Origin of the sequence: Dechloromonas sp. CZR5, assembly GCF_008711155.1 — a bacterium.
Lineage (GTDB): Bacteria > Pseudomonadota > Gammaproteobacteria > Burkholderiales > Rhodocyclaceae > Azonexus.
Genome location: NZ_VUYQ01000002.1, coordinates 223,761 through 336,358 on the forward strand (window position 1 = coordinate 223,761; position 112,598 = coordinate 336,358).

The window sequence follows — 112,598 nt, forward strand, 5'->3', positions numbered from 1 at the left end:
AAGGACGGCAGGGAAAGCGCTGCTCCGACAGAAAAAACGGCGGCGACAAAACCACGGCGGGAAAACTTCATTCGCGACTCCTATTTGGCAAGCTGGGCTTCAATGCCGGATTTGGCAAGCTCGGCACGAACTTTGTTCAATTCATCGATCTTCGTGTAGGGTCCCACACGAACGCGGTAGAACGTCTTGTCCTGAATCATGACCTGCTGGACGACGGCCTCCATCCCCATGAAGGCGAGTTTAGCCTTCTGGTTGTCAGCATCCTGCGCAGTGCTGAACGAACCGGCCTGCAGGAAGAGCGGCGTCTTCGACTCCTTGATCTCTTCCTTCTTGTCCTCTTTCTTGTCTTCCTTTTTCTCGTCCGTCTTCGCTTCGGCCGGCTTGGCATCCGGTTTGGGCGCCTTGTCCGGGACGGCATCGGCCTTGCCCGGCAGGATGTCGTAGAACTGGAAGCGCTTTTCAGGGATCGGATCGCCCGGCTTGCCCGGCAGGGCAAGCGGCTGCGACGGCTCGCCGTTCTTGGCCGCCGGTTCGCTGCGAGCCGGCGGCTGGGCGCGGTCGACGAAGGGCAATGGCGACTTGTTCAAATACCAGACAACCCCGGCGGCGATGCCGACCCCTAGGACCAGGCCAATGAACATGCCGACCAGCGTGCCGCCACCGGATTTCTTTTTTGCCGGTTGGCTCTTGCGGGGCTTCATATCGCGACTCATGAGGATTCCTTACATCGATTCCGGACAGCTGACGCCGAGAATGACCATGCCGTTGCGGATAGTCTGGCGAACTGCCGCCGCCAGCGCAACGCGGGCATCGCACAGCTTTTCGTCGTCCACCAGCATGCGCTCGGCGTTGTACCAGCCGTGGAACTCGCCGGCCAGATCCTTGAGATAGAAGGCAATCATGTGCGGCGCCAGGTCGCGGGCCGCGGTCTCGATCACTTCGCGGAACTGCGCCAGCTGGTTGGCGATGGCCAGTTCGCGCGGATTGCTCAGCAGCGCCAGATCCGCCTCGACCAGGTCGGCCAGGTCGCCCGACCACTGGTTGATGACCGAGCAGACGCGGGCATGCGCATACTGGATGTAATAGACCGGGTTTTCGTTGGTCTGGCTTTTGGCCAGATCAAGGTCGAAGTCAAGATGCTGATCCGATTTGCGCAGGGCATAAAAGAAGCGACAGGCGTCGTTGCCGACCTCCCGGCGCAACTCGCGCAGCGTGACGAACTCGCCGGAGCGGGTCGACATCGAGGCCTTCTGGCCGTTGCGGTAGAGCACCGCGAACTGAACCAGCGCGACGTGCAGCTTGTTGCTGTCGAGTTCGAGCGCCTTGAGTGCCCCGGTGACGCGCGGAATATAGCCGTGGTGGTCGGCGCCCCAGATGTTGATGACCTTGTCGAAACCGCGTTCGAACTTGTTCAGATGGTAGGCGATGTCGGAGGCAAAGTACGTGTACAGGCCGTTCTCACGCTGGACGACGCGATCCTTCTCGTCGCCGAAGGCGGTGGACTTGAACCACTTGGCGCCGTTCTGCAAGTAAATGTGGCCCTTCTCTTCGAGCAGGGCGACGCAGCGGGCGACCAGGCCGGTGTCGTAGAGCGACTTCTCGGAATACCAGACCTCGAATTCGACGCCGAATTCCTTGAGGTCGTCGCGGCAGTCCTCAAGCTGCTCGTTCAGCGCATGCCGGTGCACATAATCCCAGTCGCCGCCGAGCAATTCCTTGGCCTGGGCGATCAGGGCATCGAGGTGCAATTCGCGCTGCTGCTTGGCTTCGTCGTCGGCGCGACCGGTATCCGGCAATCCCGGCGTACCGGCCACCACGTCGGCAGCGGCGCGCACGAACTTGTCGCCATGGGCAACGGTCATCTGCTTGGCCATTTCGCGCACATAGTCGCCCTGATAGGCGTTGGGCGGGAACTGGACAGTCTGGCCGTGCTGGTCGAGGTAACGCAGCCAGGTCGACAGACCGAGGATATCCATCTGGCGGCCGGCATCGTTGACGTAGTACTCACGCGTCACATCCCAGCCGGCAAAGGACAGCAGGCCGGACAGCGATGCGCCGTAAGCCGCGCCGCGACCGTGGCCGACGTGCAGCGGACCGGTCGGGTTGGCCGAAACGAATTCGACCTGCACCTTTTGTCGCCCGCCCACCACGGAGCGGCCAAAATCCGCACCTTCAGTCAGCACCGCGCGGACCACATTGATCTTGGCCCGGGCATCGAGCGTGAAATTGATGAAGCCGGCCCCGGCCACTTCGGCCTTGGCAACCAGAATCGACGGCGGCAGCTCGTTCAGCAGCTGGTTGGCAATTTCGCGCGGATTTTTCTTCAGCGCCTTGGCCAGTTGCATGGCCAGATTGGTCGACCAGTCGCCATGCGTCGGATCACGCGGACGTTCGAGTTGGATCGTGCTATCGGTTGCGGAGGGGGCAACGCTGGCCAGCGCCTTTTGCAACAGGGCGGTCAGCTGGGATTTGACATCGTGGGCCATTGATTCGCGGCTAAAAAGCAAAAGATCGATTATACGCTGTCGCTCGTGCTCTGCTTGGCAATTGGCACAACGCGATGCAATGCCGAATTTGCGCACCGAAACAGGCGCCCGCCTTGCCCGCGGCAGCAGCGCCGCCGCGGTTCAGCCGGCAACGATCACCGACCACGCGGCAAGCTTTTCGGCATAGCCTTTCGCGGCATGAGCCGGACTGGTCGACGGCAGGCGACTGAGCGTGACATTCCGTCCCGCCAACCCGGGCAGAACATGACGACGGAAGTTGGATTCCGCGGCCGCCCCGTTGAAATAAACCCGTCGAATGGCCGGATGCGTCGCGAAGAACTCGGCAAAATCGTTGACGCACACCGAGGCTCCGACAATATCGGCATCCAGGCTGCCGTCGCGCTCGCAATCGGCGATCACATCCCACAAAGCGATCCCGGCAGCGGAAATCCGTTCCAGGCGCTCCCGATAAGGCAGGGATGGCCCGGCCCCCAGCAGATCGCCCATGATCCGCCAGAAGGCATTGCGTTCATGCGCGTAGTATTGCCCCGCGCGCAGCGAGGCCTCACCCGGCATGCTGCCGAGAATGAGCACGGTCGCATCCGCCGACGCCACCGGGGCGAAACTGCGGACCGCCGCCATCGTCCGTCAGCCGCCAAACACCCGGTTCTTGCCGGCCCGCTTGGCGAGATACATGGCCTGGTCCGCCCGCCGGATCGCATCGTTCCCGGCCTCGTCGGGAGCGACCTGCGCCACCCCGGCGCTGAAGGTGATCAAGACCCGCTCGCTGCCCGACATGTAGATGGCCTTGGTCAACTCGCGCTGCAGACGGGTAATCACCTCGATCCCCTCATCCAGCCCCGTATCCGGCATCAGGATGACGAACTCCTCGCCGCCGTAGCGGGCCAGGGTGTCGCTCGGCCGTATGTTGTGGCGTGCCACGTTGGCCAGGTGAATCAGGGCACCGTCGCCGGCGTCGTGTCCCAGGCTGTCGTTGAGCTTCTTGAAATTGTCGATGTCGAGCAAGCTGACCGACAGCGGGGTTTCCTTGCGCCGCATGCTGGCTATCTCACGCAACAGCGCCTCGTCCAGCCCCTTGCGATTCAGGGCATCGGTCAGCGGGTCGTGGCGGGCCAGTGCGCTGGCGTTGTCGAGTTCGTGATGCAACTGGATGAGCTCGGCCTCGGTCACCTCGACCTTCTCCTGCAGGCTCTTGAGCTGTTCGCGGGAATGCGCCGATTCCTCCGCCATGGCATGGGTCGCTGAAATAACCCCTTCCAGCAAGGGTTTCAGCTCATCCGGCGTGGTCACCTTCTCCACCTGCCGTGCCGTCTCCTCGATACGCACCTCGAACGCGCTGCTCGAGCGGTTCATCTGGGAGAGGCTCTTGATGAACTCGGAGAGCATCTCGCGCATCTCCTGCTGAGCCGCCACGGAACGAATGCGGGCACGCCCCTGCTTTTCCAGGACATCACGCATGCGTCGCTCCATCTCGTCGAGATGACGCAAGGTCAGCGGTGGCGCGATACTGGCCAGCAGGCCGTCGATCTGCCCCTTCAGCCAGCGGTCATCGATACCCAGTTCGCCGATGTTCCGGATGATGAGCTGGAGCAGCTTGAGCAGGGAGTCCCGAATCTCCAGTTGCTCCTCGACACCGGAGCGAACATGGCAGACCATCTGGTCGAGCGCATGGCGCACGGCATGCACCTCGACTTTCGGCTGCTTGAGCAGAAGGGCCAGCTCACCGGCGGCGGCCACCGAACGCGGATTGTCGCACCCGAAGAAAGGCGAAAAGCTCTCGACGAGCCGCGCCAGACTGAGCGCCAACTCGGCGGGCAACACGTCCGGCGCCACGCCCCCCGAGACAGCCGGCGCCCACCCACCCGCCGCCTGGGAGAAGCCGAGCACGGCGTCGGTCACTCCCTGCCAGCTCCGTCGTGTAATCGCCTGCCCCAAGGCATCGAGATGCGCGTCCTGCTGCGGACCATGCGGCACCAGCGCGGCGGCCAGCTGGCGCAAGGGCTTTTCAGGGAACGGAGAGATATCCGGCAAACCGGCGATCTCGTTGTAGCAAACCTGAAAATTGGCCGGGGTCGGCGGCAAATGCTTCGCCGCCAGACGTTTGAGGGCTTCCCGAGCGATATCGGTCGGATTTTTCAACTCGTTCATGGAGGCGATTTCCGGTCTTGGAGTAGGGAAGCGAGCAATGTGAATGATAGTTGTAACAGTTTATCGCATCCCCTTCCGGATATACGACGGCGTACCTCAAATAGCAGCCCGTCAGTCCGAATTTGCAGGTCTGCAACCCGCGTAGGCGTGTTAGCATGCTCGTTTGACTTTGCCGGCCATCCACCTCCCCATGCGCCTCTTCCGCCTGTTCAAGATCGCCTCCGTCGCCAGCCGTTTCGGCCTCGACGAGATGGTGCTCGAACACGAGCCAAGCGGCCGACTGGTGCGCCTTGCAAACGCCCTGCAGTTCTGGCGCGACCTGTCGACGCCGCGCGCTGTACGCCTGCGCTTGGCCCTCGAAGCCCTCGGCCCCATTTTCGTCAAGTTCGGCCAGGTGCTATCCACCCGGCGCGACCTGATGCCAACGGATATCGCCGACGAACTGGCCCGTCTGCAGGATCGCGTTCCACCCTTCGATTCCGGTCTTGCCCTGGCCGAAATCGAAAAAGCTTACGGCCGCCCCGCCCATGAGGTTTTCGCCGAATTCGACCCGACCCCGATCGCCTCGGCCTCCATCGCCCAGGTGCATTTCGCCCGCCTGCGCGACGAGGATGGCGGCCATGACGTCGCAGTGAAGATCCTGCGGCCGAACATGCTGTCGGTCATCGAACACGATCTCGCGCTGATGGACAACCTGGCGATGCTGCTCGAAAAGCTGTGGTCGGACGGCAAGCGCCTGAAGCCGCGCGAGGTGGTCGCCGAGTTCGCCAAGTACCTGCGCGACGAACTCGACCTGATGCGCGAGGCGGCCAACGCCTCGCAGCTGCGCCGCAATTTCACCGATTCCCCCCTGCTCATCGTGCCGGAAGTGCATTGGGATTTCTGTACCTCGACCGTCATGGTCATGGAACGCATGAAGGGTGTGCCGATCTCGCAAATCGACCGCCTGCGCGCCGAGGGCATCGATCTCAAGAAACTGTCCGCCGCCGGCGTCGAAATCTTCTTCACGCAGGTCTTCCGCGACGGCTTCTTCCATGCCGACATGCATCCGGGCAATATCTTCGTCGCCCCGGACGGCCGCTACATCGCGCTCGACTTCGGCATCGTCGGCACGCTGACCGATAGCGACAAGAACTACCTGGCGCAGAACTTCCTGGCCTTCTTCCGCCGCGACTACAAGCGCGTCGCCGAAGCCCACATCGAATCCGGCTGGGCGCCGAAAGACACCCGCGTCGACGAATTCGAAGCCGCCATCCGTGCTGTCTGCGAGCCGATCTTCGACCGGCCGTTGAAGGATATTTCCTTCGGCAAGGTGCTGCTCCGCCTGTTCCAGACCTCGCGCCGCTTCAATGTCGAGATCCAGCCGCAACTGGTCATGCTGCAGAAGACGCTGCTCAACATCGAAGGCCTCGGCCGCCAGCTCGACCCCGAACTCGACCTGTGGAAGACCGCCAAGCCCTTCCTCGAACGCTGGATGAGCGAACAGATTGGCTGGCGTGGCCTACTCAAGACCTTCAAGCACGAAGCTCCCTATCTGGCCCGCAGCATCCCGCAACTTCCCCGCCTGGTGCACCAGGCCCTGGCCCAGCCGGCCAAGGCCGACCTGCAACCTCAGATCGAGCGCCTGATTGCCGCCCAGCGTCAGCAGAACCGCTGGCTGGCCGTCATCGCCCTGCTGCTCGCCCTGCTCGTCGGCGCCCTGTTCGCCTGACCGTCGATGGCTGTCATTACGCTATCCACGTTTACCGAAGAACATGTCGCCGACTGGTTCGCCACGCGCGACATCAACAAGGCCAAACCCTACGTCGACCTGGTCCGCGACCTGAACATCGACGGCAACATGCTCAGCGCACAGGTACCCGGGTCGGCGCCCGAACCCTACAAGGTCCAGGCTTACCTGAGCCAGGACCAGAGCGGCGAGATGGGGGTCGTCAGCCGCTGTACGTGCACAGTCGGTCGCCACTGCAAGCATGTCGCCGCCACCTTGCTCAAGGCCATAGAGGCGCGCGCCCCGGCCGCCCAGCCAAGCGGCAGCGCCCTGTCGTGGATCGAGGACCTGCGCCGCACCTCGATCGCCGTGGCCAAAAAGAAAGCCCGGCCGAGCAGCGCTCGCCAGCAACTCTTCTACATCCTGAAATGGACAGCCGACAAGCGCCAGTTCGGTATCGAAATCCGTAAGGGTAAATATCCGGAAAGTGCTGAGGAATGGTGGAAGGTGGACCGTGCCCTGCTCACGCCACCGCAATTCGTCAGCGAGGAAGATCTCGGCATCCTGCGCCTGATCTGGGCCGATCGCGGCCACGAAACCGGCCTGCGCGCCTTTGGGCTCGGCCCGGAGCGGGGCGGCGAAATCCTGCAGCGCATGGCGGCCAGCCATCGCCTCTACCCCGAGGACGACCTCGGGCTGCCGCTCAATGCCGGCACCCCGCGCCCGGCTACCATCGGCTGGAACATCGACGGCATGGGCTTCCAGCGCCCCTACCTGAAACCGCAGCCGTCGGCCGAGATGATCATTGCGGTCGACCCGCCCTGGTACGTTGACCTGGCGGAAGGCGAAGTCGGTCCGCTGGAGGTTTCCGGCAATCCGGACGTGGTCAGCCGCCTATTCTCGCTGCCGCCCCTGTCCGCCGAAGAGGCCGCCCTGGTCGCCGAAGCGCTGTCCGAGCTCGCGCCCGACCTGCAGTTACCGGGCGGCGATGCCGGCGCCCGCCTGCGCCTCGTCGACGCGCCGCTGATTCCCATCCTGCAGCTCGAAACCCTGCATACGCATGGCCACCGCGCCTGGCGGGGCTATCCGCAGAATTTCGCCGGCGGTGAGTTCGATGTCGCCAAGGTCGTTTTCCGCTATGGCGACGCCGACATCCGGCCCGAAGAGAAAAGCGAGTTCATCACCTTGCCGGAAGGCGAGACGATCCGCCTGAAGCGCCGCCCGGAGGCCGAAACGAGGGCGCTGGAAGCGCTGGCCGGCAGCGGCCTGCAGAAGATTCCGAGCCATACCCTGCACACCTTCGGCAGCCCGCCCGAAGGCGTCTATGGCCTGGCCGACGAAATGCATTGGGTGCCCTTCATGCAGGAGGGCTCTCTGCACCTGAAGGAGGCCGGCTGGCAGATCGAATTCCCGGAAGACTTCCGCCATCACGTCATCGAGGTGGACGGCTGGGATGCCGAGCTCTACGAATCCGACAACGGCTGGTTCAACCTCGACATGGGCATCATCGTCGAAGGTGAGCGCCTGCCGCTGGCACCGCTCCTCGCCAACCTGTTCCGCAGCGACCCGCGCTGGCTGGAAGTGGCGGAGCTGGAGCGCGTCCCCGACGATGAAGGCATCGACCTCTACACTGCCCGCGGCAAGCGCCTGCGCGTCCCCGCCGGCCGCATCAAGCCGCTGGCCGCAACGCTGATTGACCTGTTCGACGGTTTTTCCGGTGGCGACGTGCTGCGCTTGTCGCGCTTCGACGCCCCCCGCCTGGCCGAACTCTCCGACCTCAGCCGCTGGCAGTTCCGTGGTCAGAACGACATCATGGCTCTGGCCGAGCGCCTGCTGGCTGCCCAGGGCATTTCCGATGTCGCGCCACCCGCCGGCTTCCACCTCGACCTTCGCCCCTACCAGCGCGAAGGCCTGGCTTGGCTGCAATTCCTGCGGGCCAACGCACTGTCGGGCATCCTGGCCGACGACATGGGTCTCGGCAAGACCGCTCAGACGCTGGCCCACCTGCTGCTGGAGAAGGAAGGCGGCCGCCTCGACAAACCGGCGTTGGTCATCCTGCCAACCTCGCTGATCTTCAACTGGAAAAACGAAGCCGCCCGCTTCGCTCCGGACCTCAAGGTGCTGTCGCTGCACGGCCCGGAGCGCAAGAGCCGCTTCGCCGACATTTCGACGCATGACGTGGTGCTGACCACCTATCCGCTGCTGTGGCGCGATGCCGACGAACTGATGCAGCACAGCTATCACCTGCTCATCCTCGACGAGGCGCAGACTGTCAAGAACGCCCAGAGCCAGAGCGCCGAAGCGGTACGCAAGGTGGATGCACGGCACCGTCTGTGCCTGACCGGCACGCCGCTGGAGAACCACCTCGGCGAACTGTGGAGCCAGTTCGATTTCCTGCTTCCCGGTTTCCTCGGGACGAGCAAGCAGTTCACCCGCCATTGGCGCACGCCGATCGAGAAGCAAGGCGACATTGCCCGCCGCAGCCTGCTCGCCCGTCGCATTCGCCCCTTCATTCTGCGTCGCAAGAAGGAAGACGTGGCCCAGGAGCTGCCGCCCAAGACCATCATCGTACGCAGCGTCGAACTCGAAGGTGCCCAGCGCGACCTCTACGAAACGGTCCGCGCCGCAATGGATGCCAAGGTCCGCGACGAGATCGCCCGCATGGGTTTCGCACGCAGCCAGATCGTCATTCTCGACGCCCTGCTCAAGCTGCGCCAGGTCTGCTGCGACCCGCGCCTGGTCAAAGCCAGCGCAGCCCGCAAGGTCCCGGAGCGCGCCAAGCTCGACCTGCTCATGGCCATGCTGCCCGAACTGGTCGACGAGGGCCGCCGCGTGCTGGTTTTTTCGCAATTCACCAGCATGCTCTCCCTGATCGAGCACGAACTCGACAAGGCCAACATCGCCTACGTCACCCTGACCGGCGACACCAACGATCGCGAAACACCGATCCGTCGCTTCCAGGAAGGCCAGGTGCCAGTCTTCCTGATCAGCCTGAAGGCGGGTGGCGTCGGCCTGAACCTGACGACGGCCGACACGGTCATCCACTATGACCCTTGGTGGAACCCGGCCGTCGAAAACCAGGCTACCGACCGCGCCCACCGCCTCGGCCAGAACAAGCCGGTCTTTGTCTACAAGCTGATCGTCAGCGGCAGTATCGAAGAAAAAATTCTCGCCCTGCAGGAGCGCAAGGCCGAACTCGCCGCCGGCATCCTCTCCGAGGATCATCAGGTCGACGTCAAGTTCGGCACCGACGATCTCGCCGCCCTGTTCGAGCCGCTACCCGACTGATCGCGCCGCGGCGCCTATCCGTTACAATAAGAAATAAGACTTTCCTGATGGAGGTCGTTCATGCGTCGCTTTCTGCTCCTGGCCGGCCTTATGCTGTCCGCACTCACCGTTCATGCAGATGTGTGGATGGAGAAGAAAAAAACCACAGCCGGCTTCGAAGACACCCGCGAGACGGTGGTCACGGCCATCGAAAGCCGCGGCCTGGTCATCAATTACACAGCCCATATCGGCAGCATGCTGGAACGAACCGGTGTCGACCTGGGGGCCTCGCGGCGAATATTCGACCAGGCTCAGATCATCGAATTCTGTTCTGCCCGCCTTTCGCGCCAGATGATGGAGCTCGACCCGCACAACATCGTGCTCTGCCCCTTTGCCATTTCGATCTATACCCTGCCCGGCGAAACGGGCACCTGGGTCGCCTATCGCCGCCCCGCCGGCGCCGCCGCCGAACTGGTCGAACCGCTGCTCAAGTCGATAGCCGCCGAAGCCATGCAATAACCGGACGGGCGTTCAGGCCGCTTCCGTCGCGGCATCGATTCGCGCCAGCAAGCCGCTCAGCGCATGGCGCACCGACTGCTCGCGAACGGCTGCGCGATCTCCGGAAAAAAGCCGCGTCTGCGCCTCGCAACCTCCGTCACGCGACGCCCAGGCAAAGCAGACCGTCCCCACCGGCTTGTCGGCAGAGCCGCCGCTTGGCCCGGCAATACCGGTAATGGCCAGTGTCCAATCGGCAAGACTATGCTCGAGCGCGCCTTGCGCCATCGCTCTCGCCGTCGCTTCGGAAACTGCGCCGTGCCGAGCCAGGGTCGTCTCCGCAACGCCGAGCATGTCGCTTTTTGCAGCATTCGAATACGTGACGAAGCCGCGGTCGAACCACGCCGAACTACCCGCAATCGCCGTCAGCGTCTGGGCAACCCAGCCGCCGGTGCAGGACTCTGCCACAGCCACCGTAGCCCCCCGCTCAAGGAGCCTGTTTCCCAGACATTCAGCCAGTTTTTCGAGTTCATGCATGGCATGCATCGTAGCATGGGGATGTTTCGCGCTACCCGCCGGAATGAGCACCCGGTAGTTGCTGCCACATTGCCTCCCGGAGCAACAAATTCAAACCGCATATTCCATGGGAATTCAACGAAAGGCCGAAAGCGGAATAATTCCTTCTGCAACATTCTGTTACAGAAGGCTACGAAAGGACGACAGACGGAACGGGGTGGCGCCCCTAGAATTCAATTGTGCATTGAACCCCTCCTCTCGAAACTCCCCCTTTCGAGAAATTTACACCCCGCCGCTGGCGGGGTTTTTTTTGCTCCGCTACGCCGGGCCGTTATAATCGAGGTTTTATATCTAACGCACTGGGGTCTTCGGCATGGCTGAACAATATTCTTCCAAGGGCATAATGTGGAAAACGATTGGCGTAGCGGTTGTTCTGATCGCCATCATCTACCCGCTCACCAACAGAACCTTCAACTCGGCAGCCGATGCAGCCAAGGGCACCGACGAATCCGATGTTCGCATCCAGCCGGTCGCCAAGTTTGAATTGGCCAAGGCCGAAGCCGCTGCAGCCAGCGGTCCGCGCGATGGTGCCACCATCTACAACTCGGTTTGCGGTGCCTGCCACAACTCCGGCGCCGCCGGCGCACCGAAGATTGACGACAAGGGCGCCTGGGCGCCGCGTCTGGCCCAGGGCAAGGATGCCCTGATCAAGAGCGTGACCAACGGCAAGAACGCCATGCCGCCGAAGGGTGGCGCCACGCTGTCCGACGAGGAAATCAAGGGCGTCGTCGAATATGTGATGAGCAAAGCCAAGTAAGGCTTTCGGAATCACGACAAGGGAGGCTGCGGCCTCCCTTTTTCGTGGACACAAAAAGGCGCCCGCTTGGGGCGCCTCGACCGGACTGGCTTTTGGAGGGCCAGGTCGGCTTCTGCCGGAGTCGTTACTTCTTGGCAGCTTCGACGGCAGCAACCGGAGCCACCGACTCGGCAGCAACCGGCTTGGTGGTTTTCTTCGCCTTCTTCGCCGGCTTGGCGGCCGCCTTGGCTTCTTCCTTCTTCACGTCCGGAGCAGCGGCGACCGGCTTGGCTTCCGGCGTCTTGACCGCTTCGGCGACTTTGGGGGCCTCGGTCTTGACGACAGCGGCGGCGGCAGGTGCGGCAGCCTTCGCTTCGGTAACGGCCGGCTTGACGTCGGCGGCGTGGGCAATACCGAAGGATGCAGCGATGGCGATGGCGACGAGTTGCTTGATCATGTTGAATCTCCTGAGTGGTATTCGTTGGGTTTTGCACCGGCTTTGCGGAATCGCGCTGCCTTGTGCCGAATAACGCGGGCCATCGCAGCCCGGATGTCAGGAGGAAAGTAACCCGTTGTAACGCCGTATTACCGGGCCGTTAGCGCTTGTTTCCGGCAAGCATATCCAAAAGCCCCCCGGTACGCGCTTTGACCGTAGCCTTGTCTTCAACCGGCTTGGCATCCTTGCCGCCGGCGAAGCGCACGTCGTCGCGCCCCATTTCGTCGATAAAGCGCGACGGCTCGCAAGGGATGAATTCGCGCGCCTGCTTGCGCCGCTCGCAGTACGAAATGTTCAGGGTGCGCTGGGCACGGGTGATACCGACGTACATCAGGCGACGTTCTTCCTCGATCTTGCTCGGTTCGGTCGATTCGCGATGCGGCAGGATGCCCTCCTCGACGCCGACCAGGAAGACATGCGGATACTCCAGCCCTTTCGAGGCATGCAGGGTCGAAAGCTGCACGGCATCGACCTCTTCGTCGTTCTGCTTGTCGAGCATGTTGATCAGCGCAATGCTCTGCGTCAGCTCGATCAGCGTCTTGCCGTCGAGCTCGCCCTTTTTGTTGATCCAGTTGGCGAATTCGCAGACATTGGCCCACCGCGTCTGGGCTGCGCGTTCTTCCTCGTGGTCGTAGAGGTAGGTCTCGTAGTCGATGGCCTTGAGCAAATCGGGCAGCACGAGGTTGGCCGACTCGCGCCCGGCACGCTCCTGCATGCGGTTGATGAACTGCCCGAACTGGAGCAGCGGTTCGAGTTGACGCGGCGCAACGCGCGGCGCGAAGCCTTCCTCGAAGGCCGCTGCAAACAGCGAGATATGCCGCTCGCCGGCATAGGTGCCGAGCACCTGCAGGGTGGCCGCACCTATGCCGCGCTTGGGCGTGGTCGCGGCGCGGATGAAGGCCGGATCGTCGTCCTCGTTGGCCAGCAGGCGCAGGTAGGCGATGATGTCCTTGATCTCGGCCTTGTCGAAAAAGGATTTGCCACCGGACAACAGGTAGGGAATGCGATGGTCCCGCAGGTATTCCTCGAACATCCGCGCCTGGTGGTTGGAGCGATAGAGGATGGCGTAGTCCTTGAACTGGCTGCGCTGTTCAAAGCGGTGCGCCTGCAGCTTCATGACCACACCCTCGGCCTCGGCATCGTTGTCGCGATAGGTCGTGACGCTGATCTGCTCACCGTGGCCGTGCTCGGACCACAGCTTCTTGTCAAACAGCTTCTCGTTGTTGGCGATGACGTTGTTGGCCGCCTTCAGGATGCGCACCGTCGACCGGTAGTTCTGCTCGAGCTTGATGACCTTGAGGCTAGGAAATTCGGCGGGCAGCTTGCGCAGGTTGTCGATGTCGGCGCCACGCCAGCCGTAGATCGCCTGATCGTCGTCGCCGACCGCCGTAAACTGCGCGCGCACCCCGGTCAGCAGCTTGAGCAACTGGTACTGGCAGGCATTGGTATCCTGGTATTCGTCGACCAGCAGGTAGCGCAGGCGGTTCTGCCACTTGTCGGCGATGTCGTGATGTTCGGAGAAGAGCTTCACCGGCAGACCGATCAGGTCGTCGAAATCGACCGCCTGGTAGGCTTTCAGCGTCGCCTCGTAACTCAGATAGGCGTGTGCGGCCAGCTTCTGGTGCTCGTCACGCGCAAGGTGGCGCGCCGCTTCCGGGCTGACCAGCGCGTTCTTCCAGTTGGAGATCAGCGACTGCAGGATGCGGACGGTCGCCTTGTCCACCGTCCCCGCCGCCTCGCCCAGGATACCGGCGCAGTCGGCCGAGTCGAAGATGGAAAAGCGCGGCTTGTAGCCCAGCGCCTTGGCTTCCTCGCGCAGGATGCGCACGCCCAGCGAGTGGAAGGTGGAAATCTGCAAGTCGTTGGCCAGCGCCGGCGACAGGATCTTGCCGATACGCTCCTGCATTTCCTTGGCCGCCTTGTTGGTGAAGGTGATGGCGGCGATGTTCCGCGGCTGGAAGCCGCAATCCTGAACCAGATAGGCGATCTTCTGCGTGATCACCCGCGTCTTGCCGGAGCCGGCCCCGGCCAGCACCAGCAAGGGGCCGTCGAGGTAATGAATCGCTTCGCGCTGCTGGGGATTGAGACCGGACATGGTTCCTGGAAAAACAGAGCCCCGCTGGAGCGGGGCAGATCGAAGGCAATGCCCGGATTCTAACCCAGTCAGAAAAGTGACGTTGTTTCCCCGAGCCGTTGCATCACAAGAAACATCCGCTCAAGCCTTGTCATCCACACCGCACAGTTTCCGGGGGACGACATCGGACTTGACCAGATCTTCGAACGACTCCCCGAGCTCCGACAGTTGGGAGGCGACCTCGCGCGCTTCCTTCAGGAGTTGCTCACCACCATTGAATTCGCTGATGGCATTCGGGTCGATTTCAGCCAGCTCCTGGCGCAAGCTGCGCTGCCGGTCGCCCTCGATCCCCTCCAGCATCTCGACGCGACGAACAACCTCGCCCGCGGCCTGCCGAACACGGTCGACCGACTCTTGCGAGATACGCTGCGTGGTGGAAGACAGACGATGCAGTTTCATGGGGACTCCTAACCCCATTTACGTCATCGTCAAGCAAAGCTTTAGCCAGGGCTGCTGACGCTCAAAGCGCGCCGAAAACCTTCTTCAGCAAATCGCTACCGGCCCCGAGCGGATTTGCCCGCAGCTTCTTCTCTTCCTCGGCAATCATCAGGAACAGGCCGTCCATCGCCTTCTGCGTGACATAGCTGTCGATGTCGGCGTCCTTTTTGTCGATCAGGCCGGCACCGGCCGCCTTGCCGGCAAACTGGTTGTACTGCTCGGCCAGTTGCAGCTTGCCGGTTTCCTTCTTGACGATGGGCATGAACCTGGCCGTCAGCTGCTCGCTCGAGGTCCGCTTGAAGTATTGCGTCACGCTGTCGTCACCGCCCGTCAGGATGCCCTTGGCGTCCTGGACGCTCATTTTCTTGATCGAATCGACCAGCACCGGTTTGGCAACGGCAACCGCATTTTCGGCAGCGTGGTTCATGGTTTCGACCAGCTGCTCGGCCTGCTTGCCCAGTCCGAACATGCGCAGCGCCGACTCGGCCTTTTGCAGGTAGCCCGGCAACGGGATTTTCACCTTGTCGTTGCCGAGAAACCCGCCATTCCGGCCCAGCGAGGAAACTGCATAATCCGCCCCCTTGCTCAGCGCCTCCTTGACGCCGGCCGAAGCATCGCCGGTCGACACGGCATCCAGTGCCCCGGCTTGCACCAGGGTAGTGGCCAAGCTCACGAACAGGGCGAATACGGCTTTTGTCACATAACGCACGATGCGCTCCTCCGTGGAATCAGACAATGTCGAGATGACCGATCCCCGTGGTCAGGTCACGGTCCTTCGACTCCTTGCCGTGCAGCTTGATCTGCAGACGCAGGTCGTTCAGTGAGTCGGCGTTGCGCAGGGCATCCTCGTAAGTGATCTTGCCGGCCTCGTAGAGGTCGAACAGCGCCTGGTCGAAGGTCTGCATCCCGAGTTCGCGGGATTTTTTCATGATCTCCTTGATCTCGTGCACTTCACCCTTGAAGATCAGGTCGGAAATCAGCGGCGAATTGAGCATCACTTCAATCGCTGCCACGCGGCCCTTGCCGTCCTTCTTGGGAATCAGGCGCTGCGAGACCATGGCGCGCAGGTTGAGCGACAGGTCCATCAGCAGTTGCTGGCGACGCTCTTCCGGGAAGAAGTTGATGATGCGGTCGATGGCCTGGTTGGCACTGTTGGCATGCAGGGTCGCCAGAGCCAGGTGACCGGTTTCGGCGAAGGCGATGGCGTAGTCCATGGTATTGCGATCGCGGATTTCGCCCATCAGGATGACATCGGGCGCCTGACGCAGCGTGTTCTTCAGCGCCGGACCCCAGTCATCGGTATCGACACCGACTTCGCGCTGCGTGACGATGCAGTTCTTGTGCTCGTGCACATATTCAATCGGGTCTTCGATGGTAATGATGTGGCCGTACGAATTTTCGTTGCGGTAATCGACCACGGCCGCCAGTGATGTCGTCTTGCCAGTGCCGGTGCCGCCGACGAAGATGATCAGGCCGCGCTTGGTCATCGCCAGGTCCTTGAGGACCGGCGGCAGCTGCAAGTCATCAAGCGTCGGGATGGTCATGTTGATCGTCCGGCACACAACGCCGACGCGCCCTTGCTGGACCAATGCATTGACCCGGAAGCGCCCGATGCCGGCCGGCGAAATGGCGAAATTGCACTCCCTGGTCGCTTCGAACTCGGCTGCCTGACGGTCGTTCATGATCGAACGGGCCAGTTCCGCCGTGTGCTGCGAGGTGAGCACCTGGTTGGAAACCGGTGTGATCTTGCCGTCAATCTTGATCGCTGGCGGGAAACCGGCGGTAATGAAAAGATCGGAGCCTTTCTTCTGCGCCATCAGGCGCAGAAGATCGTGCATGAATTTCATTGCCTGGTCGCGTTCCATACCTTCCTCTCGTTTGTTCTTTCAAGCCCCGGATCAAGCCGGGAAGGAATCCTTGTTGGCGGCACGGAAGCGCGCCTCGGCGCTCGACACGACATTGCGCCGCACCAGATCGATCAGGTTCTGGTCCAGCGTCTGCATGCCGAAATTCTGGCCGGTCTGGATCGCCGAGTACATCTGCGCGATCTTGTTCTCTCGGATCAGGTTGCGGATGGCCGGGGTGCCGATCATGATCTCGTGCGCAGCGACGCGGCCGGTGCCATCCTTGGTCTTGAGCAGGGTCTGCGAAATGACCGCGCGCAGCGACTCGGACAGCATGGCACGCACCATTTCCTTTTCGGCCGCTGGGAAGACATCGACCACGCGGTCCACCGTCTTGGCCGCTGACGAGGTGTGCAAGGTACCGAACACCAGGTGGCCCGTCTCGGCTGCGGTCAGCGCCAGGCGGATGGTTTCCAGATCGCGCATTTCGCCGACGAGGATCACGTCCGGGTCTTCACGCAGCGCCGAGCGCAGGGCATTGGCAAAAGACAGTGTATGCGGGCCGACTTCGCGCTGGTTGATCAGGCATTTCTTGGCCTCGTGCACGAATTCGATCGGATCCTCGACCGTCAGGATATGGCCGTAGTCATTCTCGTTGATATGGTTGACCATGCCGGCCAGCGTCGTCGACTTGCCCGAGCCGGTCGGCCCGGTGACGAGCACGATACCGCGCGGGTATTCACAGATTTCCCTGAATATCTTGGGCGCATTGAGCTCTTCCAGCGTCAGCACTTTGGACGGAATGGTCCGGAATACTGCACCGGCGCCCCGATGCTGGTTGAAGGCATTGACGCGAAAACGCGCCAGATTGGGAATTTCGAAGGAAAAATCGCATTCCAGTGTTTCTTCATACACCTTGCGCTGGCCGTCGTTCATGATGTCGTACACCATGCCGTGCACATCCTTGTGCTCCATGGCCGGCAGGTTGATGCGACGCACGTCGCCATGGACGCGGATCATCGGCGGCAGGCCGGAAGACAGATGAAGGTCGGAGGCCTTGTTCTTGACACTGAAGGCCAGCAGTTCGGTGATGTCCATGCGGATCGTCCTCGGCGCGCGTGTATACTTTGAATTGTTGTTAATTCCTAATGGATTATGAGCGCAATCGCCGACAACCTGCAAGCCGTCCAGGCCCGCATTTCCAAAGCAGCAGCGGCTGTCGGCCGTTCACCGGAATCGATCCGCCTGCTGGCAGTGAGCAAGACCTGGCCGCTTTCCTGCGTGGTCGATGCCGCCGAGGCGGGACAGCGTGCCTTCGGTGAAAACTACGTGCAGGAAGGTATCGACAAGATCGCTTCGATCTCCGGGCGCAATCTTGAATGGCACTTCATCGGCCCGCTGCAAAGCAACAAGACCAAGCCGGTCGCCGAGCATTTCGATTGGGTGCATTCGATCGAACGCCTGAAAATTGCCGAACGACTGTCAGCACAACGCCCTGCCTATCTGCCCCCCTTGCAGGTCTGCGTCCAGGTCAACGTCTCCGGCGAAGCCAGCAAGAGCGGCTGCTCACCCGACGAAGCCCTTGCGCTCTGCCGTTCCGTCGCTGCCTTGCCTGGCCTGCAGCTGCGCGGACTGATGGCCATTCCCGAACCGGTCGACGATCCGCAGGCCCAGCACCGGCCGTTCCGGCAACTGCGCCAGCTCTGCGAACAGATACGGGCGGCCGGCCTGCCGCTCGACACACTCTCCATGGGCATGTCCCACGATCTTGAAGCCGCCGTTGCCGAAGGAGCGACCATCGTTCGCATCGGCACGGCCATTTTTGGTGAAAGAAACTACGCATGAAAATCGTTTTCCTCGGCGGCGGCAACATGGCCAACGCTCTGATCGGCGGCATGGTCAAGCAAGGCTTCGCCGCTACCGACATTGATGTCATCGACCTCGGCGCCGAAGCCCGCGCCAGGCTGACCGACAGCTATGGCGTCACCTGCCATGCCAGCGCCGACAGCGTTCCGGCCGCCCCCGACATCCTGGTGCTGGCCGTCAAGCCGCAGCAAATGAAGGAAGCCGTCGCACCGCTCGTTTCCAAGCTCGGCAACACGCTGGTCATCAGCATCGCCGCCGGACTCGACATGGCCGCGCTATCGCGCTGGCTCGGCGGCCATCGCCAGATCGTCCGCTGCATGCCCAATACGCCGGCACTGATCGGCGCCGGCATCACCGGGCTGTGCGCCTTGCCCGAAGTGAGCGCTGACCAATGCGCCGCGGCCGACCGCGTACTGAAGACTGTCGGCACCACTGTCTGGATTGCCGACGAAGCGCAGATCGATGGCGTCACCGCCATTTCCGGCAGCGGCCCGGCCTACGTCTTCCTGTTCATCGAAGCCCTGCAGCAGGCTGCCGCCGACCTCGGCTTCACGCCGGAACAGGGCCGCCAGCTGGCCATCGAAACCGTCCAAGGCGCCGCCGCGCTGGCTGCCCAATCCACCGAACCGGCATCCACCCTGCGCGAGCGTGTCACTTCCAAAGGCGGCACCACCGAGGCTGCGCTAACGGTAATGGCCGAAAGAGGCGTCAAGGAAGGCATCGTCGCTGGCTGCAAGGCCGCCGAAGCCCGTGGCCAGGAGCTTGGCAAGATGCTGGGAGCCGGCTGATGCAAGCCATCGCCTTTCTGCTCGATGCCGTCGCCAGCTTTTTCTGCACGCTTTTCCTGCTGCGCTTCATGATGCAAGCCATGCGCGTATCGTTCGCCGGGCAGATCGGCGATTTCGTCGTCAAGCTGACCAACTGGGCGGTCAAGCCGCTGCGCGGCCTGATTCCGGGCTTCGGCGGCTTCGACTGGGCCAGCCTGATCGCCGCACTGGCCGTGCAGCTGCTGCTCTCCGGCCTCGTCATCGGCCTTGTCGGCCCGGCCATCAGCAACGATGTCGGCACCCTTGGCCTGATGATCCTCTGGTTCGCCGCCAAGGCCCTGCTCCGCCTTGCCGTCTATATCCTGATCGGCGCATTGATCCTGCAAGCCGTGCTGTCATGGATCAATCCCTACTCGCCGCTGGCGGCACCGGCCTACCAGCTGACGCGCCCCATCCTCGATCCCATCCGCCGCATCCTGCCGACCATCTCCGGCATCGATCTGTCACCACTGGTCGCCATCCTGCTCCTGCAGGTCGCCCTGATGTTCCTGTGAGCGATTGGTATCGGGTGGCCGGCGACGGTCGCATCACCTTGACCCTGCATATCCAGCCCGGCGCCAGGAAGACCGAATTCGCCGGGCTGCACGGCGATGCCCTGAAGATTCGTCTTGCCGCCCCACCGGTGGACGGCAAGGCCAACGAGGCCCTGCTGAAATTCATTGCCGACACGTTGGGCATGGCCAAAACAGCCGTCAGCCTGAAAAGCGGCAGTACATCGCGACGCAAGGTGCTGGAGCTTAAGGGAGTCGATCGCGCCGCCATTGAGACACTCGCCTCGCAACACTGACACCGGCAACGACACCCTACCCTCCATAAGAGGAACGACTCGTCCGTATTCGCCGCACCCTGCTCGTCAGCTTCATGGCAGGTTCATATGGATAATTCGTCAATGCAAGCTTGAAATTGAGTTTGTCTCTTCCAGAACTTTTTTACCCCACAAAGTTAATTCTTTGTGGGGTTTTCTTTTTCCGGCCCGCTCAATTTCCGCAAACGAACAATGCTTTAAATGCAAAACGGCGGAGAAGTCCGCCGTTTTGCATTGGGAGCGCCTGCTGTGGTCAGGCTCAATAAACCACGCGTCCACCGACCAGCGTCGACGTGACTTTGCCGGTCATCATGTAGCCCTGCCATGGCGAATTTTTCCCGCGGCTCTTCAGGGATTCGGGCGTCAGCTGCCACGTGGCATCCGGGTCGAAAACGCACACGTCGGCGGTTGCCCCGACGGCCAGATGGCCCGCGTTCAAACCAAGAACCCCGGCGGGTGCGGCGGTAATGCGAGCGAGCGCGGCGGGCAGGTCAAGCTTGGCAGCCTCCGCCCAGCGCAGCGTCAGCGGCAGCAGAACCTCAAGGCCGGTGGCACCCGGCTTGGCTTCACCAAAAGGCAGCAGTTTGTCATCGGCCCCGACCGGCGTGTGGTCGGAACAGATGGCCGCCCAGCCCGCCACGACGGCATCGGAAAGCGCCTGTCGGTCGTTCTGGGTGCGCAGCGGTGGAGAAAAGCGGGCATGCGTATTGAAGTAGCCGATATCGTTTTCGGTCAGCAGCAAGTGATGCACGCCGACATCACAGGTAATCGGCAGATTGTCGTGCTGGGCACGATGCACCAGTTGCATGCCGGCGGCTGACGAGATACGGGTGAGGTGCACGCGGCAGCCGGTGATCCGTACCAGCTGGATGATCGTGCCGATGGCGATGGTTTCGGCGGCAAGCGGGATACCGGCCAGGCCGAGACGGCTGGCGACTTCGCCTTCGTGCGCAATGCCGTTGCGCGACAGCCAGTAGTCCTGCGGCTGCAGCCAGACGGCAAAACCGAAGGTCGTTGCGTACTCCATGGCGCGCAGCAGGGCCTCGGTATCGACGACCGCCCGATTGGCTTGTGAGAAGGCGATACAGCCGGCCTTCTTGAGGCCGGCCAGTTCGGCCAGGCGCTCGCCGTTGAGCCCCAGGGTCAGGGCACCGAGCGGCAGGACGCGTGCCTTGCCGATCTCGTCGCCGCGATGGACGAGGCGATCGGCCAGCTCCGGCTCATCAAGCGGCGGGTCGGCATCGGGCGGCACGACAACGCTGGTCACCCCACCTGCAACGGCGGCAGCCAGTTCGGCCTCGATCGAGTTCAGGCGGGCACCGAGGTCGATCAAACCGGGGCAGACGACGCAGCCGGTGGCATCGATGGTCCGATCAGCGACGAAGCCGGCCGGCGTCTGCCCCAGGCCGATGATCGTTCCTTCGGCAACGAACAGAGAGGTGTTGCTGCGGTCGACGCCGTTCTTCGGATCGATGACGCGGCCGTTCTTGATTTCGATATTCATATGATCAGTTCCCCGCAACGATGCTCATGACGGCCATGCGGACCGCGATGCCAAAAGTGACCTGGGGCAGGATGACGGCCTGCTCGCCGTCGGCCACGGCGGAGTGGATTTCGACGCCCCGGTTCATCGGCCCCGGATGCATCACGATGGCGTCCGGCTTGGCCAGCGCCAGCTTCTGCGGCGTCAGACCGTAATGGCGGAAGTATTCGCCGGCCGAAGGCAGCAGGGCGCCGTTCATCCGTTCGTTCTGCAAGCGCAGCATGATGATCACGTCGACATCCTTGAGGCCTTCGTTCATGTCATGGAAAACATGCACGCCGAGCTTGTCGAGATGCTTGGGCAGCAGGGTTTCCGGGCCGATGGCGCGGACTTCCGGGACGCCCAGCGTGGTCAGCGCATGAATGTCGGAACGGGCGACGCGCGAATGCAGGATGTCGCCGACGATGGCCACGCGCAATTGCGTGAAATCCTTCTTGTAGTGGCGGATGGTGTACATGTCGAGCAGGCCCTGCGTCGGATGGGCATGGCGCCCGTCGCCGGCATTGACCACATGCACGTCGTCGCGGCCGATGCGCCGCAGGTGCTCGGTAATCAGGAAAGGAGCACCGCTCGAGGCATGGCGCACGACGAACAGGTTGGCGTGCATGGCCACCAGATTGTCGATGGTGTCGAGCAGGGTTTCGCCCTTGGCCGTCGACGATTTGTTGATGTCGAGGTTGATGACGTCGGCCGACAGGCGCTTGGCGGCGATCTCGAAGGTGGTGCGGGTGCGCGTGGAATTCTCGAAGAACAGGTTGAAGACACTCTTCCCGCGCAGCAGCGGCACCTTCTTCACGTCACGCGCCGACACCTCCATGAAGGATGCGGCCGTATCGAGAATCTGGGTCAGAATACGTTGCGGCAAGCCCTCGATCGAGAGCAGGTGGGTCAGATCGCCATCCTTGTTCAACTGCGGGTTATACATGTTCCAGCCTCCAGGCAAGTTGGGCACCATCCTTGCGCTCGAGAACCAGGTTCTGGCCATCGCCGAGCGGGACATCCCAGATTCCGTAGGTCGCTGCCACCGGTAACTCGCGGCCGCCGCGGTCGGCCAGCACGGCCAGTTCGACAGCAGCCGGACGGCCGTAGTCGAACAGTTCGTTGATGGCGGCCCGCGTCGTGCGGCCGGTGTAGAGCACGTCATCGACCAGGATGATGTGGCGGCCTTCGACATCGAACGGGATGACGGTCGGCCGGCACTGCGGATGCAGACCTTTTTCGGAAAAATCGTCGCGATAGAAGGAAACGTCGATCAGGCCGATATCGTCTGCCAGGCCGAGCAGTTCCTTGAGCCGCTCGGCAATCCACGCGCCGCCGCTATAGATGCCGACCAGCGCCGGGTTCTTGGAGAGTTGCGGACGGATCAGGTCGGCCAGCTGGCGACACTGGGCCTCGGCATCAGGCAGAGGGTTGGGTAGGGATGGCATGCTGCGAACTTTCGAACCAGGTTTGGAGAATGAGTTGTGCCGCCACGGCATCGAGCAGCGGCTTGGCGGTCTTGCTGTTGCGACCGGTTTCGCGCAAACGGGCCTCGGCATCGAGCGAAGTCAGCCGCTCGTCGGCATAGGCAACCGGCAAATTGAAACGGCGGACCAGTCGTTCGCCGAATTTGCCGGCGAGACGGGTCATTTCATGCGGGGTACCGTCGGCATGGGTCGGCAGGCCGACCACCAGTTGCTCGGGTTGCCATTCGGCGATGAGTTTGCCGATAGCGGCAAAACGGTCGTCGTTCGATTCGGCATGGATCACGGTCAGCGGATGGGCGCTGCCCAGCGATGTCTCGCCGGTGGCGACGCCGATACGCTTCTCGCCAAAGTCGAACGCGAGGACTGTGCCCATCAGCGACCGAATCCGATCATGCGTGCCCTGCCACGTCCGAGAGCTGGGTAAAGCTGATGCCCAGCTTCTGCATCGCGGCCGGCAGGCGCTCCTCCGGCGGCAAATCGAACAGGATGCTGGCTTTCGCCGGTACGGTCAGCCAGGAATTCTGCGCCAGTTCATCCTCGAGCTGGCCGGCATCCCAGCCAGCATAGCCCAGCGAAATGAGGATTTCGGAGGGCAGGCCGTCCTTGCCGACGGAACTGAGCACGTCGCGCGAACTGGTCAGCCCGACGTCGCCGTTGACCGCCAGCGTCGATTGCCAGTGCCCGACCGGACGATGCAGCACGAATCCGCGGTCCAGCTGTACCGGCCCGCCGAAATAGACCGGCAGGTTGGCCAGGCTTTCCGCCTCCAGCTTGATGTCGATTTTTTCGAACAACCCGGCCACGTTCATGTCGATCGGCCGATTGACGATGATACCCAAGGCCCCATTCTCGTTATGTTCGCAAACATAGACGAGGGTGTTGGAAAAATAGGGATCTTCCAGCGCCGGCATGGCGATCAGGAAGTGGTCGGTCAGGTTGACGTTGTCCATAAGTGGAATTTTAATCGCCGGGGAGGTACAAACCAACCATGAACCACGAAAAAGCCCTGGTCTGGTTCCGCCGCGACCTGCGCGACCACGACCACGCCGCCCTCAGTGCGGCCCTGAGCAATGCCCGCCACGTTTACTGCGCCTTCGTTTTCGATACCGACATCCTTGATGCGCTGCCCTCCCGCCAGGACCGGCGCGTTCATTTCATTCGCGAATCGCTGGTCGAACTCGATGCCGCCCTGCGTTCCCGCGGTGGCGGCCTGATCGTTCGGCATGGCCGGGCGGGCGACGAAATTCCGGCGCTTGCCGCCCGGCTTGGCGTGGCCGCCGTCTTCGCCAACCGCGATTACGAACCGGCGAGCAAGGCGCGCGATGCGGCCGTTGCCGAACGCTTGCAGACATGCGGTATTTCGTTCATCGACGGCAAAGACCAGGCAATTTTCGACGGCAACGAAGTCCTCACCCAGGCCGGCAAGCCCTTCACGGTTTTCACGCCGTACAAGAACGCCTGGCTGAAGCGTCTGACGGCTGCCGACCACGCCGAATGGGCGTGCGACGGAGAATTGGCAGCGGTCGAGACAACCGGCGTTCCTTCACTCGAACAATTGGGCTTCCTGCTCACGGACCTGGAAAAAATCGGCATCCGCCCCGGCATGAGCGGCGCCCGTACGCTGTGGGACGATTTCCGCGCCGGACGCATTGCGCGCTACGGTGAGTTGCGGGACTACCCGGCGATCAAGGGCGTTTCCTATCTGTCCGTCCATTTGCGTTTCGGTACGCTGTCGATTCGCGAACTGGTCCGTACCGCCGTTGCCAGGGAGGCTAACAGCTGGTTGAACGAGCTGATCTGGAGAGACTTCTACTTCATGATCCTCGACCGCTTCCCGCATGTGGTCGGCCAGTCATTCAAACCGGAGTACGAAGCGATTCGCTGGGCGGACAGGCCTGCCGGATTCGCGGCCTGGCAGGATGGGCGGACAGGCTACCCCCTGGTCGATGCGGCAATGCGCCAACTCAAGGCCAGCGGCTGGATGCACAACCGGCTGCGCATGATCGTCGCCTCCTTCCTGAGCAAGGATCTCGGCCTCGACTGGCGCCTGGGTGAGCACCATTTCGCCGGGAAACTCAACGATTTCGACCTGTCGGCGAACAACGGGGGATGGCAGTGGGCCGCGTCGACGGGCTGCGATGCCCAACCGTATTTCCGTATCTTCAACCCGGTCACGCAGTCGGAGAAATTCGATCCGGAAGGCAAGTTCATCCGCCGCTATGTGCCGGAACTGGCGGCCGTGCCCGACAAATACATCCACGCGCCGTGGCGGATGGGGCGCGTCGAGCAGGAAGCAATCGGAGTGGTGATCGGCCGGGATTACCCGGCGCCGATCGTCGATCACGCCCAAGCCAGGGAAGAAACCCTGGCCCGTTATGGCGTGGTCAGAAAAACCGGCTAGGGCTTGCGCCGGGCCTGGGTATACCCGGCGACCAGCCCGAGCAGCTCCTCTTCATCGTAGGGCTTGCCCAGATAATGGTTGGCCCCGATCTCCAACGCATAGTTGCGGTGCTTGTCGGCCGTCCGCGACGTGATCATGATGATCGGCAACGTGCGCAGGCGCTCGTCGGCACGAACGTTCCGCACCAGGTCGAAACCGTCCATGCGCGGCATTTCGATGTCGGAGAGGATGACGTCGGGCATGACATCGATCAGCTGCTCCAGCGCATCGACGCCGTCCTTGGCGAGGATGACCTGATAGCCTTCCCGCATCAGCAAACGGCTGGTGATCTTGCGCACGGTCAGGGAATCGTCGACCACCATCACCGTGGGCAGGTTTTCCATCTCGGCCACCGCCGGTTCCGGTGCCACGGGAACTGCCGACTGGACACTGACCACCGGCGTCCGGCTCGACAGGGCCACCGGATTGAGGATCAGCACGACCCGTCCGTCGCCCAGCACGGTAGCGCCGGCAATGCCGACCACACGGGCCAGCTGGGCGCCAATGTTCTTGACCACGACTTCCTGGTTGCCCTTGAGCTCATCGACCAGAACCGAGACGCGTTGCGTGCCCGAGCGCAGCAGCAAGACCCAGTATTGACGGTGGGCTTCGGGCATTGCCTCGGCGTCGCCCAACAGATGCGGCAGGTAATGGAAGGGATAGCGATGCCCCTGCCAGTTGACTTCGCCTTGTTCGCGAATGGCGGTCAGCCCCTTTTCCTTCATTTCCATGACCTGCTCGATCATGGTCGACGGCACGGCATAGAGGTGGCTGCCGGCACGGATCAGCAGCGTTTGCGTGACGGCCAGGGTCAGCGGCAGATAGAGGCGGAAGGTCGTTCCCTTGCCGGCTTCGGAAACGATTTCGATGCGGCCGCCGAGTTCGGAGACTTCGGTCTTCACGACGTCCATGCCGACGCCCCGGCCGGCGAGCTGGGTCAGCTCGGCTGCCGTCGAGAAACCGGGCTGGAAAATGAGGTCGTACAAGGCAGCCTCGTCGGCCGCCTGCCCCGGTTGAAGCATGCCCATGGCCTCGGCCCGGGCGCGGATGCGTTCCGCATCCAGCCCCTTGCCGTCATCGGACAGGGCGAGAATGATTTCGTTGCCTTCCTGCGCCAGCTTGACGGTGATTTCGCCCACCTCCGGCTTGCCGACGGCGATCCGCTGCTCCCGGTCCTCGATCCCGTGCGCAACCGCGTTGCGCAGCATGTGTTCGATCGGGGCCAGCATCTTGTCGAGCACCGAACGGTCGATATCGACCTGCCCGCCCACGATATCGAGGTTGGCACGCTTGCCCACTTCCTTCGCGGTCTGGCGAACGATGCGATAGAGACGCTCGGTCTGGCTGGCGAACGGCAGCATGCGCACGCCCATCAGTTCCTGCTGCAGACTGCGGTTCAGGCGCGACTGGGCAAGAATGGCCGCGTTGGCATCGTCAAGATTTTTCAGCAGGCTCTGCTGGACGGTTGCCACGTCGTTGACCGATTCGGCCATGAAGCGGGTCAGTTCCTGGAAACGGGTAAAACGATCCAGTTCCAGCGGGTCGAATTCCACCTCGCCGCCCGGCGCATGCGTCACCTTGGCCTGAATCTGGGTTTCGGCCTGAATTTCGATCTCGCGCAACTGGCGGCGCAGACGAATCACGTTCTCCGTCAGTTCGAGCAGTGAGCCTTTCAGGCTGCGCATCTCGCCTTCGATCCGCGCTCGAGCAATGGACAACTCGCCGGCTTCGTTAACCAGGCGATCGATCAGTTCGGCGCGCACCCGCAGGCTGGCCCGCTGACCGGAGGCATCGGATTCCGCTTCGTGTTCGACCGGGCTGAGCGGCGTCGCCACCGGTGCCGGCGCCTCGTCTTGTCCGGACTCTTCGAGTGCTGGTGCTTCGGCGACAACGGCCGGTTCCTGCGGTCCTTCGCGCAGACGCTCGACCGCCTGCGCCAGCATGTCGCAGCCGGACTCGATATCCTCGATAAACGCAGGCGACGCCGGGCCGGCACGCATGGCCTCCTCGACGCGGGTCTCCAGCATGTGCGTCGCTTCGCCCAGGTTCATCGCGCCGGCCATGCGGGCACTGCCCTTGAAGGTATGCAGGAGACGGGCAATCGCGTGGGCAGCGGCGCCACTGGATGGCTCGTTACGCCAGGCGCGCAGTTGTGTCGTCAAGTCACGCGTCAGATCGACCGCCTCTTCGAGGAAGATCGGCAGCAACTGCTCGTCGAGTTCGTCGGTGAGTTGAGGCAGCGCCGGAGCGGGGGCCGCAGCCACCTCGGGCTCGGCACCGGATTCCGGTTCGGTGGCGGCCAAAACGCTGACCGTCCCGGGCAACTGAATGATTTCCGCACTGAGCGGCTCGGCGACATCCTCCACGACGGGCGCTGGATGGAAAATGTCGTCGAGTGCGTCGATCAACTGCGGCTGGTCAACCGGCGACTCCTGGCGAGCCAGGCCGACAAACATGTCCTCCAGGGTAATGATGCTTTGCCGTACGGTTTCCAGGCCTTCGATACTGGCCGGCTGCGCCGACCCATCGCGACGCAACAAGGCGTGCTCCAGGGCGATCGCCAGATGGTGGATCGGCATCAGGCCGACCGTTGCCGCGATCCCGCCCAGTGTGTGAGCCGCCCTCGTCATCTCGAAGGTCATGGGGGCACCGGGATTGGCCTCCAGTACGGCATAGCTGTCGACCAGCATCTGCAGATGCCCGCGCGCTTCCTCGCGGAAGATGTCGAACAGCGTCGGCGAGGCCGTGACCGCGAGAGGCAGTTCCTCGACAACTTCTTCGACGATCTCGGCAGGTTCGAGCGCATCCACCACCGCCGCCTCAACCGGCGCCAGCGGCTCCTCAACAGGCTCCGAAATAGCCGGCTCGGCCTCTTCGGGCAATGCCGGTTCATCAAAGAATGCCGGTAACGAAAAATCAATATTCTCGATTTCCGGTACCGGCGGGACGATCTCAATCGCCTCGACCTGCGGCGCCTGCTCGGCATCAACGAGCGAAACAGGTTCCTCCTGCAATGCCGGCAAGGGCTCCACGGCAGGCTCGACAACCGCCGGCCTGACATCGACCGGGTGGGCTGCAAGCGGCTCAACGCCACGCAACCGGGCGGCGAGCGCTACAACCGCCGAGGGATCCGGCGCCTGCCCCTGCCCGCTGGCCAAGTGCTCAACCCAGGAGGAGAACAGGGCGTGCTCGCCGTCGACCATCTCCATCAACTCGGGGGTTGCCCACTGATCCTGGCGCAACCACAGGTTTAGCGTCTGCTCAAGCTCCCAGGCGGTTTCACCCAGATCGTTGAGACCCACCATCCGGCCGCTTCCCTTGAGCGTATGAGTATTTCGCCGAATGGTCGTCAATGCCTCGACATCGTGCGGATCGGCAAGCAGCAGCGCTTTCTGTTCGCCCATCGTCTGCAGGACTTCCTGCGCCTCTTCAAGGAAGATGGAGAGCAGCTCGGCATCGATTTCCTCGTGCGAGGAATCGGCCAATTGCTGCGTTTCCGCCGAGGGCTCCAGAATCTCGGGCTCCTGGGGCTTGAGGGCGGCAAGGGCGGCATCGACATGATGGCTGTCGAGATCACCGGTTTTCAGGGCCTCAAGTGCCGCCTTGGCACTCTCACCGAGCTCGTGATTGGCGACCAGATCGGCATCCTGCTGGATGGCCTTCAGGTTCTCCTTGAGTTCAGCCTGCAGGCGTTCGTCCCGAGGTGCCTCCTTCAGTGCCTCGGCCAGCGCATGGGTCTCGCGGGCCTGCTTTGCCAATTCGGACTCGACACTGATCGCGGGTTCCGGTACGGCATATTCCTCATCGTCGGCCGATTCCTCTTTTTCGCCCCGCATGCGGGCCACAAAGCCATCGAAATCGGTCTCGCCGCTGGGCAGCGCGTCGACGAAGAAGCCGAGGGTCGACAACTGGTGCGCGATATTCTCGAAGTCTTCTGCGGTGTGCGCCGCGCCGGGCTGAGCCAGCGCATGTACCTGCTGGATGCAGGCAGTCACATTCGAAGCGGCACTCAAATGGCCCAACATGGCCAGCGCGCCGGCGGTCTGTTTGAGCGGCCCGTCAAGAACAGCCAGGTCGTGCTCACCCTCCGGGTCGCGGAAAAAGCCGTCGAGCGATTGCTCGACCTGCGCCAGGTTGTTCTGGATTTCCCGTGCGACCTGACTGATCAGCAGCTTTTCCTGCGCCCGACGGGTCATTTCGTCGAGCAACGGCAATGCGGAATCGGCCGCCGGCCTGCCGGCGATGCAGGCATACAAACGGGCGACCATGAGATCGACCTGCTGGGCAAAATCGGTCCCCAGGCGTTTAAAACTCTCCTGCGCATTCTGCAGCAGCAGGATGGCAGTCGCCACTTCCATGGCAACCGTTTCGCCGAAGCGCGAGGCATCCTCGATCAACCAGTTGGCGATGGCGCCCAAGCCCTGTCCCAAACGCTTGAGATCGGTCTGGGCAATCTCTTCGGTAATCGCCGCGACTGCGCGGGCCTGATCGACAAAAGCCGCCAATCCGGCCGTACTGCCGGACGAACAGACCCGGTTCCATTGCTCTTCGGCACTGGACAGGACTTCGCGCAAGCGGCGCAGGGCGGCATCCTGCGGCTGGCTACCGGCCGCCGCATCGGGTTCGGGCAATTGAGAAGACAACGCAAAGGCCGACTGGACCTGTGAGACGACGCCACCGGCATCGCTGCCCGCCTGTGCAACATGATAGAGGGCTTCGCGCATCAGGCGCTCGGCCAGGCTGTTCGAACCTTCGAGCAAGCGGCGAATCTGCAGATCGATTCGGGCGCTGACCTGACGCACCGAACCATCGGCGTTGACCGCCGGGTCTTTGAGGGATTCGATAAAAGCCAGTGCTGTCCACCAGAAGGATCGTGCCGACTGGGTCTCCTGGGTGGCTTCAATATTGGTCAGCGCGGAGAGCATCAACTGACGCCCTGCCTCGGCCTGATCCGGCTTGGTGAGCCAACCGAGCAGGCCCTTCTGGTATCGCGCCCGCTCGACCTTGAGCACTTGCCGCAATGCCTCCGGCGCCAATTTCTCCACCGCCCCCGTCCGCTTCGGGGGACGAAGCGAGAGATCCGGGAAGAAAAGATCGCTGGCACGTGCCGTCTTGATTCCCCGGACAGCCGCCAGATCGAGATAAACCGGCAGCAAGCGAAGCGGCTGATTCGGTTCGCCGGCCACCAGCTCATCCAGATATGCACGGATACCGACCATCGCCGAACGCATAGCGCCCCAAACCGGCTCACCGGCGGCAACGCGACCATCCTCGACGGCATCGAGCAGGCTTTCCAGCGATTCGGTTACCTGCGTGACGCCATCCAGGCCGACCATGGACAGCGCCCCATGCACCTGGTGCACGTGGGTGCGGCAGAATTTGAGCTGAGTAACGTCCGCATTGGCAACGTAATGACCCAATGCCTCTTCCGCGCGCTCGAGCGCCAGGTCAATTTCGCCCTTGACCCAGGTCAGGGGGCCCAAATCGAATTCAGTTGCCGCGTTCATAGTCTCTCGCGATCGATCTTCGTCAATCCACCTTGAAGCCGGCAACGGAACCCTTGAGTTCGGAAGCCAGTGCGGTCAGTTCATCGACGGCCTCGGCTGTACGCTGGGTACCGGCCGTGGTTTGTTCGGTAACGTTCAGGATGTCCTGCATCAGGCGCGCCACCTGACTGGCGGAATCGGCCTGGCTCTGCGTCGAGCTGGAAATGTCCTGAATCAGGTCGGCCAGATCGCGCGACACCTGTCCGATTTCGGAAAGGGCCTGACCGGCAGCATCGGAGAGCTTCGCCCCCTCGACCACACCACGCGTCGATTGTTCCATGGCGGACACGGCATCCTGCGTGTCGGTCTGAATGGTCTTCACAATCGCCGCAATCTGTTTCGTCGCTTCGGCCGAACGTTCGGCCAGTCGCTGCACTTCCTCGGCAACCACCGTGAAGCCGCGGCCCGCATCGCCGGCAGAAGCGGCCTGGATGGCAGCATTCAGAGCCAGAACGTTGGTCTGTTCGGTAATGTCGGAAATCAGTTCCACGATTTCGCCGATCTCCTGCGAGCTTTCGCCGAGACGCTTGATTCGCTTCGAGGTTTCCTGAATCTGGTTGCGGATTTCGTTCATGCCCTTGATCGAGTCTTCCACGGCCTGCGTACCCTTTTCGGCAGCCATCAGCGACTGGCGGGCAACCTGGGCAGACTGGGTCGCGTTGCTCGACACTTCCGTCATCGAGCGCGCCATTTCCAGCGCGGACTGACCGGCTTCCTTGATCTCGACCGACTGTCGTTCTGCGGCGTCGAGCAGTTGTGCCGAGTTCAAGCGGGCAATTTCGGTGGCGGCCGTCACACGGTTCGCCGCGTCGTTGATCCGGCCGACCAGCACGCGCAGTTCTTCAATCGTATAGTTGATCGAGTCGGCGATGGCACCGGTAATGTTCTCGCTCACGGTCGCGGTAACGGTCAGGTCACCGTCGGCCAAATCGCCCAGTTCGTTCATCAGACGCAGAATGGCGTCCTGATTGTCACGGTTGGTCTGGTCCGACGCCTGGCGTTGCTGTTCGGCAGCAGCCGCACGGCGCTCGGTGTCGTCGAGGTAGACCTTGGCCAGCAAGGCCAGCGTGGCGACGGCAGCAACGACGAGGATGACCAGGAACAAGACGTACATGCCACGGCCGGACGCCCCCTCCTGATAGCCGAGCGCCAGGTCGTCGGTGGCCTTGAGCAGTTCTTCACTACCCCGGAAAATCTTCGAACCGGCCTGCTTGGACAGCACCAGCGGCTGCATGTTGCCGAGAATGCTGGAGATGGCGCCCTGATAGTCCTTGAACGCCGCATTCAGCTCATCCAGCTTGGCGCGGGTATCGGCATCGCTCCCCGTCTTGCCGAGGCCAGCCAGGATGTCGCGGAACGCGTTGGTATCCTTGCCGAGCAGGAAGGCCACCTCGGGGTTGATTTCGTCACCGACGAGCAGGGCCGAGGCGTTCTTGGCGATCCGCTGGGTCAACATCACCAACTGGTTGGCGTTGGCGATTTCACGGGCGCTGGCGCCGGACTGGAGCTTGAGCGTCGCGACCTGTTCGGTCAGTTCCAGCATCGCCGCATTGTTGTTGTCGATGGTTGCCACGTTCTTGCCGAGTTCCACCAGGTTCTTCTCCTGGCCGATCACGGTTTCGGCATTCTTGTCGTTCGGCATCCACAGGTTGGTCAGCGCTTCGATTTGCGGCCGCACGGAATCCGGGGAGGCCGGAACACTGACTGCGCCGACTTCGCCGCCGTTGGTCAGCTGCGTCAGCAGCTTGCCGAAGGTCTCCCGGGAATCCCTCAGCTGGGCGAACGCGACCGCATTACCCTGCAGGGCAAGCGACGAAGCCTTCGCCAGACGCTGGGAGAGCATCCGCATTTCTCCGGCCGCCGCGACATAGGCCGTGTTGTAGGCCGATTCGCGATTGTCACGAAATACCAGGACGGCAATCAGTAACAGCAACAGCACGAAAATGCCGCCCAGCGTCTTCATCTGCTGGATAACCGACTGCCCGGCCAGGAACGACGGCAGGGGAGTCTTGTTCGCCGGCGTCATGTCGGCGGAGACAGTCATCTGAGCACCCGCATTGCCGGATGCGCCAATCTTCGGAAATTTGAAGCCAAAAGCCATGGAACTCCTCCAAGGGGAATGAGGCTACTACCCTCTATCAGACCCCGATATTCATGAAATCCTGATCGGCCAGCAGTTCGCGTACCGACAATTTGTGCCAGACTTTTCCTTGCGTATCGGCAAAACGCTGCCGCCCCCAGGCAGGCATCGATGTATCGGGCGCCTCGGGCGTAAAGTCTTCCGGTCTTTTCAATCCCAGCATCCGCGAGACCAGCAAGGCCGCATTGGTGCCATAGCGGGAACCAATCAACAGCAAGCGCGCATTGGCATTCTGGACAATCGGAGGACCACCGCGGAATACCGAAAAATCGCTGACCGCATGGAGATTGCCGCGAATGTTCGAAATCCCGACGAACCACGGACGGGTCAGCGGAACCGGCGTGACCTGCGACGCCTGGACGATTTCCCCGCCATCGGACAGGTCGACCAGCCAAGCCTCGCCGCCGGACTCCACCCCCAGCCAGGAGGCAGAGCCTTTTCCTTTGGCCGCCTGACTCAGGCGGGTCGCCAGATACTCCTGAAAATCCCGGAGACTTGTCTTCCGTGCCATTGGCTTATGGCAAGGCTGCGATGCGTTGCAACAACTCTTCCGGATTCAGCGGTTTGACCAGGTAGTCGATCGCCCCCTGCCGCAAGCCCCAGATCTTGTCGGTTTCCTGCCCCTTGGAGGTGCAGACGATGATGGGAATCGACTTGGTATCTTCGTCGCGCGTCAGCGTACGCGTGGCCTGATAACCATTCAATCCGGGCATCACGACATCCATGAGGATCAGGTCCGGCTTGCTGGCCTTGGCCTTGGCAATGCCTTCCTCGCCATTTTCCGCAGTACTGACCTGATAACCGGCCTTGGTCAGCACGTCGACCGTGAAAAAGCGCTCGGTGGGCGAATCATCGACAACGAGAATATTCTTGACGGGCATTTCTTCTTCCTGAGCTACGAATTGGATGCAGTTTCGGCCGGCAGCGCAAATGAAGCCACTGTCTGCAACAGACTGTCTTTGGTAAACGGTTTGGTGAGGTATTGGTCGGAGCCGACCATACGCCCTCGCGCCCGGTCGAACAGACCGTCCTTGGAGGACAGCATGATGACCGGCGTGGATTTGAAGCGTGCGTTTTTCTTGATCAGTGAACAGGTCTGGTAGCCGTCAAGGCGCGGCATCATGATGTCGCAGAAGATCACACTGGGCTGGTGGTCGGCGATTTTGGCCAACGCATCGAAACCATCTTCCGCAAGAACAACCTGGCACCCGGCCTGGACGAGAAATATCTCGGCGCTGCGCCGTATTGTGTTGCTGTCGTCTATCACCATGACCTTGACGCCACGCAGTCTCGACAAATCAGTCAATTTACCTGTCCCCTCGGCCTCTTTGCGAGGCACTTTCACTATCGCTGCATCATACTACGGAAGTAATGCCCGGAATCAAACGCAGCAACACGGTCACATCGGTCAGTTGGCGACTTCGGCGACACCAAGATTCGGATAAAATCCGGATCATCTTACCCAATTCCAGTCGTACCCGCCAAGGGCGCGCGCTTCAATGACCCATACCCAAGCCCCCTGCCCGCCACTGGTCCTCGTTTTCGCGGCCAGCGATCCGTCGTCCGGCGCCGGCATCCAGGCCGATCTCCTGACGCTGGCCAGTCTGGGCTGCCATCCGCTGACCGCCCTGACAGCCGTCACCATCCAGGACACCGTCGGCGTTCAGAGTATCCAGGCGCTCGCCGCCGAAACGGTCGAGCAGCAGGCCAGAACCATCCTCGAGGACATGCCGGTCGCCGCTTTCAAGATCGGCGTTCTCGGCAGCGTTGAAAACGTGCTGGCCGTCGCGGAAATCGTTTCCGACTACCCGGACATTCCGCTGATCCTCGATCCGGTACTCGCTTCCGGACGGGGCGACGACCTGTCCGGCGAGGAAATCATCTCGGCCATGCGCGAGATGCTCCTGCCGCAGACGACCCTGATCACGCCGAACGCCCCTGAAGCGCGACGGCTCGCAGAAAGCGACGAAGACGACAACGAGCCGTCGATCGACGTCTGCGCCCAGCGCCTGATCGAGATGGGTGCCCAATACGTACTCATCACCGGCACGCACGAAAATACGCCACAGGTCGTCAACACGCTGTACGGCCCGGATGGCGTCATCCGCCGCGACCAGTGGGAACGCCTGCCCGGCAGTTACCACGGTTCGGGTTGCACGCTGGCCTCGGCAATCACCGGTTGCATCGCCGGCGGCGCCAGCATCGAAGACGCCGTGCGCGACGCCCAGGACTATACGTGGCAGACGCTGAAAAACGGCTTTCGCGCCGGCATGGGGCAGTTCATCCCCGACCGTTTCTTCTGGGCCCGGCATGACGACGATGACAACCCGGACGGCAAGGCCGATGAGCCAAAATAAGCTGCGCGGCCTGTATGCCGTCACGCCGGACCTGGCCAATGGCACCCGGTTGCTTGAAAAAGTCGAGGCAGTCCTGAGCGGTGGATGCCGCATCCTCCAATATCGCGACAAGATCAGCGACAAACCGGAGCAGCTTGCCCGCGCCAAAGCATTGCGTGCCCTGACCCGGCGTTTCGGCGCGACCCTGTTGCTCAACGACGACATCGCACTGGCTTCCCTGATCGATGCCGATGGCGTCCACCTGGGCAGGGACGACGGCAACCTGCGTGCCGCGCGCGCCATTCTCGGCCCCGACAGGGTACTCGGCGCCTCGTGCTATGCTGACTTTGAGTCTGCCGCCGCAGCCTGTGCCGCCGGCGTCGACTACATCGCTTTCGGTGCCGCCTATCCGTCCCCGACCAAGCCGGATGCACCGCGCGCCGCGCTGACATTGTTTACCCGGGCGGCCAGCGAACTGCCCGTGCCGGTTTGCGCCATCGGCGGCATTACGCTCGACAATGCGCCCCCCCTGATCGCCGCCGGCGCCAGCCTGGTCGCCGTCATCACCGACCTTTTCTCGGCGCCGGACATCGCCGCCCGCGCCGCCCAATACCAGCAATTTTTCGAGAGAACCTGACCATGACATCACGCAATCAACAGCTATTTGAACGCGCCCAGAAGCACATCCCGGGCGGTGTCAATTCGCCGGTACGCGCCTTCCGCTCGGTCGGCGGCACGCCGTTGTTTTTCCAAAAGGGCGCCGGGGCCAAGGTGCAGGATGCCGATGGCAAGTGGTACACCGACTATGTCGGTTCCTGGGGCCCGATGATCCTCGGCCACGCCCATCCGGAGGTCATCGCCGCGGTGCAGGCTGCCGTCGTCGACGGCCTCTCCTTCGGCGCGCCGACCGAGAAGGAAGTCGAGATCGCCGACCTGCTGTGCGATCTGGTTCCGTCAATGGACATGGTGCGCCTCGTTTCCTCGGGCACCGAAGCGACGATGAGTGCCATCCGCCTGGCGCGCGGCTATACCGGCCGTGACATCCTGGTGAAGTTCGAGGGCTGCTACCACGGTCACGCCGACAGCCTGCTGGTCAAGGCCGGCTCCGGCCTGCTCACCTTCGGCAACCCGTCTTCCGGCGGCGTGCCGGCCGGCACCGTCGAAACGACCATGGTGCTCGCCTACAACGACCCCCAAGGTCTGGCCGAGGCCTTCAAGACCCATGGCGACAAGATCGCCGCCGTCATCGTCGAACCGGTGGTCGGCAACATGAACCTGATCGCCCCGACGCCCGAATTCCTGAAGGCCATGCGCGACCTGACCACACAATACGGTGCCGTGCTCATCTTTGACGAAGTGATGACCGGCTTCCGCGTCGGCCCGAAGAGTGCGCAGGGCCTGTTCGGCATCACGCCGGACCTCTCCACCTTCGGCAAGGTGGTCGGCGGCGGCATGCCGATGGGCGCCTTCGGCGGCCGCCGCGACATCATGGAAAAGATCGCGCCGCTCGGCCCGGTCTATCAGGCCGGCACGCTCTCCGGTAACCCGATTGCCACGGCTGCCGGTCTCGCCACTTTGAAACTGATCCAGGCACCGGGCTTCTACGAATCGCTGACGGCGAAGACCAAGGCGCTGTGCGACGGCCTGGTCGCTGCAGCCAGGAAACATGGCGTCGCCTTCTCGGCGCAGAACATCGGCGGCATGTTCGGCCTCTATTTCGCCGACGCCTGCCCGGCCAGCTACGATGCCGTGCTGGCCTGCGACAAGGAAGCCTTCAACCGCTTCTTCCATGCCATGATCGACGCCGGCCACTACTTCGCCCCGTCGGCCTTCGAAGCCGGCTTCGTCTCGGCTGCGCATACTGATGCCGACATCGCCGCCACCGTCACCGCGGCCGATGCCTGGTTCGCCAGCCTGAAGTGAGCTCGCTCCAGGCCTGGCTGGTTTTGCTGGTCGCCGGCATCTGCGAGGTCGGCTGGGCGGTCGGCATGAAATACACCGACGGCTTCAGCCGCCTGTGGCCGAGCGTGTGGACTGTGGCCCTGATGATCGCCAGCGTCATTCTGCTCGGCTGGGCGCTGAAAGTGTTGCCGCTGGGCACCGCCTATGCGATATGGACCGGCATCGGTGCGGTCGGCACGGCGATTCTGGGAATCTACCTTTTCGGCGAGTCGCGCGACGTGCTGCGCTTCGTCTGCATCGGGCTGATCGTCGCTGGCATCGTCGGCCTCAAGCTGGTAACGCCCGACAGCCATTGAGCGGCCCAGGGCGGCCGCGAGCCGCGCTTACATCAGGAACAGGGTCGCCAGGCCGAGAAAGATGAAGAAGCCCCCGGAGTCGGTCAGCGCGGTGATCATCACCGAGCCGCCGACGGCCGGGTCGGCGCCGAATTTCTGGCGCAGCAACGGGATGCCGACGCCCGCGGAAGCCGCCAGCAGGAGATTGAGCGTCATCGCGGCCGTCATCACGATACCCAGCTTGACGCTGCCGTAGAGCCACCACGCCGCGATACCCAGCAGCCCGCCCCAGATCAGGCCGTTGATGGTCGCCACGCCGAGTTCCTTGCGCAGCAGGCGACGCATGGCATCGGGCTGCACCTGACCCATGGCGATGGCGCGGACGATCATGGTGATCGTCTGGTTGCCCGAATTGCCACCGATCCCGGCGACGATGGGCATCAGCGCCGCCAGCGCCACCAGCTTCTCGATGGAGTCCTCGAACGCCCCGATCACGCGCGAAGCGATGAAAGCCGTCACCAGATTGATGGCCAGCCACGCCCAACGGTTTTTCACCGAGTCCCAGACCGAGGCGAAGATGTCTTCTTCCTCTTTCAGACCGGCGGCGGCCAGTTGTTCGTGCTCGGCTTCCTCGCGGATGTAGTCGACGACCTCGTTAACCGTCACCCGCCCGACCAGCTTGCCCTCGGGGTCCACCACCGGGGCCGACACCAGATCGTAACGTTCGAAGGCCTTGGCGGCCTCCTCGGCGAAATCGTCGGGTTCGAGCTCGACAAAATCGGTCTGCATCAGCGTGCCGACTTCAACATCGACCTCGTTGACCAGCAGGATATTGAGCGGAAGAACGCCCTTCAGGCGTTCGTCGCGGTCGACCACGAACAACTGGTCGGTGTGATCGGGCAACTCGTCGAAACGGCGCAGATAGCGCAGCACGACTTCGAGGGTGATGTCCTCGCGCACGGTCACCATGTCGAAGTCCATGATCGAGCCGACCGAGTCCTCGGGGTAGGACATCGCAGCCCGCAACTGCTCGCGCTCCTCGACCGACAGGCCGAGGAAGACGTCGTCGATGACGCCCTGCGGCAGGTCGGGCGCGAGATCGGCCAGTTCGTCGGCATCGAGCGTTTCGGCGGCGGCGACCAGTTCGGTGCGCTCCATCGACTCGATGAGGCTTTCCCGAACGGCATCCGAGACTTCGAGCAGAACCTCGCCTTCGAGTTCGGGATTGACCAGATCCCAGACGATCAGACGTTCGTCGGTGGGCAGCGCCTCCAGGATATAGGCGATGTCGGCCGGGTGCATGGGCTCCAGTCGGGCCTGCAGTTCGTGCAGATGCTGCTTGTGCACGATGTCCTCGACCAGGTCGTGGCGCGGCCCTTCCTGGCGATGCACCAGCTCTTCGACCAGCTTGTGCCGGGCGAGCAGGGTCTGCACCTCGGCGAGGCGCTCCTGCAAGTCTTCGGTGTCGGTCAGCTGGGCTTCTTCGCTCATGGTGCGGTGCGGCAAAAGGTCTGCCATTTTAGCACCGGGCGGATGACCGGGTTCCTACAAAATCACTGCGAAAAACCCCTGTTCGGGGAATATTTCACGGCACATCGGCACTCGCCATGCGACCGAGGATGATGGCCGTCTTTCGCCCCAACCCGGGCGCCGCCCGGTTGCGGTCGTAATAGCGGGGGTTGGGCACCATGCCGGCCAGCCGCGCCGCCTGCTCCGGCCCCAACTGGGCCGCAGCGACGTTGTAGTAGTAACGGGCCGCTGCTTCGGCACCGAAGACGCCGTTACCCCACTCGATCACATTCAGGTAAACTTCGAAGATACGCCGCTTGCTCCACAGGTTTTCGAGCATCAGGGTGATGATCGCCTCCTCGGCCTTGCGGAAATACGACTTGTTCGGCGTCAGGAAGAGATTCTTGGCCAATTGCTGGCTGATGGTCGAACCGCCCGCCACGAAACGCCCCTTCTTCTGGTTTTTTTCCAGGGCTTTTTGCATCCCCTCCCAGTCGAAGCCTTCATGATCGACGAACTTGGCGTCTTCGGCTGCGATGATCGCCCGTTTCAGATGAATCGAAATCCGCTCATAGGGAACCCACTGTTGCTTGAGTTGGGCCTGCGGATTCTTCACCCGTAATTCGGCGAGCCTGATCTCCATGAATTTCGTCTCACCCGGATTGACCCATCCCCAGAGCAAAACCCACCCCAGCAACCACAACTGCCACAACAGAAAAATGCCGACCAGGCCGAGCAGGCCCCATTTCAGCCAGCGGCCCAGCGTTTTCATCCGAGCAGCCCGGCACGCAGACCAGTCAGTACGGATGCCGTTTCCGGACGAACGCCGCGCCAGACGAAAAAGGCCTCGGCGGCCTGCTCAACCAGCATGCCCAGGCCGTCCGCGCAACGCCCCGCGCCCTGCTCGCGTGCCAGCTGGAGAAACGGCGTTTCTCCCTTGCCGTACATCATGTCGTAGGCCAGGCTACCGGACGCGAAGACCCCCTCGGGCAGAGGCAGGCTTTCGCCGGAGAGGCTGGCCGACGTCGCATTGATCAGCACGTCGAAGCATCGGCCGGCAAAACGCCCGAAATCGCCGCCCTCGACCGGTGCGAGATCGGCAAAGGCGGCAGCGAGCGCTTCGGCCTTGGCCGCGGTGCGATTGGCGATGGCCAGCGAAGCCGGCCTTTCGGCAAGCAGGGGAGCGATCACCCCGCGCGAAGCGCCCCCGGCGCCGATCAACAGGATGCGCTTGCCGGCCAGCGAAGAACCGAGGTTATGCGTAATGTCCCGTACCAACCCCGCGCCGTCGGTGTTGTCGCCGAAAATTTCGTTGCCGGCAAAGCACAAGGTATTCACCGCCCCTGCCCGCGCCGCCCGCTCGGAGAGGCGGGAGGCCAAGCGAAATGCCTCTTCCTTGAAGGGCACGGTGACGTTGGCCCCCTTGCCGCCCGCAGCAACGAATTCGGCTATGGCTTCAGCGAAGCCGTCGACCGGCGCCAGCCTCGCCTCGTAACGCATCGCCTGCCCCAGCGCTACGGCAAAGGCTGCGTGGATGTGCGGGGATTTGGAATGGGCAATCGGATTGCCGAATACGGCGTAAAGATTGGACATGGCAGCAGCGCGACGAGGGAGGAAGGGAATCGGAGAGGGAGGCTAACACGACGACCTCGTTACGGCCGCGTTACTTGCTGGCCGTATTCAGGGAATCGCCCTGCGTGAAATACCAGGTCCGTGCGAAAGACAGGACGGTCGCGCCGCCCAGGCCCTGCGCCGGGATGGCGCCGAAGGGAGCCGACATGCGCAGGATGCGCAAGGCGGCCTGATCGAGCACCTTGTGGCCGGAGGATTTCGAAATCTCGGCGTTGTACAGGCTGCCATCCTCGGCCCGCAATTCGACGAAGATGACTACCGCGCCATACAGCTTGCCACGCGCTTCCGGCGGGTAATTCAGGGTACCGATGCGTTCGATTTTCTGTTTCCACGCATCGAGATAGGCGGCCAGCACATACTCCTCGGTACGCGCCCCGACAAATTTCTTGCGCGGCTTCTTGCTGTATTCGTCGGCCGTCTTGGCGATCTCTCCTTCCAGGCGGGCCATCGCCCGCGCCGACTCGGCCAGGTCGAGACCACTGAGGCTGGGAGCGGGCTGCTCGCCGCCCGTCTTCTCGCTCGCCACCGTGCGCAGGCTCTTCGCCTGGGTCAGCAACTTCTGCTGCGCCGTTTCAAGCTCCTGCACGCGCCGCTGCATCTGCTGGAGATCGTTGCCCTCGGTTTGCTTATTGGTCGGCGGCAACGGGGTCTTGGCCCGGCGATTTTCGTCGGTATTGCCGCCGCCATCGAGGTTTGCCTGCGCCAGGGCTTGCGCATCGGACGGCTTGCGCGCCGACTTGGCATTGACCAGGATGATGTCCATGGCCCTTTCCTGCATGGCCTTCGACGCTTCCGGAAACTTGAAATGCAGGGTCAGCAACAGCGCGTGAACCGCCAGCGAGATAGCCAGGGCCGTCCACAGCCGGCGGTCCTGCTCGGCTGCACGGGCGCGTCGGGGACTGACCGCCGGCTTCACGCCTCCTCCTCCTCCACGGCTTCTGCGGCATTGCTGTCGCCCAATAAGCCAAGGAAACGACACGTCACTTCCGGTCCCAGCAGATCCATGCTCTCGACGGCCAGATGCACGCGCTGCCCCGGCAGCAGGTCCGCAGGCAAAGACGGCACGCGCAGCATCAATGGCAGGTGATCGAGCTTGACCAGCTGTTCGCGGCGCACGGTGGCATCGATCTCCGTCACCCCATGCTGCTGCAGCCAGCGCAGGCACCAGTAACGTTCCATCTGGCGCTGAAAATCGGCATAGGCACCGTAGGTCACCTCGAAATCGCGCAGCGCGCCGAACAGTTCGGCCGAGCGCTGGGCAAAGGCGGGAGTCTCGCCCTTCAGGCAGGCGATGAGCTGCCACTGATTGACCAGGTCGCAGTAACGGCGCAACGGTGAGGTCATCCACGCATATTGCGGCACACCCAGCCCTTCGTGCGGCAACGGCGAGGTGGTCATGCGCACCTTGCCCTGGGTCTGCGCCCGGTACATGCAGGCCACGTTCTTGTCGGCCAGCAGGCCGCCCCAGGTCGAATTGGCGACGATCATCAGTTCGGCGACCAGTTTGTCGAGCGGGCTGCCGCGCTTGCGCTCGCTGATCTCGACACGACAAGCATCCGGATCGGCCAGATCGCCAACGATGGCGAAGTTGTAGTCGTTGATGCCCTGCACGGCGGAAGGCTTGCCGCGCCGGCCCTCACAGGCGTTGGCAAAATGCCACAGATGCAGCAACTCATCCTTGAACGGCTGATCGGGCAGCGGCCCGCCGATGGTTTCCGCGTTGAACCATGGCTCGACTTCATGGTGACGCAGATTGGCGGCGATATGCACCATCTCCAGACGCGATTCGTGGCTGACGATTTCCAGCGATTCGTTGACGGTGAGATAGAGCGACACGGCCGGACAATCGACGCCGCCGGCCAGCGTGTAATTCTGGACCACCGAGTCGGGCAGCATGGTGATCTTGTTACCCGGCATGTAGACCGTCGACAGGCGCGCGCGCGCCACGCCGTCGAGCGGCGAACCATGCGCGATAGCCAGCCCCGGTGCGGCGATGTGGATGCCGATGCGGGAACCGATGCCGGGCAGTTTGACGACGGAGAGCGCATCGTCGATTTCGGTCGTATGGGCGTCGTCGATCGAGAAGGCGCGTACATCAGCCTTTGGCAGGTCGGCCGGCAGCACGGGGGCCTCCAGCGCAGGAAAAGCCACACCTTTCGGGAATTGCTCGTGCAGGAAACGCTTGTAGTGCAAATGGTAGGCGGACTTGATCGCTCCGCACTTGAACAGCAGTTGGGCTGCCGTCAGGCCGGTTTCGGAACAGGCCGTCTCGAAGGCCTTGGTTTCCGGTTTGTTGCGATCCGGCGCGTAGAGCAAGGCATCCGTCAGGGCGCCGATTTCCGGCGGCAGGCGGAATGCCTTGAGTTCGCTTATCCAGCCTTCGATGGCGAGCGCTTGCTGACGCTTTTTTTCAAGACTGGCCAGAGCAGCTGCGAGAATGTCGGGAGGCGCCTTGCGGAAGCGGCCCTTGCCTTTGCGATGGAAATAGACGGGCGCGGCGTGCAGGGCAAGCAGCACCGCCGTCGCTTCGACCGGGGCGGGGTCGTGTCCGTAGTAATCACGGGCAAAATCCAGAAACGAAAATTCGCCATCGCTGACGCACTCCCACAGGAAATCTGCTTCGATCTCTTCGGCCAGCGGCGTCGCCTGCTCCAGCAGGGCGCCCGCCGAGGGCTTTTCGAAACGCAACAACACGGTTGCCGCCTTGATCTTGCTCCGCTTGCCGGTGGGCATTTCAACCTGCAACGAGCTATCGTTGTCGGCCATGATGCTACCGGCCTTGAAGCCGCCATCTTCTTCAAACAATACGTTCATCGGCGGATTATAGCCCAGCGAATTCAATGATTTGCGATACGAAATCGGGAAACTTCGTGAAGCTGTGGTCACCGCCCGGCAGGATGGTTTGCCGACAGCCGGCGTAGAAGGCCTCGGCCTGGCGAACATCGAGCACCTCGTCGCCCGTTTCGGCCAGCAACCAGTAGCGCGCCGGCACCGGGGGACGCACCTGGGCTTTCAATTGCACAGCATGGGCTTCGCTGAACGTGAAGGCTTCGCCGGAATGAAAGTTGACGTGATCGCCGACGAACAGGCCGAGATCGAGCCGGTCGATCACCGCCGGGTTGATCAGCACGGCCCGGAGATCGTGCCTTTCGGCCAGATGATTGGCATAGTGCCCCCCCAGCGACGAGCCCACCAGCAAGACCCTGCCGTCCGCCTCTTCGATCAGTGCGTCAGCGCAGGCGACCGCCTCGTCCGGCACCGGCGACAGTTGCGGACAGGCAAAATGCCCCGCCAGTCCCCGGCGCGCCATTTCCTCGCCGAGCAGGCGCGATTTCCAGGAAGCCGGCGACGAGCAGAAGCCGTGCAGATAAAGGATCAGTGGGCCGTCCATTGCACCCAGCCGAAGTGGGCCGTGGTCAGCACGACGATACCGAAGACGATGCGATACCAGGCGAAGGGCACGAAATCATGGCTGGAGATGAAGCGCAGCAACCAACGCACGCACAGGAAGGCAGAAATGAAGGCGGAAATGAAGCCGACCACCCACATGCCGATATCGTCGATGCTGAGCAGCGCCCGCTCCTTGTAGAGCTGATAGACGGTCGCCACGCCCAGCGTGGGAATGGCCAAAAAGAATGAAAATTCGGTGGCCGCCTTGCGCGACAGACCAAACAGCAACCCGCCGATAATCGTGGCGCCGGAACGCGAGGTCCCCGGAATCAGCGCAAAGGCCTGGGCGATGCCGAGCTTCAGCGCATCGACCAGCGTCATGTCCTCGACCCTTTCGACTCGAATCTTGTGCTCGCGCTTTTCGGCCCACAGGATCACGAAGGCGCCGAGAATGAAGGTTGTCGCCACGGCAATCGGGTTGAACAGATTGGCCTTGATCGCCTTGCCGAAGGTCAGGCCGAGAATGGCCAGTGGCAGGAAGGCGACAAACAGGTTGAGGATGAATTTCTGCGCCGCCTTGTCGCTGAAGGCACCTCGCGCGACGACCAGCAGACGCTCACGATACTCCCAGACGACGGCGAGAATCGCACCGGACTGGATCACGATTTCGAACAACTTGCCGCGATCGTCGTTGAAATCCAGCAAATCACCAGCCAGGATCAGATGCCCGGTCGACGAGATCGGAAGGAATTCGGTCAGCCCCTCGACAATGCCGAGAATGAGCGCCTTGAGCAGGAGGATCGGATCCATGGAATGCAGCCAAGTTGGGGAGGCCGCATTCTACTATCCCGGACGGGTAGCCGCTTCCAGATTCGCCAGCCAGATCAGTGCGTGCTCACGCGACTCGCCGCACATTTCCGGCGACGGTTGCAGGCCACTGCAGCAATCCGGCCGTTCGGGGCGGCCAAAAATCGCACATCGCAACCGGTCGTCAAGATGCGCGCAAGGCTGCCCTGGCAGTTTGTTCAATGAAGAAATCGACGGCGCAATGCAACAGGCGCCACAGCCGGGACGACAATCCATCCTGCCCTCAGCGTCCGCTTAGCAGGCGCAGGCCGAGCAGCAGAAAAATGCCGCCGGCGACACGTTCCAGCCACGCCGAAAAACCGGGACGGCGCGCCAGTCGCTCTCCCAGAGCGCCGGCAAAAACACCGATCAACGCAAAAACCACCGCTGCCTGCAGCGTGAAAACGACGCCCAACTGCACGATCTGCCACGCCGCATCACCGCGCCCGGCCTCCACGAACTGCGGCAGGAAGGCAAGAAAGAACAGCACCACCTTGGGATTGATCGCATTGGCCAGCAGGCCGCGCCGGAACAGCCGTGCGCAACTGTCGGCCGGCACGCTGACCGGCGCCACACCCGCCGGCGCAGCATGGCGTATGGCCTGAACACCCAGCCAGACCAGATACAGGCCGCCGGCAATACGCAAGGCGCCAAACGCCAGATCGGAAGCGACGATCAGCGCCCCCACCCCAAGCGCCGCCAGCACGGTGTGATTCAGACAGCCCGCCGCACACCCCAAACCAAACGCAACCCCCTGCTTGCGCCCGCGCGCCATGCCCAGACCGAGCACCAGCAGGTTATCCGGCCCCGGCGCCAGCGTCAGCAAAACCGATGCAGTAATGAAAGGGGGCAGTTGGGAGGAAGAGAGAAAGATGTCCATGGCGCAAGGTTAAATAAAAACAGCGGGAACAAATGCCCGCCGTTTTTCATCCCGGATCAGTCGATCCGGCGTAGGGGCTTCAAACCTTCCGATAAACCTCCGCGCCGGTCTTCACAAATTCGACCGCCTTGGTCTCCATGCCCTTCTCCAGCGCCTCGGCTTCGCCGATGCCCTGTTGCGCAGCGAAGTCGCGCACGTCCTGCGTGATCTTCATCGAGCAGAAGTGCGGGCCGCACATCGAGCAGAAGTGGGCGACCTTGGCCGATTCCTTGGGCAGGGTTTCGTCGTGGAATTCGCGGGCCTTGTCCGGATCGAGGCCGAGATTGAACTGGTCTTCCCAGCGGAATTCGTAACGCGCCTTCGAGAGCGCGTTATCGCGAATCTGCGCGCCGGGGTGGCCCTTGGCGAGGTCGGCGGCGTGCGCGGCGAGCTTGTAGGTGATGATGCCTTCCTTGACGTCGTCCTTATCCGGCAGGCCGAGGTGTTCCTTGGGCGTCACGTAGCAGAGCATCGCAGTGCCGTACCAGCCGATCATCGCCGCGCCGATACCGCTGGTGATGTGGTCGTAGCCCGGCGCGATGTCGGTGGTCAAGGGGCCGAGGGTGTAGAACGGGGCTTCCTTGCAGTATTCCAGCTGCAGGTCCATGTTCTCCTTGATCAGGTGCATCGGCACGTGACCCGGGCCTTCGATGATGGTCTGCACGTCGTGCTTCCAGGCGATCTCGGTGAGTTCGCCGAGTGTCTTCAGTTCGCCCAGCTGCGCTTCGTCATTGGCGTCGTAGATCGAACCGGGACGCAGGCCGTCACCGAGGCTGAAGGCGACGTCGTAGGCCTTCATGATTTCGCAGATTTCCTCGAAATGGGTGTAGAGGAAGCTTTCCTTGTGGTGCGCCAGACACCACTTGGCCATGATCGAACCGCCACGGCTGACGATGCCGGTCATCCGGTTGGCAGTCATCGGGATATAGCGCAGCAGCACGCCGGCGTGGATGGTGAAGTAGTCGACGCCCTGCTCGGCCTGTTCGATCAGTGTGTCGCGGAAAATTTCCCAGGTCAGGTCCTCGGCCTTGCCGTTCACCTTCTCCAGCGCCTGGTAGATGGGGACCGTGCCGATCGGCACCGGGCTGTTGCGGATGATCCACTCGCGGGTTTCGTGGATGTTCTTGCCGGTCGACAGATCCATCACCGTGTCACCGCCCCAGCGGATCGACCAGGTCATTTTCTCGACTTCTTCCTGAATGGAGGAACCGAGTGCCGAGTTGCCGATGTTGGCGTTGATCTTGGTGAGGAAATTGCGGCCGATGATCATCGGCTCGCTTTCAGGGTGGTTGATGTTGTTCGGGATGATGGCGCGGCCACGGGCAACTTCGCTACGCACGAATTCCGGGGTGATTTCTTCCGGAATGGCGGCACCGAAGCTCTGGCCCGGGTGCTGGCGCCCCAGCAACTTGGCCATCTTCTCGCCCATCGGGCCGGTGGCCTTCAGCGATTCGATGTAGGCGCGGCGATTCAGGTTTTCGCGGATGGCGACGTATTCCATCTCCGGCGTAATGATGCCCTTGCGTGCGTAGTGCATCTGCGACACATTGGCACCGGCCTTGGCGCGGCGCGGCTTGCGGTGCAGGCCGGGGAAGCGCAGTTCATCGAGCGCCTGGTCGGCGGCACGCTGGCGGCCGTATTCGGAGGTCAGGTCGGCCAGTTCCTCGGTGTCGTTGCGCTCGGCGATCCACTGGGCGCGCAGCGCGGGCAGGCCGGAACGGATGTCGATCTTGGCGGTCGGATCGGAATAGACGCCGGAACAGTCGTACACAAAAATCGGCGGATTTTTTTCGCCACCCATGCCGGTCGGCGTATCGGACTGGCTGATTTCGCGCATCGGAACCTGGATATCCGGGCGCGAACCCTCGATGTAGACCTTGCGGGAATTGGGCAGCGGCTGGATGGCAGCCTCGTCGACGTGGGCGTTGGCGGCGAGGAATTGTTCTTTGGCGTTCATTGAAGCTCCATGCATGAGTGCAACCGGTAAGACGGGCAAGGAGCGATCTGGTTCCAACGACAGAATTCGTTTCCCTACGACGGCATGACCCGGTCAGGTTCGAAGGGTATTTCTCAGCCTGCTTGTCCGCCGGCACCCCTAACGAGTGGGCTGCAAGTTACTGGAAATACAGGCAAAATGCAAGGAATGACAAAGTCCGCTCAAGATTTTCAGAAATCAGCCGAAATATCGTGGACAAGACGCGGAATTCTAAAGAAAAACCTAGGGAAACAAGATGCGCAAGCTGATCATTGCCGGCCTGATGGCCACCCTGCCCTGGAGCACATGGGCTGCCCCGACCTGGCAAGTCATATCGTCCGAACCCGGCAAGCGCATCGAACTCGACCGGACCAGCCTGAAACGCGACGGCAACACGGTGCAAGCTCAAGGCCGCGTCGTCCTCGAGAAAGAGCTGACTGACGCAAAATCCGGTGCCGGTTATCGCGTCATCGAAGCCATCACCCGCTACGACTGCAGCACGCGCAACGCCAGTACCATCAAGCGCATTTTCAAGAAGAACGAATCCGACGTCATCCGCGAGGAAGACATCAAGGGTGCCGAGTTGCCCGTCCGCTCGGGCACGCTGGACGACAAGGTACTGCGCGAAGTATGCCGCCCGCCGAAGGACAGTCCTGCCGAGCTGGCCCAAAAAGCAAACGAAGCCGGGGCCGAGCTGAAAGCCGCCAACGAAGCGACACTCAAGAAAGAAATGGCCAAGGCCGAAAAGCCCACTCCCATCAAGGCTGCCGACACCTCCGCCAAGGAGTCCGAACACTCGGCCATTCCGTCGATTCGCCCCAATCTGAAGGCAGCGCTCGAAGCCTCTCGCGAGCCCCAGAAGGAGGTCGCAAAAGAACCCTCGCCGGCCGCAAGCGCACCAGCTGCCAAGCCTCCTGCCCCGGCGCCGGCTCCTGTTGCTGCGGCGCCCAAGGCGCAGGCCGTTGTCGTTCTCACCCCCAAGACGCCAGCCGTCAGGCCGAAAAAGGCAACCAAATCCGAAGGCTATATGCTGGAACTCGCCCAGAATGAACCGGCGATGCAGCACGCCAACATCCACTGGGACTACGAAGGCATGGGCGGCCCGGAAAACTGGGGCAAGCTGGACCCGCGCAACAAACTGTGCGCCACCGGCGAACGCCAGTCACCCATCGACATCAAGGATGGCATCAAGGTTGACGTCGAACCGATCAAGTTCAAATATCAACCCTCCACATTCCGTATCGTCGATAACGGACACACCATCCAGGTCGAAGCGGGAGAAGGCTCGATCTCCCTGACCGGGAAAACCTACGAGTTGGTGCAGTTCCACTTCCACCGCCCGTCGGAAGAGAAGGTCAATGGCCAGCGTTTCGACATGGTTGTCCATCTGGTGCACAAATCCGACGAAGGCCAGCTCGCCATTGTTGCCGTGCTGCTCGAACGCGGCAACGAAAACCCCTTCATCCAGACGCTGTGGAACAACATGCCGCTGGAAAAGAACATGCCGGTTGCGCCGCCAGTCGCCACAATCGATCTGAACGCCTTGCTTCCGACCTCACGTAACTATTACACCTACATGGGTTCGCTGACCACGCCGCCTTGTACCGAAGGCGTGCTGTGGCTGGTCATGAAGCAGCCGGTGCAGGTCTCGCAGGATCAAATCAACATTTTCAGCCGCCTGTATCGCAACAACACCAGACCCATCCAGCCGTCTGGCGGTCGCCTGATCAAGGAAGGTCGTTGACCTGAGCGGAAACGCAGTGGTAACTTAATGACCAAAGAGTCATTAAGTTACCCATGTCTTCGCCCCCAGCCCCCCGCAAACGCCGCAAGGAAGCCCGCCCGTCGGAGTTGCTTGCGGCCGCCCTCGATCTTTTCGTCGAGAAAGGCTACGCCGCCACGCGACTGGAAGACGTCGCATCCTGCGCTGGCGTTTCCAAGGGCACCCTTTATCTGTACTACGAAAACAAGGAAGCGCTGTTCAAGGCTGTCATACAGGAAGGTATCGTCCCGGTCATCGCCGAAAACGAAGCCATCGCCGCCCAGCATACGGGCAGCAGCTTCGACTTGATGGAAAAGCTGCTCGCCAACTGGTGGATCAAAATCGGCCTGACTGCCTTTGCCGGGATACCCAAACTGATGGTGGCCGAGGCACGGAATTTCCCCGAACTCGGGCGCTACTACGTGGAGAATGTCATCAACCGCGGCCGCGCCCTGGTTGGTAGCGCACTGAAGCGCGGCATGGCCAGCGGCGAGTTCCGAAGCATGGATGTCGAAACGACCATCGATGTCGTGATTGCGCCGATCCTGATGCTGCTGATCTGGCGCTACTCGATGAGTTGCTGCGTCGAAAACGACGACAATCCGCAGCAATACCTGCAGATTCACATGGATCTCCTGCGCCACGGTTTGTGCCAGATGAAAAAGGAGAGTCGGGTATAATTTTGATTTGTCGGAATCAATATATTAGCCTGTGCTAATATTATGCCTGCGGAGACCCCAATGAACATCGAGCAAGCACGTTTCAACATGATCGAACAGCAGATCCGTCCCTGGGATGTTCTGGATCCGCAGGTTCTCGACCTTCTTTTTGTCGTCAAGCGCGAAGACTTCGCACCTGCTGCATATCGCAACCTGGCATTCGCCGACATGGAAATCCCGATCGGCAGCGGCCAGACCATGCTGGCCCCGAAAATCGAAGCCAAGATGCTGCAGGAACTCGGCATCAAGAAAACCGACAAGATCCTGGAAATCGGCACCGGCAGCGGCTACATGGCCGCCTTGCTGGCCGCTCGTGCCGAACATGTGGTGACCGTCGAAATCCGTCCGGAAATTGCCGCAACCGCCAAGGAAAATCTGGCACGCGCCGGTGTCGGCAACGTTTCGGTTGAAGTGGGCAACGGCATTGACGGCTGGTCGCAGCGTGGCCCCTACGATGCCATCGTCGTTTCCGGCTCCGTTCCCACCGTCTCCCCCTCCCTGCTCAAGCAATTGCGCGTCGGCGGCCGTCTCGCCGTCATCACCGGTGAAGCGCCGGTGATGGAAGCCCAGTTGATCACCTGCACGGCTGAGGGAACCTACAACACCGTCAACCTCTTCGAGACCGTCGTTCCGGCGCTCGATGGCGCTGACGCCAAAGATCAATTCTCCTTCTGATGCAACAGCTTCGCGTACAGCAACTTGCCGAATGGCTGGCCGACGAAAACCGGCCCGACCCCGTCCTGCTTGATGTACGCGAACCGTGGGAAACGGAGCTCTGCCAGTTGGCGGGCTCCCTGCACATCCCGATGCATCTCGTTCCGGTACGCTGCGAGGACATCGACCCCAGCCGCGATGTCGTGGTGATTTGCCACCACGGCAGTCGCAGCCTGCAGGTCGCCATATTCCTCGAACGTAAGGGCTTCGGCTCGGTGCTCAACCTGATGGGGGGTGTCGATGCATGGGCAGGGGAAATCGATCCAAATATGCGTCGTTACTGAGGATGTCATGAAAAAACTGGCCTGGCTTTTCCTCTCCCCCCTGATCGCCACCCCGCTCTGCGCCGCCGACCTGATGCAGGTTTATCGCGACGCCCAGACCAACGACCCGACTTTCGCAGCCGCCCGCGCAACGCTCGACGCCGGACAGGAAAAGCAACCGCAGGCGCGCGCCGGCCTGTTGCCCAGTCTCTCGCTCTCGGGCAATACGACGTGGAATGAAAACGAGCTGTCCACGCACAACGGCCCGACTTTCGCCAAGCCGAAATACAACGCCAACGGTTACCAGCTCACCCTGTCGCAACCTTTGTTCCGCTGGCAGAACTGGATTGCCTACGACCAGTCCAAGATGCAGGTTGCCCAGGCCGAGGCCAATTTCGGCTTGGCCCGGCAGGATTTGATCCTGCGTGTCGCCCAGGCTTATTTCGACGTACTTTACGCCCAGGAAAGCCTGGCCGCCGTAAAAGCCAACAAACAGGCCATTGCCCAGCAGCTGGAGCTCGCGAAAAAGAGCTTCGAGGTCGGCACGGCGACCATCACCGATACGCACGAAGCGCAGGCACGCTACGACCTGGCCAGCGCTCAGGAAATCGCCGCCGAAAGCGATCTCGAGGTCAAGCTACGCGCCCTGCAGGCCATCATTGGCCAGGAGCCCGGCGCCCTCGCCCAACTGCGCAAGGCGGCTGAACTGACTGCTCCGCAACCGGGCAACATGGCGGAATGGGTCAACGCAGCCGAAACCGGCAGCCTGAACGTACAGGTCCAGCAATACAACGCAAGCATCGCCGCCCGCGAAGTCGACAAGCAGCGCGCCGGGCATTACCCGACCATCGATGCGGTCGCCAACGTCGGCCACTCTAAGAGCTATACACCGGCCTTCGGCACGTATGACACCGAATATCAAAACGTCGGCATCCAGCTCACGATCCCGCTCTTCCAGGGTGGTTTCACCGCATCCCGCCAGCGCGAGGCCAGCGCCAATCGCGCCGCCTCCGAATCAGCGCTTGAAGCGGCCAAACGCGGTGCCGCCCTGGGTGCCCGGCAATCCTATCTCGGAGTCGTCAACGGCTTGGCACAGGTCAAAGCCTTGAAGGCAGCACTGATTTCGTCGCAATCGGCACTGGAATCGAACAAACTGGGCTACGAGGTCGGCGTGCGCATCAACATCGACGTGCTGAACGCCGAGAATCAGGTCTACGTAACCCGCCGTGACCTCGCGAAGGCCACGCTCGACACGCTGATGGCACAGCTGCGCCTGAAGTCGACCACCGGCGCCCTCGGCGACGATGATATCGCCCAGATCAACGCGCTGCTCGACCCGACCACCGCGCAATAAGCCCCAGCATACGCTCTGCGGCCCCCTGATGGGCTCGGGCAAACTCGGCCGAAGCCCGGCGCATCGCATCCAGGCGGCCGGCATCCCGCAACAAGGCGGCAACAAGCTCCCCTAGCGCGTCGGCATCGCCAACGCGCTGCGCCGCGCCGGCAGCGATGGCGTCCTCGGTAGCCTGCAGGAAATTGAAGGTATGCGGCCCGACCACTACGGGGCATCCGCAGGCGGCCGCCTCAATCAGATTCTGCCCACCCAGCGGCAGGAGGCTGCCACCGATGAAGGCAAGGTCGGCCAGGCTGTAGTAAGCAGCCATCTCGCCCATGCTGTCACCCAGCCAGACCGCCGTGTCGCCATCCGGCAAGCTCTCGCTGCGGCGAACCGAAGGCAAGCCTTGCTGCCGCAGCAGCGCAGCCACTTCGTCAAAACGCTGCGGATGGCGAGGCACCAGCACCAGCAAGGCATCGGGAAGGGCGGCACGACGCCATGCCTCGAGAATCAGGGCTTCCTCTCCCTCGCGGGTACTCGCTGCCAGCCATACCGGGCGCGAGCCGATCGCCTGACGCCATTGTTGCCCCAAGGCGATCTTGTCTGCCGGCGGACGGACGTCGAATTTGAGGTTGCCGGCCACCTCGATCTCTTTGACACCCAAGGCAAGCAGCCGGTCTGCATCTCCCCGGGTCTGGGCTGCCACCCCGGAGAGTACCGCAAAGGCAGGCCCGACAAGGCGCCGGAAACGACCGTAACCCCGCGCCGAGCGCGCTGACAGCCGGGCATTGGCGAGCACGACCGGCACGCCGGCCTGCCGGGCCGCCTGCAACAGATTCGGCCAGATTTCGGTTTCCATCAGGACCCCGAATACTGGTGAAAAATGCCGAAAGAAGCGGGCCACCGACCCGGGATAGTCGTAAGGCAGGTAAGCCTGGATGACGCGCTCGCCATAGACCTCGCGACCGGCAGCCCGTCCGGTCGGCGTCATGCCGGTAAGCAGGATGCGGTGATCGGGCCAGCGAGCCATCAGGCCCTCGATGAGCGGCTGGGCGGCCCGCGTCTCGCCGACCGAAACGGCATGCACCCAGATCAGCTTCGATGGCACCGCCCCCGGATAAAAACCATAGCGCTCCCCGAGATGCTGCAGGTATTCCGGCTGCTTGCGACCGCGCCAAGCCAGGCGCAGCCAGATCAGCGGCGTAATCGCATACAGCAACAGCGAATAGGCCAGGCGGACCATCAGGTGAGCACCCCCTGCAATTCGCCAAGCACCGCGTCGGCCGAAGGCGTTTGCGCCTTCCCTCCAAGGTTGCGATGGAAACCCGCCCCCAGAACACCGGTCAGGCCGGGATCGGTCGCGGTGTAGATGGCCACGGTCGGCGTTTTCAGGGCAACCGCCAGGTGCGTCAGCCCGGTATCGACACCGACCGCCGCACGCGCCCCGGACAACAACGAGGCCAGCTCGGAAATGCTCATCGGCGGGGCCGCCAGCGCACCGGGAATGGCCGCCGCCAGACGCGCGGCCCGCTCGCGCTCAAGCGCGCTGCCGCCGGGAAGGACAGCGCTGAATCCCTGGCTGTTGAGCGAACGCCCCAGCGTGAGCCAGTTGGCTTCCGGCCACAGTTTGTCGTCGCGGCTGGTCGCCGTCAGAAAAACGGCATAAGGGCGATGCGGCAACCAGGAAAAGCTGGCCGGCGGCGTTTCGATACCGTAATCCGGCTCGCCTTCGATCTGGTAACCGAGCGCCGCAGCAACCAGGCGGCGATTGCGTATTACGGCATGCAGATCGCGGGAAACATGGAAATGACGGTTGTACCAGCGGGCTGCCGCCGGCTCGCGGGCGGCGTCGGCCGCATAGCCAAGGCGCGGCCCCTTCGCCCGACTGGCGATCAGCGCACTTTTCAGCAGTCCCTGCGTGTCGATGATCGCATCGTAGGTTTCGCTCGCCAGCTGGCGGCGGAATTCGGCCATTTCCCGCCAGGTTGCGGCCTGGAGCAATTTCTTGCGCCAACGCCGAACGGCGACGGGAATTACACGTCCAACCCCCGGATGCAAGCGCGGAATGGCCGAAAAGCTTTCCTCCACGCACCAGTCGATCTGCGCCTGCGGAAAATGCCGGCGGATATCGCTGATGACCGGCAGATTGTGTATAACATCGCCGAGCGAGGAAGTTTTCACGATCAAAATGCGCATCGGCAGATAAAATCACGACTTTCGAAGCCGCAATTATAAATGCCAGCCACGCGTCAGCCGCTTTCCGTTGCGATCATCACGCTCAATGCCGCCTCCCAGTTGGAGGACTGCCTGAAAAGCGCGCGCTTTGCCGACGACATCGTGGTGGTCGACTCCGGCAGCACGGATGACACGCAGGCGCTGGCGATGCGCTACGGCGCCCGGGTCATCGATCAGCCCTGGCTGGGTTTCGGACCCCAGAAACAGTTTGCCGTCGAATCGGCCAAACACGACTGGGTTCTCTGCCTGGATGCCGACGAACGCGTATCGCCCGATCTGCAGGAATCCATCGAGCACGCCCTGCGGGAACCGGTTGCCAGCGCCTTCCGCTTTCCTCGCTGCAACAATTTCCTCGGCCGTTACCTGAAACACGGCGAAGGCTACCCCGACTGGTCCCTCCGCCTGTTCGACCGCCGTCACGCCCGCTGGTCCGACGATGCGGTGCATGAAAAAGTCATCACCGAAGCCGCCGTCGGCACCCTGAAGGGCGACTTGCTCCACGACTCGGCCGAGACACTGGCCGCCTACCTGACCAAGCAGAACCGCTACACCACGCTGGCTGCCGAAATGGCCCTGCAAGCCGGCAAGCGCGCATCGTTTGCGCGCATCGCGTTCAGCCCCATCGTCCGCTTCATCAAGTTCTACGTGATTCGCCAGGGTTTCCGCGATGGGCTTCCCGGCTTGATCCACATCGCCATCGGCTGCACGAACAGCTTTCTGAAGTATGCCAAGATGCTGGAACGGCAAAAATCCGATGCTGCGCTGCGGTAAAATATCGTGATAATTTCTTCGAGGTAGCTTTGTGAAAATTCTCGTCACCGGCGCCGCCGGATTCATCGGCATGACCACTTCCCTGCGCCTGCTGGCGCGTGGCGACGAAGTCGTCGGCCTCGACAATCTCAACGACTATTACGAGGTCTCGCTCAAGGAAAGCCGCCTGAAGCGCCTGACCGCGCTACCCGGCTTCCGCTTCGTCAAGCTCGACGTCGGCGACCGGGCCGGCATGGAAAAGCTGTTCGCCGAGGAAAAGTTCGACAAGGTCATCCATCTGGCCGCCCAGGCCGGTGTGCGTTATTCGATCCAGAATCCGCACGCCTATGTTGATAGCAATCTGGTCGGGTTCATCAACATTCTCGAAGGCTGCCGTCACAACAAGGTCCAGCATCTGGTCTACGCCTCCAGTTCCAGCGTCTACGGCGGCAACACCAAGATGCCCTTCTCCGAGCACGACAGCGTGGACCACCCGGTCAGCCTGTACGCGGCGACCAAGAAGGCCAACGAACTGATGGCCCATACCTACAGTCACCTTTATGGCCTGCCGACCACCGGCCTGCGCTTCTTTACGGTCTACGGTCCGTGGGGTCGCCCGGACATGGCGCTTTTCCTGTTCACCAAGGCCATCCTCGAAGGCCGGCCGATCGACGTCTTCAACCATGGCAACATGAAGCGCGATTTCACCTACGTTGACGACATCGTCGAAGGCGTGATCCGCGTGCTAGACCGCAATGCTGCGGCCAACCCGGACTACGACCCGATTGCCGCCGATCCGGCAACCAGCAACGTGCCCTACCGCGTCTTCAACATCGGCAACAACAATCCGGTGCAATTGCTCGACTTCATCGGTGCCATCGAGGAAGCGCTGGGCCAGAAGGCCGAGAAGCGCCTGCTCCCGCTGCAGGATGGCGACGTGCCGGCCACCTACGCCAATACCGATCAACTCAACGACTGGGTCGGCTTCGTCCCGGGCACCACGGTACAGGAAGGCGTCGCTCGCTTCGTCGCCTGGTATCGCGATTACTACAAGGTCTAAGGAACAGCTATGTGCGGCATCGTCGCGGCAGCAGCCGGCAGCAACATCGTCCCCGTCCTCGTCGAGGGCCTGAAGAAGCTTGAATATCGCGGCTATGACTCGGCCGGCCTCGCCGTCATCGGCGGCAACGGCATCGAACGGGTTCGCTCGGTCGGCCGCGTCGCCGAACTGGAATCCGCCTCGGCCAGCACGCAAGCGGTCACCGGCATTGCCCACACGCGCTGGGCGACGCATGGCGTGCCCTGCGAGCGCAATGCCCATCCGCACGTTTCCGGCACCATCGCCGTCGTCCATAACGGCATCATCGAAAATTACGAAAGCCTGCGCAGCGAACTGACGGCCCAGGGCTACGCGTTCACCTCGGACACCGACACCGAAAGCATCGCCCACCTCATCCAGTCGCTACTCAAAACCGAGCCCGACCTGTTCAAGGCCGTTCGCCTCGCCTGCCAACGCCTGGTCGGCGCCTACGCCATTGCCGTCATCGACCACACCCAACCAGGCAAGATCATCGTCGCGCGAGAGGGTTCGCCGCTGCTGCTGGGCGTTTCCGACACCGGCAACTACGCCGCATCCGACGCTTCTGCGCTGCTGCAGGTTACCCGCAACATGGTCTACCTGGAAAACGGCGACATCGCCGAACTGGCTGCCGACCGGGTCAGCATCTCCCGCCTCGACGGCACGCCCGTCGAGCGTCCTGTCCATGTCTCCCAACTGTCGGCGGCAGCCGTCGAACTCGGCACCTATCGGCACTACATGCAGAAGGAAATCTTCGAGCAGCCGGAAGCCCTGGCCAACACGCTGGAAATCGTCGGCGGCAGCAAGACCATCCAGCCGGGCATTTTCGGTGCCGAAGCCGGCAATTTGCTGACCGATGTCGACCACATCCTGATCCTGGCCTGCGGCACCAGCAGCCACTCCGGCTATACCGCCCGCTACTGGCTGGAGGCAATCGCCGGCGTCCCCTGCACCGTCGAAATCGCCAGCGAATACCGCTATCGCAGCTCGGTGGCCAACCCGCGTCAGTTGGTCGTCGCCATTTCGCAATCTGGCGAAACCGCCGACACACTGGCCGCCTTGCGCCACGCCAAGTCCCTCGGCCAAACGAAGACGCTGGCCATCTGCAACGTGCCGGAATCGGCCATCGTCCGCGAATGCGCCCTGCGCTTCATCACCCGCGCCGGCCCGGAAATCGGCGTCGCATCGACCAAGGCCTTCACCACCCAGCTGGCCGCTCTCTTCCTGCTGACCTTGGTCATGGCCAAGGTCAAGAATCGCCTCACGCCAGAACAGGAAGGCGCCTTCATCGACCAGTTGCGCCACTTGCCAGTGGCCGTCAACAAGGTGCTGGAGCTCGAACCGGAAATCGAAATCTGGTCGAAGCGCTTTGCCGACAAGCAGCACGCCCTCTTCCTGGGTCGCGGTCGCCATTACCCGATCGCCCTCGAAGGGGCGCTCAAGCTCAAGGAAATCTCCTACATCCACGCCGAAGCCTATCCGGCCGGCGAGTTGAAGCACGGCCCGCTGGCGCTCGTTGATGCCAACATGCCGGTCATCTCGGTTGCCCCGAACGACCAGTTGCTCGACAAGCTGAAATCCAACCTGAAGGAAGTCCAGGCCCGTGGCGGCGAGTTGTATGTTTTCGCCGACGCCGATTCGGAAATTCCGGAATCGGAAGGTGTGCACATCCTGCGCCTGCCCGAGCATTACGGCGAGCTGTCGCCGATTCTGCACGTTATTCCGCTGCAACTGCTGTCGTACCACGCCGCGCTGGTCAAGGGCACCGACGTGGACAAGCCGCGCAATCTGGCCAAATCGGTCACCGTCGAATAAGTCCGATGGCCACCTACGCCATCGGCGATATCCAGGGCTGCTACGACTCGCTGCAGCGGCTCCTGGCGCTTTGCGCTTTCGACCCGAGCCATGATCGCCTTTGGCTGGTCGGCGATCTGGTCAACCGGGGCCCGAAATCGCTGGAGACGCTACGCCTGATCAAGTCGCTCGGCCCGGCGGCGACGACCGTGCTCGGTAATCACGATCTCTATCTGCTGATGGTCGCCGAGGGCGGCGCCAAGTTCCGTGGCAAGGACGATACCCTGCAGGAGATTTTCGACGCCCCCGACTGTGCCGAACTGCTCGACTGGCTGCGCCACCAGCCGCTCTGTCACACTGAAGACGAATATTGCCTGGTACATGCCGGACTCCTGCCGCAATGGACGGCATCCCGGGCCCGGGAACTTGCCCGCGAGGTCGAAGCGGCCCTGCAAGGCCCCGCCTTCCGCGAATTCATCCTCAATTTGTGGGGTAGCGAACCGGCCGGTTGGTCGGACGATCTGAGCGACTGGCCCCGCCTGCGCGTCATCGTCAATGCCATGACCCGCATGCGTTTCTGCACGCCCGACGGCGTCATGGAATTCAAGGCCAAAGGCAAGCTGAGCAACGCACCGGAAAATCACCTACCCTGGTTCGACCTGCCGAACCGCCAACACGCCGATGCTGTGCTGGTCACCGGCCATTGGTCGGCACTGGGGCTGAAGGTCACGCCGAATCTGCTGGCGCTCGACTCGGGCTGCCTGTGGGGTGGACATTTGACGGCCGTTCGCCTGGAAGACCGCAAGGTGTATCAGGTGGACTGTTCGCCATCGGAAGCCCAGCCCCTAAAGCAATAGCTTCGCGAGCCTGCGTCGCCACCAGCTTCCGGTCCTCGCCATTCAGGCCGCGCAGGGGCGTCGTCACCAGCCGGGCGATCAGGCGCTTGCGCCTCAGAATGGCCCGCGTGCACTGACCCAGGGAAATATCGCCATCGTAGCGCGGCGCCAGACTGCGCTGCCCATCCAGCTCCCAGTAGGAAATCGCCACCGGCAGGACCGGATGCCCGGCACTCAGGGCCGGCTGCAACAGGGCAGCATGGAAATGCAGCAGACTCCGCCCATCCGTCGTCGTGCCCTCGGGGAAGACGGCGACGTGGCGCCCTTGGTCGAGGAGGGCGGCAATTTCCTGATTGACGATTTTTGCGTGACCGCGGCTGCCACGGCGCAAGAAGACCGTATCGTTCTTCGCCGCCAGCCAGCCGATCAACGGCCAGGTCCGGACCTCCGCCTTGGAGACGAAGGCCGACGGCAGGGCAGCATTGATGACGTAGATGTCGATCCACGAGATGTGATTGGCGACGATCAGGGCACCGGGAACCGCGTGCGTCAGATCGGCCTCGACCTCGACCCCGAGGGTATCGAGCAGCGCGCCGGCCCAACTCGCTTTCAGGCGCAGCCTGGCAGTTGTACTGCAGACCGGAAAAATCAGCAGGGTGACGATGATGCTGCTGATGATCAGCAGGATCAGGCGAAAAATCCGGAAGGCGCGAAGCGCAAAATTGGTTTCGTTCAGTCTGCTTGTCCGAAATAGTGCTTGGCGTAACGTCCAGCCACCTTGGCCATGGGCATCAGGATGGGCAGGTCGGCCGTATTGAAATCGGGGTCCCAGGCTGGTTCGCCGCAAATCCAGGCTCCGGCACGCAGGTAGCCCTTGATCAACGGCGGCACCTCGGCCGGACGATCCTGCTGCAGCGCAGCCAGGGGCAGCGGACAACGCGGGAAGACGCGATATTCCTGCGGCCCGAGGTGATCCACAGCCAGCCGATTATACAAGCTGGCCGCGGCGTGGCCACCGTCGGCCATGCTGATCGAGGCACACCCCATCAGGTAGTCGTGGCCGCGCTCGACCATGTACTGGGCCAAGCCGGACCACAGCAAGGTAATGGTGGCGCCGGTCCGGTAATCCGGATGCACGCACGAGCGGCCGATTTCGACGAGACGCGAGCGCAGGTGCTGCAAACGGGTCAGGTCGAACTCGTTTTCGGAGTAATAACCGACCTGGCGCGCGTTGTCCGGCGACAGGATGCGATAGGTGCCGACGATCTCGCCGGTCTGCGTATCGCGCACGACGAGATGCTCGCAATACGGGTCGTAGATATCGTGATCGACACCCGGCGTCCGGCTGGGCAGGTTGGCGCCCATTTCGCCGGCAAAGACCCGATGGCGCAGACGCTGCGCATCGAGAATGTCGCTGGCGCTACGCGCAAATCCGACCGTCAGGCTTCTTTTTTCGGGGCGGGTACGCCCGGCATTCTTTTGAACATTTTCCATCTTGTTCTCCTTTTAATCCTGGAGAACAAGTCTGGATCACGCTTGTTACACGCGCGTTGCCCGAAAATGACGACGCTGTTTCAATTTCCCGGTCACCAGGGCAGGGAACCGAAGGCCTTGCGATAGCGTTCGCCGATCTCCTCGCGGCTGGGCTGGTGGTTCTGGCCGCCGCGATGGGCGATCTTGATCGCCCCCATCACGGCGGCCAGCCGGCCGGTGGTCGGCCAGTCGAAGCCGTTGGCGATGCCGTAGAGCAGGCCGGAACGGTAGGCATCGCCGCAGCCGGTCGGATCGACGATCTGTTCGGCTTCGACGCAGGGAATGTCGTAGCGCTGGCCGTCGGCGTAGATTTCCGAGCCTTCGCCACCGCGCGTCACGATCAGCGCCTTGACCTCACCGGCAAGCTGCTCGAGACTGCGGCCGGTACGGTCGCATAGCAGCCTGGCCTCGTAGTCGTTGAAGCAGGCGAAATCGGCCAGGCGCATGAAATCAAGCAGTTCGTCGCCATTGAACATCGGCATACCTTGGCCCGGGTCGAAAATGAACGGTACGCCGGCAGCCGAAAAATCCCGGGCATGCTGCATCATGCCTTCGCGACCGTCGGGGGCCACGATCCCGAGCCTGGCATTGGCTTTTTCAACCTTGTTGAGGTGTGAAAAGCTCATCGAGCCCGGGTGGAAGGCCGTAATCTGGTTGTCGTCAAGATCGGTGGTGATGAAGGCCTGGGCGGTGAAACTACCGGGAATCTGGCGCACATGGGTACGCGGCAGACCCAGCTTGTCCAGGCGTTCGAGATACGGCGCCGCATCGTCGCCGACCGTCGCCATGATCATCGGTTCGCCACCGAGCAGCATCAGGTTGTAGGCAATGTTGCCGGCACAGCCGCCGAATTCACGACGCATTTCCGGCACCAGAAAAGCCACGTTGAGGATGTGGATCTGCTCGGGCAGGATGTGATTCTTGAAACGGTCCGGGAAGACCATGATGTTGTCGAAGGCAAGCGAACCGCAGATCAGTGTCGTCATGAAAGTCAGGGATAAAAGATGTAAAGGCGATAGCCGGAGGCGCCCAAGTCCTTGGTTTCGATCCACAGCCGGACGGCCACGTCGCCGTTGGCGGGAAAGGCATCGGACGCCGTACCCGGCGGAAGATATTCGGCGGCATACATGACGCGCCGGACCACGATGGCATCGTTGGTATCGGTCAAGCTCAACTCAAGTGCCGGCCAGGCCTGGGCAAAAGCAGCACGGTTCTTCAGGGTAGCCTGCAATACGAACAGGCCACGCGCGTTATCCGACTGCAGATCGGAGGTTTCGATCGAAACCAGCGAAGGATTCCTGGGCAGCGGAATATCCACGCCCAACGCGGCATAGAGCGGCTGAAGCCACGCCATCCGCAACACGATGTCTGTACGGTAGTGGAATGCCAACTGGCCAAGCAGGGCGATCAGCAACAACAATGCCCCGACGACAAACGGCCAGGCGGCCCTTGCCGGCGGCTCGCTGTCGAACGCACCTCGGCCATCGCTGGTCAGCGTTCCTGCCGACCAGCGGTTGTAGGAGCTGGCGTCGACCAGCTCGCGCGCTGCAACCAGCCCAGCCTCGCGGGCCGCCAGCGTCGACTGCTCCGGCGTTTCGTCGCGAGCATCCGCCAGTTCAGCACGTTCGGCTGGCGAGGCGACCAGGGTTTCGGCCGCGTCGAAACGGACCTCTTCGGGCATTTGGGACTCGACCGGAACATCAGGCACGGCCGGTACGGCGCCCTCCTCGGGCGCCGGCTGGATGGCAGGCGCCTCCGGATGGGGAGCCGGTTCATCGGGCATCGCCAAAGGCTCAATGGATTCGTTCCATGCCCAGTCAGGGCTTGCCACAACCGTTGCCGCCGGATCGAAGTCCGCCGGTCCGGTCTCGGGCAGCAGCTCCGATTGCTGTACCAGACTGGTTTCGGCCGGCGTTCCGGAAACAAGCGCCATCATCTCAGGCACTGTTTCGGCAGGCACTTCGGACGGCAAAGGCTGTGGAGAAAATTCGGCAGGCTGGGACGTCAGGGGTTCGTCATCGGAATCGGATTGCCACTGATCGAAGGCATTGAATACGGCCTGGCAATTACCGCAACGCACCTTGCCGGCCTTGCGCCGCAACTGCTCGGACGTGACACGAAATACCGTGCCGCACTCCGGACAGCGTGTGCGCATCAGGGCTTGATTCCCGCCAGACATACCCAATCCTCGCGTAGATCCGCCACCTGCAACGGAATCCACGGCGCGTAGATCGCCACGATCTCGTCCGCCTGCTCGCGAAGAATGCCTGACAACGCAAGCCGCCCGCCAGCGCGGACATGTGCGCAGATGGCCGGTGCCAGCACGCGCAAGGGATTGGAGAGGATGTTGGCCACCACCACATCATACTCACCAGCTACCGGCGCTGCCGAATCGGCGAGAAGGGCCGTGACGCCATTGCGTTCTGCGTTGGCCTTGGCCGCCTCGACAGCTTGCGGGTCGATATCGACGCCGGCAACATGCGCCGCACCGAGGCGCGCCGCTGCAATGGCCAGAATTCCGGAGCCGCAGCCATAGTCGAGCACGGTATCACCCGCCGACACATTGCGTTCGAGCCATTCCAGGCAGAGCCGCGTCGTCGGATGCGAGCCGGTACCAAAGGCCATGCCGGGATCAAGAATCAGGTTGATCGCGGCCGGATCGGGCGACTCGTGCCAGGACGGAACGATCCACAGACGCTCCGAGACGCGAATCGGATCGAACTGCGACTGGGTCAGCTGCACCCAATTCTGCTCGGCCAGCGCCTCGATGGAAAACGCCGGGGTCGCGGCAAGGCCGATAGCCCTGGCGGCCTCGCCGAGTACCGCAGCCGCATCGGCATCCGGCTCAAGCAGAACCACGATCTTGGAATGCTCCCACCCCGGTGTGTTGATCGAACCGGGCTCGCCGAACTGCGGCTGCTCGTCGGGCGTGCCCGCATCGGCATCCTCGATGCAGGCCGACAGCGCCCCCGCTTCGAGCAGGGCGTCGCACATCGGCTCGGCATGCGAGGCATCGGTCAGGAAGCTGACATTTTGCCAGGACATTGCTTACGCCTTGACCTCGCTCTTGTCCGCCAGCTTGTGCTCCAGATAATGGATGCTGGTACCGCCTTCAACGAAGCGGGCATCGAGCATCAGCTCCTGATGCAGCGGGATGTTGGTCTTGATGCCCTGAATGCTCATCTCCGACAGCGCGATACGCATGCGGCGGATAGCCTGTTCGCGGGTATCGCCATAGGAAATCACCTTGGCGACCATCGAGTCGTAGTGCGGCGGGACACGATAGCCCTGATAGATGTGCGAATCGACGCGGATACCGGGGCCGCCCGGCGGATGATAGAACTCGATATTGCCGGGAGAAGGCACGAACGTGAAGGGATCTTCGGCGTTAATGCGGCATTCGATAGCATGACCGCGGAAGGCGATATCCTTCTGCTTGTAGCGCAACTTCTCGCCGGCGGCGACGCGGATCTGTTCCTGAACGATATCGACGCCGGTAATCATTTCGGTCACCGGATGCTCGACCTGGACGCGAGTGTTCATTTCGATGAAGTAGAACTCGCCGTTCTCGTACAGGAACTCGAAAGTACCTGCACCGCGGTAGCCGATCTTGCGACAGGCTTCGGCACAGCGCTCGCCGATACGAGTAATCAGGCGGGCCGGAATGTGCGGCGCCGGTGCTTCCTCGATCACCTTCTGGTGGCGGCGCTGCATCGAGCAATCGCGCTCGCCGAGGTAGATGGCGTTCTTGAATTCGTCGGCCAGCACCTGGATTTCCACATGACGCGGATTTTCCAGATACTTTTCCATGTAAACCGCCGGATTGCCGAAGAAGCTGTTGGCTTCCTGGCGAGTCAACTGGACGGCGTTGACCAGTGCGGCTTCGGTGTGCACGACGCGCATGCCGCGACCGCCACCGCCGCCGGCGGCCTTGATGATCACCGGGTAGCCTACTGCACGGGCGATCTTGACGATCTCCTTGGGGTCTTCCGGCAGGGCGCCATCGGAACCCGGTACGCAGGGCACACCGGCCGCCTTCATGGCATCCTTGGCCGACACCTTGTCGCCCATCAGACGAATCGTCTCGGCGCGCGGACCAATGAAGACAAAGCCGGAGGTTTCGACGCGCTCGGCAAAATCGGCGTTTTCGGACAGGAAGCCGTAGCCCGGGTGGATGGCCTGGGCATCGGTCACTTCGGCAGCGGAAATGATCGCCGGCACGTTCAGGTAGCTCAGCGACGAGGCAGCAGGGCCGATACAGACCGATTCGTCGGCCAGCTTGACGTACTTGGCGTCGCGATCGGCCTCGGAATGAACAACGACCGTCTTGATGCCCAGTTCGCGGCAGGCGCGCTGGATACGGAGGGCAATCTCCCCCCGGTTGGCAATAAGGACTTTTTCAAACATGGCGGCTGTCTCAGCCGATCACGAACAGCGGTTCACCGAATTCGACCGGCTCGCCATTGTCGACCAGAATAGCCTTGACGACGCCGGACGCATCGGCTTCGATTTCGTTGAGCAACTTCATGGCTTCGATGATGCACAGGGTATCGCCCTGCTTGACGGTCTGTCCGATCTGCACGAAGGCATCGGCGCCGGGGGACGGAGAGCGGTAGAAGGTACCGACCATCGGCGACTTGACGACATGGCCTTCCGGCAATTCATCTTCGTCATCCAGATTGACTGCCGAGGCAGCCAGCGCCGAACCGGCAACCGGCATCGCGGCCGGCATCATGTATTGATGCATCGGGGCGGCGGCAACAGCGCCGACATGCTTGGCGATACGCACTTTCTCTTCGCCTTCGGTCACTTCCAGTTCCGAGATGCCGGATTCCTGAACGAGGTCGATGAGTTTTTTGAGTTTGCGCAGATCCATGAAGTACTCCTTTTGTTGCGTTCGCAGAACGCAAAATGCAGCCGGCCGAAGCCTGGCTATTCGATATGAAGCTTGTTGAGCAGGTATTCGAGGGCCAGCAGATAGCCCTCATGACCCAGGCCACAAATGACGCCGATGGCCAGATCGGAAAAATACGAGTGATGCCGGAAAGGTTCGCGGGCATGCACGTTGGACAAATGCACTTCGACAAAGGGAATGGCAACGGCAGAAAGCGCATCGCGCAGCGCCACGCTGGTATGCGTGTAGGCCGCCGGGTTGATGATGATCGCCCGCACGCCCTGTTCACGGGCGGCATGAATGCGTTCGATCAACGCACCTTCATGGTTGCTTTGAAACGTTTCCAGATCGACGTCCGCCCCCTCGGCCATCCGGGCAAGCGCCATGTTGATATCCGAGAGGGTGACACGGCCATAATGCTCCGGCTCACGGGTGCCCAGCAGGTTCAGATTGGGCCCGTGCATGACCAGGATGCGAATCTTGTCAGCTGACTTGGAAGATGATTTTCGCTTCGTCATGGCAGCAAGTTTGCCGCAAATCGCAGCATTTTGTCCAGTTTATTCCGAAATCAGGACCCTGAGGGCATCGGCACGGATACGGTCGCGCGGCCGCCCATCGCGGTACTTCAAACTCACCCGCTCAAGATGCGGCGGCATAATAACAAGATTGGCGTCGACTGTGTCCGTTTCCATCACCAGAACGGCTTCGACACGCTCATTTCGCGGCTCGACATGATCGACATCGATGCCGCGGTTGAGCAGGAAGATTTCGACCTCCTTCGCGCTGTCGGCAAACAGCAGGATATCGATGCGCGAATGTTCGCCCGCCGTCCCCTCGAGAACGGAGCCGGCCAGATAGGGATTGAACGGGGCCAGCAACTCGAGCAACTCGAGCGCCGAGTGGCGCATCGCCTTTAGCATCGCGGCATGCCCGTCACCCTGATAAAGACTGCGATAGGCACGCAACTCGGCCTCGACTTCGGCGTTATCGGGAAACTGCGTATGCTCGGGCAGCCCCAGCTGGCGGGCCGCCTTCTTCTTGGCCAGATAAAAATCGGTAATGCCGTCCTCGGCCATCAGACGGGCTGCGGCGCTGGCGATACTGGCCCGGGTGCCGTGACTCTGGCGTTGCCGTTCAGGACGGGTCATGGGGACTCGATCAAGGTAAAATCGCCCCCATTCTAACGGGTCTCTGTGACATGCACATTCATATTCTCGGTATCTGCGGCACCTTCATGGGCGGCATCGCACAACTGGCTGTCGACTCGGGGCACAAGGTCACCGGCTGCGATGCCAACGTCTATCCGCCCATGAGCGACCAATTGCGGGACGCAGGCATCGAACTGATCGAAGGTTTCGCTGCGGATCAACTGGCTCTGAAGCCGGACATCTTCGTCATCGGCAACGCCGTTTCGCGCGGCAACCCGCTGCTCGAAGCCATACTCGACAAGGGGCTGCCCTACGTCTCCGGCCCCCAGTGGCTGGCTGAGAACTTATTGCAGGGGCGCTGGGTACTCGGCGTCGCCGGCACCCACGGCAAGACGACGACCAGTTCGATGCTGGCGTGGATACTGGAAGACGCCAACATGGCACCCGGCTTCCTGATCGGCGGTGTACCGCTCAATTTCGGCGTCTCTGCCCGCCTTGGCGATACCCCTTTCTTCGTCATCGAAGCCGACGAATACGACACCGCTTTCTGCGACAAGCGCTCAAAATTCGTCCACTACCGCCCCCGGACGGCTGTTTTGAACAACCTGGAATTCGATCATGCCGACATTTTCAGTGATTTGGCGGCGATCGAGACGCAATTTCACCATCTTGTCCGCACACTCCCTCAATCCGGGCTGATCGTTTCGAATGCTGCGGAAGCCAGCCTGGAGCGCGTGCTGCAACGCGGCTGCTGGACCCCGGTCGAACGTTTCAACGACCCGAACGGCTATCGGGTCAGCGGCGACGATGCACGCGGCGAACTGGTTCTGCACGGCCCGGATGGCCTGATCGGCCGCTCGCGCTGGGATCTTTCCGGCGATCACAATCGCGCCAATGCCTGCGCTGCCCTGCTGGCCGCCCGCCATGTCGGCGTGTCGCCGGCGCAGGGGCTGGATGCCCTGTCGCGCTTCGAGAACGTCAAGCGCCGCATGGAAGTCAAAGGGGTCGTGCGGGGGATTACGGTCTACGACGACTTTGCCCACCACCCGACCGCCATCGCCACCACGGTTGCCGGCCTGCGCCGCAAGATCGGACGCGGTCGCATTCTTGCCGTACTGGAACCGCGTTCGAACACGATGAAGCTGGGCACGATGAAATCCCAGCTGCCGGATAGCCTGAGCGAAGCCGATGCCGTCTTCTGCTACGGCGCCAACCTCGGCTGGGATGCCCGCGAAGCCCTGGCACCGATGGGGACACGAGCCGTCGTCGAGGACGATATCGATCGCCTGGTCGACCAGATCAGTCTGGCCGCTCAACCCGGCGATCACATCCTGATCATGAGCAACGGCGGGTTTGGCGGCATTCACGGCAAGCTGCTGAACGCCCTGGCAGACTGAACGCTGCACCGCAAAATGAAAAATGCCGCCGGGCAGTTACCCGGCGGCATTTTTATGGGTCCGACAACAGCGAGATCAGCGTTCGGTCGATTCCACGACAGCCAACGCGGTCATGTTGACCAGACGACGAACGGTCGTCGTCGAGGTCAGGACATGCACCGGCTTATCAACGCCGAGCAGGATGGGGCCGATGGTCACGCCTTCGCCGCCGGTCATCTTGATCAGGTTGTAGGAGATGTTGGCCGCGTCGATGTTCGGCATGATCAGCAGATTGGCCTCGCCCTTGAGCGGTGAATCCGGATTGGCTTCACGACGGATGGCTTCGTTCAGCGCGGAGTCGCCGTGCATTTCGCCATCGACTTCCAGCTCACCGGCCGACATGGCGCCGATCAGGCCTGCCGCAACACTCATCTTGCGAGCCGATTCCGACGAGGAGGAACCGAAGTTGGAGTGCGAAAGGAGCGCCACCTTCGGATGGCTGCCGAAACGCTTGACCTGCTCGGCTGCCAGCAGGGTCATCTCGGCGATTTCCTGCGCGTTCGGATTCTCGTTGACGTGGGTATCACAGATGAACAGGGAGCGGCCGGGCAGCATCAGGTAGTTCATGGCGGCCAGGGTATTGACGCCGCTGCGCTTGCCGATGATCTGGCCGATCACGCCCAGATGGTGGCTGTATTGACCGGTCGTGCCGCAAATCAGGCCATCGGCGTAGCCGAGCTTGAGGAGCATGGCACCGATGACGGTCGGTTTGCGGCGCATGGCTTCCTTGGCGATGGCCGGCGTCACGCCCTGGCGGGACAGCAGCCGATGATAGGCCTGCCAGCATTCGCGATAGCGCTCGTCGGATTCCGGATTGACGATATCGAAATCGACCCCCGGCTTGATGCGCAGGTTGGCCTTTTCCAGACGATGGGCAATCACGTCCGGCCGACCGATCAGGATGGGGCGGGCGAAACGCTCTTCGATGACCACCTGCGCGGCACGCAGCACGCGCTCTTCCTCGCCCTCGGCGTAGATGATGCGCTTGCCCTTGGCCTGACGGGCGGCCTGGAAGATGGCGCGCATGCCGACACCGGTGTGGTAGACGAATTCGGACAGCTTGTTGCGGTAGGCCGCCCAATCGGTGATGGGGCGGGTGGCCACGCCGGAATCGATGGCGGCTTGCGCCACGGCCGGCGCGATCTTGACGATCAGGCGCGGGTCGAAGGGTTTGGGAATCAGGTATTCCGGGCCGAAGTTGAGGTCATGGCCGGGATAGGCCATGGCTACTTCGTCGGTCACTTCGGCTTCGGCCAGTTCGGCAATGGCGCGCACCGACGCCATCTTCATTTCCTCGGTGATGCGCGTGGCGCCGACATCGAGTGCGCCGCGGAAGATGAAGGGGAAGCACAGGACGTTGTTGACCTGGTTTACGTAATCGGAACGGCCGGTCGCGATGATGGCGTCCGGGCACACTTCCTTGACCAGTTCCGGCATGATTTCCGGCGTCGGGTTGGCGAGCGCGAAGACCATGGGACGCTTGGCCATCGACCTGATCATGTCCTGATTGACAACGCCGGCAGTGGACAGGCCGAGGAAAATGTCGGCACCGACCATGGCGTCAGCCAGCGTGCGGGCCTCGGTATTCTGGGCGTAGCGCGCCTTGGTTTCATCCATGCCGCCCGGACGGCCGACGTAGATGACCCCCTTGGAGTCGCAGACCGTGATGTTCTGGCGCTGAACGCCCAGATCGCACCACAGGTTCAGGCAGGAAATCGCTGCCGCGCCGGCGCCGGAACAGACCACCTTGATCTCGTCGATCTTCTTGCCGACGATTTTCAGGCCGTTAAGCATGGCGGCGGCCGAAATGATCGCGGTACCGTGCTGGTCGTCGTGGAAGACCGGAATGTTCATCCGTTCCTTCAGCTTCTGCTCGATGTAGAAGCACTCCGGCGCCTTGATGTCTTCCAGGTTGATGCCGCCGAGCGTCGGCTCCATGGCGGCGATCATGTCGATCAGCTTGTCCGGGTCGTTCTCGGCCAGCTCGATGTCGAACACGTCGATACCGGCGAATTTCTTGAACAGGCAGCCCTTGCCTTCCATGACCGGCTTGGCGGCGAGCGGGCCGATGTTGCCGAGGCCGAGCACAGCGGTACCGTTGGTGATGACGCCGACCAGGTTGGCGCGCGAAGTCATTTCGGCGGCGGTGGCAGGATCTTCGACGATCAGGTCACAAGCGGCGGCAACGCCCGGGGAATAAGCCAGCGCCAGATCGCGCTGGTTGGTCAGACCCTTGGTCGGGCGGACAGCAATCTTGCCGGGGGTGGGCCAGCGATGGTATTCGAGTGCGGCTTCGCGCAAATCCTTTTCCACGAAATCTCCTTGGCGTTCGGGTATAGGGAAAACCCTAAAGATTACTCCAAAGGGACATTATTCGGAAGCGTAATTATGAATTACGGAAAACTCTACGTGTAATCCGCAATCCCCCCCCCCGTTCCAAACAACGTGGCGCACGTATCGCACCCTCTCCTCCCGAAAGACGGCCGATTCAGAAGCGGTGGGAGATGCTCAGACGCAGAGTGCGCGGCTCGGTGGGATGGATGTGGCGATCGTAAGTTGGTGCCGCTTCTCCACGCAACTGCGAGTCGTACCAGTACTCGATGTCATTCACCTTGCGGTCGAAGAGGTTATAGACATCGAGGGTCACTTGGGTGCGCTTGTCAATTTTGTAGCCGGCACGCAAGTTGGTCAGCGCCGAACTGCCGGAACGCACGGAATTGTCTTCGACCAGCGGGCGCGGCCCGAAATAGCGCAGACGCAGGGCGCCGAACCACGGGCCAAGATGGTCGAGGGTCAGGCCAATATTGGCGGTCGTTGCTACCGCACCGGGAATATGGTCGCCTGCAGCCGGATCGCGCTCGCGGAAACGGGCGTGCGACCAGGCCAGATCGGCGTCGACGGCCAGCCAGTCGGCAACTGAATAGAAATTGGTCCACTCGACACCATGGCGGCGCGACGGGCGCGAGGCCTCGGTGGTGCCGGCATCGCCAACGAAGAGCAGCTCCGAGGCGACATCGAGCTGCCACAGGGAAAACGTCGATTGCCAGCCGGCAACCGGTTCGCTGCGTACGCCGACTTCGTAACCCTTGGTGCGCACCAGCGGTTTCACGCGCGGCACTGGCGTCGTACCGTCGGCAGGATCGATCTTGATCGTCGTGCCCCGTGCGTCGTTGGAATGGAAGCCGTGGCCATAGTTCAGATAGAGCTCGGTCTTTCTCCACGGCCCGAAAATCAGCGACAGCTTAGGCGTCACCATCTGGTCGCTGGCCTTGCCGGAATTGGCTGTCAGGCTGGAATCGACCTCGAAATCGAAGGCATCGGCGCGCAGGCCCTGGATCGAACGGAACCATTCGGTCCATCGTGTCTGGTTCTGCGCCCACAGCGACAGGCTGAGCTGGGTCACCTTGTCCTCGCGCACGGTACCGATGGTCTGTCGGGCCGACGTCGCATAAAGACCGACCGGATTGAGTTGATCGGCCCGGCCCTGCAAGCCGATGCTATTTTCCACCTCGAAAGCGCCCCAGCGGTCGAACATTGCATGCGATACCGCAAAGCCGCCGGCCTGGCGCCGCTCACGCTGCTTGAACTGGTCGCCGGTATCGCAGGTGCCGCTATTGGCGTAGTCATTGAGGCAGTATTGGAAATTGGACCACAGATCGAGGCTGGACTGCAGCCACCAGACGTTGGCCTTGGTCTGTGCATTGGCCCGGCGCTTGGCCCATTCGCCGGACAGGCTGTAGCGGCTGGTTTCGCCGCCGGCGGTCGGATCGAGCGTGCCGAAGCGGCCAACCAGTCCGCTGTCGATGGCACGCTGGGCAACCTGGTCGGTGGACGTCCATTTGCCCCGGTAAGCCATGCCGGTCAGCGAAAACCCATCGTTGCGCGTTCCCTGGCTGTAGCGCAGGACGCCATTGAATTTGCGGAAATTCTCTGGCGCCTCCCAGGGGCCGTCGTTGTGGAACAACTCCAGGCCATACAACAGATTGCCGCCGCCCCATTCCGGCGAGCCGGCCAGCAGGCTGCGCCCGTAACCATTCTTGCCGAGCGTGACTTGTGCCAGCGACAAATCCATGCGGCGGAAATAGTCGATATGCGCCGCACCGGCCGATGAGAAATCGCCTTCCTCGGCAAAGTACGGCCCCTTGCGGAAGCGGATACGCTCGATCAGTTCGGGGATCAGAAAGTTGAGGTCGGTATAGCCTTGGCCGTGGGCATGCGTCGGCATGTTGACCGGCACGCCGCCAACCGTGGTGGCGAAATCGGTACCGTGATCGAGGTTGAAGCCGCGCAGGAAATACTGGTTGGCCTTGCCGTCGCCGGCATGCTGCGTCACGATCAGGCCGGGCACCATCTCCAGCGCCTCGCCGGGGCGCAGGATGGGCACGGCAGCCAGACGCTGGCTGGAAACCAGACCCTCGCTGCCCGATGTGGCGATGCCCTCGAGATTCTCGGCCTTGGCCCGCACTTCGACGGCTGACAGCTCGGCGGACTCGTGGGCGCCGACGCCATTCATCGCCAGCAAGATATATGAACTAATTAATTTTTTTCTTACATTCATCGCTGAAAAAAGCCGGTTGCCCGGCCTCCCTTCCCATCTTGGCTAGACCAGAACCGGCCGACGCGTCAGGCGCACAGCCACCACAAAGCTGACGGCAATGATCGCCACCAGCGTGAAACCGAAAATCAGCTCCTTGCCCTCGCTCCATGCATCGATAGCCGGCGACAACATCTTGGCGGCGCCAAAGGCTGCAACCAGCAGACTGACGCCGGATACGACGAGGCCCATGACCCGCGAGGCGATCAGCGCCACCTGGTCGGCACGGGCGATCAGCCGGGCGATCCACAGGCCGTTGATGCCATCGGTGAGCATCATGCCGAGCATGAACAACGCAGCGAGCAGCAGGGCATGCTGCCAGCCACCGAATTGGGTGGCGGTCAGGGCGAAGAATGCCGCTTGCGACAGGGTGTCGAAGGACAGGGCGAACAACGCGCCGACCAACGCCACCAGGCCAGGGTGCGAAACGTGACGCAGGCTGCCGAGCAGACGCCCCTTGACGCCGACCGGCTGGACAATCTGGTCGGGTTCGGTGCGCAGCACGGCGGCCAGGTTGAGGCTGCCCAGCGCCACAAGGAAACCGATGGAAATGACGCCGCCCAGCGTCCCGAACCAGGCCGGCACGTCCCACTGGCCGGCCAGCGCCGATACGCCAAGCGCGATGGCCATGACCACGGCGCCGTGACCAAGCGAGAACAGGGTGCCGCAATAACGCGCCATACCCGGCCTGGTGCGGGCGTTATGGCGGGTCAGGCCATCAATGGTTGCCAGATGGTCGGCATCGAAGCCGTGCTTCATGCCGAGCACGAAGGTCAGGATCAGCAATGACAGCCAGTCGGTGGGTAGCGTATCCATGAGCAACTCGTAAGAAGGATTTGCTCATCTTCATACAAGGAGCGTGCCAGATCAATAAGTCATTGTTCGTATTGATCTCACGCTTTTTAACCGCCCCCGCAGGAGGTCGAAATGGTTAGTGACTATCCACCGGAAGTGCAAGGACGAATTCCGCTCCGCCGGTAGCGGCATTGCTGACACTGAGCTTGCCGCCATGACGATCGACGATGCCATAGCTGATCGACAGGCCCAGTCCGGTCCCCTGCCCCACCGGCTTGGTGGTGAAAAAGGGTTCGAACAGGCGGTTCAGGTGCTCTTCCGGAATGCCCGGACCGTTGTCGATGAAGCGCAGGACCGCCATCCCCTGCTCAACGCCGCCGCAAACCTTCAGGCGCGGCTCCGGCTGTCTGGCAGTGGCATCGCAGGCGTTCTGGACGAGGTTCATGACCACCTGCTGCAACTGGCCGGACGAACCGGAACACACCAGCTCGGGCGGCAAGTCGATATCGACGGCGAACTTGGCCGAGGCGCTCTGCACCACCCAGCGCACGGAACGCTCGACCACGTCGTTGAGATTGACCCGTTCGGGTGTCGCCTTGTCCACCGCCGAGAAGCGTTTCAGGGCATCGACGATATCGCGCGTGCGCTCTGCCCCTTCGATCATGCCGTCGATCAGGTGCGGCATGTCAGCGAGGATGCGGTCGATGCGCAACTCCTCGCGCATCGACCGCAGGGCACGATCCTCGGCGGCATCGCTGCCATGCACCGCAGCCAGGTAGCTTTCCAGGCGGCTGGCGTAACGCTTGAGCGACAGCACGTTGCCGAGTACGAAACTGATCGGGTTGTTCAGTTCGTGCGCGACGCCGGCCACCAGGCGCCCCAACGAGACCATTTTTTCGGCATGCAGCAACTGGCCTTGCGTGCGCTTCAGATCGTCGTGCGCCTGACGCAACGCGGAATACGCCCGGCGCAGCTCGCCGACCGGGCGGCCGGTGACCACCATGCCCATCAGCTTGCCGGTCTGCGACACGCGCGGAGTGCAGTTCATCGAGACCGGGACGGTCGACCCGTCGCCGGCGCGCAGGAAGAATTCGCAGTCATGCACCCCTTCCCGGGCATAACGCGTGAACACGTCGCGCGCCTTGGCCTTCTCGCCGTCATCGGCAAAGAGATCGAAGAGCGGCGTATGGACCAGTTCCTCGGCCGTCTTGCCTGAAATGTGCCGCAGGGAGGGATTGACCTCCTCGATGCTGCCGTTGCGATCGCAGACGATCAGGATGTCCGACATCGAGGCGAGCACGCTCTCGATGAACTGATGCGACTCTTCGAGTGCGGCATTCTTCTCCTCGAGGGCGACTTCGTACTGCAGGAGGTCGTTATAGACCTCGTCCATCTTCTGGATGACTTCGATCCACGCCGTTTCCCCGCCCGGCGGCAACGGCGACTCGGGCAACGGATCAGCGGGCGGGACGGTAGTGGACATGGGCTTCGCCGTGTTCATCGTGGGCGTGGTGATGCTCGGCTTCCAGCGCGATCAGGTTGAGCTTGCCGTGACGGACACCGCGCTCGGCCATCAGCGCGTCGGCGAATTGCCGGACATCGGCCGTCGCCCCCTTGAGGATCACACTCTCCAGACAGTTGTCATGGTCGAGATGGCTATGCAGGGCGGCCACCGTCAGGTCGTGGTGGTCGTGCTGCAGGGCGGTCAGGCGCTCGGCCAGTTCGCGCTCGTGGTGGTTGTAGACGTAGGAGAGGTTGGCAACGCAGTGGCCGGACGGCGTTTCGCGCTGGCGGTCGCTCTCGATGGCGCCGCGGATCAGGTCGCGCACGGCTTCCGAACGATTGCTGTAGCCGCGCTCGGCAATCAGCTGGTCGAACTGGCGAGCCAGCGACTCGTCGAGCGAAATGGTGAAACGTTCCATGGAAATTTGCTCCCTGCTAAATACCCGCCGCTTTGCCGCTGCTAGGATGGCCTGCATCGCATTCTAACGTTTCCCGCCCCGATGACCGCAGCCCTCGATATCGAAGTGATCCGCGACGCCCTGCGCCATGTGGCCGACCCCGAGATCGGGGCCAGCATCGTCGACCTCGGCCTGGTCTACCGCATCGCCCTGGAGGACGGCAAGCTCTGGATAGACATGACCATGACCTCGCCGGCCTGCCCGATGGGCGGCATGATTGTCGACGACGCCTATGCCGAACTGGAACGCGTACTGCCGGCTGGCCTGGAGGCTGAAATCCGGGTTGTCTGGGAACCGCCGTGGACGCCGGCGATGATGAGCGAGCAGTGCCGGCTGCGCCTCGGCTGGAACGATACCGATGCAGGTTAGCGCATGGCCGACCTGATGCCCCGCCACCGCCTGCCGCTGCTGTTTTTCGGCATGCTGTCCCTGCTCGGCGGGGTGCTGGCCGGACTCGCCCGGCTCGGCTGGGACGTTCCGGCACCGGCCGCACACGCCGCCGGCTTGCACGGTCCGCTGATGATCGCTGCCTTCTTCGGTACCGTCATCAGCCTGGAGCGCGCCGTCGCCATCGGCCAGCGCTGGGCCTATCTGGCACCGCTGGCGGCCGGCTCGGGCGGTATCGCCCTGCTCGCCGGGGCGCCCCTTGGCGTCGGTCAGGCCTGCGGCACACTGGCCGCGCTCGGACTGATCGCTGCCAGCGGGATCGCCTGGCAGCGCCAGAAAGCCGTCTTCACCGTCGTACTCGGCCTGGGCGCTGCCTGCTGGCTGGTCGGCCAGCTGCTCTGGGCCGGCACGGGCGACATCGGCGCCGCGCTACCCTGGTGGCTACTCTTCCTCATCCTCACCATCGCCGGTGAACGACTCGAACTGACCCGCTTTCTGCCGACGCCGCCCATGGCCCGCCAGCTGTTCATCGCCATCGTCGGCTGCCTGGTCGTTGCAGCGGGAATCGGCAGCGACCGGCTGTTTGCCGGCGGACTGCTCGCCCTGGCCGGGTGGCTGTTGCGCTACGACATCGCCCGTCGCAACATCGGCACGGAAGGGCTGACCCGCTTCATCGCCAGCTGCCTGCTCTCCGGCTACGCCTGGCTGGCCGTCTCCGGCCTGCTCGGACTCGCCGGCGCATTCGCGCCAGCCCACCCGTGGCGGGACGCCGCCCTCCACGCCATCAGCCTCGGCTTCGTCTTTGCGATGGTTTTCGGCCACGCACCGATCATTTTGCCGGCCGTCACCCGGATCAGGATTCCCTATCACCCGGTACTCTACCTGCCGCTGGCGCTGCTGCACTTAACGCTCGCCACAAGACTTCTCGGCGGCCTGGGTGACAATTTCATGCTCCGGCAGTACGCTGCGCTGACCAACGGGCTCGTGCTGCTCATTTTCATCGCCACCATGGTGACGCTGGTACGCCGCAAAGCCTCGGGAGGTACTCCATGAAACGCCACGCAGCCCTGATTCAACACTCACGCGATCATCATCACGCCCTCAAACTGGCCAGGCTGGCACGATTTGCTGCCGACTCGGGTTCTCCGGAAGCCATCGAACAGGCCTCACGAACCATTGCCGAGGCTTTTCCGCGTGCGCTGGAGCCGCATTTTCAGGACGAGGAAGCAGGTCTGCTCCCGCGTCTGGCGGCGGTCGGCCAGAACGAACTCGTCGAGCGCACGCGCGACGAGCATGCCCGTCTCCGCGAGTTGAACCATACCCTGACGGCCGACCCTACCGATGCGGTGGCTATCTCAGCATTCGCAGCGCTGTTGCACGACCATGTCCGCTTCGAAGAACGGGAGCTGTTCGAGATTGCGCAAAACCTGCTCTATCCGGAAGGTTGAAGTGCGACGGTAGCGTCGCGTTCTAGCTGCCGGACGGGGTTCGCGCCGGACATCCGTTCAAGGCAGTCGCCGGAAGACGGTCGTCGTGCCGTCCCGCTCGCGAATGCTGAACTTGCCGACGTCGACCGAGAGCACGGCAGTCGGATCGTCGATGACACGATCACCTTGCTTGAAGCTCCAGATCAATTTCTTGTCCTCGTAGCGCCAGATGCCGTACTGGAGGACAGTGCCGTCGTCCTTGCGGATTTCCCATTCACCGTTTGCCGCCAGGTGAATCGGGGTCACCGCACGTGACGACTGCCATTGACCGACGAAATCCTGTTCGCTGTAACGCTTGCACCCCGCCAGGCCGATCAACAGGAGGCCTGCAAGCAGTACGCCCCGGAAGCCGGCCACCTTCATGCCGTGATTCACTCGCTGCCCAAGCTCGAGCGGGAACGAAAACGGGCGATCTCCGCCTCGCGCTTCATCCGTTCGGCATCCTGCTGGGCCTTCTCCCGGGCTTCCTTGCGCCGCTCTTCTTCCTCGCGGGCACGGCGCGCCTCTTCTTCGGCGTACAGATTGGCAGCCGTCACTTGCGCGCCCAGACGCCGGGACTCTTCCTCGAAACGTCGCTGCGCGCGCTCCTGCTCTTCCCGCTGGCGCTCCTGATTTTGCTGTTCACGCTCGGCAGCCTCCCTGCGCCGCATGTCGGCCAACAACAAATCGGCCTCCTCGCGACTGGCCGCCCGAATACCGTAGGTTTGATAGAAGTCCTGCAAATAGGCCTTTTCGGCAGCCGGAGCGGTGGCGTTGGGGAGCGTGACTTCATTGACCCGCTTGTAGGTGTTGAACATCACCCCGACCTGAATAACCAGGCCGACAATCATCAGCGTCGCAATGATGCTCAGCAGCACACGCACCGGGTTGCGCCTCGTTCCGCCCAGAGCGATTTCGCCCTGCAGCGGCAACTCTCCACGGAAACTCAGGTTGCTCTGGCCGCTCAGTCCATCATCGTACGCTGCTCGCCGCACCGGGTCGGACAATACGTCGAAAGCCTGCTTGAGCTGCTTCAGCCTGACCTCGGCATCCTCGCCCCCGCTCGCCGCCAATTCGCGCGACAACCGCAGGTAGGCTGCGCCGACTTTCTCCAGATCGGCCTCCGGAGCCAGTCCCAACAAATCGTAGTAAGTCATCTTCTGTGCCATACCGAGAATGATTTCGAGCGAAACAACCATCGAGGATAGCAAAGTCGCAACCCACCGGAAAACCCTTGCTGATCAATTCATCAATGCACCGTACACACCATGTGTAGCTGGATCGTTTCGCCTTATCTATTCAGGCTCAACGGCTTACCCACTTTGGCGCCGCCTCCAATTCAGCAAGAAACACACCATTTCGAACACATGAAATCAGATAGTTACAGAGCGATTTTGTAAACATCTTGTTGCGCTCCACCCTACACAAGTCAGTATCATTCCCGTACAATTTCTATTCACACACCTATTCATGTAGCTATTCACAAAGCTATTCATACCGTGTCAGCCCACGCCGATTCAATTCGAATTCAGCTAGGCCGAGGCCCACAACAAGTCCGCCAACTCGTTGACAGCCTTGGCTTAAGCCAACCGACCATCTCCCGGGCAATCAATGCACTGGGGGATGAGATCGTTCGCATCGGGAGCGGGCCATCTATTCAGTACGCCCTGCGTGACCCCGGGAGAGGTCTTGGCGATGTCCCGGTTTATCGCGTCTCTGCAGAGGGAACCATCCGACAACTTGGCACACTGATTCCGGTACGTCCGGATGGCTTTGTGATGCTGCAGGGCGACGGAAAGACGCTTCACAGCGATTCGCTGCCCTGGTGGCTGGATGACATGCGCCCTCAAGGCTACCTCGGCCGCAACTATGCCGCCCGCCAAGCTGCACAACTCGGCTTGCCCAGCCAACTCAACGAATGGAATGACTCCCACGCACTCCGCGCATTGCTCGTCGATGGATTCGATGCTGTCGGCAATCTGCTGCTGGGTGATCGTGCCAGAGATGCTTTCCTCTCGTCGCCTCCGGGCACCCCCATCAACCTGGCTGACAAGGGAGAGGCCTACATCCAGCTTGCCGAACATGCCGCCCGTGGCGAGGTGCCTGGATCATCGGCTGGCGGAGAGCAACCAAAGTTCGTTTCCTACGTCCAGACTCCGGATGGCCCGCAGCACGTTATCGTCAAGTTCACCCTCCCGGAAAACAACCCTGTAACCGAGCGGTGGCGTGATCTTCTGCTTGCTGAACACTTGGCGCTCGAAACGCTCTTCGCTGAGGGCATCGCCGCTGTGCGTACGCGAATCATGGATTTTGGCTCCCAGCGATTCCTTGAGGTTGAACGATTCGACCGCGTTGGGGAGCTGGGGCGCCGTGGCCTGTTCAGCATGAAGGCGCTCGATGCCGAGTTCGTCGGTGCTGGCGCAGCCGGTTGGTCAGTCATCGCTCATGCGCTGGCAAAGGAAGAGTGCATTACGCCAGAGGCAGCATCTGGGGCCGCACTGCTGCAGGCTATTGGGGTTCTGATCGGCAATACCGACATGCACACCGGAAACATCTCCTTTGTTTCCGAGCATGGTCGGCCGTACCACCTTGCCCCTGCGTACGACATGCTCCCCATGGGGTTTTCCCCAAAGTCTGGTGGCAGCATCCCAACGACCTTGCCAGAAGCGACGCTACATGCAGACATTCCGCCCGAAACTTGGGTGCATGCTGCCCAAGTAGCCCAGCGATACCTTGAATGCCTGCGCGGAGAACAGCGTTTTTCCGCAGCGTTCCGACCCTGCATCGATGCACTAGGCGTTCATCTCGAGACTGCTTTAGGCAAGATTGCCAGGCTAGGGTAATAGCTAGGACGGTAGGTAGAGCGTTATCCACGGCGGCGCGGGCTGGAGGTAGATATCAACCGAAAGCCGGCGGCGCGGTGGGTAACGCGGGGTAGAGTTCGGTAGCTGCGTAGCCTTCCCGGGCTGGATGATTTGCCGCTGTCCGAACTTTGACGGCCGGGGGATTCGGGGGCTATAGTGCGGGCCTACCGCAACTGGCTGGAAGCCGCATGACTAAAGGGCTACCAGACGGTTTCACCGTTCGCAAAATCCCCGTCTAGACTGCCAATGACCGACAATAAAACCAAGCGCAAGTCTCGCAAATCCGATGACTCAAAGGCTCTTCCGCATAGCCTGCAGGAGATTGCCGAAGAAGCGGAATTTCTCGAAAAGGAAGCTGCTGAAGCTCTTCTCTTCGCCTCCCCAACGCGCCTTGGGGTATTACCAGGGGAACCCGAACTTGAGCTTGGTCAGAGACTTCAGCACGCAAGGGAAGCCAAAAAACTCACTCAAGGCCAATTGGCCGAGTTAACGAAGCGTGCTGATAAAGATGGGAAAGGGCTCTCCAGAACGGTCGTGTCTTTGTATGAGCTGGGGACAAACCGACCAGGGCCTCGCGAGATTCGTATGCTGTGTGAAGTGTTGCAGATCACCCCTTCGTATCTCATTTATGGCGATGACGAACCTTTCGACAACTTCCTGAATAGACACCGGCATGGTGCCGCTCGGCCATCTGACCCTGAATCTTTTGCCGCCATCACATACTGCTTCACCAGGTTGCATCCACATCACAGGATCGCAGTAATGGAGCTGATGCTGGGATTGCTGAGAGGTTGGCACAAAGGATTCGACGATGAAATGGACAAGGAAGCGAACCCAACCTTTTTGCGTATAGCAGAGCAGCTGGCACAGCTCTTAGCTGACCGAGAAAAAGCCCAAAAGGCAAAGTGACAATGGCGCTGTAACAAGCGCCTTTTTTTCGCGCGCAAATGCAACGATACGTTGCTATTGCAATTTATCCATGGTTGAACTACGATCATTGCGCTTGCAATTTATCGTTGCATCAATTGGAGAGCGCGAATGAAAATCCCTGCCACCCTCCCCATCACCGGGGATCAATCCAGAGCCGCACGCTTCCAGCTCGGCCTGACCCAGGCCAACGTTATCGAGGAAAGCGGCCTGCCTGGCCATAAGCTGAAGAACTTCGAGACCGGCCGATTTGTGCCGGACATGCCCTTCCTGGAAAACCTGCGGGACTTCTACACCTATAAGGGTGTGGACCTCGATGCGCGGCAACCGGACACCAAGCCTGCTACCGGCTCGGCAATGGTTCGCCCTGTCTCCCGTATGTGCTTCTACGTCAGCGACCAGATCGCCGACGACGTGGTCGACCAGGTCCTCGGGCGGATGGATGCCAACGATGAGCGCATTGCCGCCATCCTGCGCTCCCCTGTCGGCATAGGCTTCCTCTCGGACTACAGCGAGGAAACCGAAGCCAAGCAACGTGAGCTCTTCGGTGCAATGGCAGAAAACTATCTGCTGTTCCGCATCCTGCAAGGCAGGAACATTGTTGCTCCGCCCCAGGAAGGCCGGCCTGCAGCAACTCACGCGGATCTACTTTCCACGTTCTTCGGTGCCTCACCCCTCGCCGCAGTCGCCACGCCGGTCGATGCCACTGTCGACCAGGAACAATCCGAAGAACTCACGGAGGACGAAGCATGAATCCCATCGCCCCTGTCTCCATGCTCGGCGGAAAAGGCGCTCTGATCGCCATTGCCGTCATCGCAGTCCTGGCTGGACTTGTCATGCTTTCCGAGCAGAAAGCCTCCCAATCCCCGAAGAAAAAAAGCTAGAGATCAACCCATGTCGGCGACCAACCATCATGCCCACACTCAGGGGCCGTTCACGCTCGTTGAAGAGGACGGCGATCTGCTCATCGTGGCGCCCGACCCTGAGATTCCCGAGTGCTGCGGACTCATAGCCCAGCTGATCGACTGCGACTTCCCGGACGACACCCTTGCAAACGGGCGCCTGCTGTCAGCCTCTGCCGATCTACTGGCTGCGCTCAAGGTGTTACGTGAGCGCCATCAAGTCGACGAACCTCACCACGCCCACCTGTGCGAGTTCTGCCAGATGGCCGATGCCGCGATTGCCAAAGCGGAGGTGCTTCTATGACCACCCGCTTGGTTCTCCGCTTCGAGCGTGGCAGCCGAACAGCCCCCGAGATCAAGGGGCAATACATCGCCTGGGAAAGGGGCCTTCTGCGCCCCTGTGCCGCTCAAACGACCGCCACCCGCTACGACCATGCCCACGTTGCTGCCGACGTCGCCCTGCGCGCCGCGAAGGTCTATTGCGGTGCCCGCGTCGAAGTCCTGCCGGTGCTCCAATGAACCAACACACAGCAATTCAAACGGGGGATGCAAAAGCCCCCCATACTAACCTTGGTATAAGTGCGAAATCCTCTGACACGGCCACGGGGCAAGGATTTCCGGGCGGCAATCATGCAAAACTTGCAGCGAAGGTCGAACGCTTCCTTCTGCTGCGCATGTCGCAGAGCCTGGTGTATGACCGCAACCTGTCAGCCAACGCGCAAAAACGGGTCTGCTGGTGCCACCGGACTATCGTCAGCCCGGCCGCCGACGTTGGTGTATTCCGGGTGCAGGATGGCTCGAATGCCCGACTCTCCGGCGTGTCCACCTGCGGCTCCGTTTGGCATTGCCCGGTCTGCGCCGCGAAAATCACCGAGGCGCGCCGCGAGGAACTCCAGGAGGCGATGGTTTCGCACATCACCCGTGGCGATGGCGCTGCCTATCTGCTGACCCTGACCTTTCCCCATGAAGCCGACCATCCCCTGCCGGAACTCATGGAACGCTTTGCCAAGGCGCTCAAAACCTTCAAGGAATCGAGCCAGTACAAGCGCATCCTGGGCAAGGATGGTAGCGCCGGCCGGTTGGGTAGCGTACGTAGCCTTGAGGTCACCGTCAGCCTGGAGAATGGCTGGCATCCCCACACCCATGATCTGCTGTTCTGCCAACGCAACGGCCTCGAAGAAATCATGTTCGATGGTGCTGCACGAGTGGATGATGCCGGCGACCTCGATAGCGGCCCCATCCAGGAACTGAAGGCCTCATGGGTCAAGCAACTGCTCCGCGCCGGCCTGGGGGATCAATCGAAGCTGACCTGGATGATGGAGCGTGCGCTGAATGTCCGCGGTGGCGAATATGCAGCGCAGTACATCGCCAAGTTCGGCCGCGACGAGCGCTGGGGCCCAAGTTCAGAACTGACCCGCCCACACTCGAAGATCGGCGTTGCCTTCGAGGCCGAAGGCATCACTCACTTCACCCCGTTCCAGTTGCTGACCTGGTCAATGAACGGCGACGGCTGGGCAGCCAACCGATTCCGCGACTATGCCGAGGCCTTCCAGGGAAAGCGAATGCTGTCCTGGTCACCGGGCTTGAAGCGCGCCCTCCTGGGCACAGACAGCGAGGAGAGTGACGAGCAGCTGGCCGCTGCGCCAATACGTGAGGAAGCCTGGATCGGCCAACTGACCGACGATCAGTTCCAGGTGCTGCTAACCAGGAACAAAACCGGCGAGTTTCTACGTTACGTGGCCGAGTGCTGCACCGATAGCACCTGCGCCCAGGTCGATATCGACGACTACATCACGGCGCTCAAGGAAATCCCAGCGACTCACGGGTCGGCCTATCGACAGAAGCGGCTGTTCCGTGGCGATAAAGACCTGGGGCAATACATCGTGGTCGAGGACCACAGGACCTGAAAAGAAAAAGGGCAGGTTCTCCGGCGACCAACCAAGAACCTGCCCCACCAACGAACTATTGATTGGAGCAATAGCGATGGCTGCTAAAAAGCGTACCACACGAAAAAAATCATGCAATCGCATCCCCTCCTCCAGCAAGCGCTCTGACTGGGCGGCCTGGATGAATGGAGCCCCTCCGGAATGGCTGCATACCAAGCAGGCAAGAGATATCGCTCAAGCCTTTGACGGCTATTTCCCTGCCTGGTTTATCGAATCCGCGCCATGGCGCCCAATCGATGGCGCTCGCTTCAAACACTTTCGAGCGGTTCAACTCGGCCTGTCTATCGAGCAATGTGCCTGTTACCTGCGCATCCATAGAACCACGATCAGACGCTGGGAAAGCGATGCAGCCGAAGTGACTTACTCAGCATTCGAAGCTCTGCGCCTACTGGCTCTGACAGCTTCGCAAAGCATTTCTCATAAAGCCTGGGATGGCTGGTTTATCAACCGGCAAACCGGTGAACTCATCTGCCCAGACAATGGCCGCCTGGCGGTCAAGCCTGAAGAAATCAAAACACTTCCACTGCTGTACAACCAGATATCCATATTCCGGGATGCCGTCACCGAAAGAGACGAACGCATTGCCGAACTCGAAGCGGAAAACATCACCCTGCGCAACGCCACCAATTCCCGCCAGGTAGCCGCCGAGCTGGAAGCCATACGGGAACGCATTACTGGCTTGTTGAGCACATTCCACACCGCAGAAATCATCAAATTCAACCAACCAGCGGACGAGCTACGCCGGATTTCCTGATAGGAGAAGACCATGAAAGAACGTATTTTTCATCTACGCCACGACCTTGATCCAGCTGGAAATATCCGGCGCCTGCATGCCTACGTTCGCAGCATCAATCCGGCATTCAAGCCGATACCCAAATTGAAAGCCAGAGCGAATCGTCGGGCGCTCCTGCGGAGGGTCAAATAATGGCTGCAAAACTCATCCCCCTGGAGGCGTGGGCGGCTGCAACGTATGGCGAATCGGCACCCCACATCAATACCCTGCGCCGCTGGGCTCGGGATGCCCATATCTACCCGAAACCGATCAAACACGGCCGGACTTACTTCGTGACGCCAGATGCCCGTTACGTCGACTTCAAGACGATGCCCAGCGCAAAGGATCCAGCATCCAATAGCCGACTTGTTGCCAGGTTGAGCCATGGCACGGCGGCGTGAAGCCAGCCGGCGAGGATGGCCGCCTAATCTCTACGAGACGGACGGTTATTTTCGCTGGCGCAACCCTGTGGATGGCAAAATCCACGGTCTTGGCCGGAACAAGCAAACTGCATTTGCCGAAGCCGTCGAAGCAAATCTGTACATTGCCGGCCTGCTCACAGAGACTCGGCTTGTCGATCGACTGAGCGGCGAAAGCGAAAGCACCGTGGCCGCTTGGTGCAAGCGATACCGAGCCATCTTGGCAGAGCGCAAACTGGCGAAGGCAACCGACCAGGCATTCACCCGCCGGCTACTCACCGTCGAGGAAAAATGGGGTGACAGGCCGCTGGCGAGCATCACAACCCGTGACATTGCCGACCTGCTGTCCACCTGGAGCGATGCCGGAAAAAAGCGCATGGCCCAGGCAGTGCGCTCTCTGCTGCTCGACTTCTTCCGGGAAGCCATCGCCGCCGGCTGGCTGGAAAACAACCCGGTAGCGCCTACCCGTGCCCCTCGCATCGAGGTAGCACGTGCCCGCCTCACCCTGGAGAGCTTCATGGCCATCTACGAACAGGCCAAGACAATGACACCCTGGGTGCAACGGAGCATGGAACTCGCCCTGGTGGCTGGTCAGCGTCGCGAAGACCTGCGCGACCTGGGGCCGCGCAACATTCGCGATGGCAAGCTGTGGATACGCCAGCGCAAAACCGGCGCACTTGTCTGCATCCCCCTCGATCTGCGCCTGCGCGTCGTCGGCTGGTCTCTCGGAGAGATCGTCGCCCGGTGCCGGGACAACATCATCAGCAAGCACCTGATCCACCACAACGCCCATACTGGCCGCGCCAAGCCCGGGGACCCGATACGCCTACAGAGCATAACCGGTGCGTTTGCCGATGCCCGGGACAAGGCCGGGATCACATGGCCAACAGACAAGACGCCGCCCACCTTCCATGAAATCCGCTCCCTGGCTGCCCGGCTCTATGCCGACCAGGGAACCGACGCCCAAGCCCTCCTGGGGCACAAGTCACCCGACATGACTGCAGTGTATCGGGACGCTCGCGGCGATGACTGGATCGAGGTCAAAACGGCCTCAATTTGATACGAATTTTGCAGGAATTTTGTAGACCATCCCGAGAAGCCCGTATTTACGGGCTTCTTCGCTTAATGGACAGTACACACCATGCAAGGATCGAACGAGCGCACGACATGTTGCACTGATGGCAAGGCGCCGTCGCCGGCAGGCAGGCCGACCAATGCCTGTTCCAGGGGGCCGGGCTGCATGTTGCCGTCGCGCGGCGAAAAATTCCAGGTGGTCGGGGCGATGATCTGGTAACGCTCAATACGGCCGCGCCTGACGCTCAGCCAATGGCCGAGGCTGCCGCGTGCAGCTTCGACGAGGCCGGTTCCGCTGCCTTCGTCGGGCATGTCGCCGTGGGTGCAGAAGGCTTCGCCGGGTTGCAATGCCTGCACCCAGCGCTCCATTTCCGGGACAATCAGCGCCAGTTCGAGCAATCGGGCGACGACGCGGGCCATGACGCTGCCGCCGTCGCGCGTCACCCAGTCGAGGAGCAGAGGGTGTCCGGCGATGACCTGCCGCGCCAGCGCCCCGACTTCGTAGGCCTGTCGGGCATAGCGCGGCGCCTTGCACCAGGTATAGGCGGCGGCCTTGTTCGCATCGACAATGGTTTCGCCTTGCTCCGGATGGCGCGGGTTGCCCTGTGCCAGCCAGGCATGGGTGGTGTCTTCATCGATGGCCTGCGGGTCGAAAGCAGCGGCCTCGCCGGCGCGCCAGGTGCCGGCTGAAAATATCCCGTAGGCACCATACGACAGGAAGGCATCGCTCGCCCGACCCAGCTTGTCCAGCCCGAGATCGCTTGCCGCTGCCAGGAAGGCGGGAAAGTCGGCGGATCGGCCGTCGGCCCAGGCCAGCAGCTGCGCTTTACTGGACAATTGCGCCACATTGGCCAGCGTATCGCCGAACAGGCGCTTTTCGAGAAAGCTGCGGAACTCCCGTAGCTGGGCAAGCAGACGGATACGCTCGCCGTCTGTCACGGCGCGGGTGCTGCCGCCGGGCTGGATCGCCAGCGTATGCGGCCAACGGCCGGCCAGAAAACCCATCAGCTTGAGGAACCCGGCGCGGGCCGGCAGCACGTCGGCGGATGCTTCGCCCCGCACCGCCGCGAAGCGCCGCACCACGGCGTCGTGCCAAGGTCGTCCGGCGTAGGCCGGACGGGCAAAATCGGGCATGAAGAACAGGTAGAAGTGCGTCAGGTGATCGGCCAGGTTCTCGGTGGCCTGGATCAGGTGGCGCGCCAGCACACCGTTCGGGGTCGGTACGATGCCCATGGCGTCGGCCAGCGCCGAAGCCGCCGCCGCCGACTGGGCAACCGAGCAGATACCGCAGATGCGTGGCACGATGGCCAGCGCATCGAGCGGCGCCCGACCGATCAGAATCTGCTCGAAACCACGGAACAATGGGGAATTGACGTAGGCGGCCTGGACCCGACCACCGGCCATATCGAGACTGACCTCGAGATCACCTTCGACGCGGTTGAACGGCCCGACGACGATGCGTGTCACTTGCCGCCCCCTTTCTTGCGAATGGCCGGCAGGATGACCGGATGATCGGCCACCGCATTGTTGCGCACCCGCTTCGGCGTCGCCGATTTGGATAGTGCGGCAAGCGCCACGAACCAGGCTTTCGGCATGTCGGTCGGCAGGCCGATCGGGATGCCGGCCAGCTTGGGCGTTTCCTGGAAGGCGTGGCCGGGCGACTCGAAGCCCGGCTCGGTGCAGGCGATGCAGGCGAAACCGCCGCGCAGACAGGAGCCGCTACCGTTCCACGGGCGGATGTTGCAATCGGCGTGGGCCTGCGTGCCTTTGCAACCGAGGTTTTCCATCAGGCAGCCGAGGTCGGACTGCTTTTCGGCACTGGCCTTGAATTCGTAATACTCGTTGCGGGCGCAGCCGTGATGGACCAGGCCGCCGGCATAGAGCAGCGGCCGTCCGAACTCATCCAGATCTTCCGGCTTCAGGCCTTCGAGAGCAGCCTTTTCCAGCGTATCGACCACCCAGCCCGGATGCGTCGGGCAGCCGGCGATATTGACCACCGGCAAGCCCTGCTGCGAGCGGAAATCAGCGCCCAGTAAACCACCCCGTGTCTGCTCGTCGAATTGCAGGCCGCAGGCTTCCAGCGGATTGCCCGGCGTATTGGCCGAAAAACCACCATAGGCCGTGCACGAGCCGATCGCAAACACCCAGGTTGCCCGCTGGACCAGCCGTTCCACCCACTCGGTCAGCGGTCGGCCGCTGCCGGCCATCAAATGGAACCTGCCGGTACCGTTCGGGCCGCGCAGCATGGCGCCTTCGACGCACAAGGCATCGAAGGCCAGACGACCCTCGGCACAATCTTCCAGAATGGCCAGCGCCTCCTCGCCGCTTTCCAGCGACAGGGCAGGGTGCCAGAGAAATTCAATGCCGGCATCGCGCAATTCGTCGAACAGCGAACGCGGATCGGAGCACAGCATGGACTGCGTACATCCGCCACAGCCGCCGCTCTGCAGCCACAGCACCTTCATTCGGCCTGCTCCAGTCCGTAGCGCACCAGCTTGGCGCGCAACCCGACTCGCGACAGGCCGAGTTCGCGGGCCACCCGCGATTTGTTCCAGCGCAGGCGAATCATCGCTTCCTTGAGAACATGTTTCTCCAGCTGATCCATGCGTTCCTTGAGGCCCCCGGTAAGGCCGGCCGCCCAGACCAGGTCGTCGCTGGGCCGGGCTTCGTCGAACTCACCGATCGGCGTGCGCAACACCCGGGTGGACAACAAGTCGGCACCGAGCCGTGGCGTCGTCGCCAGGGCCACCATGCGCAGGATTTCGTTCTGCAGCTCGCGGACGTTTCCGGGCCAGCGGTAAGCGGCGATGCAGGCCAGCGCCTCCTGGGTGAATCCCTCGACCGGCTTGTCCAGCGCCTTGCTGCTCGATTCGAGCAGGCGTCTGGCGAGCAGCGGCAAATCCATCGGGCGCTCGCGCAGCGGCGGTACGTGCAGTGCGATCGTCGCCAGGCGGTAGTAGAGATCTTCGCGGAAACGGCCGGTGCGCACGTCCTCCTCGAGATCGCGGTTGGTCGCGGCAATGACCCGCACGTCGACATGCACCGCACGATTGCTGCCCAACGGCCTGAGTTCGCCTTCCTGCAACACACGCAGCAGCTTCACCTGGAAGGCCGGGCTGGTTTCGCCGATTTCGTCGAGGAACAGCGTACCGCCGTCGGCCTGTTGGAACAGTCCGACCCGATCCTCGACGGCGCCGGTAAAGGCGCCGCGCTTGTAGCCGAACAGCTCCGACTCGAGCAGCGTATCGGGTACCGCGCCGCAGTTCTCGGTAATGAAGGCCTTGCTGGCCCGACGGCTTTCGTAGTGGATGGCCCGGGCGATCATTTCCTTGCCGGTACCCGATTCGCCGGTCACCATGACCGACAGGTCGTAGGGCGCGACCCGCTCGACCAGTTCGCATACCGCATTGATCGGGCTGCCCGGTGCACGGATCAGCGCGGCCAGGCCGAAACTGCTCTTGGCCTTTTCCTGCTTCGTCTCGACATGCCGCTTGAGAACCGGCTCGGCGGTGCGCAAGTCGACCGAGAGGCGCTGGTTTTCCTGTTGCAGGCGCCAGACTTCCGAAGCTCGCTGCAAAGTCAGCAGCAGCTGCTCCGGCTGCCACGGCTTGAGCAGGTATTGCCAGATGCCCGCCTCGTTGACGCCGGTAATGATGTCCTCGGCATCGGTGTAGCCGGACAGGATGATGCGCACGATATCCGGCCAGCGGCTGCGTACTTCCTTCAGGAACTGGACGCCAGTGGTACCCGGCATGCGCTGGTCGCAGAGCACGATGCGGATGCCGGTAATCGCCTGTTCGCGCTCGAGGATCTCCATTCCCTCGTCGGCATCGGAGGCGCACAACACATCGAAATCCTCTTCCAGCGTCCGGCGCAGCGCCTCCTGCGAACGTACCTCGTCGTCCACGACGAGAATGGCGGGCAATCGGCGCAGGCTGCTGCTCGAAGCAGGGTGGTTCATTCGGGAATCTTCCAGTCGATGTCGCGGTGCCGGGCAAGGTGGCGCGGCGTCCACGAATGCGGCGAACGGGAAACGAAATGATAGCGCGCGACATGGTAGGACGGATCGAAGCCGTAGAAATTGCGACGCATTTCCTTCAATTCCTCGGCGCGATAGGCCGCCAGCGGCTTGACGACTTCGTCGGCCTGTCGCTTGCTCCGCTTGGCGGCCAGGCGCTCGTCGATATCTGCCGCCGCAGCCAGTTCGGCAGCCCGGCGCGTCACATCGACGGCGAATCCCGGTCCGGGCAGGCAGGCATCGTAGAAACCCAGCTGGACGGACTCCTGCGCCGTCATCGGCAGACGGTGACGCATGATCGCCTGCGCCCCCTTCTCGCCAACCCGCGGCGGCAGCAGATAAGTCCAGAACTCCGAGCCGAACAGGTTGCCCATGTTCTTGTAATGCGGGTTGAGCATCACCCCGTCGCGAGCCCATACCAGGTCGGCAGCGCGCGCCAGGAAACAGCCTCCGGCCCCGGCATTGCCCGCCAGCGCAGCCACGGTCAGTTGGGTGTCGCAGCACAGGATGGCCTCGGCCAGGTCATCGATGGCATTGATGTTGCCCCAGGATTCGTCAGCCGGGCTATCGGCGGCTTCGATGGTATTGAGGTGAATACCGTTCGACCAGAAATCGCTCCCGCCACGCAGCACGATGACTTTCGTCGGGCGGCGACTGGCCCACAGGAAAGCCTCCTTCAGGCGCCGGCACTGACCGGTGCTCATGGCGCCGTTGTAGAACTCGAAACCGAGGAAGCCGACGCCCCCGGCCTCTTCGTAGGCAATATCCTGCCAGGTCGCGAGCGGTGCCTTCCAGAAGTCGTCGAGCGCTTGTTCGGGCAGCGCCAGCGCCTCGGGAAAGGCCATCGTCGCCGGCAGCTTGATACCCCCGGGCCGCTTGACGTGGCCGATCCAGACCGCCCCATCGACCGTGGCCCGACAGATCGCCGTTTCGCGCCGCGCGACAAGTGCTCCCGGCGCCCCCTTCAGGCTGGCTTCCGGCCACGCGTCGAACAAATGACAAGCTTGGCCGAACAATGTATCCGCTACACCGGGAAAACCATCGGCGGCATTCAGCCTGGCCAACACGCTGTTCGTATCATCCGCATCCCAGTCGATGGCGCGATCGGCCTGCTTCATCAGGGCATGGGCAGTTCCCGGAACGCGCTGCGGCACAAAATCGCCGGCGGCAAACCGGGTGACGGCCTGCACCACCGCGAGAACGGCCGCCTCGGTGACCTGATTGCGGTAAAGCGAAGCCTTGCGTACGGCCCCGACCGGAAAGACGGACGAGGCCCACACCGGCCCGGCATCCATCTCCCGCTCGGCTTGCAGAACCGTCACCCCCCATTCACGCAGGCCGCGCTGGATCGCCCAATCGAGCGCCGACGGTCCGCGATCGCCGGGAATCCCGGGATGCACCACGAAACATGGCAGCCGCGACCAGACCGATTCCGGGATGGCACGTTTCAAGAAGGGCGCAATGACCAGATCCGGCTTGAACAAGGCGACAGCCTCCTCGGTCACCGAATCGGAAATATCGAATTCGATACTGACACAGTGGTCACGAGCCGTCAGTTCGCAATAGAGGCGCTGGGCGAGGCTGTTGAAGCTATGCGTAACGAAGAGGATTCTCATTATTTACATTTCTTTACAAAACATGCTATCAGCATCGATCTAGCAAATTAGCGGATTCCAAGGCACTGATTTTTCGGGAAGCATGTTGTTATGACTTTGGCGATATTTGTTCCGTAACACGCGCTGGCTACGATGGCTGCCACAAAAAAACACAGGGAAGAGCCATGCAAGCACAAAGAAAACCGGTCAAAACACGCGCCCCCCGGGCCAGCCGTGCACCACGTCCTGAATACATCGCGGCGGTCCGCTACCTCGATGGTCGCCATGAAAAATTTCATGTCCGCAATGCCGACAATCTGGACGACGCCCGCGAGATGGTCATCGCCGAAGTGGGTGATTTCCGCTCGATCATGATCGCGCTGCGTCACTGAACGCTCAGCAAATCCGCGGCAATTGCTCGCCGCTCAACCAGTCCACAATGCGTTTGCCACCGAAAGCGGTGGTCATCTGGACAAAATGATGGGGATCTTCATGGACGCGACCGACCACGGCAGCGTCCATCCCCAAGGGATGATTCCGCATCGCCGCGAGGAGCTTGTCCGCATCAGGTTCGGCGCAGATCGCCACCAATTTGCCTTCATTGGCGACATAAAGCGGGTCCAACCCGAGAAATTCGCAGGCAGCGTTCACCGCCGGCTTCACCGGTAAATCCTTCTCCAGCAACATCATACCGACGCCGGACTGCCTGGCGATTTCGTTCAAGGTCGTCGCCAGACCGCCCCGCGTCGGGTCGCGCAAGACGTGAATATCAGCACCGCTTGCCCGCATCGTCTCGATCAGGCCATGCAGTGCCGCCGTATCGGACACGATGGGCGACTCGAAACCCAGGCTCTCGCGTTCGGCCATGATCGCCATCCCGTGATCGCCCAGCGTTCCGGAAACCAGGATGACATCCCCCGGCCTGGCGCAACGGCCTGAGAGTTCGTTGCCGGGCGCGACGATGCCAACACCGGTGGTCGTGATGAACACGCCGTCGCCCTTGCCACGCTCGACAACCTTGGTATCACCGGTCACGACGGGCACCCCAGCCGCCCTGGCCGCCTCGGCCATGCTTTGCACGATACGCGCCAGATCGGCGAACTTGAACCCTTCCTCCAGGATGAAGCCAGCAGAAAGATACAGAGGTCGTGCGCCCATCATGGCCACGTCGTTGATCGTGCCATGCACCGACAGGCAGCCGATGTCGCCGCCGGGGAAGAATAGGGGCGACACGACATGGGAGTCGGTGGCCATGACCAGACGGCCTTCGCCGGGGTAAGGCAACAAGGCACCATCGTCGCCTTGGGCGAGGTATTCGTTGCCGAGATGCCTGGCGAACAGCTCCTCAATCAGCTGCGCCATTGCCCGGCCGCCCGAGCCGTGGGCCATATCGACCTGGCCGTGTTTGATGTCGAGGGGTCGGACGTAGTTTTTACGGATTTCGGTCATGGGAATGAAAGCGGTGATCTGGAGAGGATAAGGTCAGTTGAGGCACAGCCGTCGGGCATCGGCCCGCAGGCCAGCAAACGTTGTCAGGCCACGTCCTTGTAACGTCCGTAGGTGTAATGTGCCGCACATGCCCCCTCCGAAGAGACCATGCAGGAACCCACAGGATTTTCGGGCGTGCAGACGTTTCCGAAAATCTTGCAGTCTTGCGGCCGCTTGACGCCGCGCAGGATGGCGCCGCATTCGCAAGCCTTGTGATCCGGCACCGAGGCATAGGCCAGCGGAAAGCGCTTTTCGGCATCAAATTCGGCGAACTGGCTGCGAATGCGCAGGGCCGAATAGGGAAGCACATTCAAGCCACGCCACTCGAAGGCCTTGCGCATCTCGAACACTTCGGCGACCAATTGCTGCGCCTTGAGGTTGCCGTCGCGGCTGACGGCGCGGGCAAATTCGTTCTCGACTTCGGCGCGCCCTTCGTTCACCTGTCTGATCAGCATCTTGATGGCCTGCATCACATCGAGCGGTTCGAAACCGGCGATAACCACCGGCTTGCGGTACTCCTCGGCGAAGAATTCGTAGGGGCGGCTGCCGATGATGGTCGATACGTGTGCCGGACCGATGAATCCGTCGAGTGGCACGGTGCCCCACTGGCGCACTTCCGGCGATTCCAGGATGCTCGAAATGGCCGACGGTGTCAGCACGTGACAGCACAGCACCGAGAAATTCTTGAGCCCCAGGGCGGCGGCCTGCTTGATCGCCACCGCCGTTGGCGGCGTCGTCGTCTCGAAGCCGATGGCGAAGAAGACGATCTGCTTGTCCGGGTTCTTTTGCGCCAGCGTCACGGCGTCCGCGCTCGAATAGACCATGCGGATGTCGCCGCCGCGCGCCTTGGCCTTCATCAACGACAAGGCATCGGAGGCCGGCACGCGCAAGCAGTCGCCGTAGGTACACAGGGTGACCCCCTGCTCCAGCGCCAGGCGGATCGCCTGGTCGACACGGCCGATGGGCAATACGCAGACCGGGCAGCCCGGGCCATGAATCATCTTGACGTTGGGCGGCAACAGGTCGGACACCCCGTAACGCGAGATGGCGTGGGTATGGCCGCCGCAGAATTCCATGAAATGGTAGCTGCGCGCCGGATCGGCCTCGGCGCGGATGGCGGCCGCCAGCGTCTGCGCAACCTCGCCGTCACGGTATTCGTCGATGTATTTCATGGCTCAGTGAACCGTGAAGCCGTCGCCATCGGGCGTCAGCTGCCCCATCTCGGCAAAGAGCCGGAGCGTCTTTGCCGCTTCTTCGGGATCCAATTTGTTCAGCGCATAGCCAACGTGGACGATCACATAATCGCCCACCGCCACGCCCTCGAGCAGGGCGAGCGAGATTTCCTTCTTGACCCCGGCCAGATCGACCAGGGCATTGTCGTCGGGGCGCAGTTCAACAACCTGCGCGGGTATCGCGAGACACATCCGCGTTGCTCCTCTATCGTTATTATTAAGGCAGAGTCTAACCTGCCTGGGTTCAGTTTCGCTTGCCGGCCAGGCGACGGAAAAAGCCGCGCCGGGACACCTCCGGTTTTTCCTCGGCATTCGCAAGCGATGCCGGCTCCGGCGTTGTCGCCTGGGTCGCGAAGACTGTCTTGATCGCATCCAGCGCCACGATGCGCGCCGTGGCCATGTCCGGCAACTGATCGACCGGGGCGATCAGCGGACAGTATTGGTACGGCCCGATATCCGGATCATCGTCGGCAATGAATTGCAGGGTCCCGCAGGGCAGCATGAGATAACGCCGCTCCCCGGCCGGAATATCGCCCCACAAGGTGCCACCGCCGGACACCAGGAGCAGGTTGAGGAACCAAGGGGTGATCACGACCCCCAGCCAGTCGCCATCCAATCGCTGAAAACCGTGGGCCTCTACGGTGAGTGCCGGATTGACGAACGGGAGGTCGCGCATGCGCGTTTCCCAAACGTTGCGATAATGGGCTTCGAGGAAAGCCGTCGGATCATCCGCGCGCGGTACGGCCGGACGGATCGGCGGCGGTTGCAGGGCAGGCTGGCGGATGCGTTCAGTCATGCGGTCGGTTCAAATCCTGAAAATGCTGGCTCGGGTCGAAATCGCCTTCGAGCGACGCGGCCAGGGCCGATAGCGCATCCTCGATCAACCGCCGCTGATCGTCCTCGACCACCTCCTTGGCCAGGCCGAGCGACGTCAGCACCCAAGTACCGACCGGCTGCGGACCGATCAGCATCATGTTGATGCGTTCGCGTTGGCCGTCGCGTTCAACCCAGGCGAAATCACCGGCATTGTCGCCGCTGCCTTCCCATTCGACAACGCGCTTCGGAATCGACAGGCACATCAGTCGCGCGCCTCGGCAGCGACACCCAGGGCAGCCAGTTCGGTCAGCGTCATCGCCACCAGCTCCGGAACTCGGGCTTCGACTTCCGGTGACAACTCCATCCCGAGCGACATCGATACCGGTTGCATGCCGACGATGGCGATCGACTTCGGCGCCCGACCGGTGAACTCCAGACTGGCCAGCACGTCGGACAAGCTGACCTGGTGCGGCGACAGCTTGGTCTTGAAAAAGACCGGCACATCCTCCCCCTTCAGCAGGATCGGTGTCGCCGGCGGCTGGTTGGCGCGCACACAGTCGACGACGATCAGGCCGTCGAGGTCTTCCAGTTGCTCCAGCATTTCCATGCCGCAGGTGCCGCCATCGATGATTTCGACTTCGGGCGGCAGCTCGTAGTCGCACTCCAGCGCTTCGATGGCACGAACGCCGACGCCTTCGTCGGTGAGAAGAATATTGCCGATACCGAGTACGACGATGCGCATGTTGCTATCCAAAAAAAGGGGGCGCGAGCATTGTCGCGCCCCAAACGCAGAGTTGGTTTGTTGTCGATCAAGCCGCCTTCACGGTGACGACCGGATTATTCTCCTGATCGACCACGTGCACAGCGCAGGCCAGGCAGGGATCGAAGGAATGGACGGTGCGCAGCACTTCCAGCGGCTTCTCGGGATCGGCCACCGGATTGTCGAGCAGGCAGGCCTCGTAAGCGCCGGGCTGGTCCTTCTCGTTGCGGGGCGCCGCGTTCCAGGTGGTGGGGACGACGCACTGGTAGTTCTTGATCTTGCCGGAATCGATAACCACCCAGTGCGACAGCACGCCGCGCGGCGCTTCGTGGAAGCCGACGCCCATCTGCTCGCCCTTGGGGAAGACCGGCCGGTTGAAAGTCTTCAGGTCGCCCTTGGCCATATTGGCCAGCAGCAGATCCCACTGGTTGATCAACTCGTCGACCTGCACCGCACAACCGACCGCCCGCGCCGCATGGCGGCCGATGGTCGAATGCAGCGCCTCGACACCGACCTTGGCGCCGGCAACCTTGGATACCAGATCGAGCGCCGCCGTGGCGTACTTCTTGGTCGGCTCGTGGCCGGCGGCCAGCATGTTGAACACGCGCGGCAGCGGGCCGACCTGCATCGGCTTGCCGTAGAAGGTCGGCGACTTCAGCCAGCTGTACTTTCCGTCATCCTGGAAATCGGTGTAATTCGGCGTTGTTTCGCCCTTGTACGGATGCAGCGACTTGTCGTTCCCGCCGCTGTAGTTGTACCAGGAATGCTTGATCGCCTCCGACACGCCGTCGGTGAAATACTTGTCGTTGAAGCTGGTGATCGGCTTGTAGCTTTCCAGCTTGCCGCCCTCGATATAGCCACCGGGCAGCGCGAACTGCGTCCCCTTGCCGTCGAGCGGGATGTCCGGAACGCACAGGTAATCGGTGATGCCCTTGCCGTACTTTGTCCAGTCGGCGTAGAAGCCGCCGATGGCACCGACGTCGACCAGATAGACGTTCTTGACGAAGTCTTCGAGCTTGAGCATCCATTCCTTGATCGCCAGCAGGCGCTCGATGGTCAGCACCGACTGGGCATCGGTGGCCAGCGGATTGGCCACGCCGCCGACCGCAACGTTCTGGATGTGCGGCGACTTGGAGCCGAGCACGGCGACGATCTTGCTGGCGTAGCGCTGCACTTCCAGCGCCTGCAGGTAGTGACTGACGGCGAGCAGATTCACTTCCGGCGTCAGCTTCATGGCCGGGTGGCCCCAGTAACCATTGGTGAAGATGCCGAGCTGGCCGGTACCGACGAAGCCCTTCAGACGCTCCTGCACCTTGACGAATTCGGCCTTCGAATTGCCGCTCCAGTTGGAGAGGCTTTCGGCCAGGCTCGCCGTCTTGGCCGGGTCGGCCTTCAGCGCGCTGACCACGTCGACCCAGTCGAGCGCCGACAGGTGGTAGAAATGGACGATGTGGTCATGCACGGCATGGGCCAGCATGATCATGTTGCGGATGTACTGGGCGTTGACCGGAATTTCCAGCTGCAGCGCGTTTTCGACGGCGCGCACCGAGGCCATGGCATGCACGGTGGTGCATACCCCGCAGATGCGCTGGGTGATCGCCCAGGCGTCGCGCGGGTCGCGGCCGATCAGGATGTTCTCGACACCCCGCCACATCTGGCCCGAGGCCCAGGCTTTCTTGACGCGGCCGCCGTCCACTTCGACGTCGACGCGCAGGTGGCCCTCGATGCGGGTGACCGGGTCGATGGTGACACGTTTGTTCATGTTGTTCTCCTATCCCTGAATTCAGTGTGCCGCGCCTTCCCGGGGCAGAACCGGGAAGCGGCGGGTGATGATGATGTAACCGAGCACTTCGAGCGCGAACATGCCGATGGTGACCAGCATTTCGGCGATGCTCGGGAAATAGTTCCAGCCGTGGTCCACGCCCAGGCCGGTGTCGTAGCCGATCAGGAAGCCATTCACGCGCAGCAGCACACCGCCCATCATGATCGCGCAGCCGGCCAGGAACAGCCGGGCCGGGTTACGACGGGCGCCACGTGTGCCGACCAGCAGGTAAGGCAGCGAGAAGCAGCCGATTTCCAGCCAGAAGAAGAAGGCTTCCAGGCTCGGCTTGAGGGCATTTCCGAGCGCCCCGCGCACAACCAGATCGCCAAAGCGGACGACGAGGAAAACCGTCAGCATGCCGAGCATGATCTTGGCCATGGGCTGCAGCAGGTGCAATTCGATTTCGCGGCGATAGGCCGCCGACGCCACGCAGGATTCGAAGAGCACGATGCCGTAGCCGATGGTCACCGCCGACAGTAGATAGAGCAGCGGCACGACCGGCGTCTGCCACAGCGGATTGACCTGCGGCCCCATGACCACGAGCAGCGTGCCGAGCGACGACTGGTGCATCATCGGCAACAAGGTGCCGAGGGCGATGAAGAAGAAAAGCACCTTCTCCAGCTTCTTCTTTTGCACCTTCAGACCCCACTGCTCCATGAAGACCGGCGAAAATTCGATCCACATCACCAGGATGTAGGCCGAGATGCAGACCGCCACCTCGAACATCACCGAATTGGGATTGGCATAGGCCGGCGACAGGATGTGCCAGAAATTCCACCAGCGGCCGAGGTCGAACAGCACGCCGACACCGGCCAGGGTGTAGCCGAACAGCGAGGCGAGCAGCGCCGGACGCACCATCGGGTGATACTGGCCGCGGTTGAAGATGTAGACCAGCATGGCCACCGAGAAGCCGCCGCAGGCGAAGGCCGAGCCGATGACCACGTCGAAGACGACCCAGATGCCCCACGGGTAGCCGTCGTTGAGGTTGGTGACCGCCCCCAGCCCGAAAATGAAACGGACGAAGAGTACGGCGAACATGGCGGCGATCAGCAGGCTGCAGATCATCACCGGCAGGTTGAACAACTTGCCGCCGACCGGGGCGGCGGGATGATGGGCGCTCATGACTGCCCTCCCTTCTCGTTATCGTCTTCCGGCACCACGTTGCGCTTGGCGACCCAGGTCAGGCCGGCAAGCACGGCGATCGGCATCATCAGGCCGCCGTACAGCGTGTGCTGGATAGTTTCCGAGGTCGCGGCCGAGGATTTCGGCGGCAGGTCGGGCATGCCGGCTTTCTGGAAGTTCACCGCCGACAGCTTGAGCACCTGCGTGCCGCCATATTCCTTCTCGCCATAGACGTGCTGCAGGTAGTTGCCGACTTGCGCCTGATAGCTTTGGTCCGGCTCATCGCGCCAACCATGGCGATGCTTATGGCCCTTGCCGTCCTCGCCGCCTGCCAGCACCTTTTCCTGTGCCGGGCGCAGACGGCCGCGCGGAATGGTCGTCCATTCGCCGGGCTTCAGTGCCAGGCGGCGCTTGGCTTCGGCCAGCAAATCCTCGGTGCGGCCGAACAGCGTTGCGCCGGTCGGGCAAACCTCGGCACAGGCCGAATAGTGGCCGTCCTTGTGGCGATGCCGGCACAGCTCGCACTTGCCGATCTTGCCGGTCGGCGAATCGTACTGGTACTTGGGAATGCCGAACGGGCACGCGGCAACGCAGTAGCGGCAGCCGATGCAGGCATCCGGGTCGTAGCCGACCACCCCGGTCACCGGATCCTTGATCATCGCCGATACCGGGCAGGCCGACACGCAGGAGGGGTCGGCGCAATGCATGCACGAGGTCTTCATGAACGAGAAGCCGTTTAGCTCGCTGTCCTTCGTTTCCATCGTGCCGTTGCGGTACATCTTGATTAGGTTGAAGGTATGGCCGGTCGTATCGAGCGGCGTATCCCACAACTTGTCCACGGCGGTGAATTCGGCCGGATTGTCGTTGGCCTTCTTGCAGGCCGCCACGCAAGCCTGGCAACCGACGCACAGCGTGGCATCGTAGAGCAGGCCCAAGCCCTCCGGCGGGCGCTGCAGCGTGTCGCGGGCGCAGGCCGTTTCGGGCAGCACGGCAGAGGCCGCCGCCGCGCCGCCGGCCAGGCAGCCGCGCAGGAAATCACGTCTCGTGGTCATCTCAGACCTCCGTCGATTCGGTGGCTTTGCTGCCGTCCTTCTTGGCCTTTTCCATTTCCTCGGCCTTGTGCGACAGCCCGAGGTTCCTGGCGACCATCGCCCCGGCGCCGGCTGCGGCACCGGCCACGGCAGCCAGCACGGCAGCGGAACCCAGTGTCGCGCCGACGCCCTTTTCCTCGACGATGCGCGGCAGGAAGGCGGAAGGTTCGATGTTCTTCAGCTTGGCGACGGTATGGATCGGCTTGCTGAAGCCGACGCCCTGCTCGGTACAGCCGATGCACGGGTGGCCGCAGGCGACCGGCCAGGTGCCGGCACCGGCATCGCCGAACATGATGACCGAGCAGTTGGCATAGGTTTCCGGCCCCTTGCAGCCCAGCTTGTACAGGCAATAACCCTTGCGGTGGCCGTCGTCGCCGAAATCCATGGCGAAGCGACCGGCGTCGAAATGGGCGCGGCGTTCGCAGTTTTCGTGGATGAGGCGCGAATAGGCGAATTTCGGCCGGCCGAGATGATCGACCTCCGGCAGCTTGCCGAAGGTCAGGAAATGAACGACCGTCGACAGGAAGTTGTATGGATTGGGCGGGCAGCCGGGAATGGTCACCACCGGCTTGCCGAGGACCTCGGCCACGCCGCTGGAGCCGGTGGGGCTGGAGGTTGCACCGGGAATGGACGGAATCGTCGATGGCATACCGCCCCACGAGGCGCACGAGCCGATGGCGATCACCGCCGCCGCGTCCGCCGCGCATTCCTTGGCCAGCTCGATGGCCGTCTTGCCGCCGATCTTGCAGTAAACCCCGCCATCCTTGGTCGGGATCGCCCCTTCGATCACCAGGATGTACTTGCCCTTGTTCTCTTCCATCGCCGCCTTGCGCGCCGCTTCGACCTGATGGCCGGCCGCGGCGAACAGCGTCTCGTGGTAATCGAGCGAAATGACGTCGAGGATCAGCTTGTCCAGCGTCGGATGCTCGGCACGCAGGATCGATTCCGTGCACCCGGTGCACTCCTGGAAATGCAGCCAGATCACGCTCGGGCGCTTCTTGATGGCGACCGCTTCGGCCACGGCGGCATCCGCCCCTTGCGGAAGGCCCAGCGTGGTCGCCATGGCGGCGCAGAACTGCAAAAACTCGCGGCGGGTCATCGACAGCCGATTGGCAGCCGCCTCGATGCGCTCATCCCGCTCCAGCGAAATCAGATTTTGATTGGCCATTTTTCTCCCCTTGTTGTTTCATCGCGGTCACCGCTGACCGACGATCTCTCTCTGCTGGGAGGGCCTGATTGAAATTTAGTGAATGCTTTTATTGATACTCAATGTAGCAACAGGCAGGCCAGATTTCAAAAGCCATGCAATTCAGCAAGTTGCCAAATCCGGTGTTCGCCGAAAGCAAAAAAACAAGGGAAAAACGTCCACTTCAAGACACAATGTGATCAAGCACTTGTCAGCCCTTAGAACTACACCTTTGGCAGATGCATGCAAACGTCACCGGGAATGCAGTCCGCGTCACATGCTGCTCAACTCGCCAACCACACCCTGTTCCGGCCACTTTGCTTGGCCTGGTACATCGCCTCGTCGGCACTCTTGGCGAGCGTGATTTCATCCTGACCGTCGTCGGGATAGAGCGCCACGCCCAGGCTGCACGAAATGGTCAGCTCGCGACCATCCAGCACGAAAGGCCTGGCAATCGCCTGGCGCAGTTTTTCGGCCAGCAAGCGAGCCGCTTCGGCATCGGCCAGCATGGGCATGAGTACCACGAACTCATCGCCCCCGATACGGCCAACCGTGTCGGAGGCACGCACGGTTTCTTTCATCCGCTGCGCCACTTGGCGCAGCAGGAGATCGCCCACTGCATGCCCAAAGCTGTCATTTATTGGCTTGAAGCGGTCCAGATCAACGAAAATCAACCCAAAATGCCCATCGTTCCGCTTGGCCCTTGCCAATTCATTGCCCAGACGGTCACTGAACAAGGCCCGGTTGGGCAAGCCAGTCAACGGGTCGTGCTGGGCCATGTGGCGCAGCTCTTCGGTCATCCCGGCCGCCAGCCGCAGCGCACGCTCGCGCCCGGTTACCATGAACCACGAAAGGAGGGCCAGGGAAAGACTCAGGATGAATCCGGTTGCCGCAATGAGGCCCGCCACGTTGCGACCGTAACGCTCATCGAATTCGCGCAGGCTGTGCAGCGATAGCGTCCAGGTACGCCCGGCCACCACCATGTATTCATTGGCATGCAATCCGTCATGCCGCGCCAGCTCGGAGCGATTGCCAACGCTGTACATCAGTGCATTGGCCGTCGGCTCGGCCCCGTCGTAGATGTCGAGAACGACACCGGGCAAGGAGGTGCCGTACAGGCTGGCCATGAAGTCTTCCACATAGAACGCCGCGTAAATCCAGCCGATCAGGTGGCTGCGCCGCTGGGCAACCGTATCACGGGACTGGCCGTGGGCATAGACCGGCAGATACATGATGAATCCCGGCTGCGCTTCCGGCTTCTTGTCGATTGCCAGGCGAACCTTGGCGGTAATCGCGGCCTGTCCGGAGTCGCGTGCGCGCTCCATCGCCATGCGCCGGTCCGGATTGGCCCAGATATCGAGTCCCGGAGGCAACCAATTGCGACCCAGTTGTGGCTCGCGCTGAATGATCGGCGTATAGAACTCGCGATCGCCTTCCGGATAGACAGCGTAGTTGACTACTCCCAGTCCGCGCATGACCGCCTCGTGGGCTTTTTTCTGAGTGCCCGGCACCCGATCGACCAGCCCGATAATCTGTACGCCCGAGAAATTGGCGTCGAGCTGCAAGGTCTCGACATAGTCGCGAAATGCTGCACGGTTCTTCAGGCCGGTCGTCGCAAACAGACCCTGCAGCCCGCGCAGCATCTGTTCGTGCGCGGCCACCCGCTGCTCCACCCGGCTGACCGTGTCGCGTAACGCAAAGTCGAATTGCGCCCGGACTTCCTTGCGACTGGTCCGGGATTCATGTTTCCAGAGCAGCCAGGTAACCGAAAGAGTAACCGCCAGGACGATCCAGGGCAGCAGGCGCGACAGCCTGGACATCTGGAAGGCATGAGGAATGCTCACTTCCCCCCCGGAAAGTTGACCATGTTCATCGCCATTTCCGGCTTGAAGTATTTTTCGAAAATACGCCTGATGGTTCCGTCCTTGCGCATTTCACTCAGCAATGCCCGCCATCTTTCCTGCTCTTCAGGCGACAGTGCCGTCTTCGACATGATCAGCCCGTGCAAGACAGGTGGATCGTTGAATGCGATGATGCTGGAAGCCTCGCGAATCCGCTTTTCATCCAGCGCCGGATAATCGAAAGGCTCGATGATCATCCCCTGGATGTGATTGAGCATCAACGCCTGATAAAGCGGTTCGAGACCGCCGGCCTGGCTGACCCGGTTGGCCTGGTACAAACTATCAACCAGGCGGTTCGCCGATTCGCTGTAGCGGAAACTGCGAATCACGCCCAGCTGCAAGCGGGCATTGCGTTCAAAATCAGCATGCGTGCCGACACCGCTGTCCTTGCGGACGAGCAGATAGTACTTGTTGGAAAAATACCAGGCGAATGAGGCAAATTTCTCCCGCTCGGGATTGGTGATACCGGACAGACTGAAATCCAGCGCCCCGGACTCGATCAGCTGCCAGATCCGCGCACGCGGCATCACATTGACGATCACCTTGCACCCCGAACGACGGATCAACTCGTCGGCCACATCCTTGTCGATGCCGGTATCGGTAGCCATCGTGTAGAGCAGGCCATGCTCGTGCAAGGCCAGGCTGTAGGCGCGCGCGCAGCCATATCCCGTGGCCCCGGCCGAGGAGACAAGGCAGCATGCCAGCAACGATGCGAAGAGATAGCGACGGATCATCCACCCCCCGATGGAACAGCGGCAACATTGTGTCGGGTGATCATACCGATTCATATCGAGTTCAGCATCGGTAAATTCACACGAACAAGCTTCCGTGGCCGACAGCACGCTCGGAGAAACATGAATGACATCCCGGCGCCCCGGGAATCGGTATGCAGCCGGGGCTAGCGGTGCCCGGTCGTACCTTGACGTCGGGCGACCCAGGCCTGCCCCAGGGCCAGGCCGCCATCGTTGGGCGGAGCCTGCCGTGCTTCCAGCAGGCCGACGCCAGCACCCAGCAAATGGTCGCTCAGGGCCGTCATGAGGACGGCATTCATGGCACAACCGCCGCCCACGGCGACCTTGGCCTCCGCCGACCGTTCGAGCGCTGCAACGACCAAGGCCCCGAGGCCGGCCGCCAAAGTCGCGTGGAACAGTGCGGCGCCACGGGCCGCCTCGTTCTTGCACCCCAGCAAGGCAGGCAACAGGGGGGAGAGATCGAGAATGCTGCCGTTGTCGCGCAGCACATAGCCGCCGGGCAGCGGCGCGACGGAACCATGCCTCGCCGCCAGCCCTTCGAGTTCCATGGCCGCCTGCCCCTCGAACTGCATCAGGTCGCGCAGACCGAGCAGGCCGGCCGCCGCATCGAACCAACGGCCCAGACTGGTCGTTGGCGGACAGCGCAGTTTCCGGTCGAGCATGCTCAGCAGCGGACCGGGATCGCGCCCCGGATAGTATTGGTGAATCCAGCCGCCGACCCGATATCCCAGGCCGGCCCCATGCAAGGCGGAGACGGCCATCCGCCACGGCTCCTTGGCCGCCCGGTCGCCGCCCGGCATGGCCAGCGCCTGCAGATGACCGATGCGCGAGCAGGAAGCGCCATCGAGGCGGAGCAATTCCCCGCCCCAGGCCGCGCCGTCCGGACCGAGGCCGACGCCGTCGATCGCCAGGCCAAGAAGCGGCCCGTTGTACCCCTGCTCGGCGCAAATCGCCGCAATGTGCGCATGATGATGCCCTACTGCCTGCGCCGGAACGTCGTATTCCTCGGCCAGTCGCAGGGCGAGATGGGTGGACGGAAAATCCGGATGCAGGTCGTGGGCCACGATGTCCGGCCTGACATCGAGAATGTCCAGCAGGTGGCCGACCGTCTCCTCCAGAAAACCGATGGCCGCGACATTGTCCAGTCCGCCCACATGCTGTGACAGAAAGGCCTCGCGCCCCTTCATGACGCAAATCGTGTTCTTCAGATAGCCCCCCAGCGCCAGCACCGTCGGCCCGTCGTCGGCCAGGGGAATGGGCACCGGCACGTAGCCGCGCGCCCGGCGGATGAAGGCGGGGCCTTGCGGCGTGGCGCGCACGACCGAGTCGTCGCAGCGGGTCACGATATCCCGGTCGTGCAGAAGAAAAGCGTCGGCGATCTTGCCATCGCTGCCGCCCAGACGCGCCAGCGCCTCGGCATTGTCGATGACCAGCGGCTCGCCATGCGGATTCGCGCTGGTCATCACCAGCAGCAGCGCATGCACCTCGCCAAGCCAGGCCGTACCGGCGGGACGACCGGCAGCTTCATGCCAGAGCAGCAGGTGCAGCGGCGTCGCCGGCAACATGGCGCCGAGCCAGGCCAGGCCGGGCGCGATACCCGACAAGTCGACCGCCCCCTTCGGGCACAGCACGACCGGGGCGGCCAGGCTGCGCAACAGTGCGCGTTCGCCGTCGCCCAGCTGCGTAATGCCGGCCAGCGAAACCGGATTGAGCCCCATCACGGCAAAAGGCTTGGCCTCGCGCTGCTTGCGTTCGCGCAATTCGGCCACCGCCGCGGGGTTGCGTGCATCGCAAGCCAGGTGGAAACCGCCTAGCCCCTTGATGGCGACGATTTTGCCGGCACGCAGCAGACCCAGGGTTGCGGCAACCGGATCGCCGGCCAGCGGCTGGCCGTCTGCATCCAGCAGGCGCAGTTGCGGCCCGCAATCCGGACAGCAGGTGGTTTCGGCATGGAAGCGGCGATCCGCCGGGTCCGCATATTCGACGGCGCAAGGCTCGCACAGCGGAAAGCCGCTCAGGCTGGTCTGCGCCCGGTCGTAGGGGATACGCCGGCTGACCGTATAACGCGGCCCGCAATGCGTACATGTCGTAAAGGCATAGCGCCAGCGACGGCTGGCCGGATCGCAGATGTCGGCCAGACATGCCGGGCAGATCGCCGCATCCGGACCGATGGCGGTTTTGACTTCGCCGCCAAGGCTCTCGACGATGGAAAAGCCCTCGCCCTCTACCGCGCAGGCTTCTTCGTCGATGGCGTCGATGCGGGCCAGGCGCGGCGCCTCGCTGCGCAAACGTGCCGCGAAGCCGGCCATCTGCTCGCCGGCGATAGCGATGCGCACGCCGGCCCCATCGTTGCAGACCCAGCCGCGCAAGCCGAGTTCGCAAGCAATACGCCAGACGGCAGGCCGAAAACCAACGCCCTGAACCAGCCCCCGAACCCGGAGCAGCCGGCCGTTCATGCCGTCATCGGGCGGCGAGTTGCCGCTCCAGTTCGGCAATGCGTGCCTTCAGCGCGTCGACGCTCTCGCCATGCTTGCCACGTTGCATTTCGAGGCCGGCTTCGATCCAGTCCAGCCAGGCACTCAGGCCGTCGCCGCTGGTTGCCGACACGCGGAAGATGGTCAGGTCCGGATTGACACGACGGGCGTTGGCTTCAGCCAGGTCGGCATCGAAGCTCAGGTAGGGCAGCAGATCGCACTTGTTGAGCAGCATGACGTCGGCGGCGGCGAACATGTCCGGGTACTTGAGCGGCTTGTCTTCACCTTCGGTGACCGACAGGATGGCGACCTTGTGATGCTCGCCGAGGTCGAAGGCGGCCGGGCAGACGAGGTTGCCGACGTTCTCGATCAGGAACAGCGATTCGTCCTTCGGCTGCAGGCGCTGCATGGCGTGGCCGACCATGTGACCGTCGAGGTGGCACCCCTTGCCGGTATTGATCTGAATGGCCGGCACGCCGGTGGCGCGGATACGCTCGGCGTCGTTGGCGGTCTGCTGGTCGCCCTCGACGACATTGATGGCGACCTTGTCCTTCAACAGCTCGATGGTCTTGCAGAGCAGCGTGGTCTTGCCGGAGCCGGGACTGGAAACGAGATTCAGCACGAAGATGCCGCGCTCGTCGAACCATTGGCGGTTGGCGGCGGCATAGGTGTTGTTCTTGGACAGGATGTCCTGTTCGATCTGCACCATGCGCGCCTGGCTCATGCCCGGCACATGGGCGCGCGCCGGGCCGGTGCCGTAGTCGAGATCGCCACCGATGGCATGTTCGTGGTGATGATGATGCTCGTGCTCATGTTCGTGCGCATGGCTGTGCGTACTTCCGTCGGCATGGGCATGCTCGTGCGTGTGGGCGTGCCCATGGGCGTGGTCGCCCTGATGCACATGCTCATGAACGTGTGTCGTGCCGTCGGCATGCGTATGCGGGTGGGCATGCGCCCCGGCCGGCGGCGCGTCGTGGCCGTGCGCGTGATCCTGCTCGTGCTCATGGCTGTGCGTATGCACCGTGCCGTCGGCGTGCACATGCGTATGCTCGTGCGCCCCGCCCTCGATCTTCACTTCACCCGCTCCGCAACCGCAAACCGTACACATCCTTGTCTCCTTTAGTCGATCCCGATCACTCGATCTCAATTTCCTTGACCCGCATCTCCGTACCGCCGGTTGCCTGTACCTGGTGACTGCCGCAGGTCGGGCAGGCGCCATACAGCTCTTGCATCGGCACGGTCGCCGCACATTTCATGCACCACCCGCAGCCCGGCACGTCGACAATCTCCAGCGTCGCACCGTCGGCGATACTGCCGCGGATGACGGCATCGAAGCAAAAGCGCAGTGCTTCGGGCTGCACCGACGACATGCGGCCGATCTCAAGCACCACCAGCTTCACGCGCCAGGCCTGCTCGCGCCGGGCCGTCTCTTCGACAAGTTGGAGTACGCCTTCGGCGAGCGACATTTCATGCATCGTGCAATTCCACAACATAGGGCAGGCAGGGGTCGGCCGCCAGTATCGCCTGATCCAGCCCCTGGCGGGCTTGATCCAGGGTAACAAAACGACGATTGGCCAGCAGGGCGGTCAACGCGCGGGCATCGGCAAACAGGCTGTCGGTCGGCGCCTGGACGCGATAACGGACGACCTTGCCATCCCCGACATGCACGGCATGCGTCAACACGCCCCGTGCCGTCAGCGTCTGCCCGATTCCCCACCCGGCGCCGCCGGCCGAGGCAATCGGGAAAGGACGTCCGGTTTCCAGGGCATCCAGGGCGGTCTCGATCTCGCGCAATCGAGAGCAGTAGATGGCCGACACCGACTCAGGCAACGGCTGGGCGGGCATCTGCGCCTGCATGCCTTGCCAGTAACCCAGCCAGGCGTCGGGCGCCAACACGGGCGCGGCCTGCGGATGCAGGTCGTCGCCACCCGCCAGGCGCGCCAGGCAAGACTCGGCCAGAGGGGCGAGGATCGTATCGACCAGCTTCGCTGTGGAAGCGACGACATCGTCGCCGTTGCGCCCGGAACGCCAGGCGACGAACGCCTCCTTGGCCGGCGGCAGGCCGACAGCGACGGGCCAGTCAAGCAGCAGCCGCCACAGGTTCTCGTGCAGCACCTCGATCCATAGTTCGGCATGATCCGGCGTGCGCGGCGTCTCGCCCAGGGCGGCGTTGACCGCCGCCTGCGCCGCCACCCGCTGGGCATGGGCGCAGAGCGTGAACAGGTAAGGCACCGTCTTGATCACCACATCCGGCAACTGGCCGATGAACAGGCGGGTCACCGACGGTCGCTGGAGGTCGACGGCAATATCGCGCAACGCCCCTCCCTCGTGGGTGGCGTGAACGAGCAGTTGCCCGGGCGAGGTCATCGCCCCAGACCGAGAAAGGCCCGCCGCCCGGAAGTCGCCTTGGCAGGGGGGGCTTCCGGCGCCGCCATGGGCTCGGCGTGCAGCGCATGGCTCACCGCCAACGCGGTCAGCCGGGCCTGCTCCTGTGTCGGAAACTCGAAGGCGGGCGAAAACAGCGAGCAAAGATGATAGTTGCCGAGACGCTCCTCCTCGGCGACGGTGAATTCGTAATCGCCGGAGGGAAAGCGCCAGCCATGCTTGCTGCAGGCGGCCAGGGCGGGCCAGCCCGTTTCCTGACCGGGCAGGCACAGGAGGTTGATGGCCCAGGGGGTAATCATCACGCCTGCCCAATGGCCGTGCGACGACCGCGCGAAACCGACGGCCTCGACGTTCAGGGCCGTATTGCAGATCGGCAGGTCGGCCATCCGGGTACGCGCAATGTCGGCAAACACCGATACCAGTTCGGACGACGGATCGTTCGCCCAGACCTTCACCGCCTCACCTCCGCCTGGCGGAAAAAATGAAAGACGGCAGCCGGCCCGCTGTTCACCCGAGCACCATGAATTTATGCCTGGGCGCATCGCAGCCCGGGCAACACCAGTCGTCCGGCAACTCGGCAAACGGTACTCCCGGCGGAATGCCGCGTACGTCGTCGCCCTGCTCCGGGTCGTAGACCCACCAGCAAATACCGCACTCCAACTTGTCTTCCGGCTTGACGCCGAGATGTGAACCTTCGAATCGCATTGTCAGTGATCAGCTTGGTGGTTGGCGAAATGCCCTCGACGTTTCCGCTGGCATCCCGGCCTTCAGCGCATGCCGGGAAGTCGGGAAACGCACGCCCATGCTAACGCGAGTACGCGCCGCCGCGCCAGCGGCATGATCGCGCCGGCTCAGACGGTCTCAACCATCATCTCGAGGTATTCACCCAGACGTTCGACCGAGTCGCCGAAGTCCTCGTCGGCCGCCAGCGCCACATCGGGCATGCCGACGATTTCGATGGAGTTCAGGATCAGCGTATCCATGCTGTTGAAGTACTGCACCCACCAGACATTCTGCAGCCGCGTGCTGGTGATGCGGCAATTGCCGTAGCCGCGCGACAGCAGCGATACCTCGCGGTGCCCCAGCCAGCCGTACAAGGTATCGAGATCGGCGTCGGAAACCGGCAGCAGGGTCAGGTTGATGACGTGCGCCGGCTGGCCCGGCTTGAACGCGGCGGCCTGCATGCGGATTTCCTCGACCAGGGCCTGGGCGTTCATGCAGCCGGCCGGATAGTCGGGAGGCGGCAGCATCGCGTCGGCTGCTCGCAACATGGCATCAGTGAGCACCACAGGAATGGCGCCGGTTTCCAGGCGGTCGACCAGCATCGCGCCATCGTCGGCCATTTTGAGTACGCGCCAGATGCCGGCGAAAGCCGTCTCCTGCACACGCCAATGCTCCGGCGCGGTGGTAAAGGCACTGACCTCGCCAAAACCCATCGACTGGTTGATCACATCGCGCACCCCGGCCTCCAGCCCGAGCAGGTCGAGTTTCGCACCGCCGGCCATGCCGGCATGCGCCGCCCCCTCGAGGAAGACCCCGAGCAGACGGGCCGCCTGGTCGACGGATTCCGGCGAGGCGTTGTCGGGCAGTCGCGGCTGGTGGAAGGTTTCCATGCCTTGGGGCATGGGCAGGTAGTCCGGCGCTTCCTCGCCCTGGGAACCCGGCCCCATGGCGACGACGGAAATCGGGAAAGGACGCATCGTCGACGGATTCATACGCAACCTCCAGGCGCAGCAACACGAACAGGAATGCCGATCGGTTTCGGCTGGGACGGACCGCTCAGCAGGCGGGCAACTTCGGCCTGGTATTCGCCCCAGTCGCGGATACCGTTGAGGGAGCCGACGAACTCGCCGTCACGCAGGAAAACAACCGCCGGCGCCCGCGCAATGCCAAATTTCTGCATCAGGGCCGGTGCCGTATCGGGTCCCGCGACATGGCGGGAAATCCGGTCGCCCAGCGGTTTGAGCGCTTCGGGCAGGATGACGCAGGCGTCGAGCACCTCGAGATTGCGCTGCGGGTCCTCGGTGACCAGTACGGCCGCGAGGCCGTCGGGAAACTCGGGGCTGTCGCCTTCGAGACGGCGGAAAGCGTGCTTGCTCTGCAGGCGGGCGATAGCCGACTGCAAACGGTCGAGCGAGGTCGGACCGGGAGAGAGTTGGAGGCTCATGATTGTTGTGTCCTCAAGAAATCTGGGAGCTGGGGTTCGTGATCAAGGTCCGCGAAAAAGGCGGAAAAATCGGTGGCGCCGGACTGCGCGGCGGCCAGCGCATCGAGCGCCGCGTTGACTGCCGCGGCCCGCTCGGCGGGGATGATCTCGCGCGCCGCATCGAGAAAGGTCAGCAGCCAGGTTCCCGGCGGCTGCATGCCGACCAGGCTGAGATCGACCCGTCGCTCGCCGTCGCGACTGCTACAGCGGGCGAAGTGTTCGCCGGATTCGATCACTTGGGCAGGAATGCCGAGGCACATGTCAGAACAGTCCTTCCGCCGCGCAAACCCGCGACAGTGCGGCGCACACGGTGAGCCCGGAGCTCACGCCGCCTCCATGTTGAGAAAACGGGCATCGCCCAAACGATAGGCCTGATTGGCCGACGGACGTTCGCCCTCATAGATATCGATGGCCAGCGCCGTATCAGTGATCGCTTCGGCTGCTTCGGTTCGGACACGCCCGGGCGCCCCCCACCGCGACAGCCAGTCGAGCGCCTTGTCGAGCGCCGGGGCCATCTGCGCCTTGACCACATCGCGCAGGCTGCCGCCGTAGTCCTCGAGTTCTTCGGGCTGCACGCCGATCAGCACCAGTTCCTGCGGCAGCTTGCCGGTCAGCTCGGCGGCCATCAGCACCTCCTGGAAACCGGTCTGGTGCAGGCTCATCTTCTTGGCCCCCATGAAGCGCGGCACCTGATCGCCGATCACTTCGCGCATCGTCCCCGGCTCGTCGCCGTAATCGACGGCATCGAAGACCAGCAGGCAATCGGCTTCCTGCACATAGGGCAACAGGTAGAGGCCCTGCGTGCCGCCATCCATCAAGTTCACTTGCGGCGGGAAGCTCCAGCCTTCGTTCAAGGCCTCGACACAGCGCACGCCGAAGCCTTCATCGGCCCACAGCAGGTTGCCGATACCGAGAACCAGAATGCGTTTGGAATCCATCGTCATCTTCCGAAAAAAACGCCCCGGTCGCGTGAGGGTGCGAGCCGGGGCAAACGCAAGGTAAACCTTAAACCTGACCGCTGGCGAGCGCGCACCGGCAGCAACGCCGCACGGCAAGCACCGACAACACGGCCCGGGCAAACATGGCCATCAGTCCTTGAACATCCGCCAGCCGCTGATCATGGTCGAGATCAACGATTGGCGACTCATGATGTCCTCGCGGATGGCCGCATAAACATGCACCAGCACGAAAGTCATCATGATCCACATGCCCAGACGGTGCAGGTTATGCACCTGCAGCGAACCGCCCAGCATCGGAATCACCCAGCCGAACAGGCTGTCGCTCCAGGTACCCAGTCCGGCGCCTTCGCTGTACAAGGC

Annotated in this window: 113 protein-coding genes, 2 pseudogenes and 1 riboswitch (2 of these 116 cut by a window edge); of the genes and pseudogenes, 39 read left to right on the forward strand and 76 right to left on the reverse strand. The window is 62.4% G+C overall.

Translation table 11 applies throughout. The features are described from left to right. The 5 genes from F1002_RS06130 to F1002_RS06150 form a co-directional block, all read right to left on the reverse strand. A protein-coding gene (locus tag F1002_RS06130; RefSeq protein WP_150428136.1) for a thiol:disulfide interchange protein DsbA/DsbL crosses the window boundary here: on the reverse strand, positions 1-71 show its beginning. The gene continues 574 nt to the left of window position 1, outside the view; 71 of the gene's 645 nt are visible here — the first part of the coding sequence; the start codon lies at positions 69-71; its stop codon lies beyond the left edge, outside the window. Positions 72-80: 9 nt separating this feature from the next. Further along, positions 81-713 (reverse strand): SPOR domain-containing protein, encoded by a 633-nt coding sequence (locus tag F1002_RS06135; protein WP_150428137.1) that lies wholly within the window; start codon positions 711-713, stop codon positions 81-83. Positions 714-722: 9 nt separating this feature from the next. Beyond that, positions 723-2,486: an arginine--tRNA ligase gene (gene argS, locus F1002_RS06140; protein ID WP_150428138.1), complete on the reverse strand. Its 1,764-nt coding sequence runs from the start codon at positions 2,484-2,486 to the stop codon at positions 723-725. A 141-nt stretch (positions 2,487-2,627) separates the two neighbouring features. Further along, a complete protein-coding gene (locus F1002_RS06145; RefSeq protein WP_150428139.1) occupies positions 2,628-3,128 on the reverse strand; it encodes a DNA-deoxyinosine glycosylase in 501 nt (166 codons plus the stop codon). A 6-nt stretch (positions 3,129-3,134) separates the two neighbouring features. Continuing rightward, complete coding sequence (locus F1002_RS06150) at positions 3,135-4,655, reverse strand: diguanylate cyclase (RefSeq protein WP_191090321.1); 1,521 nt, start codon at positions 4,653-4,655, stop codon at positions 3,135-3,137. 190 nt (positions 4,656-4,845) lie between these two features. Here F1002_RS06150 and ubiB point away from each other — a divergent pair, with 190 nt between their 5' ends. From ubiB to F1002_RS06165, 3 genes are read left to right on the forward strand one after another with little or no spacing between them, the layout of a single operon-like run. Beyond that, positions 4,846-6,366: a ubiquinone biosynthesis regulatory protein kinase UbiB gene (gene ubiB, locus F1002_RS06155; protein ID WP_150428640.1), complete on the forward strand. Its 1,521-nt coding sequence runs from the start codon at positions 4,846-4,848 to the stop codon at positions 6,364-6,366. Positions 6,367-6,372: 6 nt separating this feature from the next. Then, positions 6,373-9,651 (forward strand): DEAD/DEAH box helicase, encoded by a 3,279-nt coding sequence (locus F1002_RS06160; RefSeq protein ID WP_150428141.1) that lies wholly within the window; start codon positions 6,373-6,375, stop codon positions 9,649-9,651. Positions 9,652-9,711: 60 nt separating this feature from the next. Next, on the forward strand, positions 9,712-10,149 hold the full coding sequence (locus F1002_RS06165) for a DUF302 domain-containing protein (protein WP_150428142.1): 438 nt from the start codon (positions 9,712-9,714) through the stop codon (positions 10,147-10,149). 12 nt (positions 10,150-10,161) lie between these two features. On the opposite strand, the gene pncC is transcribed toward F1002_RS06165, so the two are convergent. Next, the gene (gene pncC, locus F1002_RS06170) at positions 10,162-10,662 is read right to left on the reverse strand and encodes a nicotinamide-nucleotide amidase (protein ID WP_150428143.1); all 501 of its coding nucleotides are present in this window, start codon (positions 10,660-10,662) and stop codon (positions 10,162-10,164) included. A 382-nt stretch (positions 10,663-11,044) separates the two neighbouring features. Between pncC and F1002_RS06175 the strand changes: the two genes are divergently transcribed. Beyond that, the gene (locus tag F1002_RS06175; protein ID WP_223879488.1) at positions 11,045-11,458 is read left to right on the forward strand and encodes a cytochrome c5 family protein; all 414 of its coding nucleotides are present in this window, start codon (positions 11,045-11,047) and stop codon (positions 11,456-11,458) included. Positions 11,459-11,582: 124 nt separating this feature from the next. Here the strand turns inward: F1002_RS06175 and F1002_RS06180 are convergent, their stop codons facing one another. The 6 genes from F1002_RS06180 to F1002_RS06205 all read right to left on the reverse strand — a co-directional run bounded on the left by F1002_RS06180 (position 11,583) and on the right by F1002_RS06205 (position 17,447). Next, positions 11,583-11,894 carry a hypothetical protein gene (locus tag F1002_RS06180; protein ID WP_150428145.1) on the reverse strand — a complete coding sequence of 104 codons (312 nt, stop codon included), beginning with the start codon at positions 11,892-11,894 and terminating at the stop codon, positions 11,583-11,585. 139 nt (positions 11,895-12,033) lie between these two features. Further along, positions 12,034-14,028 (reverse strand): UvrD-helicase domain-containing protein, encoded by a 1,995-nt coding sequence (locus F1002_RS06185; protein ID WP_150428146.1) that lies wholly within the window; start codon positions 14,026-14,028, stop codon positions 12,034-12,036. A gap of 120 nt (positions 14,029-14,148) precedes the next feature. Then, complete coding sequence (locus F1002_RS06190) at positions 14,149-14,466, reverse strand: hypothetical protein (RefSeq protein ID WP_150428147.1); 318 nt, start codon at positions 14,464-14,466, stop codon at positions 14,149-14,151. A gap of 61 nt (positions 14,467-14,527) precedes the next feature. Continuing rightward, positions 14,528-15,214: a DUF4197 domain-containing protein gene (locus F1002_RS06195; RefSeq protein WP_150428148.1), complete on the reverse strand. Its 687-nt coding sequence runs from the start codon at positions 15,212-15,214 to the stop codon at positions 14,528-14,530. 19 nt (positions 15,215-15,233) lie between these two features. Next, positions 15,234-16,370 carry a PilT/PilU family type 4a pilus ATPase gene (locus F1002_RS06200; protein WP_150428149.1) on the reverse strand — a complete coding sequence of 379 codons (1,137 nt, stop codon included), beginning with the start codon at positions 16,368-16,370 and terminating at the stop codon, positions 15,234-15,236. Positions 16,371-16,403: 33 nt separating this feature from the next. Beyond that, complete coding sequence (locus F1002_RS06205; RefSeq protein ID WP_150428150.1) at positions 16,404-17,447, reverse strand: type IV pilus twitching motility protein PilT; 1,044 nt, start codon at positions 17,445-17,447, stop codon at positions 16,404-16,406. Between the two features lie 57 nt (positions 17,448-17,504). Here F1002_RS06205 and F1002_RS06210 point away from each other — a divergent pair, with 57 nt between their 5' ends. Genes F1002_RS06210 through F1002_RS06225 form a run of 4 tightly spaced genes read left to right on the forward strand, consistent with a single transcriptional unit; the run spans position 17,505 to position 19,829 of the window. Further along, positions 17,505-18,194, forward strand: coding sequence for a YggS family pyridoxal phosphate-dependent enzyme (locus F1002_RS06210; RefSeq protein WP_150428151.1), 690 nt, complete (start codon positions 17,505-17,507; stop codon positions 18,192-18,194). Then, the gene (gene proC / locus F1002_RS06215) at positions 18,191-19,003 is read left to right on the forward strand and encodes a pyrroline-5-carboxylate reductase (protein WP_150428152.1); all 813 of its coding nucleotides are present in this window, start codon (positions 18,191-18,193) and stop codon (positions 19,001-19,003) included. The genes F1002_RS06210 and proC overlap by 4 nt, the downstream gene beginning before the upstream one ends. Next, positions 19,003-19,536 carry a YggT family protein gene (locus F1002_RS06220; RefSeq protein ID WP_150428153.1) on the forward strand — a complete coding sequence of 178 codons (534 nt, stop codon included), beginning with the start codon at positions 19,003-19,005 and terminating at the stop codon, positions 19,534-19,536. Before proC ends, F1002_RS06220 begins: the two co-directional genes overlap by 1 nt. Continuing rightward, complete coding sequence (locus F1002_RS06225; protein WP_150428154.1) at positions 19,533-19,829, forward strand: DUF167 domain-containing protein; 297 nt, start codon at positions 19,533-19,535, stop codon at positions 19,827-19,829. Before F1002_RS06220 ends, F1002_RS06225 begins: the two co-directional genes overlap by 4 nt. A 277-nt stretch (positions 19,830-20,106) precedes the next feature. Here F1002_RS06225 and F1002_RS06230 read toward each other — a convergent pair whose 3' ends face one another. The 5 genes from F1002_RS06230 to F1002_RS06250 are packed head-to-tail and all read right to left on the reverse strand — an operon-like array spanning position 20,107 to position 23,806. Next, positions 20,107-21,351, reverse strand: a complete 1,245-nt coding sequence (locus tag F1002_RS06230; RefSeq protein ID WP_150428155.1) for a dihydroorotase — start codon at positions 21,349-21,351, stop codon at positions 20,107-20,109. Between the two features lie 4 nt (positions 21,352-21,355). Further along, positions 21,356-22,315 (reverse strand): aspartate carbamoyltransferase catalytic subunit, encoded by a 960-nt coding sequence (locus F1002_RS06235; protein WP_150428156.1) that lies wholly within the window; start codon positions 22,313-22,315, stop codon positions 21,356-21,358. Continuing rightward, a complete protein-coding gene (gene pyrR, locus F1002_RS06240) occupies positions 22,308-22,817 on the reverse strand; it encodes a bifunctional pyr operon transcriptional regulator/uracil phosphoribosyltransferase PyrR (RefSeq protein ID WP_150428157.1) in 510 nt (169 codons plus the stop codon). The genes F1002_RS06235 and pyrR overlap by 8 nt, the downstream gene beginning before the upstream one ends. After that, positions 22,789-23,229, reverse strand: a complete 441-nt coding sequence (gene ruvX / locus F1002_RS06245; RefSeq protein ID WP_150428158.1) for a Holliday junction resolvase RuvX — start codon at positions 23,227-23,229, stop codon at positions 22,789-22,791. Before ruvX ends, pyrR begins: the two co-directional genes overlap by 29 nt. A 16-nt stretch (positions 23,230-23,245) precedes the next feature. After that, positions 23,246-23,806: a YqgE/AlgH family protein gene (locus tag F1002_RS06250; RefSeq protein WP_150428159.1), complete on the reverse strand. Its 561-nt coding sequence runs from the start codon at positions 23,804-23,806 to the stop codon at positions 23,246-23,248. A gap of 38 nt (positions 23,807-23,844) precedes the next feature. Here F1002_RS06250 and F1002_RS06255 point away from each other — a divergent pair, with 38 nt between their 5' ends. Beyond that, the gene (locus F1002_RS06255; protein ID WP_150428160.1) at positions 23,845-25,257 is read left to right on the forward strand and encodes a deoxyribodipyrimidine photo-lyase; all 1,413 of its coding nucleotides are present in this window, start codon (positions 23,845-23,847) and stop codon (positions 25,255-25,257) included. Here F1002_RS06255 and F1002_RS06260 read toward each other — a convergent pair. From F1002_RS06260 to F1002_RS06280, 5 genes are read right to left on the reverse strand one after another with little or no spacing between them, the layout of a single operon-like run. Beyond that, a complete protein-coding gene (locus tag F1002_RS06260) occupies positions 25,254-30,803 on the reverse strand; it encodes an Hpt domain-containing protein (RefSeq protein ID WP_150428161.1) in 5,550 nt (1,849 codons plus the stop codon). The two genes, F1002_RS06255 and F1002_RS06260, sit on opposite strands and share 4 nt — an antisense overlap. A 22-nt stretch (positions 30,804-30,825) precedes the next feature. Beyond that, positions 30,826-32,943 carry a methyl-accepting chemotaxis protein gene (locus F1002_RS06265; protein ID WP_150428162.1) on the reverse strand — a complete coding sequence of 706 codons (2,118 nt, stop codon included), beginning with the start codon at positions 32,941-32,943 and terminating at the stop codon, positions 30,826-30,828. Between the two features lie 37 nt (positions 32,944-32,980). Continuing rightward, a complete protein-coding gene (locus F1002_RS06270) occupies positions 32,981-33,493 on the reverse strand; it encodes a chemotaxis protein CheW (RefSeq protein WP_150428163.1) in 513 nt (170 codons plus the stop codon). A gap of 4 nt (positions 33,494-33,497) precedes the next feature. Then, on the reverse strand, positions 33,498-33,863 hold the full coding sequence (locus tag F1002_RS06275) for a response regulator transcription factor (protein WP_150428164.1): 366 nt from the start codon (positions 33,861-33,863) through the stop codon (positions 33,498-33,500). A 14-nt stretch (positions 33,864-33,877) separates the two neighbouring features. After that, entirely contained in the window at positions 33,878-34,252 is a 375-nt protein-coding gene (locus F1002_RS06280; protein ID WP_150428641.1) for a PleD family two-component system response regulator, read from the reverse strand. Between the two features lie 229 nt (positions 34,253-34,481). Between F1002_RS06280 and F1002_RS06285 the strand changes: the two genes are divergently transcribed. From F1002_RS06285 to sugE, 4 genes are read left to right on the forward strand one after another with little or no spacing between them, the layout of a single operon-like run. Further along, positions 34,482-35,339: a hydroxymethylpyrimidine/phosphomethylpyrimidine kinase gene (locus F1002_RS06285; RefSeq protein ID WP_150428165.1), complete on the forward strand. Its 858-nt coding sequence runs from the start codon at positions 34,482-34,484 to the stop codon at positions 35,337-35,339. Beyond that, positions 35,326-35,955 (forward strand): thiamine phosphate synthase, encoded by a 630-nt coding sequence (gene thiE / locus F1002_RS06290; RefSeq protein WP_191090322.1) that lies wholly within the window; start codon positions 35,326-35,328, stop codon positions 35,953-35,955. Before F1002_RS06285 ends, thiE begins: the two co-directional genes overlap by 14 nt. Positions 35,956-35,957: 2 nt before the next feature. Then, positions 35,958-37,241: a glutamate-1-semialdehyde 2,1-aminomutase gene (hemL, locus tag F1002_RS06295; protein WP_150428167.1), complete on the forward strand. Its 1,284-nt coding sequence runs from the start codon at positions 35,958-35,960 to the stop codon at positions 37,239-37,241. After that, positions 37,238-37,576, forward strand: a complete 339-nt coding sequence (sugE, locus tag F1002_RS06300; RefSeq protein WP_150428168.1) for a quaternary ammonium compound efflux SMR transporter SugE — start codon at positions 37,238-37,240, stop codon at positions 37,574-37,576. Before hemL ends, sugE begins: the two co-directional genes overlap by 4 nt. A 27-nt stretch (positions 37,577-37,603) precedes the next feature. Here sugE and mgtE read toward each other — a convergent pair whose 3' ends face one another. From mgtE to thiC, 9 genes are all read right to left on the reverse strand, one after another. Then, a complete protein-coding gene (gene mgtE / locus F1002_RS06305; protein WP_150428642.1) occupies positions 37,604-39,046 on the reverse strand; it encodes a magnesium transporter in 1,443 nt (480 codons plus the stop codon). Between the two features lie 94 nt (positions 39,047-39,140). After that, positions 39,141-39,836 (reverse strand): monofunctional biosynthetic peptidoglycan transglycosylase, encoded by a 696-nt coding sequence (mtgA, locus tag F1002_RS06310; protein ID WP_150428169.1) that lies wholly within the window; start codon positions 39,834-39,836, stop codon positions 39,141-39,143. Continuing rightward, positions 39,833-40,657 (reverse strand): shikimate dehydrogenase, encoded by an 825-nt coding sequence (gene aroE, locus F1002_RS06315; protein ID WP_150428170.1) that lies wholly within the window; start codon positions 40,655-40,657, stop codon positions 39,833-39,835. Before aroE ends, mtgA begins: the two co-directional genes overlap by 4 nt. A gap of 70 nt (positions 40,658-40,727) precedes the next feature. Further along, the gene (locus F1002_RS06320) at positions 40,728-41,612 is read right to left on the reverse strand and encodes an energy transducer TonB (RefSeq protein ID WP_223879489.1); all 885 of its coding nucleotides are present in this window, start codon (positions 41,610-41,612) and stop codon (positions 40,728-40,730) included. Continuing rightward, positions 41,609-43,510 carry a ribonuclease catalytic domain-containing protein gene (locus F1002_RS06325; protein WP_150428171.1) on the reverse strand — a complete coding sequence of 634 codons (1,902 nt, stop codon included), beginning with the start codon at positions 43,508-43,510 and terminating at the stop codon, positions 41,609-41,611. Before F1002_RS06325 ends, F1002_RS06320 begins: the two co-directional genes overlap by 4 nt. A gap of 7 nt (positions 43,511-43,517) precedes the next feature. Continuing rightward, entirely contained in the window at positions 43,518-44,087 is a 570-nt protein-coding gene (locus F1002_RS06330) for a YqiA/YcfP family alpha/beta fold hydrolase (RefSeq protein ID WP_191090323.1), read from the reverse strand. After that, a complete protein-coding gene (locus F1002_RS06335; protein ID WP_150428172.1) occupies positions 44,072-44,896 on the reverse strand; it encodes an undecaprenyl-diphosphate phosphatase in 825 nt (274 codons plus the stop codon). The genes F1002_RS06330 and F1002_RS06335 overlap by 16 nt, the downstream gene beginning before the upstream one ends. A 280-nt stretch (positions 44,897-45,176) precedes the next feature. Continuing rightward, complete coding sequence (locus F1002_RS06345; protein WP_150428174.1) at positions 45,177-45,812, reverse strand: LysE family translocator; 636 nt, start codon at positions 45,810-45,812, stop codon at positions 45,177-45,179. 79 nt (positions 45,813-45,891) lie between these two features. After that, the gene (gene thiC, locus F1002_RS06350) at positions 45,892-47,808 is read right to left on the reverse strand and encodes a phosphomethylpyrimidine synthase ThiC (protein ID WP_150428175.1); all 1,917 of its coding nucleotides are present in this window, start codon (positions 47,806-47,808) and stop codon (positions 45,892-45,894) included. A gap of 54 nt (positions 47,809-47,862) precedes the next feature. Continuing rightward, positions 47,863-47,958, reverse strand: a riboswitch (TPP riboswitch). 124 nt (positions 47,959-48,082) lie between these two features. Between thiC and F1002_RS06355 the strand changes: the two genes are divergently transcribed. The 5 genes from F1002_RS06355 to F1002_RS06375 are packed head-to-tail and all read left to right on the forward strand — an operon-like array spanning position 48,083 to position 52,638. Then, entirely contained in the window at positions 48,083-49,570 is a 1,488-nt protein-coding gene (locus F1002_RS06355) for a carbonic anhydrase (RefSeq protein WP_150428176.1), read from the forward strand. 53 nt (positions 49,571-49,623) lie between these two features. Beyond that, positions 49,624-50,268, forward strand: a complete 645-nt coding sequence (locus F1002_RS06360) for a TetR/AcrR family transcriptional regulator (protein ID WP_150428177.1) — start codon at positions 49,624-49,626, stop codon at positions 50,266-50,268. A 60-nt stretch (positions 50,269-50,328) separates the two neighbouring features. After that, entirely contained in the window at positions 50,329-50,982 is a 654-nt protein-coding gene (locus F1002_RS06365) for a protein-L-isoaspartate O-methyltransferase (protein ID WP_150428178.1), read from the forward strand. Then, positions 50,982-51,305: a rhodanese-like domain-containing protein gene (locus F1002_RS06370; protein WP_150428179.1), complete on the forward strand. Its 324-nt coding sequence runs from the start codon at positions 50,982-50,984 to the stop codon at positions 51,303-51,305. The genes F1002_RS06365 and F1002_RS06370 overlap by 1 nt, the downstream gene beginning before the upstream one ends. A 7-nt stretch (positions 51,306-51,312) precedes the next feature. Next, on the forward strand, positions 51,313-52,638 hold the full coding sequence (locus F1002_RS06375) for a TolC family outer membrane protein (RefSeq protein WP_150428180.1): 1,326 nt from the start codon (positions 51,313-51,315) through the stop codon (positions 52,636-52,638). Here the strand turns inward: F1002_RS06375 and waaA are convergent. Together waaA and waaC are read right to left on the reverse strand one after the other, a co-directional pair. Further along, positions 52,604-53,866 (reverse strand): lipid IV(A) 3-deoxy-D-manno-octulosonic acid transferase, encoded by a 1,263-nt coding sequence (waaA, locus tag F1002_RS06380; protein WP_223879513.1) that lies wholly within the window; start codon positions 53,864-53,866, stop codon positions 52,604-52,606. The two genes, F1002_RS06375 and waaA, sit on opposite strands and share 35 nt — an antisense overlap. After that, positions 53,863-54,801, reverse strand: a complete 939-nt coding sequence (waaC, locus tag F1002_RS06385) for a lipopolysaccharide heptosyltransferase I (RefSeq protein ID WP_255584456.1) — start codon at positions 54,799-54,801, stop codon at positions 53,863-53,865. Before waaC ends, waaA begins: the two co-directional genes overlap by 4 nt. Positions 54,802-54,855: 54 nt before the next feature. Between waaC and F1002_RS06390 the strand changes: the two genes are divergently transcribed. The 4 genes from F1002_RS06390 to F1002_RS06405 are packed head-to-tail and all read left to right on the forward strand — an operon-like array spanning position 54,856 to position 59,334. Then, the gene (locus F1002_RS06390; RefSeq protein ID WP_150428183.1) at positions 54,856-55,626 is read left to right on the forward strand and encodes a glycosyltransferase family 2 protein; all 771 of its coding nucleotides are present in this window, start codon (positions 54,856-54,858) and stop codon (positions 55,624-55,626) included. Positions 55,627-55,657: 31 nt separating this feature from the next. Then, entirely contained in the window at positions 55,658-56,665 is a 1,008-nt protein-coding gene (locus F1002_RS06395; RefSeq protein WP_150428184.1) for an NAD-dependent epimerase, read from the forward strand. Positions 56,666-56,674: 9 nt separating this feature from the next. After that, positions 56,675-58,498, forward strand: coding sequence for a glutamine--fructose-6-phosphate transaminase (isomerizing) (gene glmS / locus F1002_RS06400; RefSeq protein WP_150428185.1), 1,824 nt, complete (start codon positions 56,675-56,677; stop codon positions 58,496-58,498). Positions 58,499-58,503: 5 nt separating this feature from the next. Next, positions 58,504-59,334, forward strand: coding sequence for a symmetrical bis(5'-nucleosyl)-tetraphosphatase (locus tag F1002_RS06405; protein WP_150428186.1), 831 nt, complete (start codon positions 58,504-58,506; stop codon positions 59,332-59,334). A 190-nt stretch (positions 59,335-59,524) separates the two neighbouring features. Here the strand turns inward: F1002_RS06405 and F1002_RS06410 are convergent. The 9 genes and pseudogenes from F1002_RS06410 to F1002_RS06450 form a co-directional block, all read right to left on the reverse strand. After that, positions 59,525-60,160: pseudogene (locus tag F1002_RS06410) on the reverse strand (lysophospholipid acyltransferase family protein); the annotation flags it as partial. Continuing rightward, positions 60,046-60,807: a GNAT family N-acetyltransferase gene (locus F1002_RS06415; protein WP_150428187.1), complete on the reverse strand. Its 762-nt coding sequence runs from the start codon at positions 60,805-60,807 to the stop codon at positions 60,046-60,048. The pseudogene F1002_RS06410 and the gene F1002_RS06415, both read right to left, overlap by 115 nt. 92 nt (positions 60,808-60,899) lie before the next feature. Beyond that, entirely contained in the window at positions 60,900-61,832 is a 933-nt protein-coding gene (locus F1002_RS06420) for a carbohydrate kinase family protein (protein ID WP_150428188.1), read from the reverse strand. Between the two features lie 5 nt (positions 61,833-61,837). After that, on the reverse strand, positions 61,838-63,001 hold the full coding sequence (locus F1002_RS06425; RefSeq protein WP_191090346.1) for a DUF3426 domain-containing protein: 1,164 nt from the start codon (positions 62,999-63,001) through the stop codon (positions 61,838-61,840). Next, positions 63,001-63,891 carry a 50S ribosomal protein L11 methyltransferase gene (prmA, locus tag F1002_RS06430; RefSeq protein WP_150428190.1) on the reverse strand — a complete coding sequence of 297 codons (891 nt, stop codon included), beginning with the start codon at positions 63,889-63,891 and terminating at the stop codon, positions 63,001-63,003. The genes F1002_RS06425 and prmA overlap by 1 nt, the downstream gene beginning before the upstream one ends. Before the next feature lie 3 nt (positions 63,892-63,894). Next, the gene (gene accC, locus F1002_RS06435) at positions 63,895-65,253 is read right to left on the reverse strand and encodes an acetyl-CoA carboxylase biotin carboxylase subunit (RefSeq protein WP_150428191.1); all 1,359 of its coding nucleotides are present in this window, start codon (positions 65,251-65,253) and stop codon (positions 63,895-63,897) included. A gap of 10 nt (positions 65,254-65,263) precedes the next feature. After that, a complete protein-coding gene (accB, locus tag F1002_RS06440) occupies positions 65,264-65,722 on the reverse strand; it encodes an acetyl-CoA carboxylase biotin carboxyl carrier protein (RefSeq protein ID WP_150428192.1) in 459 nt (152 codons plus the stop codon). Positions 65,723-65,778: 56 nt separating this feature from the next. Next, positions 65,779-66,258, reverse strand: a complete 480-nt coding sequence (aroQ, locus tag F1002_RS06445) for a type II 3-dehydroquinate dehydratase (RefSeq protein ID WP_150428193.1) — start codon at positions 66,256-66,258, stop codon at positions 65,779-65,781. A gap of 39 nt (positions 66,259-66,297) precedes the next feature. Then, positions 66,298-66,888: a hypothetical protein gene (locus tag F1002_RS06450; RefSeq protein WP_150428194.1), complete on the reverse strand. Its 591-nt coding sequence runs from the start codon at positions 66,886-66,888 to the stop codon at positions 66,298-66,300. Positions 66,889-66,938: 50 nt separating this feature from the next. On the opposite strand from F1002_RS06450, the gene mpl reads away from it, so the two are divergent. Then, on the forward strand, positions 66,939-68,285 hold the full coding sequence (gene mpl, locus F1002_RS06455) for a UDP-N-acetylmuramate:L-alanyl-gamma-D-glutamyl-meso-diaminopimelate ligase (RefSeq protein WP_150428195.1): 1,347 nt from the start codon (positions 66,939-66,941) through the stop codon (positions 68,283-68,285). Positions 68,286-68,360: 75 nt separating this feature from the next. Here the strand turns inward: mpl and F1002_RS06460 are convergent, their stop codons facing one another. The 5 genes from F1002_RS06460 to nikR all read right to left on the reverse strand — a co-directional run bounded on the left by F1002_RS06460 (position 68,361) and on the right by nikR (position 75,635). Continuing rightward, positions 68,361-70,637, reverse strand: coding sequence for an NADP-dependent malic enzyme (locus F1002_RS06460; RefSeq protein ID WP_150428196.1), 2,277 nt, complete (start codon positions 70,635-70,637; stop codon positions 68,361-68,363). Positions 70,638-70,812: 175 nt separating this feature from the next. Beyond that, positions 70,813-72,837, reverse strand: a complete 2,025-nt coding sequence (locus F1002_RS06465; protein WP_223879514.1) for a TonB-dependent receptor — start codon at positions 72,835-72,837, stop codon at positions 70,813-70,815. 87 nt (positions 72,838-72,924) lie between these two features. Then, positions 72,925-73,734: a nickel transporter gene (locus F1002_RS06470; protein ID WP_150428198.1), complete on the reverse strand. Its 810-nt coding sequence runs from the start codon at positions 73,732-73,734 to the stop codon at positions 72,925-72,927. Between the two features lie 115 nt (positions 73,735-73,849). Then, a complete protein-coding gene (locus F1002_RS06475; protein ID WP_150428199.1) occupies positions 73,850-75,196 on the reverse strand; it encodes an ATP-binding protein in 1,347 nt (448 codons plus the stop codon). Further along, entirely contained in the window at positions 75,171-75,635 is a 465-nt protein-coding gene (gene nikR / locus F1002_RS06480) for a nickel-responsive transcriptional regulator NikR (protein WP_150428200.1), read from the reverse strand. The genes F1002_RS06475 and nikR overlap by 26 nt, the downstream gene beginning before the upstream one ends. 81 nt (positions 75,636-75,716) lie before the next feature. Between nikR and F1002_RS06485 the strand changes: the two genes are divergently transcribed. Genes F1002_RS06485 through F1002_RS06495 form a run of 3 tightly spaced genes read left to right on the forward strand, consistent with a single transcriptional unit; the run spans position 75,717 to position 77,509 of the window. Next, a complete protein-coding gene (locus F1002_RS06485) occupies positions 75,717-76,043 on the forward strand; it encodes a metal-sulfur cluster assembly factor (RefSeq protein WP_150428201.1) in 327 nt (108 codons plus the stop codon). Between the two features lie 3 nt (positions 76,044-76,046). After that, complete coding sequence (locus F1002_RS06490) at positions 76,047-77,114, forward strand: hypothetical protein (RefSeq protein WP_150428202.1); 1,068 nt, start codon at positions 76,047-76,049, stop codon at positions 77,112-77,114. After that, positions 77,111-77,509 carry a hemerythrin domain-containing protein gene (locus F1002_RS06495; protein WP_150428203.1) on the forward strand — a complete coding sequence of 133 codons (399 nt, stop codon included), beginning with the start codon at positions 77,111-77,113 and terminating at the stop codon, positions 77,507-77,509. Before F1002_RS06490 ends, F1002_RS06495 begins: the two co-directional genes overlap by 4 nt. Before the next feature lie 57 nt (positions 77,510-77,566). On the opposite strand, the gene F1002_RS06500 is transcribed toward F1002_RS06495, so the two are convergent. Both F1002_RS06500 and F1002_RS06505 read right to left on the reverse strand, forming a co-directional pair. Further along, positions 77,567-77,923, reverse strand: coding sequence for a hypothetical protein (locus F1002_RS06500; RefSeq protein ID WP_150428204.1), 357 nt, complete (start codon positions 77,921-77,923; stop codon positions 77,567-77,569). After that, a complete protein-coding gene (locus tag F1002_RS06505) occupies positions 77,920-78,684 on the reverse strand; it encodes a J domain-containing protein (RefSeq protein ID WP_191090324.1) in 765 nt (254 codons plus the stop codon). Before F1002_RS06505 ends, F1002_RS06500 begins: the two co-directional genes overlap by 4 nt. Positions 78,685-79,026: 342 nt before the next feature. Between F1002_RS06505 and yjjJ the strand changes: the two genes are divergently transcribed. The 12 genes and pseudogenes from yjjJ to F1002_RS06550 all read left to right on the forward strand — a co-directional run bounded on the left by yjjJ (position 79,027) and on the right by F1002_RS06550 (position 86,417). After that, the gene (gene yjjJ, locus F1002_RS06510; RefSeq protein WP_150428206.1) at positions 79,027-80,370 is read left to right on the forward strand and encodes a type II toxin-antitoxin system HipA family toxin YjjJ; all 1,344 of its coding nucleotides are present in this window, start codon (positions 79,027-79,029) and stop codon (positions 80,368-80,370) included. A 267-nt stretch (positions 80,371-80,637) separates the two neighbouring features. Further along, the gene (locus F1002_RS06515) at positions 80,638-81,300 is read left to right on the forward strand and encodes a helix-turn-helix domain-containing protein (RefSeq protein ID WP_150428207.1); all 663 of its coding nucleotides are present in this window, start codon (positions 80,638-80,640) and stop codon (positions 81,298-81,300) included. A gap of 129 nt (positions 81,301-81,429) precedes the next feature. Further along, positions 81,430-82,071 (forward strand): helix-turn-helix domain-containing protein, encoded by a 642-nt coding sequence (locus F1002_RS06520; RefSeq protein ID WP_150428208.1) that lies wholly within the window; start codon positions 81,430-81,432, stop codon positions 82,069-82,071. Next, positions 82,068-82,202 (forward strand): hypothetical protein, encoded by a 135-nt coding sequence (locus tag F1002_RS21385; RefSeq protein ID WP_255584457.1) that lies wholly within the window; start codon positions 82,068-82,070, stop codon positions 82,200-82,202. Before F1002_RS06520 ends, F1002_RS21385 begins: the two co-directional genes overlap by 4 nt. Positions 82,203-82,212: 10 nt before the next feature. Beyond that, entirely contained in the window at positions 82,213-82,524 is a 312-nt protein-coding gene (locus F1002_RS06525; RefSeq protein ID WP_150428209.1) for a hypothetical protein, read from the forward strand. Continuing rightward, a complete protein-coding gene (locus F1002_RS06530) occupies positions 82,521-82,739 on the forward strand; it encodes a hypothetical protein (RefSeq protein WP_150428210.1) in 219 nt (72 codons plus the stop codon). Before F1002_RS06525 ends, F1002_RS06530 begins: the two co-directional genes overlap by 4 nt. Before the next feature lie 155 nt (positions 82,740-82,894). Beyond that, the gene (locus F1002_RS06535) at positions 82,895-84,127 is read left to right on the forward strand and encodes a protein rep (protein WP_150428211.1); all 1,233 of its coding nucleotides are present in this window, start codon (positions 82,895-82,897) and stop codon (positions 84,125-84,127) included. Positions 84,128-84,203: 76 nt separating this feature from the next. After that, positions 84,204-84,920, forward strand: a complete 717-nt coding sequence (locus F1002_RS06540) for a cell division protein ZapB (RefSeq protein ID WP_150428212.1) — start codon at positions 84,204-84,206, stop codon at positions 84,918-84,920. 12 nt (positions 84,921-84,932) lie between these two features. After that, a complete protein-coding gene (locus F1002_RS20940) occupies positions 84,933-85,091 on the forward strand; it encodes a hypothetical protein (protein ID WP_191090325.1) in 159 nt (52 codons plus the stop codon). Next, positions 85,091-85,339 (forward strand): excisionase, encoded by a 249-nt coding sequence (locus tag F1002_RS06545; RefSeq protein ID WP_150428213.1) that lies wholly within the window; start codon positions 85,091-85,093, stop codon positions 85,337-85,339. Before F1002_RS20940 ends, F1002_RS06545 begins: the two co-directional genes overlap by 1 nt. Beyond that, positions 85,323-85,427: pseudogene (locus F1002_RS21490) on the forward strand (phage integrase Arm DNA-binding domain-containing protein); the annotation flags it as partial. The gene F1002_RS06545 and the pseudogene F1002_RS21490, both read left to right, overlap by 17 nt. Before the next feature lie 150 nt (positions 85,428-85,577). Further along, the gene (locus F1002_RS06550; protein ID WP_255584458.1) at positions 85,578-86,417 is read left to right on the forward strand and encodes a tyrosine-type recombinase/integrase; all 840 of its coding nucleotides are present in this window, start codon (positions 85,578-85,580) and stop codon (positions 86,415-86,417) included. Positions 86,418-86,479: 62 nt separating this feature from the next. Here F1002_RS06550 and F1002_RS06555 read toward each other — a convergent pair whose 3' ends face one another. From F1002_RS06555 to F1002_RS06570, 4 genes are read right to left on the reverse strand one after another with little or no spacing between them, the layout of a single operon-like run. Continuing rightward, positions 86,480-87,898 (reverse strand): nickel-dependent hydrogenase large subunit, encoded by a 1,419-nt coding sequence (locus F1002_RS06555; RefSeq protein WP_150428215.1) that lies wholly within the window; start codon positions 87,896-87,898, stop codon positions 86,480-86,482. After that, the gene (locus tag F1002_RS06560; RefSeq protein WP_150428216.1) at positions 87,895-88,896 is read right to left on the reverse strand and encodes a HupU protein; all 1,002 of its coding nucleotides are present in this window, start codon (positions 88,894-88,896) and stop codon (positions 87,895-87,897) included. The genes F1002_RS06555 and F1002_RS06560 overlap by 4 nt, the downstream gene beginning before the upstream one ends. Beyond that, entirely contained in the window at positions 88,893-90,392 is a 1,500-nt protein-coding gene (locus tag F1002_RS06565) for a sigma-54 dependent transcriptional regulator (protein WP_150428217.1), read from the reverse strand. Before F1002_RS06565 ends, F1002_RS06560 begins: the two co-directional genes overlap by 4 nt. Further along, entirely contained in the window at positions 90,389-92,065 is a 1,677-nt protein-coding gene (locus F1002_RS06570; RefSeq protein ID WP_150428218.1) for a hydrogenase maturation protein, read from the reverse strand. The genes F1002_RS06565 and F1002_RS06570 overlap by 4 nt, the downstream gene beginning before the upstream one ends. A gap of 164 nt (positions 92,066-92,229) precedes the next feature. Between F1002_RS06570 and F1002_RS06575 the strand changes: the two genes are divergently transcribed. Then, the gene (locus F1002_RS06575) at positions 92,230-92,436 is read left to right on the forward strand and encodes a hypothetical protein (protein ID WP_150428219.1); all 207 of its coding nucleotides are present in this window, start codon (positions 92,230-92,232) and stop codon (positions 92,434-92,436) included. A 4-nt stretch (positions 92,437-92,440) separates the two neighbouring features. On the opposite strand, the gene hypE is transcribed toward F1002_RS06575, so the two are convergent. The 23 genes from hypE to cybH form a co-directional block, all read right to left on the reverse strand. Next, the gene (hypE, locus tag F1002_RS06580) at positions 92,441-93,493 is read right to left on the reverse strand and encodes a hydrogenase expression/formation protein HypE (protein ID WP_150428220.1); all 1,053 of its coding nucleotides are present in this window, start codon (positions 93,491-93,493) and stop codon (positions 92,441-92,443) included. An 83-nt stretch (positions 93,494-93,576) separates the two neighbouring features. Continuing rightward, positions 93,577-94,704 carry a hydrogenase formation protein HypD gene (gene hypD, locus F1002_RS06585; protein WP_150428221.1) on the reverse strand — a complete coding sequence of 376 codons (1,128 nt, stop codon included), beginning with the start codon at positions 94,702-94,704 and terminating at the stop codon, positions 93,577-93,579. A gap of 3 nt (positions 94,705-94,707) precedes the next feature. Beyond that, positions 94,708-94,956 (reverse strand): HypC/HybG/HupF family hydrogenase formation chaperone, encoded by a 249-nt coding sequence (locus F1002_RS06590; RefSeq protein WP_150428222.1) that lies wholly within the window; start codon positions 94,954-94,956, stop codon positions 94,708-94,710. Between the two features lie 52 nt (positions 94,957-95,008). Continuing rightward, entirely contained in the window at positions 95,009-95,560 is a 552-nt protein-coding gene (gene hybE / locus F1002_RS06595; protein WP_150428223.1) for a [NiFe]-hydrogenase assembly chaperone HybE, read from the reverse strand. Further along, positions 95,553-95,843 (reverse strand): HypC/HybG/HupF family hydrogenase formation chaperone, encoded by a 291-nt coding sequence (locus F1002_RS06600; RefSeq protein ID WP_150428224.1) that lies wholly within the window; start codon positions 95,841-95,843, stop codon positions 95,553-95,555. The genes hybE (F1002_RS06595) and F1002_RS06600 overlap by 8 nt, the downstream gene beginning before the upstream one ends. Further along, entirely contained in the window at positions 95,843-96,322 is a 480-nt protein-coding gene (locus tag F1002_RS06605) for a HyaD/HybD family hydrogenase maturation endopeptidase (RefSeq protein WP_150428225.1), read from the reverse strand. The genes F1002_RS06600 and F1002_RS06605 overlap by 1 nt, the downstream gene beginning before the upstream one ends. Positions 96,323-96,389: 67 nt before the next feature. After that, entirely contained in the window at positions 96,390-98,102 is a 1,713-nt protein-coding gene (locus F1002_RS06610; protein WP_150428226.1) for a nickel-dependent hydrogenase large subunit, read from the reverse strand. A gap of 21 nt (positions 98,103-98,123) precedes the next feature. Continuing rightward, the gene (hybB, locus tag F1002_RS06615) at positions 98,124-99,284 is read right to left on the reverse strand and encodes a Ni/Fe-hydrogenase cytochrome b subunit (protein ID WP_150428227.1); all 1,161 of its coding nucleotides are present in this window, start codon (positions 99,282-99,284) and stop codon (positions 98,124-98,126) included. Beyond that, a complete protein-coding gene (gene hybA, locus F1002_RS06620; protein WP_150428228.1) occupies positions 99,281-100,336 on the reverse strand; it encodes a hydrogenase 2 operon protein HybA in 1,056 nt (351 codons plus the stop codon). The genes hybB and hybA overlap by 4 nt, the downstream gene beginning before the upstream one ends. 1 nt (position 100,337) lies before the next feature. Continuing rightward, on the reverse strand, positions 100,338-101,543 hold the full coding sequence (locus F1002_RS06625) for a hydrogenase small subunit (protein WP_150428229.1): 1,206 nt from the start codon (positions 101,541-101,543) through the stop codon (positions 100,338-100,340). A gap of 302 nt (positions 101,544-101,845) precedes the next feature. Beyond that, positions 101,846-103,405: a CHASE domain-containing protein gene (locus F1002_RS06630; protein ID WP_150428230.1), complete on the reverse strand. Its 1,560-nt coding sequence runs from the start codon at positions 103,403-103,405 to the stop codon at positions 101,846-101,848. Then, the gene (locus tag F1002_RS06635) at positions 103,402-104,196 is read right to left on the reverse strand and encodes an ABC transporter substrate-binding protein (RefSeq protein ID WP_150428231.1); all 795 of its coding nucleotides are present in this window, start codon (positions 104,194-104,196) and stop codon (positions 103,402-103,404) included. Before F1002_RS06635 ends, F1002_RS06630 begins: the two co-directional genes overlap by 4 nt. 164 nt (positions 104,197-104,360) lie before the next feature. Continuing rightward, positions 104,361-106,709, reverse strand: a complete 2,349-nt coding sequence (gene hypF, locus F1002_RS06640; RefSeq protein ID WP_223879490.1) for a carbamoyltransferase HypF — start codon at positions 106,707-106,709, stop codon at positions 104,361-104,363. After that, positions 106,675-107,763 carry a hydrogenase nickel incorporation protein HypB gene (gene hypB / locus F1002_RS06645; protein WP_370452125.1) on the reverse strand — a complete coding sequence of 363 codons (1,089 nt, stop codon included), beginning with the start codon at positions 107,761-107,763 and terminating at the stop codon, positions 106,675-106,677. Before hypB ends, hypF begins: the two co-directional genes overlap by 35 nt. Before the next feature lie 58 nt (positions 107,764-107,821). Next, entirely contained in the window at positions 107,822-108,163 is a 342-nt protein-coding gene (hypA, locus tag F1002_RS06650) for a hydrogenase maturation nickel metallochaperone HypA (RefSeq protein WP_150428233.1), read from the reverse strand. Further along, positions 108,156-109,055, reverse strand: coding sequence for a hypothetical protein (locus F1002_RS06655; RefSeq protein ID WP_150428234.1), 900 nt, complete (start codon positions 109,053-109,055; stop codon positions 108,156-108,158). Before F1002_RS06655 ends, hypA begins: the two co-directional genes overlap by 8 nt. Next, positions 109,052-109,528: a [NiFe]-hydrogenase assembly chaperone HybE gene (hybE, locus tag F1002_RS06660; protein WP_191090326.1), complete on the reverse strand. Its 477-nt coding sequence runs from the start codon at positions 109,526-109,528 to the stop codon at positions 109,052-109,054. The genes F1002_RS06655 and hybE (F1002_RS06660) overlap by 4 nt, the downstream gene beginning before the upstream one ends. Before the next feature lie 52 nt (positions 109,529-109,580). Then, positions 109,581-109,778, reverse strand: coding sequence for a rubredoxin (locus F1002_RS06665; RefSeq protein ID WP_150428236.1), 198 nt, complete (start codon positions 109,776-109,778; stop codon positions 109,581-109,583). A gap of 146 nt (positions 109,779-109,924) precedes the next feature. Continuing rightward, positions 109,925-110,788 carry a hydrogenase expression/formation protein gene (locus F1002_RS06670; RefSeq protein ID WP_150428237.1) on the reverse strand — a complete coding sequence of 288 codons (864 nt, stop codon included), beginning with the start codon at positions 110,786-110,788 and terminating at the stop codon, positions 109,925-109,927. Continuing rightward, positions 110,785-111,240 carry a hypothetical protein gene (locus tag F1002_RS06675; RefSeq protein WP_150428238.1) on the reverse strand — a complete coding sequence of 152 codons (456 nt, stop codon included), beginning with the start codon at positions 111,238-111,240 and terminating at the stop codon, positions 110,785-110,787. Before F1002_RS06675 ends, F1002_RS06670 begins: the two co-directional genes overlap by 4 nt. Next, the gene (locus tag F1002_RS06680; RefSeq protein WP_150428239.1) at positions 111,237-111,539 is read right to left on the reverse strand and encodes a HypC/HybG/HupF family hydrogenase formation chaperone; all 303 of its coding nucleotides are present in this window, start codon (positions 111,537-111,539) and stop codon (positions 111,237-111,239) included. The genes F1002_RS06675 and F1002_RS06680 overlap by 4 nt, the downstream gene beginning before the upstream one ends. Before the next feature lie 63 nt (positions 111,540-111,602). Continuing rightward, entirely contained in the window at positions 111,603-112,217 is a 615-nt protein-coding gene (locus F1002_RS06685; RefSeq protein WP_150428240.1) for a HyaD/HybD family hydrogenase maturation endopeptidase, read from the reverse strand. A 150-nt stretch (positions 112,218-112,367) separates the two neighbouring features. Further along, a protein-coding gene (cybH, locus tag F1002_RS06690) for a Ni/Fe-hydrogenase, b-type cytochrome subunit (protein ID WP_150428241.1) crosses the window boundary here: on the reverse strand, positions 112,368-112,598 show its 3' end. 474 nt of this gene lie beyond the right edge of the window; only the last 231 of its 705 coding nucleotides appear in the window; its start codon lies beyond the right edge, outside the window — the gene reads right to left on this strand; the stop codon is at positions 112,368-112,370.

What these genes read in the sequence shown, in the direction of transcription:
- F1002_RS06135 (WP_150428137.1), bottom strand. Translation starts at nt 713, where the DNA reads ATGAGTCGCGATATGAAGCCCCGCAAGAGCCAACCGGCAAAAAAGAAA.
- argS (WP_150428138.1), bottom strand. Translation starts at nt 2,486, where the DNA reads ATGGCCCACGATGTCAAATCCCAGCTGACCGCCCTGTTGCAAAAGGCG.
- F1002_RS06145 (WP_150428139.1), bottom strand. Translation starts at nt 3,128, where the DNA reads ATGGCGGCGGTCCGCAGTTTCGCCCCGGTGGCGTCGGCGGATGCGACC.
- F1002_RS06150 (WP_191090321.1), bottom strand. Translation starts at nt 4,655, where the DNA reads ATGAACGAGTTGAAAAATCCGACCGATATCGCTCGGGAAGCCCTCAAA.
- ubiB (WP_150428640.1), top strand. Translation starts at nt 4,846, where the DNA reads ATGCGCCTCTTCCGCCTGTTCAAGATCGCCTCCGTCGCCAGCCGTTTC.
- F1002_RS06160 (WP_150428141.1), top strand. Translation starts at nt 6,373, where the DNA reads ATGGCTGTCATTACGCTATCCACGTTTACCGAAGAACATGTCGCCGAC.
- F1002_RS06165 (WP_150428142.1), top strand. Translation starts at nt 9,712, where the DNA reads ATGCGTCGCTTTCTGCTCCTGGCCGGCCTTATGCTGTCCGCACTCACC.
- pncC (WP_150428143.1), bottom strand. Translation starts at nt 10,662, where the DNA reads ATGCATGAACTCGAAAAACTGGCTGAATGTCTGGGAAACAGGCTCCTT.
- F1002_RS06175 (WP_223879488.1), top strand. Translation starts at nt 11,045, where the DNA reads ATGTGGAAAACGATTGGCGTAGCGGTTGTTCTGATCGCCATCATCTAC.
- F1002_RS06180 (WP_150428145.1), bottom strand. Translation starts at nt 11,894, where the DNA reads ATGATCAAGCAACTCGTCGCCATCGCCATCGCTGCATCCTTCGGTATT.
- F1002_RS06185 (WP_150428146.1), bottom strand. Translation starts at nt 14,028, where the DNA reads ATGTCCGGTCTCAATCCCCAGCAGCGCGAAGCGATTCATTACCTCGAC.
- F1002_RS06190 (WP_150428147.1), bottom strand. Translation starts at nt 14,466, where the DNA reads ATGAAACTGCATCGTCTGTCTTCCACCACGCAGCGTATCTCGCAAGAG.
- F1002_RS06200 (WP_150428149.1), bottom strand. Translation starts at nt 16,370, where the DNA reads ATGGAACGCGACCAGGCAATGAAATTCATGCACGATCTTCTGCGCCTG.
- F1002_RS06205 (WP_150428150.1), bottom strand. Translation starts at nt 17,447, where the DNA reads ATGGACATCACCGAACTGCTGGCCTTCAGTGTCAAGAACAAGGCCTCC.
- F1002_RS06210 (WP_150428151.1), top strand. Translation starts at nt 17,505, where the DNA reads ATGAGCGCAATCGCCGACAACCTGCAAGCCGTCCAGGCCCGCATTTCC.
- proC (WP_150428152.1), top strand. Translation starts at nt 18,191, where the DNA reads ATGAAAATCGTTTTCCTCGGCGGCGGCAACATGGCCAACGCTCTGATC.
- F1002_RS06220 (WP_150428153.1), top strand. Translation starts at nt 19,003, where the DNA reads ATGCAAGCCATCGCCTTTCTGCTCGATGCCGTCGCCAGCTTTTTCTGC.
- F1002_RS06230 (WP_150428155.1), bottom strand. Translation starts at nt 21,351, where the DNA reads ATGAATATCGAAATCAAGAACGGCCGCGTCATCGATCCGAAGAACGGC.
- F1002_RS06235 (WP_150428156.1), bottom strand. Translation starts at nt 22,315, where the DNA reads ATGTATAACCCGCAGTTGAACAAGGATGGCGATCTGACCCACCTGCTC.
- pyrR (WP_150428157.1), bottom strand. Translation starts at nt 22,817, where the DNA reads ATGCCATCCCTACCCAACCCTCTGCCTGATGCCGAGGCCCAGTGTCGC.
- ruvX (WP_150428158.1), bottom strand. Translation starts at nt 23,229, where the DNA reads ATGGGCACAGTCCTCGCGTTCGACTTTGGCGAGAAGCGTATCGGCGTC.
- F1002_RS06250 (WP_150428159.1), bottom strand. Translation starts at nt 23,806, where the DNA reads ATGGACAACGTCAACCTGACCGACCACTTCCTGATCGCCATGCCGGCG.
- F1002_RS06255 (WP_150428160.1), top strand. Translation starts at nt 23,845, where the DNA reads ATGAACCACGAAAAAGCCCTGGTCTGGTTCCGCCGCGACCTGCGCGAC.
- F1002_RS06260 (WP_150428161.1), bottom strand. Translation starts at nt 30,803, where the DNA reads ATGAACGCGGCAACTGAATTCGATTTGGGCCCCCTGACCTGGGTCAAG.
- F1002_RS06265 (WP_150428162.1), bottom strand. Translation starts at nt 32,943, where the DNA reads ATGGCTTTTGGCTTCAAATTTCCGAAGATTGGCGCATCCGGCAATGCG.
- F1002_RS06270 (WP_150428163.1), bottom strand. Translation starts at nt 33,493, where the DNA reads ATGGCACGGAAGACAAGTCTCCGGGATTTTCAGGAGTATCTGGCGACC.
- F1002_RS06275 (WP_150428164.1), bottom strand. Translation starts at nt 33,863, where the DNA reads ATGCCCGTCAAGAATATTCTCGTTGTCGATGATTCGCCCACCGAGCGC.
- F1002_RS06280 (WP_150428641.1), bottom strand. Translation starts at nt 34,252, where the DNA reads ATGGTGATAGACGACAGCAACACAATACGGCGCAGCGCCGAGATATTT.
- F1002_RS06285 (WP_150428165.1), top strand. Translation starts at nt 34,482, where the DNA reads ATGACCCATACCCAAGCCCCCTGCCCGCCACTGGTCCTCGTTTTCGCG.
- thiE (WP_191090322.1), top strand. Translation starts at nt 35,326, where the DNA reads ATGAGCCAAAATAAGCTGCGCGGCCTGTATGCCGTCACGCCGGACCTG.
- hemL (WP_150428167.1), top strand. Translation starts at nt 35,958, where the DNA reads ATGACATCACGCAATCAACAGCTATTTGAACGCGCCCAGAAGCACATC.
- mgtE (WP_150428642.1), bottom strand. Translation starts at nt 39,046, where the DNA reads ATGAGCGAAGAAGCCCAGCTGACCGACACCGAAGACTTGCAGGAGCGC.
- mtgA (WP_150428169.1), bottom strand. Translation starts at nt 39,836, where the DNA reads ATGAAAACGCTGGGCCGCTGGCTGAAATGGGGCCTGCTCGGCCTGGTC.
- aroE (WP_150428170.1), bottom strand. Translation starts at nt 40,657, where the DNA reads ATGTCCAATCTTTACGCCGTATTCGGCAATCCGATTGCCCATTCCAAA.
- F1002_RS06325 (WP_150428171.1), bottom strand. Translation starts at nt 43,510, where the DNA reads ATGAACGTATTGTTTGAAGAAGATGGCGGCTTCAAGGCCGGTAGCATC.
- F1002_RS06330 (WP_191090323.1), bottom strand. Translation starts at nt 44,087, where the DNA reads ATGGACGGCCCACTGATCCTTTATCTGCACGGCTTCTGCTCGTCGCCG.
- F1002_RS06335 (WP_150428172.1), bottom strand. Translation starts at nt 44,896, where the DNA reads ATGGATCCGATCCTCCTGCTCAAGGCGCTCATTCTCGGCATTGTCGAG.
- F1002_RS06345 (WP_150428174.1), bottom strand. Translation starts at nt 45,812, where the DNA reads ATGGACATCTTTCTCTCTTCCTCCCAACTGCCCCCTTTCATTACTGCA.
- thiC (WP_150428175.1), bottom strand. Translation starts at nt 47,808, where the DNA reads ATGAACGCCAAAGAACAATTCCTCGCCGCCAACGCCCACGTCGACGAG.
- F1002_RS06355 (WP_150428176.1), top strand. Translation starts at nt 48,083, where the DNA reads ATGCGCAAGCTGATCATTGCCGGCCTGATGGCCACCCTGCCCTGGAGC.
- F1002_RS06360 (WP_150428177.1), top strand. Translation starts at nt 49,624, where the DNA reads ATGTCTTCGCCCCCAGCCCCCCGCAAACGCCGCAAGGAAGCCCGCCCG.
- F1002_RS06365 (WP_150428178.1), top strand. Translation starts at nt 50,329, where the DNA reads ATGAACATCGAGCAAGCACGTTTCAACATGATCGAACAGCAGATCCGT.
- F1002_RS06370 (WP_150428179.1), top strand. Translation starts at nt 50,982, where the DNA reads ATGCAACAGCTTCGCGTACAGCAACTTGCCGAATGGCTGGCCGACGAA.
- F1002_RS06375 (WP_150428180.1), top strand. Translation starts at nt 51,313, where the DNA reads ATGAAAAAACTGGCCTGGCTTTTCCTCTCCCCCCTGATCGCCACCCCG.
- F1002_RS06390 (WP_150428183.1), top strand. Translation starts at nt 54,856, where the DNA reads ATGCCAGCCACGCGTCAGCCGCTTTCCGTTGCGATCATCACGCTCAAT.
- glmS (WP_150428185.1), top strand. Translation starts at nt 56,675, where the DNA reads ATGTGCGGCATCGTCGCGGCAGCAGCCGGCAGCAACATCGTCCCCGTC.
- F1002_RS06405 (WP_150428186.1), top strand. Translation starts at nt 58,504, where the DNA reads ATGGCCACCTACGCCATCGGCGATATCCAGGGCTGCTACGACTCGCTG.
- F1002_RS06415 (WP_150428187.1), bottom strand. Translation starts at nt 60,807, where the DNA reads ATGGAAAATGTTCAAAAGAATGCCGGGCGTACCCGCCCCGAAAAAAGA.
- F1002_RS06420 (WP_150428188.1), bottom strand. Translation starts at nt 61,832, where the DNA reads ATGACGACACTGATCTGCGGTTCGCTTGCCTTCGACAACATCATGGTC.
- F1002_RS06425 (WP_191090346.1), bottom strand. Translation starts at nt 63,001, where the DNA reads ATGCGCACACGCTGTCCGGAGTGCGGCACGGTATTTCGTGTCACGTCC.
- prmA (WP_150428190.1), bottom strand. Translation starts at nt 63,891, where the DNA reads ATGTCCTGGCAAAATGTCAGCTTCCTGACCGATGCCTCGCATGCCGAG.
- accC (WP_150428191.1), bottom strand. Translation starts at nt 65,253, where the DNA reads ATGTTTGAAAAAGTCCTTATTGCCAACCGGGGGGAGATTGCCCTCCGT.
- accB (WP_150428192.1), bottom strand. Translation starts at nt 65,722, where the DNA reads ATGGATCTGCGCAAACTCAAAAAACTCATCGACCTCGTTCAGGAATCC.
- aroQ (WP_150428193.1), bottom strand. Translation starts at nt 66,258, where the DNA reads ATGACGAAGCGAAAATCATCTTCCAAGTCAGCTGACAAGATTCGCATC.
- F1002_RS06450 (WP_150428194.1), bottom strand. Translation starts at nt 66,888, where the DNA reads ATGACCCGTCCTGAACGGCAACGCCAGAGTCACGGCACCCGGGCCAGT.
- mpl (WP_150428195.1), top strand. Translation starts at nt 66,939, where the DNA reads ATGCACATTCATATTCTCGGTATCTGCGGCACCTTCATGGGCGGCATC.
- F1002_RS06465 (WP_223879514.1), bottom strand. Translation starts at nt 72,837, where the DNA reads ATGAATGGCGTCGGCGCCCACGAGTCCGCCGAGCTGTCAGCCGTCGAA.
- F1002_RS06470 (WP_150428198.1), bottom strand. Translation starts at nt 73,734, where the DNA reads ATGGATACGCTACCCACCGACTGGCTGTCATTGCTGATCCTGACCTTC.
- F1002_RS06475 (WP_150428199.1), bottom strand. Translation starts at nt 75,196, where the DNA reads ATGTCCACTACCGTCCCGCCCGCTGATCCGTTGCCCGAGTCGCCGTTG.
- nikR (WP_150428200.1), bottom strand. Translation starts at nt 75,635, where the DNA reads ATGGAACGTTTCACCATTTCGCTCGACGAGTCGCTGGCTCGCCAGTTC.
- F1002_RS06485 (WP_150428201.1), top strand. Translation starts at nt 75,717, where the DNA reads ATGACCGCAGCCCTCGATATCGAAGTGATCCGCGACGCCCTGCGCCAT.
- F1002_RS06490 (WP_150428202.1), top strand. Translation starts at nt 76,047, where the DNA reads ATGGCCGACCTGATGCCCCGCCACCGCCTGCCGCTGCTGTTTTTCGGC.
- F1002_RS06495 (WP_150428203.1), top strand. Translation starts at nt 77,111, where the DNA reads ATGAAACGCCACGCAGCCCTGATTCAACACTCACGCGATCATCATCAC.
- F1002_RS06505 (WP_191090324.1), bottom strand. Translation starts at nt 78,684, where the DNA reads ATGACTTACTACGATTTGTTGGGACTGGCTCCGGAGGCCGATCTGGAG.
- F1002_RS06515 (WP_150428207.1), top strand. Translation starts at nt 80,638, where the DNA reads ATGACCGACAATAAAACCAAGCGCAAGTCTCGCAAATCCGATGACTCA.
- F1002_RS06520 (WP_150428208.1), top strand. Translation starts at nt 81,430, where the DNA reads ATGAAAATCCCTGCCACCCTCCCCATCACCGGGGATCAATCCAGAGCC.
- F1002_RS21385 (WP_255584457.1), top strand. Translation starts at nt 82,068, where the DNA reads ATGAATCCCATCGCCCCTGTCTCCATGCTCGGCGGAAAAGGCGCTCTG.
- F1002_RS06525 (WP_150428209.1), top strand. Translation starts at nt 82,213, where the DNA reads ATGTCGGCGACCAACCATCATGCCCACACTCAGGGGCCGTTCACGCTC.
- F1002_RS06530 (WP_150428210.1), top strand. Translation starts at nt 82,521, where the DNA reads ATGACCACCCGCTTGGTTCTCCGCTTCGAGCGTGGCAGCCGAACAGCC.
- F1002_RS06535 (WP_150428211.1), top strand. Translation starts at nt 82,895, where the DNA reads ATGTCGCAGAGCCTGGTGTATGACCGCAACCTGTCAGCCAACGCGCAA.
- F1002_RS06540 (WP_150428212.1), top strand. Translation starts at nt 84,204, where the DNA reads ATGGCTGCTAAAAAGCGTACCACACGAAAAAAATCATGCAATCGCATC.
- F1002_RS20940 (WP_191090325.1), top strand. Translation starts at nt 84,933, where the DNA reads ATGAAAGAACGTATTTTTCATCTACGCCACGACCTTGATCCAGCTGGA.
- F1002_RS06545 (WP_150428213.1), top strand. Translation starts at nt 85,091, where the DNA reads ATGGCTGCAAAACTCATCCCCCTGGAGGCGTGGGCGGCTGCAACGTAT.
- F1002_RS06560 (WP_150428216.1), bottom strand. Translation starts at nt 88,896, where the DNA reads ATGAAGGTGCTGTGGCTGCAGAGCGGCGGCTGTGGCGGATGTACGCAG.
- F1002_RS06565 (WP_150428217.1), bottom strand. Translation starts at nt 90,392, where the DNA reads ATGAACCACCCTGCTTCGAGCAGCAGCCTGCGCCGATTGCCCGCCATT.
- F1002_RS06570 (WP_150428218.1), bottom strand. Translation starts at nt 92,065, where the DNA reads ATGAGAATCCTCTTCGTTACGCATAGCTTCAACAGCCTCGCCCAGCGC.
- F1002_RS06575 (WP_150428219.1), top strand. Translation starts at nt 92,230, where the DNA reads ATGCAAGCACAAAGAAAACCGGTCAAAACACGCGCCCCCCGGGCCAGC.
- hypE (WP_150428220.1), bottom strand. Translation starts at nt 93,493, where the DNA reads ATGACCGAAATCCGTAAAAACTACGTCCGACCCCTCGACATCAAACAC.
- hypD (WP_150428221.1), bottom strand. Translation starts at nt 94,704, where the DNA reads ATGAAATACATCGACGAATACCGTGACGGCGAGGTTGCGCAGACGCTG.
- F1002_RS06590 (WP_150428222.1), bottom strand. Translation starts at nt 94,956, where the DNA reads ATGTGTCTCGCGATACCCGCGCAGGTTGTTGAACTGCGCCCCGACGAC.
- hybE (WP_150428223.1), bottom strand. Translation starts at nt 95,560, where the DNA reads ATGACTGAACGCATCCGCCAGCCTGCCCTGCAACCGCCGCCGATCCGT.
- F1002_RS06600 (WP_150428224.1), bottom strand. Translation starts at nt 95,843, where the DNA reads ATGTGCCTGTCGATTCCGAAGCGCGTTGTCGAATGGGAAGGCAGCGGC.
- F1002_RS06605 (WP_150428225.1), bottom strand. Translation starts at nt 96,322, where the DNA reads ATGCGCATCGTCGTACTCGGTATCGGCAATATTCTTCTCACCGACGAA.
- F1002_RS06610 (WP_150428226.1), bottom strand. Translation starts at nt 98,102, where the DNA reads ATGAACAAACGTGTCACCATCGACCCGGTCACCCGCATCGAGGGCCAC.
- hybB (WP_150428227.1), bottom strand. Translation starts at nt 99,284, where the DNA reads ATGAGCGCCCATCATCCCGCCGCCCCGGTCGGCGGCAAGTTGTTCAAC.
- hybA (WP_150428228.1), bottom strand. Translation starts at nt 100,336, where the DNA reads ATGACCACGAGACGTGATTTCCTGCGCGGCTGCCTGGCCGGCGGCGCG.
- F1002_RS06625 (WP_150428229.1), bottom strand. Translation starts at nt 101,543, where the DNA reads ATGGCCAATCAAAATCTGATTTCGCTGGAGCGGGATGAGCGCATCGAG.
- F1002_RS06635 (WP_150428231.1), bottom strand. Translation starts at nt 104,196, where the DNA reads ATGATCCGTCGCTATCTCTTCGCATCGTTGCTGGCATGCTGCCTTGTC.
- hypA (WP_150428233.1), bottom strand. Translation starts at nt 108,163, where the DNA reads ATGCATGAAATGTCGCTCGCCGAAGGCGTACTCCAACTTGTCGAAGAG.
- F1002_RS06655 (WP_150428234.1), bottom strand. Translation starts at nt 109,055, where the DNA reads ATGACCTCGCCCGGGCAACTGCTCGTTCACGCCACCCACGAGGGAGGG.
- F1002_RS06665 (WP_150428236.1), bottom strand. Translation starts at nt 109,778, where the DNA reads ATGCGATTCGAAGGTTCACATCTCGGCGTCAAGCCGGAAGACAAGTTG.
- F1002_RS06670 (WP_150428237.1), bottom strand. Translation starts at nt 110,788, where the DNA reads ATGAATCCGTCGACGATGCGTCCTTTCCCGATTTCCGTCGTCGCCATG.
- F1002_RS06675 (WP_150428238.1), bottom strand. Translation starts at nt 111,240, where the DNA reads ATGAGCCTCCAACTCTCTCCCGGTCCGACCTCGCTCGACCGTTTGCAG.
- F1002_RS06680 (WP_150428239.1), bottom strand. Translation starts at nt 111,539, where the DNA reads ATGTGCCTCGGCATTCCTGCCCAAGTGATCGAATCCGGCGAACACTTC.
- F1002_RS06685 (WP_150428240.1), bottom strand. Translation starts at nt 112,217, where the DNA reads ATGGATTCCAAACGCATTCTGGTTCTCGGTATCGGCAACCTGCTGTGG.